The following is an 87,500-nucleotide window of genomic DNA, read 5'->3' on the forward strand; positions in this document are numbered from 1 at the left end:
GGCACCACGGGACGGCGGGGGGCGTCACGGGCACCTCGGGCCCCAGCGGTTGCTGGGCCTTGGCGGGGTGCCGATCACCGTGGCGGTGTCGCTCGTGGTGGTGTTCGCCTGGTTCACCGCGCTGATCGGACGGGCCCGGACGGGCTTCGGCGGGGCGTGGTTCATGCTGCCGGTGGCGCTGGTCGGCGGGTGGGTGGGGGCCCGCCTGCTGGTGTGGCCTCTGCGCCGGCTGATGCCGGAGCCGCCCCCGCCGCCCTCGCACCGCGACTTCGTGGGGCTGGGCTGCGTGATCCGCACCGGGCGGGTCGGGCCCGACTTCGGGCAGGCCGAGGTCCGTGCGGCCGACGGTTCGTCCGCCGTGGTGCAGGTCCGCCAGAGCCGCGACGACGCGGCCGGTGCGGGGAACGTGCTCCGCGCCGGGGTCTGCGCACTCATTTACGACTACGACGAGGACGGCGCGTTCTTCCGGGTCATGCCCCTCCCGCCGTCCACCGGCTGACGCGGTCCACGCGGCCTGTCCCGCAGCCGTTCCGTCCGTCCGCCCGCGCGTCCGTTCACATCCATTCACGGCAAGGTCGTCCAAGGGAACAGCCATGTCTGTCGTCACCATCGGAATCGGCGTGCTCGTCGCCGTCCTCCTGCTCATCGGCCTGGGCACGCTGCTGCTCTTCGGCCGGCTGTTCCGCAAGGTGGTCCAGGGCGAGGCCCTGATCGTCTCGCGGCCCAAGAACGTCGACGTGACGTTCACCGGCGCCCTGGTCCTGCCGACACTGCACCGGGCGGAGGTCATGGACATCTCGGTGAAGACCATCGAGATCTCCCGGACCGGCCGGGAGGGCATGATCTGCAAGGACAACATCCGCGCCGACATCCAGATCACCTTCTTCGTCCGGGTCAACAAGACCGTCGAGGACGTCATCAAGGTCGCGCAGGCGATCGGCACCGAGCGGGCGAGCCACCAGGAGACCCTGCAGAACCTGTTCAGCGCTAAGTTCGCCGAGGCGCTGCGCACCGTCGGCAAGCAGCTCGACTTCGCCGACCTCTACACCCACCGCGAGGAGTTCCGGGACCGGATCGTCGCGGCCATCGGCACGGACCTGAACGGCTATCACCTCGAGGACGCCGCGATCGACCACCTCGAGCAGACCCCGATGGCCCAGCTCGACCCGACGAACATCCTCGACGCCCAGGGCATCCGGAAGATCACCGAGCTGACCGCGCTGGAGCACATCCGCACCAACGACTTCCAGCGCAACGAGGAGATGGAGATCACCCGCCAGAACGTGGACGCCCGGGAGGCCGTCCTCGAGCTGGAGCGGCGCCGCGCCGAGGCCGAGATCCGCCAGCGCAAGGGGATCGAGACCCTGCGCGCGCAGGAGGAGGCCGCCACCGCGATGGTCCAGGAGGAGGAGCGGCTCAAGGCCCACGGCGCGCTGCTGCGCACCGAGGAACTGCTCGGCGTGCAGCGGGAGAACCAGCAGCGGGAGATCGCGGTCGCCGAGAAGAACCGGGAGCGGGTGCTCGCGGTGGAGACCGAGCGGATCGAGAAGGACCGGCTGCTGGAGGTCGTCAACCGCGAACGCGAGGTACAGCTCGCCCAGGCGGACGTCGAGAAGGAGGTCGAGGTCAAGCGCCGCGGCGTGGCCGAGGTGGTGCGCGAGCGGGTCGCCGTCGAGCGCACGGTCGCGGAGCAGGAGGAGGAGATCAAGCGGGTCCGCGTCGTCCAGGAGGCCGAGCGCACGCGGCAGAGCGTGATCATCGCTGCCGAGGCGGAGGCGCAGGAGCAGCTGGTCAAGGACATCAAGGCGGCCGAGGCCGCCGAGCAGGCCGCGCACCTGCGGGCGAAGGAGCAGCTGGTGCTGGCCGAGGCCGGCCAGAAGAGCGCCGAGCTGGACGCCGTCGCCAACCTCCGCCGGGCCGAGGGCGAACGGGCCTTGGCCGGAGCCGCCGGTCTGGCCCAGGCCGAGGTGGCGGAGCGTCAGGCCCTAGCCGAGGCTGCCGGCGTGCGGGCCCGGCTGGAGGGCGAGGCCGCCGGCCTGAAGGAGAAGGCCGACGCGATCGAGAAGGTCGGCCTGGCCGAGGCCGCGGTGGCGGAGAGCAAGGCCAACGCGGAGGCCGCGGGCATCCGGGAACGGCTGCTGGGCGAGGCCGCCGGCCTGGAGAAGAAGGCGGCCGCGATGGCCGCGCTCGACGAGGTCTCCCGGTCGCACGAGGAGTTCCGGCTCCGGCTGGCCGCGGACAAGGAGGTCCGGCTGGCCGCGCTGGAGGTGCAGAGCAAGGTCGCCGAGGCCCAGGCGGCGGTGCTGGCCGCAGGCCTGGAGAGCGCGGACATCGACATCGTCGGCGGCGACAGCGTCTTCCTCGAGCGGCTGGTCGGGGCGGTGTCCTTCGGCAAGGGCATCGACGCGGCGGTCCATAGCTCGGAGACCGTCAAGGCCCTGGGCGCGGACTGGCTGAGCGGCGAGCGGAACTTCAGCGAGGACGCCACGGACGTGCTGCGCGCCCTGGCGGCCGGCGGGCCGTGGAACCTGGCCGTGCTGCAGCGGCTGCTCGCCGCCGGCGCTGCCGACGGCACGCTGCCGGCGGATCCGGCCCGGCTGCTCAACGGCACCGCCGCCGCCACCGGTGGCGCCAACAGCACCGGCATGTAACGCGAGGACGTCGGGAACGGCCAGGGAGCACAGGAAGAGACATGGGCGTCGAAGACGGCACCTACCGGATCCTGCAGGCGCGGCTCGCCGACCGTGCCGCAGAGCTGGGGCGACGGGCGCAGGAACTGAACGTCCTGCGCCAGGAGGCCTTCGGCGCCCGGGCGCTGGAGCTCACGGGCGCGGTCCGGCCGCGCACCGCCGGGGAGGGCAGGGCCTGCGGCATCGTCGCCGTCCGCCCCGGCGTCCTGCTGATCGGGACGACGGCGGCCGGCCTCGACCAGGACCTGCTCTCCCTGCACGCCCTCGACGGCTCGCCGCTCGACCCCGGCGCGGTCCCCGGCCTGCTCGACGACGAGCGGTTCCACCGCGACCTGGCCGAGCTGCTCCGGTACTACCGCGACGCACGGCTCGCCCGCCTGCTGCGCACCGCGTCCGGACGGCTGCTGGCGGTCTTCCGGACCGGTGGGAACGACGGTGACCAGCGCGTCCTGAGCTGGCAGCTCTCCGCCGACCGGGTCGAGTACCTCGGCAACCACGGCGAGCGCGACCTCCCCGAGCCGCCGGCCGACGAACTCGTCTGGACGACCGCCGGCCGCGAGCACCACAAGGACGGCCGGATCAGGACGGCGGACGTCTCCGTCGCCACCACCGGAGGCAGCCTCACCGTGCGCGCCGTCCCCGGCGACCGTCTGCTGTACGAGGAGCCGGTCGACGAACCGTTGCAGAGCCTCGCGGACGCCGCGGTCGCCCACGCGCGGGCCGGCGCGCTGCTGCTTCTGCGGATCCGCCCGTACAACGAACCCGCCGACCGGTACCTCGTCGTCAACACCCGCACCGGGTCGGTGCGCCGCCAGGACTCGCTCGGCCTCGGCGCCCGGCTGCTCCCGGCCGAGCAGGGCCTGATCTTCCCCGGCGGCTACGAGCTGGCCGACGGCACCCACCACGTCTTCCGCGCGGACGGCGCGGACGGCACCGACCACATGCGCTTCGACACCGTCCGGCCCGCACCCAACGGGGAGGACCTGCTCTACGTCCTGAGCAGCCCCACCCGCGCCCAAGTCCTGCTGCTGCCGTGGAACACCGTCCGCCGCGAGGCCGCCGCGGCCCTCCAGGGCGTGGCGCACACCGTGCTCCCGGACGGCACGCTGGTACTGCTCAGGCCGGACCGCCAGCCGGTCCGCACGCACGAGCTCCAGCTGTGGCAGACCCCCTTCCAGTCCGCCGACTTCGCCGCCGCGCAGCCGGTCGGTGACGGCCCGCTGGAGCGGATCGGCAACGCCGACCTGGTGGCCGGCATCGCCGACTGCCTCGAGGTGGTGCGGACCGCCACCACCGGGAGCCGCGACGACCGTGGGCCGGCCGCCGCCGATCCCGTCCTCGACGCCTGCACCAGGACGGCGACCCGACACTACTGGCTCGCCGACACCGGCCTGCTCGGGCCGCTCACCGAACTGCGCGAGGCCGCCGAACAGCTGGCCGCCGAACAGGCCCGGATCAGCGGGCTCGCCGCCCGCGCCGCCCAGGCACTGGAACAGGCCCGCGAGGAGGCCGCGGCCCTCGTCCGCCGCTCCCACGGCGAGCCGCCCACCGACGCCGACGGATGGACCGTCCACCTCACCGAACTGCGCCAGGCCCAGGGCCGGACCCGGACGCTCCGCGAGCTGCCGCAGCTCGACCTCGCCGCCCTCGAACGCGTCGAGGCCGAGCTCGCCGCCGAACTGACCGCCGCGATCGAGCGCGCCCTCGCGTTCTTCGCCGAACCCCGGGCCTTCGCCGATCCGCTCGCCGCGGCACAGCACGCCGCCGAGGAGGCCGAGTCGGTCACCACCACCGCCGACGCCGCACTGCTCACCGGCCGCCTCGGCGAGCAGGCGGACGCGCTGGCCACCGTGACCGACCTGGTCACCGGCGCGGTCGCCGCCGACCCGGCCGCCGGAACTGCCGTCCTGCTGGCCATCGGCGAAGTCCTGGCCGCCGTCAACCGGGCCCGCGCCGTCCTGGCGAACCGGCGCCGCACCCTGCTCGACGCCGAGCACCGCGCCGCCCACGCCGCCGAGTCGGCCCTGCTCGCCCAGGCGACCACCGCCGCCCTGACCGCCGCCGACGGGCCCGCCGCCTGCGACGACCAGCTCGCCCGGCTGCTGCTGCGCGTCGACGCCCTCGAAGCCCGCTTCGCCGAGGCGGAGGACCTCGCCGCCGACCTGGCCCTGCGCCGCGAGGAGATCCAGCAGGCCTTCGCCGCCCGCCGGCAGGCCCTGCTGGACGAGGCCGCCGCCCGGGCCGACCGGATCGCCGCCTCCGGGCAGCGCGCCCTGGAAGCCCTGCGCCGCAGACTCGCCGGGCTGGCCACCGCCGCCGACGTCCACGCCGCCCAGGCCGCCGACCCGATGGCGGTGCGCGTCCGCGCGGCGGCCGGCGAACTGCGCGGCCTCGACGACCCGGTGCGCGCCCAGGAACTGGAGGACGGCCTGCTCGGCGCCGGTCGCGCCGCCCTCCGTGACCTGCGCGACCGCGCCGACCTCTCCGAGGACGGCGGCGCGAGCGTCCGGCTCGGCCGCCACCGCTTCGCGGTCCGCCGCGAGCCGGTCGAACTCGTCCTGCAGCCCGATGGCGACGGTCTTGCGTTCCTCGTCACGGGCACCGGCTACCGCCGCCCCGCCCGGGTGCCGGAACTGCTCGCCGGGCGCGAGTTCTGGACCCAACCCCTGGTCAGCGAGTCACCCGCGCTCTACCGCGCCGAGTACCTCGCCGCCGCCCTGCTGCCCGGCGCCACCGACGAACCGCTGCTCGACCAGGTCCGTCGCGCCGCCGAACGCGCCCACGACGAGGGGTACGAGCGCGGCGTCCACGACCACGACGCCGCGCTCATCCTCGGCGCGCTGCTGCGCCTGCGCGCCGGCGCCGGGCTGCTGGAACACCCGGCCGAGGTGCGCGCCGCGGCGCAGCTGTTCTGGGCCCACGGCACGGACGACCGGCAGCGCGCCGCGTGGCGGCTGCGGGCCCGCTCCCTCGGCCGGGCCCGGGAGCGTTTCGGAGCCGGCGCCGCGGTCGCCGCACTGGCCGAACTGTCCGCGGAACTCGGCGACGCCGTCGACGCGTTCGCGTCCACGCACGGCCTGCCGACGGAGTGCCACGCCGGCGCCTACCTGGTCGAGGAGCTCGCCGCCCCCGCGGAGGGCTTCGCCACCAGCGCCGCCGCCCGCACCCTCCTCGACGGCTTCCGGCACACCGACGCCGCTCCCGCCCTCGCCGCCGACCTCGACGCCCTCGGCGACGACCTGCCGGCCCGCCGCCAGCTCGCCGCCGTCTGGCTCGGCGCCCACGCCACCGCCCAGGCCACCACCCACGCCCACGTCCAGCGGGCCGAGGAGGGCTCGGCCGAGGAGGGCCTCGCCGAGGCCGTCGCCCAGCTGTGCACACCCGGCCTGCCGCGCTACGAGATCGCCGCGCCCATCGGCGAGACCGTCCACGGCCTGCTCGGCACCCACCCCCGGCTCCAGGACGGCCGGCTGACCGTCCGCATCGACGAACTGCCGCATCGGGCAAAGCTGTTCCGGAGCGAACGGGCCCCCGCCCACCGCGCCTTCCAGCAGCGGCGCGCCGAAGTCCTGGCTGCCGAACGGACCCGGCTTCGGCTGGACGACTTCCGGCCGCGCCCGCTCGCCGGCTTCGTCCGCAACCAGCTCGTCGACCAGGTCTACCTGCCGCTGGCGGGACACAGCCTCGCGAAGCAGCTGGGCACCCTCGACACCGCCGCCACCACCGATCGCAGCGGCCTGCTGCTGCTCCTGTCCCCGCCCGGCTACGGCAAGACCACCCTGCTGGAGTACATCGCCGACCGCCTCGGCCTGCTGATGGTCCGCGTCGACGGCCCCGCCCTGGGCGCCGGAACGACCACCCTCGACCCCGGCCGGGCACCCGACGCGGCCGCCCGTCGCGAGGTGGAGAAGATCGTCTTCGCCCTGGAGGCGGGCAGCAACGTCCTGCTGCACGTGGACGACATCCAGCACGTCTCCGCCGAACTCCTGCAGAAGTTCATCCCGCTGTGCGACACCCAGCGCCGCATCGAGGCCGTCAGCGACGGCACCCCCCGCAGCTACGACCTCCGCGGCCGCCGCTTCGCCGTCTGCCTCGCCGGAAACCCCTACACCGCCCGCGGCCGGCGCTTCGAGATCCCCGACATGCTCGCCAACCGCGCCGACGTGTGGAACCTCGGCGAGGTGCTGACCGGACACCAGGAACTCTTCGCGCTGTCCTTCCTGGAGAACGCGCTCGCCGCCAACCCGGTGCTGGCCCCGCTCGCCGGCACCGACCCGGCCGACCTGCGCCTACTCATCGCCCTCGCCGACGGCGATCCGAGCGCCCACGCCGACCGGCTCGCCCGACCCGTGCCCGACCTGGACCGGGCCCTGGCCGCGCTGACCCGTCTGCGACAGGTCCAGCGGACCGTCCTGACCGTCAACAGCGCCTACATCGCCTCCGCCGCCCAGCAGGAGAACGACCGCTCAGAGCCGGCGTTCCTGCTCCAGGGCTCCTATCGGACCATGGCGCAGCTCGCCGCCCGGATCGACCCGGTCCAGAGCGAGGCCGAGATCGAGGCCCTGCTCGACGACCACTACCGCGCCGAGGCCCGCACCCTCGGCAGCGCCGCCGAGGCCAACCTGCTCAAGCTCGCCCTGCTCCGCAGCCGGGCCACCCCCGAACAGGCCGCCCGCTGGCAGGGCCTGTGCGCCGGCTACCCCTCGTCGCCCGCCGCACCCGGCCAGCCCAGCATCCTCGCGCCGAACACCGCCGTCTCCAGGGTGTAGCGCTGCAACGCGTCGTCCGGGTCGAGCCCGGTCAGCCGGACGACGCGCTCGACCCGGTACGCCAACGCCCGCACGCTCAGCCCTAGCCGCCGGGCCGCCTCCGCCGTGACGTAGCGCGACTCGGCGAGCGCCGTCAGGGTCTCCAGCAGCGGACCGGCACCGCCCCGAGTCGTCAGCAGCGGGCCCAGCACCCCGCGCACCAGCTCCTCCAGGGCGTCCCGGTCCCGCAGCAGCACCGGCAGCACCAGCAGATCGGCCGCGTGCAGCAACTGCCCCGGCAGGCCCAGCTGGCCGGCCTGCTCCAGCGCCGACCGCGCCTCCTCGTACGAGTGCACCACCCCGCCGGGGCCGCTGTGCGGCCGCCCCACCACCACCCGGCGGCCCTGGGTCAGCTCCGCGAAGGCCCTGACCGCGGTGGACTCCCCGGGACCGGCCGGCACGATGCACACCAGCCGTCCGTGCTTCACCGCCAGCAGCACATCCTGATCGCCGAACCGGCCGAGCAGCTGCCGCTCCAGTGCCCGCACCATGGGGTCGTCCAGGTCGTAGCCGTCGCCTTCGGCCACCGCGACGACGTGTGCGCAGGCCAGGTTGATCCCGAAACGCTCTGCGTGCTCGGCCAGCCGGCCCAGGTCGCTGCGGCTGCTCAGCAGATCCGCCACGAACTCCCGCCGGCCGGCCTCCTCCCGCTGCAGCCGCTCCCGGTACGCCCGGCTGTGCCCCGCCGCCAGCGCGGCCACCGCGGCCCGCAGCGCCGTCAGCGAGGCCGCGTCCACCTGCTGGCCGACCCAGACCCGTCCGGTCGCGGCCAGCCGCTCGTCGACCAGCTCGGCCAGCCCCCGGCCGTCCTGCGCCGCCCGGTCGCCGTACTCACGGAGCGCCTCCAGCTCCTCCCGCCGCAGCCGTCGCCCGCTCCGGGCCACCTCCGCCAGCACCTGCACCCACGCACCGTCCTCCGACGGCGCGGGCACCTCCGAGGCCGTTCCGACGGCAGCCACTCCACTTCCCCCGTCCGCACCCTGACAGCGACACGCCGACCCACGGTACGCACAAGCCCCCGCAGCGCAATGCCCGGGGCGAAGCAGGACGCCGGGACAGCAAAAGGCCCCCAGCGAGTTCTCACTGGGGGCCTTTCTGCCTTGCAGCAGCTGTGGCCAGGGCCGGGGTCGAACCGGCGACCTTCCGCTTTTCAGGCCGCTGCGGTAGGCCATGAGCTGGCCCGATCAGCAGGACGGCCGGTCCTAAGAGGTGTCCGGCCGTCTGCTTGTGTACGTCACTGTTGGCATACGCGTTGGCATACGGTGCGGTCGCTATTGAGTCGCGCGGCTTCCGAAGAGGCCACCGCCCTGCGTCAGCACCCGTTGTTCGACGTTGATGAGTCCGAGAAGCGCGGCTGACAAGGCCATCGGCTCAAGCAGCGACTGGACGTCGTCCTCGCCCATCACCACAGGGGCTCCGTCCTCCGACTTGGCCACGAGCGTGCCATTGAGACGCTGCGCGTGGACAACGTGAGCCACCGCTTCCTCGCCGTAGACGCGCTCCACGAGCTGCCGAACCTTTGCAGGATCCGCCTTGGGCCACACCTGATTCGACCAGTGGACGAATTCCTGCACGAAGACCGGGTGCTTCGAGTTCAGGTAGACCACGCCTCGGTACTCCGTACCGTCGATTACGCGCGAGTCGTTCTTGACGTAGTGCGCAAGGTGCTTCGCTTCCTCGGAATCGAAATCCTTCCACTCGAATGCCGGGTAACCGCCTCGTACCTGCGCAGTAGCGCCTGCGAGCTTGCCGCTAGCGTTTGGCACCAGGATCTGCCGGGGGCCCGCTGTGCCGCCAGCACCTCCAGGAGCTCCGGAACCGCTGCCAGCTCGGCCACCCCGGGCGGCAGGTGCGCCGGCAGCGGCGCCGGTGGGGGTCCCCAGGATCCGGCCGGCTGCGGAGCTGAGGACGCGGGACGCCTTAAAACGCGGGTTGAGGCGGTCGAGAATCCGGGCCAGGTTCTTGGCCATCGAGGGGTCGGAGTGGGATGACGTGGAGGCCCGTGCTGCGTCACGAGCCTTGGCCAGTTCCTCGGGGAAACTGTTGTAGAAGGCGTCTCCCCATTCCTCCCACGGAAGCTCCCGCCCCCCCTTGGAGATCAGAATGTGTCGAGATGCCTGCGTCAGTACACCCCATTGTGTGGGTCGGGTGTCGCTGTAAACCGGGGGGCGAACAATGAGCCAGGTTCGGTTCATGATTTCGTCAGTGATGCCGAACTGGCGATAGCGGGACTTGCTGCTATCCGAGTGGTACGCCTCACCCTGGTAGTCGACCACCACGGCCGGGCGTTGTGCAATGTAGTCCGAGGTGCCGCCGACGGCAGGGTGCGGCTCCGGAACGTAGAACCAGTCGACCTGGGTGCCGTGACTGTCGACGGCGACGGTTCCTTTTACGGCGCTCTCGGGGATGAAGTGCTTCAACCCGTGAACTCGCCGAGGGCGCCAGACCATCGTCCGCCCATCGGGAAGGGCAACGGTCTTGTCCTTGGTGTCCCGGCGCTCGTTGCTTCGCTTGGCGTAGAGATCAATGATGGTCGTCTCGATAGCCTGACCATTGCGCTCCGGAACGGTGAGGATCCGCCCGTTCATGTACCGAATGAGGTCGTCGGTAGTCTCGCCGCGAGACGGGTCGCCCATCCAGGTGTTGCTGTCGGGGCCGCTCCCGAGAAGCACCATGATCGTACCGGTGGTCATCCAGCTCGGCCGGATCCGACCCCAGTCGCACCCATGCTCGTTATCGACAAACGGAGTCACGACATCGGTGTAGCTGACGAATTCGCCGTTCTCGTCAGTTGCCATCCACTCCTTGAGAGCATAGTTGCCCTCGTCGTCGCGGTAGATCCAGAGCATGGCACCATCAGGTGCGACCTCGGTGTAGCTGATGACCACGACACCGTACGGGTTCCATGGCAGTACGGATGATTTGAAGCCCTGGCCGAAGTTTTCGTCCATCCCGATGGGCTTGCCGCCGCCGCCGAACGTCGTCAGGAAGTCCTTGAGGTCCGTCGGCTCCATGCCCTTGCCGTCGTCCATGATCGTGCGACGGAGGACGCCGAGCGTCTCTGCGGCCTGCTCTTCGATCCCGAAGTGGATGACGGTGGCTTCGCTCTCCTCGGAGTTCCTCCACGCCTCGCGAGCCCACTGGTAGCGGCCACCGGCCTCGTATGCCTGACGGATCAGGTTGGCCGTGGCGCTCGTAGGCACATGCACATACCTAGGCATATGCAGTTCTCCCAACACTCCCCTAGAGCGTGAGGCCCTAGAAGCTTCAGCAAGAGCAATCGCCCTTGCCAGTAGCCAAGTTACCTCACTTTCAACGAAATATGTGATCATCTTGCTGGCCTGGGGGCGATCAAGCCAGAGCGTCCGCGATGAGCTGCATCGAGTCGACTACGACGACCGCGCCGGCGCTGGACAGCCGAGTATCCTTCCCCGGCTTGTTGGCATAGCCAATGGTCGCCACTCCAGCCGCGTAGCCCGCTTCTACGTCCCTCGCGGCGTCGCCGATGAAGATGCACTCGTCCGGCCTGCTACCGGCAGCGTCCATCGCTGCCAAGAGAAGCCGCGGGTTCGGCTTCATGGAAGACGGATCGCCGGGAGAGCGACCGAAGATGCCAGTCACGTAGCCGCTGAGGCCGTGGTCTGAGAGGTATGCCTCGATTGCAGCCCCAGCGTTGTTGCTGACCACCGAGACAGCCCGGTTGGACCTCGCACAGGCACGCAGAACCGATTCGCCCCCCGGGTTTGGCCTGCCGATCCGTACCGCCTCGGTCTCAAGCGCGGCGAGAGCGGCATCTGCGGCTACTGCGAGGTCCGGGCGGGCGTCTGCGATCAGGCGAAGCAGGGCCAGTGGGTCGGTCTCGGTCTCGTCCCCGGGCGGGGCCTGCTCGCTGGCAGCGAGCAGGCCCAAACGGAGACGTCGTGCGACTTCCGGTGCCGCGAGCCCGGCGAAGACCGAGCAGACCGGGCCGTCGAAGTCGAGCAGGACGTGCTTCACCGGGCGAAGCAGGTCGACCAATGACGGGCTGGCGTCGGTCACGGCTGACGCTCGTAGGCGATCGTGGACCAGACGCTGTCGAACCACATCTGTGCCTGCTGGACGTACTGCGAGCCGAGCGAGGCGTCATCCGGTCCGGCGGCGTGGTGGAACAGTGTGGTGTCTTTGCCGGTGACGTCGTAGAACGTGTGGTCGTTGCCGTTGATCGCCACGGTCCGTTCACGGAGCGGGTAGAACCCGAAGAACGCCTCCGAGCGGTTCAGGATGTACAGCTTGAAGAGGCTCGACGCCCGGTGCACCTTCACCTGGACTGTGGCTTTCTGGACGAGACCAAGTTCCGCCAGCACCTCGACCGAGTGGGCGATGCCACCGGCGTTGGTCAGTGCGATGTTTCGGGCCCGCTCCCGGAGTGCCGGTTCATCCTTGAGGCTGTCCACAAGTACCGGCACGGCCATGGGCTCGTCGGTGTCCGGCAGCAGAAGGCGCACGGTGATGGATTCCGGGGCGAGCCTGCCCGAGCGGACCTTGTCGAGCGGTTCCTGTAGGGCGTTGTGGAGGGTCTCGCTGGAGAAGCCGGCGAAGTCCAGCGTCACCTGCTTCTGCTCGAAGGCGGCTTCGAGGTGCGGCCGAAGACCGACGGGCCGTGACGTGCGCTCGCGGACGAAGGACCCGCTGCCTTGCCGGGTCACGATCAGTCCCTCGGTCCTGAGCAGGTCGAGTGCCTTGTCGATTGTGCCGCGCGCCACGCCGAAGTGCTTGGCGAGTTCGGGGCCGGACGGGAGCTTGTCGCCGGTTTCGAAACCGGGCTTCTTCGTGAGGATCGAGGCCCGCAAAGAGCTGCTGACCTGCTGATACGGCGGGCGGGAGTCATCCGGATCGAGGCTCATGCACCCATGCTAGGGCAGATGCTCAACACACGCGAGAAACCCAACTCTATTGACCTGCCTAGGCAGGTTGTCTATGTTGAGTGTGTCGCAACCGAGAGATGCGGGCGCGGCAAGAGGGGCCTTCTTTGGGCTGCTCTGACCTGCGCAAACGTGCCCGGAGGGGTGGGGTGACAGCCCCCCGAAGGAAGCGCGCGTTCCTTGAGAACTCAACAGAGTGCTGATCAACGAACGAGTCACTTTGGTGACCGACCCGCTCCCTCATGGGCGGGTCGGGATCCATGGCTACTCGTGCGTGACGAGTGGTCAGGGCCATGAAAACGGGCCGCCGCGCTCCGGCCAAGGATCGCGCGGCGGCCCTCGGGCCCAACCGCCTACTGGAAGAGGTTGACCCGTGAAGTCGATTGTTGCAGGCCAGTGCGCCGTGGACCGAGATGAGTTCGCGGAGCTGGCGTTGGGCGTGGACGAGGAGCTGTTCGCCGGCGTGCCGGGCGAGTCGGCGGTCGAGCGGCGGGCCCGGATGGATGCGGCTCGGGATGTGCTGGCGGACCTGCGCCGGGAGGACCCGGACCTGGCCGCCTACGCCGAGCGCCTGATGAACCAGGCGCCGGTGCCGCTGCGCACCGCGCGCCGCACGGCCGCCGGCCGCGTGTCGGTGGTGCTGGGGGTGGCGGCGTGAGTCGCCAGGCGAAGTTCTGGATGGTCGCCGGCCTGCTGGCCGTGGTCGGCATGGCGTTCCGGGTGTCGTGGAACGCGCTGCGGGACGTGGCGACCGCGATCGGTGCCGACGCGGACGCCGCGTTCGTCTACCCGCTCGTGGTCGACGGCCTGATGGCCCTCGCCCTGGTAGCCGCCCTGGTCCTCCCGCAGGCCGACCGCAAGTTCGCCCTGCGGGTCCTGGCCGGGTACACCGCCGCCTCGCTGGTCCTCAACTACGTGCACGGCCTGGTCCCGACTCTCCACAACGCCGGTCGGACCCGACTGGCCGACTGGGCGCCCGCCCACTGGGCCCTGGTCCTGCTCGCGTCGTCGCTGCCGGTCGGCTCGATCTTCTTCGGGTCGGACCTGGTGGCGAAGGTGCTGCACCACAAGCCCGAACCAGCAGAAAACACACAGACCATCGCAAAACGGTCGGTGTCTGACCAGGGCGGTTCCGCCGACGCGGACCGGGTCGAGTCGGCGGACGAGTCGCCCGACCCGGAGCCCGCCGAGCAGCCGATCCCGAGCGTCCTGGCTGTTCCCGCCAAGGCAGTCGCGGCGGCAGTGGGTCGGCCGCGTCGGGCGACCGGGAGTGTTCCGCAGTCGGCCCGCGCGAAGGTGCCGACCCGCACTGCGGAGGAGTTGTTGGCGGAGGCCCGGTCGGCCACCGCCGACTGGCCCGAGGTGGAGCTGACCGCCGACCGGATCCGCGAGGCGGTCCGCACGTCCGCCGCCAACGCCCGCACCCTGCGCGACGCCCTCAAGGCCGAGCGTGCCGAGTCAGCCGACCGGCCCGCGCTGCACGCCGTTCCCGACCCGACCCCCACCACTGCCGACTCCGCCGATGAGGCGGAGGGCGAGGAGAAGGCATCGTGAGCACCGGTACCGCCGCCGAGCAGATCAACGCCGCCCGCGCCATGGTGACCATGGCCCTCGCGTTCTCCCACTTCCCGGCCCCCGAACTGCGACTGGACCGACTGCCCCAGACCCGGGACGGGAGCGAGTACGTCTGGGGCGTGAGCGTGTCCCTGCACGACAGCCTGAGCCACTTCGAGCAGTGGCGCGAGGCCCTGGGCCTCGACCCCGCCGACGTCGAAGCACACCTGAAGGGCAGCACGCACTGGCTGAACATCCTCGGCACCTGGGGCGGGATCCGCGTGCGCCTCACCGGCTTCTTCACCTTCCACGACCCCGCCCCCGCCCGGTGAGCCGCCCCCGCTTCTGGGACCCCGCCGGCGAGCGCTTCGGGATCCCCACGTTCCCCTGGCGGATGGCACCCGACGGCTACCTGACCCGCCGCCAGCTCCGCACCCGCGGGCTGCGGCCGAACGGCCAGCCCGTTGCGGCGCAGATCCTGTGGCACTCCCGCCGGACCAGGGACGGCATCCGGGCCGCGTACCTGTACCGGCCCGAACTCGCCTGCCCCGTCCGGCCGATGACTCCCGCCAAGGCCGCGGCGCTCGCCGCGGCGAACCGGGCCCGCCGCCTCTGCCCCGGCTGCGGGCGGGACGCGGGCTACGTCCTGCCGGCCCACCTCGGCACCTGCCTGCCCTGCGCCGACCCCGCCGCCCGCGCGGCCTGAGTCCTCGGAGACCTGCTGTGACCACCGCTCGCGCGGCCCGTTTCGCCGCTGCCTACGCCCTGCTCCGCTCGGCCGCCGATGTGGCGGACCACTGGGTGCAGACCGACCACCAGGCCCGCACCAAGGGCCAGCACGACCACCACGAGGGGCAGTCCAGCGCGGCCGGTCGCCGCGCCTGCGCCGCCCACGTCGCGACCTACACCGCCACCCAGGCTGCCGCCCTGATCGCCGGACCCCGGCTGCTCGGGGTGCGGCTGCGGCCCGGCCCGGTCGCCGCCGCCCTCGCCCTGTCCGCCGTGACGCACTACGTCGCCGACCGGCGCGAGCCGCTGCGGCGCCTCGCCGACGCCACCGGGAGCGGCCCGTTCTACCGGCTCACCGACTTCGGCATGAACGGCGCCTACGCGCTGGACCAGGCGTTCCACCACGCCTTCGAGACGTGCGCCGCCCTCATCGCCTCCGCCTGACCCCGAGAGGAGAACGACCGTGAAGTGCCACTTCTGCGACACGGACACGCCGGACGTCGAGCCGACCACCGACCCGTTCGCCTGGGAGATCAACGGCGAGGAGTGGGTCATCCCGCTCTGCGACAACTGCATCCAGCTCCGCCACGACGAGATCTAGGAGAGTCACCGATGTCCCAGACCCACGCCGAAACGCCCCTCACCACCGACGTCCTCACCCGGGCCGAGGAGGACCGGCGGCGGGAGGCCCGCAACGCGGCCCGCCGTGACAAGCGGCGGGCCGACCAGCGCGCCCGGATCGCCCGCCACGCCGCCCAGGAGCTGGTCACCTGGGGCCGCTGGGACGGCGACCGGCCCTGCGCCACCGAGCAGGACGTCATCCGCCGCGCCAACCACATGTACAGCGGCTACCTCAAGACCGAGCACATCACCGAGGCCGAGGCCGCCGCCGCGCTCGCGCAGGTCATCGGCGCCTGACCCACCCGGTAGACGGAGGAGAGACCGATGTTCAACGCCGGAGACAAGGTGCTGATCGTCAGCTGCGCGGACGACCCCCGGGCGGCCGGTCGCACCGGATGGATCGTCGACGAGGTCCCGCCCGGCCCCCTCACCCAGGGCCGGTGGACGGTCCGGGGAGTGGGCTTCCTGATCGGCAACCCGCTCTGCGAGACGCGCGAACTGCGCCTCGCCGACTGACCACCGCACCCCACCGCGTCACTGCACTGCCCCGGGGCGGCCGCCCAGCTTGCCGGCACGACGGCCGCCCCGGGTCCCCAACCTGCACAGCCTCTGTGAGGAAGGAACCACCAGTGAACCACCCGCAGAACCCGAACGACCCCGACCACGAGCTGTTCGCGATGCTGGAGGCGGACATGGCCGCCGACCACGCCGCGCAGGCCGCCGGCGGCACCGTGCTGGACTTCGACAAGGCCCGCACCGCCCGCCGCCCCGACACCACCCCCGACGCGGACGGGGACGACATGCCGTCCGTCTACGTCGACTCCCCGGCCCCGAAGGGCGACGCGTTCGCTGACCGGTGGGCGACCGCACGGGCGGCGAAGAAGCGCCCGATCATCCCCGCGTGGGCGAAGTCCAAGGCCGAACTGCACGACGCCGCGACGTGGCTGGGCGCGCACGTCGCCCACACCACCGGCTACCACGCCGTTCGTGCCCCGCTCTACGCCGCGAAGCTGCTGGTGCGGGCCCCGCGCGGGACCGCCCGGTTGGTGGGTGGGACGTGGCGGTGGGCGACCGACGCCGAGGGGCGCCCCGTTCGGGCGTCGGCCGTGCGGCGCGAGGACGTGCAGGATTACGTGATTCTGTCCAAGCGGCGTGACGCCCGGGTCCGGGCCCGGGGTGCGATCCTGCTGCTCGCCTCGGTGCTCGGGATCGCGTTCACGGCGGTGCTGCTGGTTGCCACCCCGGGCTGGACCCCGCTCGCCGTGGCCACCGCCCTCGCCATGGCCCTCGGGGTGGCCGGCGGGCAGGCGGATCAGCCGCTGATCGAACGGGCCGTGGTCGCGACCAAGGTGCAGCGCCTCAACTCCGACATGGTGGTCCGCGCGCTCGGCGCCCTCGGGAACGCCGAGATCAACAAGGCGCTGGCGAAGGGCGGCTCGGGGATCACGTTCCCGGCGCCGATCACCCGCGACGGGCCGGGCTGGCGGGCGGATGTCGACCTGCCGTACGGCGTGACGGCGGTGGACATCATCGAGCGCCGGGACCGCCTCGCCTCCGGCTTGCGCCGGCCGATGGGCTGCGTGTGGCCGGAGCCGGTCCACGACCAGCACGCCGGACGGCTCATGCTGTGGGTCGGCGACCAGGACATGTCCCAGACCAAGCCCCCGGCGTGGCCGCTCGCGAAGGCCGGCACCACCTCGCTGTTCAAGGCGCTGCCGTTCGGCACCGACCAGCGCGGCCGCACGGTCGAGATGACCCTGATGTTCGCGAACGTGCTGATCGGCGCCATGCCCCGCTTCGGCAAGACCTTCGCCCTGCGGGTGCTCATGCTGGCGGCGGCGCTCGACCCGACCGCCGAGCTGCACGTGTGGGAGCTGAAGGGCACCGGTGACCTGGAGGACGCGGAGAAGGTCGCCGCGGACTACGGCTCGGGCCCCGACGACGAGACCATTCAGGGCGCCGTCGGCTCGCTCCGGTACGTCCACAAGGAGCTGGAGCGCCGCTCCAAGGTGATCCGCTCCCTCCCGAAGGAGCGGCGCCCGGAGAACAAGGTCACCCCGGAACTCGCGGCGGACCGCAAGCTCGGGCTGCACCCGCTCGTGCTCATCATCGACGAGTGCCAGGAACTCTTCTCCCACTCGGAGTTCGGCAAGGAGGCCGGTGAGCTGGCCGAGGCCGTCATCAAGCGCGGCCCCGCGATGGGCGTGATCCTGATGCTCGCCACCCAGCGCCCCGACGTGAAGTCCCTGCCCGGCGGGGTGTCGGCGAACGTCGGCATCCGGTTCTGCCTCCGGGTCATGGGCCAGACCGAGAACGACATGGTCCTCGGCACGAGCGCGTACAAGAACGGGCTGAGGGCCACCACGTTCACCGCGAACGACAAGGGCATCGGCTACCTCGTCGGCGCCGCCACCGACCCGCAGATCGTCCGCTCCTTCTACATCGACGGCCCCGCCGCCGGGAAGATCATGGACCGGGCACGCGCCGCCCGGATCGCCGCCGGCACCCTCACCGGCATCGCCGCCGGTGAGCTGCCGGAGCGCGAGAAGTCCACCACCGGCCTGCTGGACGACCTGCTGTCCATCTGGCCGGCCGGGGAGACCAAGGTCTGGTCCGAGACCCTGGTCGCTGCGCTCGCCGCCCTCGACGCCGACCAGTACGGCGGGTGGGAGGCCGAACAGCTCTCCTCCGCGCTCAAGCCGCACGGCGTCAACGCCGGACAGGTCGGCCGCCGCATCGACGGCAAGTTCGTCAACAAGCGCGGCTTCGACCGCGCCGACATCGAGAACGCCGTCACCCAGCGCGACGACAAGCGGTCCGCCTGACCGATCGCGGGGTTGCTATCGATAGCGCCACAGCCCGCTATCGATAGCAACCCCGATAGCGCCCCATCCATGGCTTGACCAGGCCGCTAGCACATAGCGGCCTGACCTGTCGAAACCCCGAAACTCGCGTCAGGAGCCCCCTCGTGACCCCCATGGCCCTGGCTATCGCCTGCCTACTCGCCGTCACTCTTGGTTACGCCGCCGTGTGCTGGGTGCAGCCGTTCGCCCGCTGCCGCCGCTGCAACGGCCACGGCAACCTCCCGCCCCGCACCCGCCTGTCCCGCCGCCCCCGCCCGTGCCGGCACTGCGACGCGACCGGCCTGCGGCTCCGTGTCGGCCGCCGCATCCACAACCACACCCTCACCGCCCGGGACCACGCCACCCGGATCCGCACCGACGCCACCCGCTGACCCGCCATCGGAAAGGACACCGCCCATGCTCGTCACCGCCTCGCTCGCCGCCCTCTTCGGCCTCGGCACCGGCGCCCTCGTGTACTTCCGCCGCGTCACCGCAGGCGCCGCCACCCTGCTGTGGCTGTCCGGCTTCACCGCCGCCTCCACCGGCCTCGCCGGACCCGTCAACGACCTCCTCACCGCCGCCGTGCACGCCATCAGCAGCCACTGACCGGAGACCCCGCCGTGAGCCACAGCATCCGCCCGCTGGCCGCCGTCCACTTGCGCGAGGCCCTGACCGCCGCTGGCGACGGCGACCCCGCCGCCGCCCTCGCCGCGCTCATGCACATCGACCCGCAGTCCTGGGCCGGGATCGAGCACCGCCTGAACAGCCTCGGCACCACCCTCCTCGACTCCCTCGCCCTCGCGACCCGAACCGGAGGCACCCCGTGAGCATCACCGCGAACGCCATCATCGCCACCATCCTGTTCGGCCCCGGCATCCTCGGCGGCGCCGCCTACGCCCGCAGCCTCCGCGGCGCCAAGGCCGACTCCGACGCCATCCGGACCGTCCTCGCCATCTCCGCCTACGAACGCGCCCTCGCCGCCGCCGAGCAGGACGAGAACCCGGGCCCGCCCGACGGCGGCGAGCCCACCCCCGCCCCCGAGGCCGAGCCCACCCAGCAGCTCGCCACCGTCATCGACTTCCCCACCCGCCGCGCCGCCTGATCGAAGGGACCCCGACGTGAGGAACCTCGCCCACCCGGCGCTGAAGGTGCTGGATGCGTTCTGCTGCGCGGGCGGCGCCGGCACCGGCTACCACCGCGCCGGATTCGACGTCACCGGCATCGACATCAACCCGCAGCCCAACTACCCGCACCGCTTCGTGCAGGGCGACGCCGTCGAGTACATCCGCGAGCACGGCGCCGAGTTCGACTTCATCCACGCCTCGCCGCCGTGCCAGGCCGGATGCACCCTGACCGCCGGCACCAACAAGGGCCGCGTCTACCCGCAGCTCATCCCGCCCGCCCGCGCCGCCCTGGAGTCCACGGGGCGACCGTGGGTGATGGAGAACGTCCTCGGGGCGCCGATCCGCCGGGACATCACCCTGTGCGGGGAGATGTTCGGCCTCGCCGTCGTCCGGCATCGGGGTTTCGAGGCCGGCGGCGGTCTGGTCCTCGATCAGCCCGAGCACCGGCCGCACCGTGGCCGTGTCGCCGGAATGCGCCACGGCAAGTGGTACCAGGGCCCGTACTTCGCCGTGTACGGCAACGGCGGCGGCAAAGGCACCGTCCAGCAGTGGCAGCACGCCATGGGCATCCACTGGACCGCCGACCGCCGCGAACTGGCCGAGGCCATCCCCCCGGCCTACACCGAGCTGATCGGCCGCCAGGCCGCTGCACAGCTCGGCGCCGGGCCCGCAGCCCTCGCCGCGTAGGAACCCTCGCCGTGGCCGCTCTGGACTGGCGCGACGCCCGGCACTACGACCGCACCCGCAGCCTCCCGTGCCGCTGGTGCGGTCGCCCCACCCCGCTGCGCGATGAACAGCGCAGCCCCTCGCACAAGGTCTGCGCCGAGCAGCACCTGACTGTGGAAGGAGCAGAGGTTGACCACGACCGATGACCCGCTGGCCACCGTCCTCGCCCTGGCCGAGCGTGACTGGCACGTCTTCCCGCTCGCCCCGAACAGCAAGTACCCCGCCCTCCACGGCGAGGACGACTGCCCCGGCACCGGGCCCTGCGCCACCGGCCACCAGGGCTGGGAGCGGCGGGCCACCACCGACCCTCAGTTGATCCGCCGGGCGTGGGGCCACGGCCCGTACGGGATCGGCCTCGCCTGCGGCCCCTCGGGACTGGTGGTGGTCGACCTCGACCGGCCCAAGCACTCCCGGGACCTGCCCCCGGCCCGGTGGGCAGGGCAAGGCATCACCGACGGGATGGACGTGTTCGCCGCGCTCTGCGAGGAACACGGCCGGTCCATGCCCACGGGCACGTTCACCGTTCGCACCGGCAGGGGCGGCATGCACCTGTACTTCGCCGCCCCCGCCGGGGTGGTGCTGCGGAACACGACCGGGGAGAAGGGCAACGGGCTCGGCTGGAAGGTCGACACCCGCGCCGCCGGCGGCTACGTCGTCGCCCCGGGCAGCACCGTGAACCATCGCCCCTACACGATCACCTTGGACGCCCCGGTGATGCCGCTCCCGGACTGGCTGACGGCCCTCCTGACGCCCAAGGACCCGCCGCCCGCCGCCCCGCTCGACGTGGCGGCCGTGCGGGCCAGGATCGGCCGCCACAGCGCCTACGTGCGGGCCGCCGTCACCGGGGAGGCGGAGAAGGTCGCCACGGCCGGTGAGGGCACCCGCAACCACCAGTTGTTCGCGTCCGCCGCCGCCCTCGGACGGCTGGTCGCCGCCGGAACCCTCCCCGAGACGGACGCGGTGGACGCTCTCCTGAGCGCCGGTCAGGGCAACGGCCTCGGCGAGGCGGAGTGCCGCCGCACCATCGCCAAGGGCCTCGCCCGAGGCGGCAACTCGGTGGGGCGGGCGGCATGAGCAACCGTCACCCGTCCTGCGCCAAGGAGAAGCGCTTCTCCTTCTCGCATCGCCCGAGGGGGCGTGCCGAGTGAACGCCCCTGACCGCCCCGGCGGGTCGCTGTTCACCGAAGGCTGGCAGGAAGACGTGCCCGCCACGTTTGCCGAGCCCGGTCCGGAGCCGTGGGAGACCCCGATCCCCCTCGGGCAGGCCCGGACCCTGCCGACCTTCCCCACCGACGCGCTGCCGTCGTGGCTCCGCGCGATGGTCGAAGCGGTGGCAGAGGAGACCCAGACCCCGGCCGACCTGGCTGGCGGGCTGGCGCTCGCGGTGCTGTCCACAGCCTGTGGAGGGCGGGCCGTCGTCTCCGTCCGGGGCCGGTGGCGCGAGCAGGTGAACCTGTACATCGTGGTCGCCCTGCCGCCCGGCAACCGCAAGAGCGCCGTGGTCTCCCTGATGATCGCGCCCGTGCTAGCGGTGGAGAAAATCCTCCGGGAGCGGGCCGCCGGGAGCATCGCCGAGGCCGAGATCACCGCGAAGATTGCCAAGGCCGCCGCCGAGAAGGCCGCCGCCCGCGCCGCCGGCGCGGAGGGCACGGACCAGGACCGGCTGACCGCCGAGGCAATCAGCCTCGCCCAGGCCGCCGAGCGGGCCGCCGTGCCCTACCTGCCGCAGCTCATCGCCCAGGACGTGACCCCGGAGAACGCCACGACCCTGCTCGCCGAGCAGGGCGGGCGCCTGTCGCTCATGTCCGCCGAGGGCGGCGGGATCTTCGACATCATCGCCGGCCGCTACAGCGGCAAGCCCAACCAGGAGGTCTACCTCCAGGGCCACGCCGGTGACATGCTCCGCGTCAACCGTCAGAGCCGCGACTCCCAGTTCATCGACGCCCCCGCCCTCACCATGGGTCTGGCCGTCCAGCCGTCCGTCCTCGACGACATCGCCAAGGCCCCGGGACTCGACGGCCGCGGCCTGCTTGCCCGCTTCCTGTACGCCCTGCCGAAGTCGCTGGTGGGCTACCGGGAGCTGGAGCCCGACGAGATCCCGGACGCCGTGGCCGAGACCTACTCGGAGAACATCCGCAAGCTCACCCTGGCCATGGCCGACTGGACCGACCCCGCCGTCCTCACCTTCAGCCCCGAGGCGACCGAGGTGATGCGCGAGCACCGGCGCCAGGTCGAGTACCAGCAGCGCCCCGGCGGCCTGCTGAAACCCATCACCGAGTGGGCCAGCAAGCTCGACGGGGCCGTCGCCCGGATCGCTGGCCTGCTCCACCTCGCCGCCCACCCGGATAACGGCTACACGATCCCGATCAGCGCCGACACCCTCACCAACGCCGCCCGCATCGGTGCCTACTACACCGCCCACGCCCTGACCGTCTTCGACGCCATGGGCGCTGACCCCGCTCTCACCAAGGCCCGAACCGTCCTTGCCTGGCTCCACGCGAACCCCGCCGCGACCGTCACCAAGCGGGAGATCTTCCGCGCCATGCCCAACGGCACCTTCCCCGCCGTCGCCGACCTCGACCCCGCCCTTGCCCTGCTCGAAGAACACGGCTGGCTCCGCCAGGAACCTCCGCCCCCGCGCACCGGCCGAGGCGGGCGCCCGCCCTCCCCCCGCTACCAGACCCACCCCGACATCACCCGCCCCGCCCGCTGATCCCCCGACACAACCGACAGAACCGCCACAACCCCCGCCCACCCCTCCGACCAGCAACAACACCCAGCACCACCCCGCCGACAGAACCAACCCGAAACTCCGACACAACCCCAGCCCGCCGCCGGCCAGGGGTTGTGTCGGAGTTTCCATCCGGTTCTGTCGGCCACCCCGACAACTGAAAATCTCCAGCTCAGAGCCGATCAGCAGAGGTTGTGTCGGTTCTGGCGGTTCTGTCGGGCCCGGCCCGGCCGCCAGAACGTGAGAGGACCGCCATGGCCACCGCCGCGCCCGAAGCCCTGACCGTGCCCGAGGTCATGGCCGCGCTCCGCCTGAGCCGCAGCAAGGTCTACGACCTGATCCGTTCGAAGACCCTGACCAGCTTCACCATCGGCCGCTGCCGCCGTGTGGCAGCCGACGACCTCACCACCTACATCCGCAACCAGAGCAGGAGCAACGCCTGATGGCCAAGCGTGCCAACGGAGACGGCAGCATCACCTACCTGAAGAGCAAGGGTCTCTACCAGGGCCGGGTCTACGTGACCACGACCTCCGGCGTCCCCAAGCGGGTCGCCGTCTACGGCAAGACGCGAGAGGAGGTCCGGGAGAAGATGACGGCACTACAGGCCCAGGACAACCAGGGCATCCCGACCCCGGACACCAACGTGAAGATGGCGGACTACCTGGCGTACTGGCTGGCCGCCGTCGTCAAGGTCAACCGCCGCCCCAAGACCTACCAGGGGTACGAGAGCGTTGTCCGAGTCCACCTGATCCCCGGGCTGGGAAGCCGGAAGCTGAGGACCCTCCGGGCCGCCGATGTGCGGACCTGGCTCGCCCGGGTGGCCACCACCTGCCAGTGCTGCGCGAACGGGTGGGACAAGGCCCGCAAGGAACCGACCTGCTGTGCGGCGGGGGAGTGCTGCAACACCCGGCTCTCTCGCCGGATGGTGCAGTCGATCCATGCCGTCCTGCGGAACGCGATCGAGAACGCCGTCCGCGAGGAGCTGATCCTGCGGAACGTCGCCAAGCTGGTCCAGGTGCCCACGCCCGACTACGGCACCGGGAAGGGCCTCACGGTCCCGCAGGCGCGACTCCTGCTGAAGGCGGCGAGCGCGGACCGGCTGCACGCGCTGTACGTGCTGGCGCTGGCCATGGGGATGCGGCGCGGTGAGTTGCTGGGGCTCCACTGGTCAGCGATCGACCTGGAGCGCGGGACGCTGATCGTGTCGAGCAACCTTCAGCGCGTGGACGGCGCTCTCCAGCTCGGGCCGACCAAGACCGCGTCCTCGCTCCGGACGCTGCCCCTCCCGCCGCTGGTGGTGACGGCGCTCCGGGAGCACCAGGAGCGGCAGGCCCACGAGCGCGCGACGGCCGGCGACCGGTGGAAGGAGACCGGGCTCGTGTTCACCAGCAGGGTGGGGACCGCGATCGAGCCGGACAACCTCCGGCGGAGCTGGTACCCGCTCCGTGAGCGGCTGGGCCTCACGCTCCGGTTCCACGACCTCCGGCACACGTGCGTGACGCTGCTGCTCGACCTTGGGGTGCCGCCGCACATCGTTCGGCAGATCGCCGGGCACAGCGACATCGGCGTGACGATGAAGGTCTACGCGCACGCCTCGCTGGACGAGCAGCGGAAGGCGCTCGGATCGCTCAGCGAGCGACTTGCCTGAGTCGTTGGCACACCGGTTGGCATACCGGGCAGCAAAAAGCCCCTGGTGAGCGATCTCACCGGGGGCTTTTTGCTGCTCAAACGCTGTGGCCAGGGCCGGGGTCGAACCGGCGACCTTCCGCTTTTCAGGCGGACGCTCGTACCAACTGAGCTACCTGGCCGTACTACTACGCCGCCTCTTGCGAGACGAGCGATCCCGACGGGACTTGAACCCGCGACCTCCACCTTGACAGGGTGGCGAGCTAACCAACTGCTCCACGGGACCTTGTGTGGATTGCTCCACGAAGGACCTTTACTACGGTACTGCGTGCCCCCAACGGGATTCGAACCCGTGCTACCGCCTTGAAAGGGCGACGTCCTGGGCCACTAGACGATGAGGGCTTGCGGCCCGTCCTGCTGTTTCCAGCGTTCCGGGGACGTCGAGAAGCATATGGGATGCCGGGCGGAACACCAAAACGGATTCCGCGCGCGTCGCGGGACGGGTCCGCGGGTGGGTCAGGACCAGCCGAGCTCGTGCAGCTCGTGGTCGTCGAAGCCGAAGTGGTGGGCGACCTCGTGGACCACGGTGGTGCGGACCTCGTCGACGGTCTCCTCGTACGTCTCGCAGTGCCGCAGGGTGGGGCCCATGTAGACGATGATCCGGTCGGGCAGCACGCCGGCGTACCACTCGCCGCGTTCGGTGAGCGGGGTTCCCTCGTACAGGCCGAAGAGGTCGGGGGTGGAGGGGTCGGGCTCGTCCTCGACGAAGACGGCGACGTTGTCCATCATGGCGGCCAGTTGCGGGGGGATCTGGTCGAGCGCATCGGCGACCAGCGTTTCGAACTCGTCCCGGGTCATCTCCACCGCCTCATTGTCGGGTCCCGGGTGACGGCGTGCCAGGTGATCGACGCGGGTGTTTCACTGGAGTATGCGTTCGGACCAGACCCGTCCGCCCGGCTCCCCGCCCGGCTCCGCCCCCGGTTCTCCGCCCGCCGCGCCCGGACCGGCCCCGGCGCCGCCGGCCCGTCGGCGGGCCCCGCTGCTGCGCGGGCAGGGCCCGACAGTCGCCGTGGTGGCGCTCGGCGGGGCGATCGGGGCGTGTGCGCGGTACGGCGCGGGGCTCCTGTGGCCGACTCCCGTGGATGCCTTCCCGTGGACGACGTTGCTGGTCAACGCGGCGGGCTGTGCGGTGATCGGGGTGTTCCTGGTGCTGATCACCGAGGGGCCGGTGGCGCCGCACCCGCTGCTGCGGCCGTTCTTCGGCACCGGCGTGCTCGGCGGGTTCACCACGTTCTCGACGTACGCGGTGGACGCCCAGGGGCTGTTCGACCACGGTCTGCCCGGGCGGGCGCTGGCGTACCTGGTGGGGACGCTGGTGATCGCGATGCTGGCCGTGTGGGTGGCGGCCGCGGCGGGTCGCTGGGCGCTCGGGGCGCTCGGACGGAGGCGGCCGGCATGAGCGGGTCCGCGGGAGACGCCGGGATGCCCGGGTCCGGGCTGCTCGCCGGGCCGGCGCTGCGGTTGACGGTGCTGATCGGCGAGAACGACCGCTGGCACCACCGGCCGCTGTACAGCGAGATCGTGCACCGGGCGCATGCCGCCGGGCTGTCCGGGGCGAGCGTGTTCCGGGGGATCGAGGGGTTCGGCGCGTCCTCGCTCGTGCACACCGCCCGGCTGCTGTCGTTGAGCGAGGACCTGCCGGTGGCGGTGGTGGTCGTGGACGCCGAGGAGCGGGTGCGAGGATTCCTGCCGCAGCTCGAGGAGCTGGTCGGTGAGGGGCTGGTGCTGGTCGAGCCGTGCGAGGTCGTGCTGCATCGCAGGCGGTCCCCGTGATCGGTGGTCCGAGGGCGGTGGAGCGAGGACGGGTGGGCCGAGTGAGGGCGGGGCGCGGCGAGTGAACTGGTTGCTGGTGATCGCGGGCGCCCTGGTCGGGGCGCCGCTGCGCTACCTGACCGACCGTGCGGTGCAGTCCCGGCACGACTCGGTGTTCCCGTGGGGGACGTTCACCGTGAACGTGGCCGGCTGCCTGCTGCTCGGGCTGCTGGCCGCCGTGGCGCCGTCGAACGTCCGGCTGCTCCTCGGTACGGGGCTGTGCGGGGCGCTGACCACGTACTCGACGTTCTCGTACGAGACCCTGCGGCTGGTGGAGGGCGGGGCCCGCCTCTTCGCGGTGGCGAACGTGGTGGGGACGCTGCTGGCCGGCCTGGCAGCGGTGTACGCGGGCCAGGCGCTGGGTCACGCGCTCTGGGGCTGACGGGCGACTCCCCGCGCCCTGGGGCGCAGGGCGGCGGCGCGGGCGCGGGCGCGTACGCGGTGGCGGGCGCCGGGCACAGAACACCGGCTCACGAGCCGATCGTGGAGGCCTTCCGGCGGCTGCCGGGGGCGGGGAACGGCTCGCGCGGGGGCGCGGGCGCGGGGCCCGTCCGAGGGGCGGCCGGGTTCGGGGCCGTGTCCGGCAGGGTGGGCCGCGCGTTGGGCACCGACAACGGCGGGTGCGGCCCGGGTCGGGCCGGTGCGGGAGGTGACTCGGTGGTGGCGATCGGTGCGGGGCGTCGGCGGGTGGTGGTGGGCGCGGTGACGGCGGTGACGGCGGCGCTCGCCGGTCTGGGGTTGACCGGGTGCATGGCAGTGGGGGCGGACGTGCCGGGCGGGCCGGGGGACGTGAAGCCGTCCGGGCCGTCGGGGGCGGCCGTCAAGGCGGGCGCGGCGGGGGGTTCCGGCCGTTCGGGCGTCGCGACGCAGCACGGGGAGCACGGCGGCACGCTCAGCATCGACGCGGCCTCGCCCGCCGCCGCGGTGCCGGGGGCGGTTCCCGGTGCGACGCCGCCGCCCGGCGGGCTGCCGGGGGCTCCGGTGGTGGTGCCGGGGCCGAGCGCGGCGGGGGAGCAGCCCCCGTCCGGGTCCGTGAGCGCCCCGGGGACGCCGGCCGCGAGCTCGTCCGTACCGGACCGGCCCTCGTCCAGCGCACAGCCCGGTACGCCGGGGCCGACGCCGTCGCCGACGGCCGACCCTTCGGCGAGCGCACCCGGAACACCGGCCCCGAGCGGCGACCCGACCGGGCATTAGCGGCCTGGCCAGGCAGTTTGCCTTTGATCCGGAGGTTCGTCTATGGTGGTAGATCGTTCGTTTGATTCTATTTGGCTGGCGCCCTACATCCATCTGGCGCCCTTGGCGCGTACCGGCGATCCGTGGCTGACCGCATAGAGGCGGTTTGGGACAGAACCCCGGACTTTGGCGCGTGCCACTTCCGGAAGGTTTTGCATTGTCTCTCGTTGACGACGACCGCTTCGCCATGCCCGCGAGCGGGACCGACGCCGCCGACATCCCCTCCACCGACTCCCTCGACGCCGAGTTCGAGGCCGAATTCGAGACCGAGTTCGAGACCGTCGCCACGGACCTCGACGCGACCGCCGAGGCCGACGAGGCCGACGAGGCCGCGGACACCGACGGTGCCGACGCCGCCGAGCCCACGCTCACCTTCGGCGACTTGGGCCTGCCCGACGAGGTCGTCCGGGCGCTCGCGAAGCGCGACGTGACCACCCCGTTCCCGATCCAGGCCGCGACCATCCCGGACGCGCTGGCGGGCAAGGACGTCCTCGGCCGCGGCCGCACCGGCTCCGGCAAGACCCTGAGCTTCGGCCTCCCGCTGCTCACCCGCCTCGCCGGCGGCGAGCGCACCCGGGCCAAGCACCCGCGCGGCCTGATCCTGGTCCCGACCCGCGAGCTGGCCATGCAGGTCGCCGACGCCCTGGAGCCGTTCGGCTCGGTGCTCGGCCTGCGCCTCAAGGTGGTCTGCGGCGGTACCTCGATGTCCAACCAGATCTACGCGCTGGAGCGCGGCGTGGACGTCCTGGTGGCGACCCCGGGCCGCCTGCGCGACCTGATCAACCGCGGCTCCGCCCAGATGGCCGACGTCGAGGTCGCCGTCCTGGACGAGGCCGACCAGATGGCCGACATGGGCTTCCTGCCCGAGGTCACCGAGATCCTCGACCTGGTGCCGGCCGGCGGCCAGCGCCTGCTGTTCTCCGCCACCCTGGAGAACGAGATCGACACCCTGGTCAAGCGCTACCTGAACAACCCGGTCACCCACGAGGTCGACCCGTCCGCCGGCGCGGTCACCACCATGACCCACCACATTCTCGTGGTGAAGCCCAAGGACAAGGCGCCGATCACCAACGCCATCGCCGCCCGCAAGGGCCGGACGATCATCTTCGTCCGCACCCAGATGGGTGCCGACCGGGTCGCCCAGCAGCTGCTGGAGGCCGGCGTGAAGGCCGACGCGCTGCACGGCGGCATGACCCAGGGCGCCCGTACCCGCGTCCTCGGCGACTTCAAGGACGGCTACGTCAACGTCGTCGTCGCCACCGACGTGGCCGCCCGCGGCATCCACGTCGACGGCATCGACCTGGTGCTCAACGTCGACCCGGCCGGCGACCACAAGGACTACCTGCACCGCTCCGGCCGCACCGCGCGGGCCGGCCGCTCCGGCACCGTCGTCACCCTGGTGCTGCCGCACCAGCGCCGCGGCGTGTTCCGCCTGATGGAGGACGCGGGCGTGGACGCCTCGCGCCACATCCTCGACCACGCCTTCGACGCCGACGTGGCCCGGATCACCGGTGCCCGTTCGCTGGTCGAGGTCCAGGCCGAGAGCGCCGCCGGCATCGCCGGTGCCGCCGAGCGCGAGGTCGCCGAGATCACCCGCGAGCTGGAGCGCGCGCAGCGCCGCGCCACCGAGCTGCGCGAGGACGCCGACCGCCTCGCCGCCCGGGCCGCCCGCGAGCGGGCCGACCTCGGCCTGGTCGACGAGCCGGAGGCCGCCGCCGACGCGTCGGCCGAGGAGACCGCTGCGGTCGCCGAGGTGACCGAGGCGGACGCCCCGGTGGCCGCCGCCGCGGCCGAGGAGCGCACGCCGGCGTACCGCGAGGCGCGCACTGAGCGCCCGGCGTTCAACCGCGACCGTGACCGCGGTGAGCGCGGTGGCTTCAACCGTGACGACCGTGGTGGCCGTTCCTTCGGTGACCGTGACCGTGGCGAGCGTGGCGGTTTCAACCGTGACGACCGTGGTGGCCGTTCCTTCGGTGACCGTGACCGTGGCGAGCGTGGCGGTTTCAACCGCGATGACCGTGGCGGCCGCCCGCAGGGCTTCGGCAACCGTGACGACCGTGGTGGCCGTTCCTTCGGCGACCGTGACCGTGGCGAGCGCGGTGGCTTCAACCGTGACGACCGTGGTGGCCGTTCCTTCGGTGACCGTGACCGTGGCGAGCGTGGCGGTTTCAACCGTGACGACCGTGGCGGCCGCCCGCAGGGCTTCGGCAACCGTGACGACCGTGGTGGCCGTTCCTTCGGCGACCGTGACCGTGGCGAGCGCGGTGGCTTCAACCGTGACGACCGTGGCGGCCGTTCCTTCGGTGACCGTCCGGCCCGTTCCTTCGGTGACCGTCCGTCCTTCGGCGACCGTGACCGCGAGCGCGGCGGCAACAGCCGTCCGTTCGCCCGCCGCGACGACCACCGCTCCGGTGGCCGCCCGCAGGGCTTCGGCAACCGTGACGACCGTGGTGGCCGTTCCTTCGGCGACCGTGACCGTGGCGAGCGCGGTGGCTTCAACGGTGGCGACCGCAAGCCGCGTTGGAAGAACTGACGCTCACTCGCACCATCCGGTCCTGAGGCCGATCCGCTCCGGCGGGTCGGCCTCAGGCCGTTTCCGGGCCGGGCCGGGGGAATCGGATTCTCCAAGTGAGAACAACTCGGTGGTGCGGCCGGCGCGGCTCGCGTACGGTCGGCGCCATGAGCAGTCGGAACAAGAACTTGTCCGTGGAGAACGAGGAGATCGCCGGCCGCGGCGGCTACCGGACCCGCACCGGGACGGCGGTGGAGATCGGCGCCGCCCTGGAGGCGGCCCGCGTCGGCACCGTCTCGTACCCGCCGGACGCCGAATTCGCCGACGTGCAGGCAGCCGGACCGTACACCGGTCCGGTGGAGGTGACCGCCGAGGGCAGCATGGAGGCGGCCCGGCGGCTGGTCGAGGCCGGCGGCGGGCACGTGGCCGTGCTCAACTTCGCCTCGGCGCGCAACCCCGGCGGCGGCTACCTGCGCGGGGCCAAGGCCCAGGAGGAGGACCTCTGCCGGACGGCACTGCTGTACCGCTGCCTGCTGGAGGCCCCCGACTACTACGAGGCGCACCGGGCCTCGTCCGACCTCCGCTACAGCCACCGGGTGATCTGGTCGCCGCACGTCCCGGTGATCCGCGACGCCCGTGCCGACCTGCTCGACCGGCCCTACGGCGTCTCGTTCCTCACCTCGCCCGCGCCCAACGCCGGGCAGCTGGAGCTGCGTTCGGGCGGACGGCCGGTGGACGTGGCGGACCTGCTGGCCGAGCGGGCCACCCGGGTGCTGGACGTCGCGGCCCGGCACGGGGTGCGGGAGCTGGTGCTGGGGGCGTGGGGCTGCGGGGTGTTCCGCAACGACCCGGCCGTGGTGGCCGAGGCCTTCGAGCGGGCGCTCGCCACCTGTGGCGCGGCCTTCGACCGGGTGGTCTTCGCGGTCTGGGACCGTTCGCCGGTCTCGGCCAACCGGACCGCCTTCGAGGACCGGTTCGGCACCGCCGCGGCAGCAGCCGAGTAGCGGTCCCGGCCGGTTCGGGTGTGGGCGCTGGTGTGCTCAGCTGCGGGTGGCGACCACCGAGGCGCCGGCCACCAGACCGGAGACGGTGAGGACGGACGGCCAGGCGCCGATCTTCTTCGCCAGCGGGTGGGAGCCGCCGAACGCGGCCACGTACAGCCCGGTGAGCGCCGCGGCGGTCGCCGTCCCGGCCGCGCGCTGCCACTGCACCGCCGCCGTGGCACCGGCCGCGGCCAGCACCGCGCCGCCCAGTTCGCGCCGTCCCGACCAGCGGGCGACGCCGTAGCCGCCGATCAAACCGGCGGCCGCGACGGCCGACGTGGGGATCTTCGCCATGGTGGGCTCCGTCTCGTCCGGGTTCCCGCCCGGAGCGGGACTCACCCTCACCGTAACCCGGGCCGCCCGCCGGTCGACCAGCGGCACCGACCGACCGACCAGCCCGCCGGTACCGCGCCCGCCCGCTCGTACCGTGGAAACGCGCCACCTCCGGGCCGCGGGTGATCCATACTCGCGGCGTGATCTCTGACGCAACCGGGCCGGCGGACCCGTCCGAGCTGCGGGTCAGTCCGCTGGAGCTCTTCTTTGACCTCGTCTTCGTCTTCACCGTCACGCAGTTGACGGACAGTCTGGCCCACCACCTGACCCCGTCCGGGCTGGCCAGGGTGCTGGTGATGCTGGCGGTCATCTGGTGGATGTACGACGCGTTCATCTGGCTGACCAACGCGCTGCCGCCGGTCACCCACCCCCGGCGGGCCCTGCTGCTGCTCGGGATGGGCGGCTTCCTGATCATCTCGCTCACCGTGCCGCACGCCTTCGAGGGCGGCGGCTGGGCCTTTGGCTGGGCGTACCTGCTGGTCATCGCGGTGCACACCGGCCTGTTCGCGGGCGCGGGCGTGGGCCCGGGGCCGGGGCCGGGCGCCGGGGCCGCCCTCGGTCCGGTCGCCCGGATGGGCCTGCTCAACCTGCTCGGCGCGACTCTGGTGGTGGCCGGCGGCTACCTGGAGGGTTCGGCCGAACTGCTGCTGTGGAGCGCGGCGTTCGCGCTGCAGTTCGCCATCCCGTACCTGGTCGACCTGCCGCGCTTCCACCTCAGCGCGGACCACTTCGTGGAGCGGCACGGGCTGGTGGTCATCATCGCCTTCGGCGAGTCCGTGATCGCCATCGGCGTCGGGGTCGGCGACACCCACCTCACCGTCACCCTGGTTGTGACGGCGATGCTGGCGCTCGCGGTGTGCGTGGGCCTCTGGTGGGCGTACTTCGGGCAGAACGACGACGAGCACGCCGTCCACGTCATGACGGCGCTCGACGACGCCCGGCGCAACCGGCTCGCGATCCGGATCTACAACATCGGCCACTACCTGCTGCTGCTCGGCGTCATCCTGCTGGCGACCGGCGCCAAGGCGGCGGTCGCCCGGCCGACCGAGCCGCTCGGCACCGCCCGGGCGCTGGCCCTGGCCACCGGGGTGGCGCTCTTCCTGCTGGCGAACACCGGGATCCGGCGCACCCTCGGCCTCGCCCCGCTCCGGCCCCGGCTGCTCGCGGCCGCCCTGGCACTCGCCGCGACCCCGCTGGGCGTCGAGGTGTCGGCGCTGGCCCAGGTGGCGGCGACGGCGGCGGTGCTGCTCGCCACCTTCCGGTACGAGGAGACGGCCCGCGGCGCGGGCGCTGCCGCCGAGGCGGTCAGTCCCGGCGGAGAGCGCGGACGGCGGCCAGCTCCGCGTCGGTGACGCCGTGCGCGGTCAGGTAGGTGTCGAGCGACCCGTGCACCTCGCCGATCCGGTCCAGTGCCGAGCGCAGGTGCGGTTCGGCGACCGGGCGGGAGAGCCGCTCGGCGCCGTGCTCGTCGATGTACGGGATCGGCCCGCGGTCCAGGCCGAGCGCCGGGTTGGAGCGCAGGAAGTCGGCGACCACGTCCTCCTCCGGCAGGCCGAGCAGGGCATGCACGACGGCGATGGTCAGACCGGTCCGGTCCTTGCCGACCGCGCAGTGGACCAGTACCGGCCGGCCGGCGGCCAGCGCCCGGACCGCCCCGGCCACCGCCGACCCGCCGACCTCCGCCATGAACGGGTACAGCGCTGCCTGGTCCTCCGGCCAGGACAGCCCGGAGGCGGCCGGGTCCGGCAGCAGCGGAAGGTGCCGGTGGTCCACGTCGAGACCGTCCAACCGGTCCGGCCAGGAGGCGAGTTCGGGCGCGCTGCGGAGGTCGATCACGGTCTTCACGCCGAGCGCCTTGAGCCGCTGGGCCCCGCTCTCGGTCAACAGGCTGAGCGACCCCGAACGGAACAGCCGCCCCGGGGGCAGCACCCCGCACCCGGCGTCGCGGAAGTTCGGCACATCGGGGATGTCGAGCAGGGCGGCGGCATCGAGCGCGCGATCGGTCATGCCACCCACCGTAGGTGCCCCGGCCGTCCCCGTCCGCCGGTTCGAACCGATTCGCCGGACCGCCGCGGGCACCCGTGGCCGGCGTCCGCAGCCGGCGTCGGGGGTCAGCGTCCGGGGTCAGCGTCCGGGGTCAGCGTCCGCCGGCCAGGTCCAGGAAGGCGCCGGTGGTGTACGAGGAGGCCGGGGAGAGCAGGAAGAGGATCGACTCGGCGATCTCCTCCGGCTCGCCGCCGCGCCCCATCGGGAGTCCGGGCCCGACGCGGTCGACCCGTCCGGGCTCGCCGCCCAGCGCGTGGATGTCGGTGTGGATCAGGCCCGGGCGTACGGCGTTGACCCGGATGCCCTCGCCGGCGACCTCCAGCGCCAGGCCGAGGGTCATCGAGTCCAGCGCGCCCTTGGACGCCGCGTAGTCCACGTACTCGTTCGGCGAGCCGAGCCGGGAGGCGGCCGAGGAGACGTTGACGATGGCGCCGCCCTTGCCCCCGTACCGGGTGGACATCCGCCGCACCGCCGCCCCCGCGCACAGGAACGGCCCGGTGATGTTGGCGGCCCAGATCCGGGCCAGCCGGTCCTCGTCCAGTTCGTCGAGGCGGCACTGCCTCTCCAGCGTGCCCGCGTTGTTCACCAGCGCGGTGAGCGGCCCGAGTTCGGCGTCGACGGCGGCGAACAGCCGCTCCACCTCCGCGCTGCGGGTGACGTCGGCGCGGACCGCGACCGCCGTCCCGCCCGCCTGCCGGATGTCCGCCACCACGGCGGCCGCCGAGGCCTCGTCGCTGCGGTAGTTGACGCACACGCGGTACCGGCGGGCACCCGCCAACCGGGCCGTGGCCGCTCCGATGCCCCGCCCGCCACCGGTGATCAGAACCACCTCGGCCATCACGTCCTCCTCCGGATCCGTCGCGCCCCCGACGACCGTAGCCCACATGCCGGAATTCCCGGCCCCACCGCCACCGCGGCGACCACCATGGCGCGCATGACCACCGATCCGAACCCTGCCCCTCGGGCCCCCGCCGGTCCGCCGCACGCCTCCCCGCTCGGGCCGCTCGTGCCCGCCTCCGCCGACCTCGCCGACTACCTCGCCGCCGACGAGGTGATCGACCACGACCACCCGGAGATCCGCGCTCTCGCCGCCCGGCTGCGGCGCACCGACCGGGTGGCCACCGCCCGCGCCCTGTTCGAGTACGTCCGCGACGAGATCGACCACTCCGCGGACGTGGACCACTGGAGCGGCGCCTACCGGGCGTCCGACGTGCTGGCCCGCCGCAACGGCATCTGCCACGCCAAGGCCCACCTGCTCGCCGCCCTGCTCCGCGCCGAGGGCATCCCCGCCGGGATCTGCTACCAGAAGCTGGAGGTCCTGCACGGCCTCAACGGCATCCACTTCGAGGAGACCGGCCAGTGGGTGCGGCTCGACCCCCGCGGCAACAAGGGCGGCGCCGATGCCCACTTCGCCACCGAGCCCGCCGAGGAGCGCACCGCCTGGGCCAACGACCCGGACGCGGGCAACTTCCACTACCCGACCGTCCACCCCACCCCGCCGGCCGACCTGCGCGCCGCCCTCGCCGAGGCCCGGGTGGGCGAACGCGGCTACGGCCACCTGCCGCGCGAACTCTGACCCCGGCCCCGGCCCCGGTCCGCGTCCGTCCGGTCAGCCGCCGGCCGCCTCCCGGATCGCGGCGATCTTCGGAGCCCGGCTCTTCGGCGAGTCCAGGCTGAAGCCGCGGGCGTCGCCCAGGTCGTCCCGGACGAACGCCTCGGTCCGGGCGATCGTCTCCCGCAGCGCCGCGTCCGCCGGGACGAACAGCTGGTGGACGATCTCGCCCTGCTCGGTGTCGTACTCCCAGAAGCCGATGATCCGGCCGCGGTCGACCACGATGTGGCTCTGCGGATCGGTCTCCGACCCGAACGTCCGCCCCGCCCGCGCCGCCGGGAACGGGCGCTCGGCGTCGGCCGGATCGATCAGCCGCGACAGGTCGCGGTGGAGCAGGTGGAGGCCGTCGATGCCGGCGAGCAGCGCGTACGCGGGCTCCTCGGGGACGGTGAACGCGGTGAACGCCGCCACCTCGCCGGCCGGCATCAGCAGGTCGGTGCCCGGCAATTCGACCAGGTCGAGCGGGGCGAGCGCGGCCTTGGCCGTCGCCGCGGTGAAGCCCGAGAACCAGCGGAAGTGCTTCACCGAGGCCGGCGCCGCCCAGGCGAAGTACCGCTCGGCCAGCTCCGCGGCCGACCCGCGGACCGTCTGGTCCCAGCCCACGTACCCGTAACGCTGCTGGTCCAGGCGGCCGTTGACCGGCACCCGGCGGATCCGGCCGCGCGCCTGCAGCAGCCCGAGCGCCAGCGGGAGGGTGGTCGACACCCCGCGCTTCTTGCCCGCCTCGCCCAGGAGTCGCACCGCGTTGCCGACCGCCTCACGGATCGCCGGCGGGTCCAACGGCCGCTCCAACGGCGGATCCGGGGCCAGCACCTGGGTGACCGCCAGGCACAGCTTCTCGATCTCGTCCCGGGTCACGCCCAGGTGTTTCATCGCCGCCGCGACCTCCGCCTCCGGTGCGCCCTCGCCCGCCGCCAGCCCCAGCGCGAAGTCCTCCGCCGGCAGCACGTACGTGCACCCGCGGGCTGACGGCAGCTCGTGCACCTCGAGCACCGCCACTGCCTCGTCCACCGCCGCCCGGCCCAGCCCCGCCCGCGCGAACAGGCCCAGGTACGGCGCCGCCCCGCCCACCGACCGCGCCCACCCCGTCGCCGCCAGCACCTCGGCCGGCGACGCGCCCGCGTGCCCGCCGTCCAGCCACTGCCGGTGCGCCCACCAGGCGCGGAGCTTCGCCGCGGTGATGTCCGTGTTCGCCATGCGCCCAGTATCGGCGCGGCGCCCGGTGGCCGCGCGCAGCGACCCGGCCGCTCCCGCGCGCCCGCCGTAAATCGCTCGCGCCCACCCGGCCCGGCCGGTCAGACTGCCCGCATCCCGGTCCACGTCGGGCCCGTTCCCGCGGGCCTGTTCCCCCGTGGCCACCGCCCCACTGCCGTACCGCCGTACCGCCGCGCCGAGGAGGCGACAACCCACCATGAACGTCCTGCTCTCCGGCATCGTCGGCTCCACCGCCTACGGCCTCGCCCACGCCGGCTCCGACATCGACCGGCTCGGCCTGTTCGCCGCACCCACCGCCGACTTCCACGGCCTGCGCCGCCCCGCCGAGTCGCACGTCACCACCGCGCCCGACCGCACCCTGCACGAGGCCGCCAAGTGGTGCCGCCTGGCACTCAGCTGCAACCCGACCGCCTCCGAACTGGTCTGGCTGCCCGACGACCTCTACGAGGTGCGCACCGACCTCGGCGCCGACCTGATCGCCATCCGGCGCTCGTTCCTCAGCGCGCGGGCCGTCCGCAACTCCTATCTCGGGTACGCCACCCAGCAGTTCAGGAAGCTCACCACCCGCGACCCGGCCGATCCGCGGTCTCGCGCCCAGGGCGCCAAGAACGCCCGCCACCTCGTCCGCCTGGTCGAACAGGGGCTCGCCCTGCACGAGTCCGGCGAGGTCACCGTCCGGCTCGCCGACCCCGAGCGGGTCCGCTCCCTCGGCGAGCACTACGCCGAGCGGCCCGCCGACGCCACCGCCCTCCTCGCCGACGCCGAGGCCCGCTTCGACCGCCCCGGCGTCCTCCCCGACGCCCCGGACGAGGCCCCCGCCGAGGCCTGGCTCCGCCGCGTCCGCACCGCCCACCTCACCGCCGCCTGACCCGCCCCCCGACACCCCGCGCCGCCCCCATCACCCCGCCCGCCGGACGCGCGACACCGCCCGGCAATCCGTTGGCCAAGCCCTGGGGATCACCGGGTAGGATCGCCCTGGCAGGCGCTGTACCACCACGGTTCACGCAGGCCGGCGGGCCGCTAGCTCAATTGGCAGAGCTGCGGACTTTTAATCCGTAGGTTCAGGGTTCGAGCCCCTGGCGGCCCACCTCCACGCAGCACCCCGACTCCGTTCACCGGTCGGGGTGCTGCCGTTTGCGGGGCCTTGTCAACGGAGCGGCTCGGCTCAACGCGATGCTGGTGCAGTGCTGGTGACGCGGTGTCTGTCGGTAGGCCGCCCTACGATGCCGGGCATGACCCGAGCACTGACGTACCGCATCGCGATCGCTGCCGCGCCGGAGACGGTCTGGGCGGCCTTGACCACGCCGGAGGGCAGCCGCGCCACCCTGTACGGCAGCGACATCGAGTCGGACTTCGCGGTGGGCGGGTCGGTCGAGTACGTCGGGCACCACGACGGGGTCCGGGTGGTGTACGTGTACGGCGAGATCCTGGCGTTGGAGCCGGGCCGGGTGTTCAGCTACCGCCACCACCCGGGTCCGTCGCACAGCCCCGACCACGCGACCACCACCTGCCGGATGACGTACCGCGTCACGCCGACCGGCGGCGGCACCGAGCTGGAGCTGACCGTCGACGAGTGGAGCGCGGGCAACCCCGGGTACACGCACGCCGCCGAGTCGTACCCGGAGTCGGACTTCCTGGACGGTCTGAAGCGCTACGCCGAGTCGGTCTGATCGCGGTCGGATCCCGTCCGCCGGGTCGGCCGGACGGGTGACGCGCGGCTGCCGGGCCACCGCAGTGGGTACCGTCCGGGCATGGACGTGGTGATCGCGGGTGGCCATGGTCAGATCGCGCTGCGGTTGGAGCGCCTGCTCGCCGCGCGCGGGGACTCCGTCGCGGGGCTGATCCGCCGCGCCGAACAGGCGGCGGACCTGGCGGCGGCCGGGGCGCGGGCGGTGCTCTGCGACCTGGAGTCCGTCACCACCGGCGAGCTGGCCGAGCACCTGCGCGGCGCCGACGCGGTGGTGTTCGCGGCCGGCGCCGGTCCGGGCAGCGGCAGCGCCCGGAAGCTCACGGTTGACCGGGACGCCGCCCGGCTGCTCGCCGACGCGGCCGAACAGGCCGGGGTCCGGCGTTACCTGCTGGTCTCCACCATGGGCACCGAGCACATCGGTGATCCGGGCCTGGCCCCGGAGTTCGACGTCTACCTGCAGGCCAAGCTGGCCGCGGAGGACGCGGTCCGCAGCCGTCCGCTGGACTGGACGGTGCTGCGGCCCGGCCGCCTCACCGACGCTCCCGGAACCGGCCGGGTCACGCTCGCCCCGCCCCCGCTCGCCATGGGGTCGGTCTCGCGCGACGACGTGGCCGCCACCCTGGTCGCGCTGCTGGACGACCCGTCGACCGTCCACCGGACCCTGGAGCTGGTCGGATCCTGAACTCCAGAGCCCCTGAATCGCGGATGACTCCCGGGTGGGCCATCGTGGGGGTGAGGTGAGAGCGATGGCCGAGATCGCGATGCAGATCGACATCGCGGCGTCCCGCGACCGGCTGCTGGCCGCCCTGGACACCCATGACGGGCTGACCGCGTGGTGGACCACCGGCGTCGACCGCGACGGCGACGACCTGCTGTTCGAGTTCCCGGATGCCCCGGAGCCGTTCCGGCTGCGCCGCGACCGGGCGGACCTGGACCGGGTCGCCTGGACCAGCGTCGGCCCCTTCCCGCCCCACTGGCTGGACACCACCGTCACCTGGGACCTCTTCGACCACCCGGACGACCCGCACCGCACCCTGCTGCTCTTCCGCCACCTCGGCTGGCGGCCGGAGGCGGAGCGCTCCGTCCCGATGGTCGCCGGCACCTGGGCGGAGCTGCTGGTGCGGCTCAAGGACTACGCGCAGAGCGGCAAGGTCCAGCCGTACTTCGTTCCCCGGGCGCACCAGCACACCGAGTGACGCCCCTGTTTCCTCGTACACCTTTTCCCGTACCGCTTTCCCCGTACCGTGCGGATCCCCCCGGGAGGCGCCATGCCCGACGTGACCACCCGCTACCAGCCGGGCACCCCGTGCTGGGTCGACCTGATGACGCCCGACCAGCAGGCGGCGCTGGACTTCTACCGCGACCTGTTCGGTTGGCAGGGCGAGGTCGGGCCGCCGGAGTTCGGCGGCTACGCGGTCTGCTCGTTGAACGGCCGCCCGGTCGCCGGGATCGGCTCGTCGGCGGCGATGACGGTGGAGGGCCAGCCCCCGCCGCCGACCGTGTGGACCACGTACCTGGCCAGCGACGATGCGGATGCCGCCCTGGCCGCGGTCACCGCCGCCGGCGGGACGGCGATGATGCCGGTCGCCGACGTCGGGACCACGGGCCGGATGCTGGTCGCGCTGGATCCGACCGGCGCCGCGTTCGGCGTCTGGCAGCCGCTGGAGTTCATCGGCTCGGGAGTGGTGAACGAACCGGGTTCGCTGACCTGGAACGAGCTGCACACCGCGGACCCGGACACCGCCCGCCGCTTCTACGCGGACGCCTTCGGGGTGACCGCCCCGCTGATGGAGGGCGCGCACCACTACTGGACGCTGGCGGTCGAGGGCCGCTCGGTGGCCGGCCTGTGCCCGCTGTCGCCGGACGTCGCGGCCGGTACGCCCTCGCACTGGCTGACCTATTTCGCGGTGGACGACGCCGACAGCACGGTGGACGCCCTGGTCAAGCGCGGCGGCACCGTGCTGGCCCCGCCGAACGACACCCCCTGGGGCCGCGCCGCCCGGGTGCGGGACCCGCAGGGGGCGAGCTTCGCGGTGATCGCCCTTCCCGGCTGAGACCCCCGCCGCCCGCTCCCGCTCCCGCCCCCCGCCCCGCGATGCCGTACGGGTGCTGTGATGCGCCACGACGCGCCACACTTCGCCGCAATGGCCGCATGAAAGGCCCGCGCCGGGTGAGACTCGACCCATGCTGGGAGTTCCGGACCACATCCGCGCCTTCCTGTTCGACCTGGACGGCGTACTGACGCAGACCGCCAAGGTGCACGCCGCCGCGTGGAAGGACATGTTCGACACCTTCCTGCGCGCCGAGGCCGCGCGCGACGGGGAGGAGTTCGTGCCCTTCGACCCGGTGGTCGACTACGACACGTACGTCGACGGGCGGCCGCGCCTCGACGGCACCCGGGAGTTCCTCGCCTCCCGCGGCATCGACCTGCCCGAGGGCAGCGCCCAGGACCCGCCGGGCAGCCGTACCGTCAACGGCCTGAGCAGCGCCAAGAACGACACCGTGCTGCGGATGATCCGCGAGCAGGGCGTGCAGCCGTACCCCGGCTCGGTGGAGTACCTGCACCGGCTGCGGGTGCTGGGCCTGCCCCGGGCGGTCGTCTCGTCCAGCGCGAACTGCCGGGACGTGCTGCGCGCGGCCGGCATCGACGGCCTGTTCGAGGTGGTCGTGGACGGTCTGGTCGCCCGGCGGGACCACCTGGCGGGCAAGCCCGCGCCGGACACCTACCTGGCCGCCGCGAAGGCGCTCGGCACGCCGCCCGAGCACGCCGCGGTGTTCGAGGACGCGCTGGCCGGCGTGGCCTCCGGCCGGGCCGGCGGCTTCGGCACGGTGGTCGGCCTCGACCGGACCGGGCAGGCGGACGAGCTGCGCGCGCACGGCGCCGACATCGTGGTCGCCGACCTCGCCGACCTGATCCCGGGAGAGCCCGAGTGAGCCAGGGACGCCTGATCCCCGCCGATCCCTTCGACGTCGACCCCTGGGGCGTGATCGAGCACGGCCTCGACCTGTCGGCCCAGGCCAGGTCCGAGTCGGTCTTCGCCCTCTCCAACGGCCACATCGGCCTGCGCGGCAACCTGGACGAGGGCGAGCCGCACGGCCTGCCCGGCACCTACCTGAACGGCGTGTTCGAGCTGCGCCCGCTGCCGTACGCGGAGAGCGGCTACGGCTACCCGGAGTCGGGCCAGAGCGTCATCAACATCACCAACGGCAAGATCATCCGGCTGCTGGTCGACGACGAGCCCTTCGACCTGCGCTACGGCGAACTCCGCAGCCACCAGCGCAGCCTGGACTTCCGCGAGGGCATGCTGCGGCGCAGCGCCGAGTGGACCTCGCCGGCCGGGCGGACCATCCGGGTCGAATCGCGGCGGCTGGTCTCGCTGACCCAGCGGGCGGTCGCCGCGGTGGAGTACCAGGTGGAGGCGGTGGACGGTCCGGTCCGGATCGTGCTCCAGTCCGAGCTGGTGGCCAACGAGCAGCTGCCGGGCGGGGACGGCGACCCGCGCGCCGCCGCCGTGCTGGAGGCCCCGCTGATGGCCGAACTCCGGCACGCGGACGGGACGAAGGCCGTCCTGGTGCACCGCACCCGGTACAGCGGGCTGCGGGTCGCGGCCGGCATCGACCACCTGATCGAGGGCCCGGAGCGGGTGGACATCACCGCCGAGAGCTCCGAGGACCAGGGCCGGATCAGCGCCACCACGGTGCTGGAGGCGGGCCAGAAGGTCCGGCTGGTGAAGTTCATGGCGTACGGCTGGTCGGCGACCCGGTCGCTGCCCGCCGTCCGCGACCAGGTGGAGGCGGCGCTGACCGCCGCCAGGTACACCGGCTGGGAGGGCCTGGTCGCCGAGCAGAAGGAGTTCCTCACCGGCTTCTGGGCCGACAGCGACATCGAGATCGACGGCGACGTCGAGCTCCAGCAGGCGGTCCGCTTCGCGCTCTTCCACGTGCTGCAGGCGGGCGCCCGCAGCGAGGAACGGGCCATCCCCGCCAAGGGGTTGACCGGTCCGGGCTACGACGGGCACAGCTTCTGGGACACCGAGGCCTTCGTGCTGCCGGTGCTCACCTACTGCATGCCCTCCGCGGTCAACCAGGCGCTGCGCTGGCGGCACACCACGCTGCCGATGGCCCGCGACCGGGCCGCCCAACTCGGCCTGGCCGGGGCGGTCTTCCCCTGGCGGACGATCCGCGGCGAGGAGTGCTCCGGGTACTGGCCTGCCGGCACCGCCGCCTTCCACATCGGCGCCGACATCGCCCGCGCCGTGGTCCGCTACGTACGGTCCACCAACGACCTGGAGTTCGAGCGCACCATCGGCCTGGAGCTGCTGGTGGAGACCGCCCGGATGTGGCGCTCGCTCGGCCACCACGACGCGGTCGGCCGGTTCCGGATCGAGGGCGTCACCGGCCCGGACGAGTACAGCGCCATCGCCGACAACAACGTGTTCACCAACCTGATGGCGCAGTCCAACCTGCGCAGCGCCGCCGAGTGCGCCACCCGCAACCAGATGGAGGCCGCCGCCCTCGGGGTGGACACCGAGGAGGCCGCGGCCTGGCGCGACGCCGCCGACAAGATGTACATCCCGTACGACGAGACGCTCGGCATCCACCCGCAGGCCGACGGCTTCACCGACCACCAGCTCTGGGACTTCGAGAACACCCCGCCGGAGAAGTACCCGCTGCTGCTGCACTACCCGTACTTCGACCTGTACCGCAAGCAGGTGGTCAAGCAGGCCGACCTGGTGCTCGCCATGCAGGTCCGCGGCGACGCCTTCACCGACGAGCAGAAGGCCCGCAACTTCGCCTACTACGAGCGGCTGACCGTCCGCGACTCCTCGCTCTCCGCCTGCACCCAGGCCGTCATGGCCGCCGAGGTCGGCCAGCTGGACCTGGCGTACGACTACACCGCCGAAGCCGCCCTGATGGACCTGCGGGACCTCGGCGGCAACACCCGGGACGGCCTGCACATGGCCTCCCTCGCCGGCGCCTGCATCGCCCTGGTGGCCGGCTTCGGCGGGCTGCGCGACCACACCGACTCCCTGTCCTTCCGCCCCCGGCTGCCCTCCGGGCTGCGCCGGCTCTCCTTCTCGATGGGCATCCGGGAGCACCTGCTGCGGGTCGACATCACCCACGAGACCACCACCTACACGCTGCGCCGCGGCGGCGCGCTGCCGCTGTCGCACGAGGGCGAGCCGCTGCGGGTCGAGCGCGGCCGCCCGGTCAGCCGGCCCACGCCGGTGGTGGAGAGCCCGCCCGAGCGGGCGGTCCAGCCGCCCGGCCGGGAGCCCGCCCGGCGGCACGGCCAGGCCGGGGTGGCGCAGCAGAACCCCACCCCCGATCACCTGGCCGCGGAGTAGCCGCTGCTGCGCACCCTCACGCGATCCTGTCGGTTTTGGCCTAGTTTGTCGTTATGGTCACTGTCGCCGAGCAACTCGTCGAAGTCCTCCGCCAAGCTGGCGTCGAGCGCGTCTACGGCGTCGTCGGGGACAGCCTCAACCCCGTCGTGGACGCCATCCGCCGGGCGGAGGGCATCTCCTGGGTCCACGTCCGCAACGAGGAGGCCGGGGCCTTCGCGGCCGCGGCCGAGGCGGAGCTGACCGGCCGTCTGGCCGTCTGCGCGGGCTCCTGCGGCCCGGGCAACACCCACCTCGTCCAGGGTCTGTACGACGCCCAGCGCAGCGGCGTCCCGGTCCTCGCGCTGGCGTCGCACATCCCGTCCGCGCAGATCGGTACCGGCTTCTTCCAGGAGACCCACCCCGAACGGGTGTTCACCGACTGCAGCGGCTGGTGCGAGATGCTCGCCACCCCGGCCCAGTCGCCCCGGCTGGTCCGGGTGGCCGTCCAGCACGCCATCGCCGCCCGCGGGGTGTCCGTGCTGGCGTTCCCCGGCGACGTGGCCGCCCTCCCGGCCGCCGCCGGGACCGGCACCGGAGGCTTCCTCACCGAGCACGCCGTGGCGGCCCCGCCGTGGTCGCAGGTGCAGGCGCTCGCCGAGCGGCTCAACGCCGCCCCGAAGGTGACGGTCTTCGCCGGCGCGGGCGTCCGCGGCGCGCACGAGGAGGTGATGCGGCTGGCCGCCACCGTGAACGCGCCGGTCGGCCACTCGCTGCGCGGCAAGGAATGGGTGCAGTACGACAACCCGTACGACGTCGGGATGAGCGGACTGCTCGGCTACGGCGCCTGCCACGAGGCGCTGCACGAGGCGGACCTGGTGCTGCTGCTCGGCACCGACTTCCCGTACGACTCCTTCCTGCCGCAGGCGCGCACGGTGCAGGTCGACCACGACGCGACCCGGCTGGGCCGCCGCACCCCGCTGGAGCTGGCGGTCCACGGGGACGTCGCCACGACGCTGCGGGCGGTACTGCCGCTGCTGGAGCAGAAGCGGGACCGCTCCTTCCTGGACGGCATGCTGGCCAAGCACTGCAAGGCACTGGAGACGGTGGTCGGCGCGTACACCAAGGACATCGAGAAGCACCGGCCGATCCATCCGGAGTACGTGGCGTCGGCGCTGGACGAGGTGGCGGCGGACGACGCGGTGTTCACCGTGGACACCGGCATGTGCAACGTCTGGGCCGCCCGCTACCTCACCCCCAACGGGCGGCGCCGGGTGATCGGCTCCTTCCTGCACGGGTCGATGGCGAACGCGCTGCCACAGGCGATCGGCGCCCAACTGGCCTTTCCCGGACGGCAGGTGGTGTCGATGTCGGGGGACGGCGGGCTCGGGATGCTGCTCGGCGAACTGCTGACGGTGGCCAAGCACCGGCTGCCGGTCAAGACGGTGGTGTTCAACAACGGCGCGCTCGGCATGATCAAGCTGGAGATGCTGGTCAGCGGCTACCCGGAGTTCGAGATCGACAACGGGGACGTGGACTACGCGGCGATCGCCCGCGCCTGCGGGATCCCGGCGAAGCGGGTCACCGACCCGGCCAAGGTGCGGGACGTGCTGGCGGAGTCGCTGGAGCGGCCCGGACCGGCCCTGGTGGACGTTGTCACCGACCCCAACGCCCTGTCGATCCCGCCGCGGATCACCGCCGCCCAGCTCAAGGGCTTCGCCCTGGCCGCCGGCCGCACCGTGCTCTCCGGCGGGGTCGGCCGCATGGTCGACCTGGCCCGCTCCAACCTCCGCAACATCCCCCGCCGCTGAGGCCACGGCCTACCGCCCCCGGGCGGCCTCCACCGAGCGGCCCACCCGGCCGGCCAGTTCGTGCAGGTAGGCGACCAGCTCCGGCGGTTCGTGGACCTCGAACTCGCAGCCCACCATGGCCAGTCGGGCCCCGAGCCACTCCACCGAGTCGGCCCGGCTGACCAGCCGGCAGCGGTGCTCGTCGATTTCCTCCAACTGCCCGGCCGCGGTGCCGAGCCGGGCGGCGAGCCGCTCGTACGGGGCGTGCAGGGTGACCACCGCGCGGTGGACGGTGGTCCGCCCGGCGAGCTTGTCGGCGACGTACGCGGCGGCGTCCCCGGCGGGCAGCTCCCGGGGGTCGAAGCGCAGCCCGGTGCGCTGCGGGTGGCTCAGCCGGTCGACCCGGAAGATCCGCCAGTCCGTCCGGTCGGGGTCGTAGCAGACCAGGTACCAGCGGCGGCCGTAGGAGACCAGCCGGTGCGGTTCGACCTGGCGGCGGGTCTCGGCGCCGTCGCCGGCCCGGTAGTCGAAGCGCAGCCGCTCCCGGGCGGCCACCGCGGCGGCGATCACCGCGAGGTCCTCCGGGTCGATCCGGGGCCCGTCGCCGGGGAGGACCGGGACGGTGGCGGCGTTGAGCGCGGCCACCCGGTGGCGCAGGCGCGACGGGAGCACCTGGATCAGCTTGGCCAGCGCCCGGACCGAGGCCTCCTCGATGCCCTCGACCGCGTGGCCCGCGGCGGTGCGCAGACCGACCGCGATGGCGACCGCCTCCTCGTCGTCCAGCAGCAGCGGCGGCATCGCGGCCCCGGCGGTCAGCCGGTAGCCGCCCTCCGGGCCGCGGGTCGCCTCCACCGGGTAGCCGAGTTCGCGCAGCCGGTCGATGTCCCGGCGGATGGTGCGCGGGCTGACCTGGAGCCGTTCGGCGAGTTCGCTGCCGGGCCACTCGCGCGGGGTCTGGAGCAGCGAGAGCAGGGTGAGCAGCCGCCCGGGGGTGTCCGTCATGGCAGTCAGGATGGCATCGATTGCGGCCAGGATCCGACCTATACGGTCCCTAGCGTTTCCTGCGTACCGATCGCGAGGAATGGCAGGGGAGTTGCGCATGTCCACCGAAGTCCACGACCGCCGGCGCTGGTACGCGCTGGCCGTGGTCATGACGGCCAGTCTGATGGACCTGGTCGATGTCACCATCGTCAACATCGCCATGCCGAGCATCCGGGAGGACACCGGCGCCTCGTTCAGCGCGCTGCAGTGGATCACCGCGGGCTACGCGCTGGCGTTCGCGGTCGGCCTGATCACGGGTGGGCGGCTCGGCGACATCTACGGCCGCAAGCGGCTGTTCCTGCTCGGCATCGCGGGCTTCACCGTCGCCTCGGCGCTGTGCGGCCTGGCCGGAAGTCCCGGGCTGCTGGTCGCGGCGCGGGTCCTCCAGGGCGCGACGGCGGCGCTGATGGTGCCGCAGGTGCTGTCGATCATCCACGCCGGTTTCCCGGCGCACGAGCGCGGCAAGGTGTTCGGCCTGTTCGGCGCGATGGTGGGCCTGGGCGCGGTGCTCGGGCCGCTGCTGGGCGCGCTGCTGACCGAGTGGGACCTGTTCGGCCTGCAGTGGCGGCCGATCTTCCTGGTCAACCTGCCGGTGGGGGTGGCCGGCCTGGTGCTCGGCCGGCGCTTCATCGAGGAGTCGCGGGCCCCGAAGGCGCTGAAGCTCGACCTGGTCGGCATGGTGCTGGTGGCCGCCGGCCTGCTGATGGTGCTCTACCCGCTCACCGAGGGCCGCGAGAACGGCTGGCCGCTGTGGGGCTGGGTGATGATGGCCGGCGGCCTGGCGGTGCTGGTCGCCTTCGTCGCGTACGAGCGGGTCAAGACCGCGCGGGACGGCTCGCCGCTGGTCGAGCTGTCGCTGTTCCGGGTGCGCAGCTTCGCCGGCGGAATCGGCGTCCAGCTGCTGTTCGGCACGGTGAACGGGCTGTTCTTCCTGGTCTGGACGCTCTACCTGCAGCTGGGCCTGGGCTGGAGCCCGCTGAAGGCCGGTCTGACCGGGGTGCCGTTCTCGATCGCCGTCTCGCTGGCGGCCGGACTGTCGGTGCAGCAGCTGGTGCCGCGGTTCGGGCGGCGGGTGCTGCAGGCGGGTGCGCTGGTGGACGCGGTCGGCGCGCTGCTCTACCTGGCGGCGGCCGAGCACTGGGGTGCCGGGATCCAGCCGTGGCAGATGGCGCTGCCACTGATCGTCATGGGCCTCGGGATGGGGCTGATCGTCGCCCCGCTGACCGACGCTGTGCTCTCCCAGGTGCCGCGCGAGCACGCCGGCTCGGCGTCCGGGCTGATCAACACCACCGGGCAGCTGGGCGTGGCGCTGGGCCTCGGCCTGTCCTCGGTGGCGTTCTTCGGGGTGGTCGACCGCGAGGGGCCGGTGGACGGGGTGTTCCTGCACGCCTTCACCCACGCCCTGGGCTGGGTGGCGACCGGGCTGCTCGCGGTGTTCGCCCTGATGGCCGCCCTGCCGCGGCGCTCCCCGCAGGCCGAGCCGGCCGGGGCCGCGGAGTCGCAGGAGCCCGCACTGGTGGGCTGATCGGACCGGGGATTTGCCTCAGAGGCAAGGAATATTGCCCGGGAGGCACATCGGGTGTGCACTGGTCCCATGACTGACGACCAGGAGGTCGAGGGCCTCGGCACCCGGCTGCGGGAGCACCGGCTCGCGGGCCGCCTCACCCTGGAGGCGGCCGCCGCCCGGGTGGGGCTCTCCCCAGCGTATCTGTCCCGGCTGGAGAGCGGTCACCGGCAGCCCTCGCTGCCGGTGCTGCTCGGCCTGGCCCGCGCGTACGGCACCTCCGTCTCCGGTCTGCTCGGCGAGCAGACCGGCACGGCGGACCCGGTGACCCGCGGCGGCGCCATCGAGCCGGGCCGGGCCGGCGGCTGGGGCTACCGCAGGGCGGGCGCACCCGGCCGCGCCATGCAGGCGCTGCGGGTCCAGGTGCCGCCGAGCGTGCAGGACGCCGTCGTCCGGGTCCACCCGGGCGAGGAGTGGCTGTACGTCACCAAGGGCCGGATGCGGCTGACGCTCGGCGAGAGCGTCCACCTCCTGGATGTCGGGGACTCCGCCCACTTCGACTCGCTCACCCCGCACTGCATCGCCGCCGACTCGCCGGACGGGATCGAACTGATCTTCGTCCACACCCTGCTGCAGAGCCCCGCCGGAGAGCTCTGCCTCGGCGACGCACCCCGCATCTGAGCCCAGGAGGACCACCACCATGGCCGAGCACACCACCACCAGCCACGCCGCCCGCCCCGTCCCGCAGCACGCCCCCACCACCGACGCCGGACACCGCACCGACCGCCGGGTGTGGATCCGCGCCACCATCTACATCGCCGCCACCCACGCCTTCGCCGGCTTCGTGATCCTGCTCTTCGAGATCGGCGGCCGCGGCCACTGAGCCCCGCCCACCGGGGTCGCCACGGAATCAGTCGGAGAGCAGCCGGTAGCCCAGATGCACGCGCCCCTGGGTTAACCCCACCATTGAGTGCGTCTGCGGCCGGTTCAGGGCCGGACCAGGGTGCACAGCGCGTCCAGCGCCGCCGGCCAGGCGTGGTCCGGCGGCGTGCCGAAGCCGATCACCAGCGCGGACGGCGCGTCCGGGTCGGGCCCCGCCGCGGCCGCCCGGCACCAGGACAGCGTGTTCAGCGAGATGCCCAGCCAGCGCGCCTGGCGCAGCAGCTCCTCCTCGTTCGGGGCTCCCGCCGGCAGCCGCAGGACGGCGTGCAGCCCGGCGTTGATCCCGGTCACCGTGACCTCGGGCGCGACCCGGGCCAGGGCGGCGACCAGCTGGTCGCGCCGCCGCCGGTAGCGCAGCCGGCTGCGCCGGATGTGCCGGTCGTAGTCGCCCGAGGTGATCAGCTCGGCCAGGGTCAGCTGGTCGATGCTGCCCGACTGCCCGTCGGCCAGCCGCTTCTGCTCCAGCACCGGCTCCACCAGCGCGGTCGGCAGGGCCAGCCAGCCCAGCCGCAGCCCGGGCGCCAGTGACTTGCTGGCGGTGCCCGCGTACACCACCCGCTCCGGGTCGAGGGACTGCAGCGCGCCGACCGCCTGCCGGTCGTAGCGGAACTCGCCGTCGTAGTCGTCCTCCAGCACCACACCGTCGGTCGCCCGCGCCCAGGCGATCGCCGCCGCCCGGCGCGCGGCCCGCAGCGGGACGCCGCTCGGGAACTGGTGGGCGGGGGTCAGCACCGCCAGGCCGGCGTCGGTGCGCAGCAGCTGCTCGGTCCGGGCGCCGTGGTCGTCCAGGGCGAGCGCCACGGTGGAGGGCCCGGCGGCGGCGATCACCGCCTGCTGCGGCGGCAGCCCGTACTCCTCGACCGCGACCGTGCGCAGCCCGCGCCGGTGCATCGCCGCGCAGACCAGGCCGAGGCCCTGGGTGTAGCCGGAGCAGATCAGCAGCCGCTCCGGGTCGGTCCGTACGCCGCGGACCCGGGCCAGGTAGTCGGCCAGCGCGCGGCGCAGTTCGATCCGGCCGCGCGGGTCGCCGTAGCCGAACGCCGCGTGCGGGGCGGTGGCGAAGGCCCGCCGGGCCGCGGCCAGCCAGGCGCCGCGCGGGAAGTGCGAGAGGTCGGGGGAGCCGGGCATCAGATTGTGCCGGGGCTCGGCCGGCCGCGGCGGGAGCGGCGGTGGCGCGGCCGGCCGGGACTGCGGCTCGCGCTCCGCCACCACCGTGCCGGAGCCCTGCCGGGAGGTCAGCCAGCCCTCCGCGGTGAGCTGGGTGTACGCCTCGGCGACGGTGTTGCGGGCGATCCCCAGGTCGGCCGCGAGCGCCCGGGACGACGGCAGCCTCGTACCGGCCGACAGCCGTCCGTCGCGGACGGCGGAGCGCAGCGCGTCCTCCAGCGCCGCCCGCAGGCCCAGCCCGCGGGCCCGGCCGGAGGGGAGGTCGAGGTGGAGGTCGCCGCCGAAAGTGGCCCAGGATTCCATACCGCCAATGAACCACACCGCCGGTCCACCGGGCATCTAGCGTGGAGCGCATGACCGATGACGCCCTCGTCCCCGCCCCCGTCCAGCGCATCTCCCTGCCGGAGCAGGCGCCCGACTTCTACCGCGCGATGACCAGGCTCGAGCAGGCCTCCAAGGCCGGCTTCGGCGACCCGGTGATCACCGAGCTGGTGAAGGTCCGGGCCTCCCAGCTGAACGGCTGCGCGTTCTGCCTCGACATGCACACCACCGACGCCCGGCGGATCGGCGAGCAGGAGCACCGCCTGCACACCCTCGCCGCCTGGCGGGAGACCCCGTACTTCACCGCCCGCGAGCGGGCCGCGCTGGCCCTGACCGAGGCGGTCACCCTGGTCGCCACCGGCCACGTGCCGGACGAGGTCTACGACGAGGCCGCCAAGCAGTTCGACCAGGGCGAGCTGGCCCACCTGATCGCGATGATCGTCACGATCAACGCCTGGAACCGGATCGCCGTCACCAGCCGGATGAGCCCCGCCCCCCGGACGGCGTGAACTCCGCCACCGGACCCACCGATCTGACAGGCTGTCACACATGACGACGCAGCAGAGCAAGGCCGACCTGCTCCACTCCCTCCACCGCGCCGGGGATCCGCTCGTCCTCGCCAATGTCTGGGACGGGGCGAGCGCCCGCCTGGTGGCCGGCGCCGGTGCCAAGGCGATCGCCACCGCCAGTGCCAGCGTCTCCTGGACGCTCGGCTCCAAGGACGGCGGCCACCTGGACCGCGAGCGGGCGCTGGCCCAGGCCGCGCTGGTCGTCCGGATGGTCGACCTCCCGGTCACCGCCGACCTGGAGAGCGGCTACGCCGACACCCCGGCCGGCGTCGGCGGGACCATCGCCGAACTGCTGGCCACCGGCGCGGTCGGCGTCAATCTGGAGGACTCGCAGGCCGGTGGCCTGCGTCCGCTCGCCGACGCCGCGGAGCGGATCGCGGCGGCCCGGGCGGCCGCCGACGCGGCCGGGGTCCGGCTGTTCGTCAACGCCCGCACCGACGTGTTCCTGCACGGGCCGGGCGGCGCCGAGGAGCGGCTGGAGCAGACGCTCACCCGGGCCCGCGCCTTCGTCGAGGCGGGCGCCAGCGGGGTGTTCGTCCCCGGCGTCGCCGACCCGGAGCTGATCGCCGTGCTCGCCAAGGAGATCCCGGCCCCGCTCAACGTCGGCGGGACGGCGAGCGTCGCCGAGCTCGCCGCCCTCGGCGTGGCCCGGATCAGCCTCGGCCCCGGCCTGGCGATGAGCGCGTACGCCGTGGTCAAGCGGGCCGCCGAGGAGGCGTACGCCACCGGCACGTTCGGCGCCCTCGCCGGCGGCCTGACCTACCCCGAGCTCAACGGCCTCTTCTAGCGCCGCGTCAGAGCGCGGGCGGGTTGTCCACCGTCGTGCCGAGGGCCTCGCAGGCGCCGGTCGAGCGGTCGGCCAGCGGGCCGACGATCGGGTACTGCTCGAGGTCGCGGTGGCACAGGTCGGTGGTGGTGACCGTCGACCCGAAGAAGCCGGTGCCCTCGGCCTGGCCGGTCGGGGTGTCCACACCGTGGGCTCCGGCGAGGCCCTGGGCGAGCCCGGGCAGCCCGGTGCGGGCCGGCAGCGCGGTCGGGGCCGACGGGGCCGCGGCGGCGGGGGTGGCGGACAGGGCGAGACCGGCCATGGAGAGTGCGGCGAGTGCCGTGGTCTTCTTCATGGCCGGTCCAACGACGCCGGTCCCGCTCGGTCACCGCCCGTGTGGTGCGCGGGTGATGCGCGGACGATGCCCGGGTGATGCGTGGACGGCCTGCGGGTGATGCGTCGTCACCCGCCACCTGTCGGTGCGTGATCGGCCTACCACTAGGCTTCCCTGTCGGCGCCGTGCCGGTCCGTACGACGGGACCGGCCGTCCGCCGTCCGGAAGCCCGCCCGGAAGGTCGTGCGGGCCCGTCGCGAGGGGGAATCCACACATGCGTATCCGTCCTGCCGTCGCAGCCGCGCTGCTGGCCGTCACCGCGCTCGGCCTGACCGCCTGCGACCCGGACTCGTCCGGCGGCGCCGCCCAGTCGCCGGCCGCCTCCGCCGCCGCTTCGTCCGCCTCGTCCGCCGCCGCCCCGGCGAACAGCAAGGCCCCGGCACCCAAGCAGAGCTCCACCTCGACCGTAGGTGACGCCCCCGCGACCGACGGAGCGAAGCCGGACTGCAAGACGTACTACGCGTCGCACAAGGTGGTTCACGCCAAGACGGTCGACAAGGCGCTGACGAAGATGACCGTCCTGCCGGTGAAGGCGAACTGCAACGACAACGGGGTGTTCTTCAACGACGTCGAGGGCAGCACGGTCTCGTACCCGGTCGCCGCGGACGTGAAGACCACGCTGTTCATGGACCAGGGCGTGCAGCTGAAGGCGGTCAGCGGCGGCATGACCCACGTGAAGACCTGCGCGGAGACGCCGCACCTCACCGACACCGACAAGCTGCCGGCCGGCTACTTCTGCTACCAGGACTACTACGAGATCACCCTGGACTCGCACGGCACGATCACCGCGCTGACGGAGACCTACAGCTCCTGACCGCCCGGGCGGTGGAAGCGAGGCGGGCCCCGGCGTGATCGCCGGGGCCCGCCGCGTCACGTCCGCGACCGGGTCACATGCCGTTCTTGCGGATGGCGGTGTACTCGGCGTGGCTGGCCAGCGAGACCTTGCGCGAGACGCAGCCCTGGCTGCCGCTGTCCTCCAGGATGATCATCTCGGTGTGCTGCGCGTTGGCCCAGCCGCCGAACAGCACCACGTGCTGCTCGCTGCTGTTGTGCACCACCATCGCGTCGCCGGGCTGCATGTCGCTCTTCGGGATGTGGTGGGCGATGCCGCCGCTCTCGCTGATCAGCGGGCCGGTGGTGGTGCCCGGGCCGGGCAGGCCCCAGGCGCACGAGACGAAGCCGGAGCAGTCGACCCGGTAGCCGTTGGTCTCCGCGCCCTGGCTGTAGCCGAGCTTGCGGTCGACCCGCTCCATCGCACGCTCGACCATCGCCTTGCGCTCGTCGGAGACGCCGTCGAGCTTGGGCTCGGCGAGCATGCCGGCGCCGCCGCCGTTGCGCGGGTGCCACTTGTGGGAGGGGCTCCAGTCGTCCCAGCCCCGCCCGTTGATCATCTGGGTCTTCCAGTCACCGGTCGAGTGGTCCTTCAGCTTCGGACCGTCGTGCTTGCCGCCCGGGCGGTTGCTGATGCCGCTGCCGTCGGTGCCGCTGGTGTCGTGCCCGCCGTGGTCGCCGCCACCGCCACCGCCACCGTGGTCGCCGCCGCCCGGCTGGTTGGGGTGGTGCGGCTCGCCGGTGTGGCCACCGCCGCCGCCACCGCCGCCGGTCCCGTCGATCCGGGTGTGGCCGCCGCCACCGGGCTGCTTGGGGTGCGCCGGGGGCTGCTTCGGCTCGTTGATCTTGCCGAGGTGGTCGTGGATCTTCTTCTCGGCGGCCTCGTACTCGGCGATGACCTTCTTGATCTTCTGGGCGTCCTCGCCGATGCCCTCGGTGAGCTGCTTCTTGGTCTCCTCGAGCGCCCGGGCCTTGTCGGCGATCGCGTTGACCTTGCTCGCCACCTGACCGGCGACCGCGAAGAAGTTGGCGATGCCGAGCATGCCGCCGGCGGCGAGGTCGGTCATGGCCGCCTTCTCCACCGCCGACTTGATGGCCGCCACCCGCTGGCTCATCTGCTGCATCTCGGCGTTGATCTTCTGGAAGTCGCTCTGGATCTTGGCCAGCTCCTGCAGCTGGACCTTGAACTGATCCGCCATGGCGCGGATTCCCCCTTGCGTCAAAAGTGGTGGACCGGGTGCCGGAGACCGGCCCCGATGGCGTCGGAAGGCGTCAGAACGCGTCGGCGAGGCCCTTGATGGCCTTGCCCAGGTCGCACAGTTCGTCGGCGACCGAGTTGAGCTCCTTCACCCGGCCCTGCGCGTGGTGCGTGAAGGCGTCGGACGCCGGTCCGTGCCAGGTCAGGTGCCCCAGCGCGGTGCTGATCTCCTTGCCGAGCTCCTCCACCTGCTTGCTCATCTGCTCCAGCTCGGCGGCGTACTTCTCCAGTTCGGCGTCAGGATCGCCGAACATCTCGGTGAGGACCCAGTGCGCGATCTTGGAGGGTGCCCAGAAGACATCCTCCACCACGTCGACGGCATCGCTGCCGAGCTTCTTCACGTCATCCCAGAGACCCATGCCTGCTCCCCCGTGGCTCCATAAGTAGGACTTACTGATGGTCGCTCAAAAGGCTACCGAATGGGATCGGGAATCAATCCACCCGGACCCGAAGCGTGCGCACACTGTTGCTCACGAAGGACGCGATCGGCTCCGGCACCGCCCCCTCGGCCGCCCGCAGCCCCGGGAACCGGCCGAACAGCGACCGCAGCGCGGTCTCCGCCTCCAACCGGGCCAGCCCCGAACCCAGGCAGAAGTGCGGACCGTGACCGAGCGACAGGTGCCGGGCCGGCTGCCGGGTCAGGTCGAAGACGTCCGCATCCGGGTAGTGCGCGGCATCCCGCCCCGCCGCCGCGTACGAGGCCAGCAGCGCCTCGCCGCGCCGGATCAGCACCCCGCCCACCCGGATGTCCTCCGCCGCGTACCGCAGCGGGAACTGCCCGACCGGCGAGTCGTAGCGCAGCGTCTCCTCCACCACCGCCGACCACTCCACCGCACCGTCCAGCACCAGCTTCAGCTGCGCCGGGTGCGCCAGCAGCGCCCGCACCGCGTTGGTGATCAGGTTGAGCGTGGTCTCGTGCCCGGCCACCAGCATCAGCAGCAGGGTGCCCACCAGCTCCTGCTCGCTCAGCCGGTCCCCCTCCTCGCGGGCGGCGATCAGCGCGGTGGTCAGGTCGTCACCGGGCTCCGCCCGCTTGGCCGCCACCACCGCGCCGAGCAGCGCGTACAGGCCCCGCTGGGCGGCGATCGCCGCCTGCGGCGTCGCGGAGCTGCTGACCAGGGTGTCGGAGAGCTCGTGCAGCGCGTCCTGCTGCTCGGTCGCCAGGCCCAGCAGCCGGCCGATCACCCACATCGGCAGCGGGTACGCGAAGTGCTCGCGCAGGTCGAACTCGCCCTCCAGGGCGGCGACCCCGTCCAGCAGCTCCTCGGCCCGCGCCTGCACCGCCGGGGCCAGCTCGGCGACCCGGCGCGGGGTGAACGCCTGGCTGACCAGCCCGCGCAGCCGCCGGTGGTCGGCGCCGTCGGCGGTCACCATGCCCGGCACGGTGACGAAGTTCAGCAGCGGCCAGCCCTCCGGCAGCCGGCCCTCCCGGAAGGTGGTCCACAGCCGCGCGTCCTTGCCGACCCGCGGGTCGGCGAGCAGTTCCTGCAGGGTGTCGTGGTGGGTTACCGCCCAGACCACCACCCCGCCAGGGAGTTCCACCAGGACCGCGGGGCCGGCGTCGCGGAGCCCGGCGTTCTCCCGGTGCTGGTCCCGTCCGAACGGGTCGAGCCGGACGGGGACGAAGTCGTCTGCGGTGCGGACGTCCATGAAGACCTCTCGGGGGCGGTGGGGGCGGCGGCGCCGGGCCGGGCGGCGGGAGCGGAGATGTACGCGGAGCCGGTGGCGAAGTCGGGGTTGGGCTGCCGCGGCGGGGTGAACGAGCTGTACAGCACCGGCAGCGACACCAGCGCCCGCGACCACGGCGACGGCCGCCAGGCCAACTCGTGCCCGGGCACCGCCAGCTGGAGGTCGGGCAGCCGGTGCAGCAGCGTCTCCACCGCGGTCTCCACGATCAGGCGGGCCGGGTGCTGGGCCGGGCAGACGTGCCGGCCGGCCCCCCACGCCAGGTGCGCCCGGTTGCCGGCCGTGCCCTGGCCGCCGGTCGGGCCGCCGAGCACCGCCGGATCGGCATTGGCCGCGGCCAGGCCGAGCACCAGCATGTCGCCCTCGCTGATGTACTGGCCGCCCAGCACGGTGTCCGAGGTCGCCCAGCGGCCCGGGAAGTTCTGGGTCGGCGGGTCGCGCCACAGCACCTCGTCCAGCGCGTCCGACACGGTCAGCCGCCCGCCCGCCAGGGTCGCCCGGAAGCGCCGGTCGGTGAGCAGCAGCCGCAGCGTGTTGCCGGTCCAGTTGATGGTGGTCTCATTGCCCGCGACCAGGATCACCACCAGGTGGTGCACCGCCTCCTCGTCGCTCAGCCCCGCCCGGTGGGCCAGCAGCCAGCTGGTCAGGTCGGCGCCGGGCCGCTCCCGCCGCTGCCGGACCAGGTCCACCAGGATCGCCTGGAACTCCGCGTTGGCCCGCACCGACTTCTCGCTGCTGTCCACGAAGTGGCTGATCAGCTCGACCAGCCGCGGCCCGGTCTCGGCCGGCAGGCCGAGCAGCCGGGTGAAGACCAGCAGCGGCAGCTTCCGCGCGTACTGGGCGATCAGGTCGGCGGTGCCGTCCGGCCCCCAGCCGTCGATCAGCGCGTCGGCCGCGGCCTCGGTGGTCTCCCGCAGCTGCCGGTGGTCGACCCGGGCCAGGGTCTCCGCGACCGCGGCCCGCAGCCGCTGGTGCTCGGCCCCGTCCAGGTTGAGCAGCGTCGGCCGCCACGAGGTCATCGGCAGCAGCCGCGAGTCCGCGGCCAGCCGGCCCTCGCGCGGCACCCGCCAGCGGCGCGAGTCCTTGGAGAACAGCGCCTCGTTGCGGGTCAGTTCGAGCAGCTCCGGGTAGCCCAGCACCAGCCAGGCCTCCACCCCCGGCTCCAGCTCGATCGGCGCCACCGCACCGTGCTGCGCGCGCAGCCGGGCGTACAGGCCGTGCGGGTCGTCGGCCACCGCGGCGCCGTACAGCGCGGCGGCGCCGGCGGCGTGCATCGGGCAGCCCGGCGGCGGCGCCGCCGACCGCTCGGGCGTGGGTACGGTCATCGCTGGAGCTCCAGGACGGCGGCGGAGTGCAGATGGGCGACGAAGTCGATCAGGACGTCGTACGCCTCCCGGCGGTCCCGGGCGTCGCAGTGCAGGATCGGTACGTCGGGCAGCAGGTCCAGCGCGGCGCGCAGCTCCTCGTCCGGGTGGCGCGGGGTGTCCGGGAACAGGTTGACCACCACCGCGAACGGGATCCGCTGCTCCTCCAACTGCCCCAGCACGTCGAAGGACTCCTCGATCCGCCGGGTGTCGACGACGACGATGGCCCCGAGCGCCCCGCGCGACAGGTCCTCCCACAGCGGCCAGAACCGCTGCTGGCCAGGCGTGCCGAACAGGTACAGCGCCAGCCGCGGATTGAGCGTGATCCGCCCGAAGTCCAGGGCCACCGTGGTGGTGGTCTTGTCCGGCCGGCCGGTGAGGTCGTCGACGTCGACACCGGCCGCCGTCATGGTCTCCTCGGTCCGCAGCGGGGCGATCTCGCTCAGCGAGCCGACCAGGGTCGTCTTCCCCACCCCGAACGGGCCGGTGACCAGGATCTTCACCGCACCCTGGACGGTCGACGGCAGGTAGGACGGCTGACGGTCAGCGGAGTTGGCGGAGGCCAACGAGCACCTCTTCCAGAAGAGTGGTGGACAGGCGGTCGGTCTGCGGGGCGGGCGGGAGCACCTGGACGGCGCCCAGGTCCCAGAGGTCACCGACCAGCACCTTCACCACGCTGATCGGCAGGTGCAGGTGAGCGGCGACCTCGGCCAGCGAGAGCAGCCGGCGGCAGACCGAGAGGATCGACTGCTGCTCCCGGTTGAGCACCGTGGCGTCCGGCTGCGCGCCGGGCACGGTGCTCACCAGGCTCTCCAGCGCCAGTACGTTCCGGCTCGGCCTGCTGCGGCCGCCGGTGATCACGTACGGCCGGACCGGACCGCCGCTCACTGCAGGCCGCCCGCCGCGTGCTCCACCCGTGGCGGACTGGTCAGGTGGGTGCCGATCCGATCCACCAGCATCTGCATCTGGTACGCGACCAGCCCGGCGTCGACCGCCTCGCCGGTCACCACGGCCAGGTGCGCCCCGGCACCGGCCGCCACCACGAACAGGTAGCCGCCGCCGTACTCGATGATGATCTGCCGGGTGCTGCTGGTCGGCCCGCCGAAGCCCTGCGCCACGCCGCGGGCCAGCGACTGCAGGCCCGAGCACGCCGCGGCCAGCCGCTCGGCGTCGTCCCGGCCGATCCGCTCGCTGCGGCCGATCTCCAGGCCGTCGTTGGACACCACGACGGCGTGCTCGACCTCTGGAACGGTGACGATGTCGGTCAGCAGCCAGCCGAGATCAGGATTGGTCATGGAAGTCTCCGGTGCGCTGGGGAGGTTGGGGGGATGCGGGGAAAGCGTCTGCCGGGTCGTCGGGTCGGTCGTCGCGGACCTGGCGGGCGGCCGAGCGGCCGCTGGCGGTGCCGGCCTGGAACAGCGCCATGAAGGCCTGGGCCTCCCGGGCCGAGCGCTGCGGTGCCGCCGCGGGTCCGGCGGCGGACTGCCGGGGTGTCGCCGCGCTGCCGCGGCGGTTGGTGCGCCGGGGGAGCGCACCGGGGACCGGACCGTCCGCCGCGGCCGGTGCGGCGGGCGGAGAAACGGGCGGTGCGGCGGGCGGTGCGGCGGCCGGGGCCGGGGCCGGGGCCGGGGCGGGCGCCGGGGCCGGCCGGATCAGCGGTGCCCGGCCGTGCGGGGCCTGACCGTAGGGAGCCTGGCCGTGCGGGTCCTGCGCGAACGGCGACTGCCCGAACGGCTCCGGCGCCTGCGCCATCCGCGCGGCTCCGGCTTCCGGCGGCGCCGCGACACCCGAGCCGACGGCCGGCAGCACGTCGGTGAGCAGCGCGTTCGGCAGCAGCACGACCACCCGCACACCGCCGTACGGCGAGGGCGCCGAGCTCAGCGTGACCCGGAAGCCGTACTGCTCCGCCAGCCGGCCGACCGCCGCCAGGCCCAGCTGCGGCACCTCGCCGAGCCGGGAGACCTCCAGCGTGCCGCCGCCGGCCAGGGCGGCCGCCGCCTTCTCGACCGCCTGCTCGGGCATGCCGACGCCGCAGTCGTCGATCTCGATGACGGCGCCGTTGTGCACCGGCATCAGGGTGACGAACACCTGGGTGCTGGGCGGGGAGTAGCGGGTGGCGTTGTCCAGCAGCTCGGCCACCGCGTGGATCAGCGCCTCGGCGGCCGCGCCGACCACCGCCCGCTCGACCCGGCTGCGCACGACCACCCGCTGGAACGGCAGGATCCGCGACTGGGCGCCGCGCACCACGTCCTCCAGCGCCACCGGTTCGGGCCAGTGCCGGCCGGCCCGGGCGCCGCACAGCACGGCCAGGGTCTGGGCCAGTCGGGCCTGCTGGGCGGCCGCGTGGTCGGCCTTGAGCAGCCCTTCGAACAGGGCCGGGTCGTCGTGGGTGCGCTCCATCTCGTCGAGCCCGGCCTGCTGGTCGTGGGCCATCACCAGGATGCGCCGGGCGACGCTCAGGAAGGCGCGGCGGGTGGCCGCGTTGAGCTCCTGCTCCTGCTGGGCGGCGGCGATCTCGGCGCCGCGCCGCGCCAGTTCGGCGTCCAGTCGGCCGCTGAGCTCGGCCGCCCGGTGCTGCTGCTCGGCCAGGCGCTCGCGCAGGGTGAGGGTGACGGCGCGGTAGCGCGCGGCGGCGAGCACCGCGAGAACGGTGAGCAATCCGGCCGCTGTCGCACACCACTGAGTCATCGTCACGCGGCGCATTCTAGGGTGGCGATACTGCGATCGTATGAATAGCCCACCAATTGACTGAACTGGGCACGTCAAAGCGCTTCGGTTCGCCCACCGACTCCCCGGGTCAGTCCCGGACGCCCACCGTCAGCCGGTGCAGCAGCAGCACCGCCACGTCGTCCGGACGGGAGTTGCGCTCCGTCACATTCAGCGTCAGCAGGTCGGCCAGCCGCTCCAGCGCCGCGTCCGGCCCGCCGCGGGTCTCCCCGGTCTGCCGCGCCCACAGCTCCAGCCCGCCCAGCATCCGCGCCAGCGACTCGTCGTAGTCCTCGTCCCGGACCTCCACCAGCCCGTCGGTGTACGCCAGCACCGTCTCGCCCTCCTCCAGCAGGCCCGCCGCCAGCGGGTAGCCGCTCCCCGGCTCCACGCCCAGCGGCGGCCCGCCGGGCAGCTCGATCTCGGACGCCTTCCCGTCCGAGATCCGCACCGGCGGCGGGTGCCCGGCCCGCGCCCCGCTCAGCTCCCCGGTGAGCGGATCGAGCGTCAGGTACAGGCAGGTGGCGAACAGATCGGTGTCCAGCTCGGCCAGCAGCCGGCTGGTCCGGGTCAGCGTCGCGGCCGCGTCGTTCCCATCGGTGGCGTACGCCCGCAGCCCGCTGCGCAGCTGGCCCATCACCGCGGTGGCCTCCGCGTTGTGCCCCTGGACGTCGCCGATCACCAGCCCGACCCGGCCGTCCGGCAGCCGCAGCAGGTCGTACCAGTCGCCGCCGATCTGCATCCCCTCGGTGGACGGCAGGTAGCGGGCGGCCGACGCGATGCCGGGCAGCCGGGGCAGGCTGCGCGGCAGCATCGCCCGCTGCAGCTCGCTGGCGCGGTGGTGGTGGATGTCGTACAGCCGGGCCCGCTCCAGGGACTGCGCCAGGATGCCGGCGAAGGCCGAGTACATGGTGCGGTCCTCGCGCCCGAAGACCCGCTCGGTGGCGAAGGTGATCAGGCACGACCCGACCTGCCGTCCGGAGGCGACCAGTGGCAGCACCGCCCACGCCGCGGGGGTGAGCGGGCTGCCGCCGCCCCGGCCGCCCGGCTCGCTGAACAGCGGGGTGGCCCGGGCCAGCGCGTGCTCCATCACCCCGGAGGAGAGCTCGTGCAGCCGGTTCAGCTCGTTGCGGTACGGGCCGCCGTACACCGCCGGGGAGACCGGCAGCAGCCGGCCCTCGTCGATCAGGTCGAGCACCACGCTGGCCGCACCGAGGGCCGGCCTGGCTATGTCGGTGAGCGCCGTGGTCACCTCGCGGACGGTGACCGCCCGGGACAGCGCCCGGGTGAGCGCCAGCAGCAGGGCGGTCCGGGCGCCGGCGACGGCCGGTTCGGCGTCGCCGGGGGCGCTCCGGCCGCCCCGGTCCGCCTGCCCGCCCCGGTCCGCCTGCCCGGCCCGGTCCGCGCCGTCCGGCCGCTCGGGCCGTTCGGTGTGGTCGCGGCCGGTGAGCAGTCCTGCGATCCGGACCGGACGGTTGTGGATGTCGAGCATCACCTCGCCCGACTCGTCCACCCGGGCGACCGTCCCGTCCGCCCGGACCACCCGGTAGCTCAGCCGGTACGGGCCGCCGGCGGCCAGCGCCTCGGCGATGCCGGCCTGCAGGTCGGGCAGGTCCTCGGGGTGCACCACCCGGCTCAGGTCGGGGGCGGTGGCGGTGCCGCGCTCCGGCGGCGCCAGCCCCACCAGCTGGTAGGCCCGGGCGTCCCAGGTGGTCTCGCCGGTGACCAGGTCGCGTTCGAAGGCACCCGCCCCGGCCGCCCGGACGGCCAGCGAGAGCAACTGCGGGTCGACCGGCTGCGGCGAGGGCCGGATGCCCTCCGGCACCGGCGCGGCGGCCTGCACGTGGTCGATCAGGTGGGAGAGCCGGTGGGCGCACGCCTCGGCCAGGGTCTCCAGGGTGTCGATGTCCCGGCGCGGCACGGTGCCCCGGTGGGCCAGCGCCAGGGCGAGGGCGCCGATCGCGTCCCCGTCGACGATCAGCGGCAGGACCGCCAGCGCCACCAGGCCGGTGCCGCGGCCGACGTTGGTGTTCGGGTAGTCGGTCCTGGTCTGCTCGGGGCTGAGCAGCACCGTTTCGCGGCGGCGCAGGGCGAGCGCGGCGGGCAGGTCACTGGCCGGGTCGACCAGGCCGTAGCGCTCGTGGGCCCACTCCGGCAGTCCGTGGGAGGCGGCGAGCCGGAGCATCCCGTCGGAGTCGAGCAGGTAGAGCGCGGAGCCCTCGCCGGTGATCCAGATCGGGCCCTCGGTCAGCACCACGCCGAGCAGTTCGGCGGCGCTGCCGGCCCGCAGCAGTAAGCGGACGCAGCGCAGCTCGGTGCGGGTGGCCGGCCGGTCGGAGGTCAGGTCCACGGATGCCGGCCCCCTTCCGCTCGTGCCGCGTCTGCGTGCCGCCATCACTGTTGCTGAACATCTTATTTACGTATCGCCCACATGGCTGGTTGCGTGCACGTGGTTCGCGCTCCGTGATCGACGACTTCGGGCCGTCGGCCGGCCCGGGGCACGGAGAGGCGCGGCGGGGCAACGCGTGGCAGCAGGGCTCGGCAGGGCAGGGCAAGGCGGGGCAGGGCATGGCAACGCATGGCGAGGCCCGCAGACCGGCCGTCGGGCGACCCTGGTGTCTGCGGGCCCGGAGGATCCCCCGGAACGGAGGCTTCGGCTACTGGCCGTCCACCTCGCCGTACGGCCGCTGCGGGCGGGCCGGGACCGGGCGCAGCGAGCGCAGGCCGCGCAGCAGCGCGAAGGCGTGCCGGGCCGAGTCGGCGAACCCGGGGGCGTCGGACCGCGGGCCGACGGTGACCGGCTCCTCGGGGCGGCGGGGACCCGGGACCAGGCCGGTCACCGACTCGATCTTCTGCGCCGTCTGCGTCATCGTTCCGTCCTTCGTGCTGCGACCGTCACCGCTGGTGAGCTGACGGGACGTGGGCCTCGGTGGCTCCGTCCCCTATCGGTATGACTACCCGGTCGGCTGACAGTGTGACGCGCGGACGGTGAAGGAACGATATCGGGGGTGATCCGATGACGTACCGGCGTGCACCCCGGGGCGGGGGCGCACGCCGGGGGAGCGTCAGGCGGGGAGGTCCGGCAGCTCGGGGGCGACGGCGGTGGCCTGGTCGAGGCCGAGCGGCAGGTCGGGAGCGGTGATGGCGTCGGTCAGCGGGCCGGTGCCGACCGGCTGGGTGGCGTGGGCGCTGGGGGCGGTCAGGGAGGCCACCACGCCGACGGCGAGGGAGGCAAAGGCGAGCATCGAGCGCTTCTTCATGGCCTGCCCAACGGCCGCCCCGACCCCGAGGTCACGGCCAGGAGCGCAGGCCCTCGACGAGCACCCGGGTCATCCGGTCCAGGGTCACCGCCTGATCCTCCGCCAGCCGGAACGCCCCGCCGGTGGTCAGCGAGGCGAAGCCGTGCGCCATCGCCCGGACCGTGCGGGTGGCGTGGATCGCCTCCGACCCCTCCAGCCCGTAGCCGCTCAGCACCCGCAGCACCACCTCGACCAGCCGGGTCGCCGCCGCCAGCTGCTCGGGGTCGTCCGCCTGCGGGGCCTGCGGCACCGCCGCGTACCGCTCCGGATGCTCGCCCGCGTAGTCCGCGTACGCCGCCATCAGCGCGGCGACGGCCTCATCGGTCGAGCGTCCGAGCACCGCGTCCGAGAGCCGTTCGGCCAGCTCCGCGGTGGCCCGGACGGCGACCAGGCGGCGCAGCTCGGCCAGCCCGCCGGGGACGTGCTTGTAGAGGGACGGGGTGGCGACCTTGGCGCGGGCGGCGACGGCGGCCAGGGTGAGGCCCTGGGCGCCCTGCTCGTCGAGCAGTTCCAGCGCGTGGTCGACCACGGCGGCGGGAGTGAGTCCGGCGCGGGGCATCAGCCGACCTCTGCCAGGAACGGGAGCAGGGCGGCCGCGGTGGCCTCCGGGTAGCCCGCCATGGGGTAGTGCCCGGCGTCCTGGATCATCACCTTCCGGGCCCCCTTCAGCGCCGCGACCTGGCGGTCGGCGACCACCTCGGGCTTCGGGAAGTCGGGGTCCTTGGTGCCCATCAGCACCAGCGCCGGGCACTGGACCGCCGCCGACCAGCCGTCCGGGGCGGAGTTGCCGGTCAGGTAGCCCTTCAGCGCGGCCTTCCGGCCGGGCTCGCGGAGCATCGCGGACAGCTCGGCGCGGTAGGCGTCGAAGTCGGCCGGACGGGCGGTCGGGTAGTAGAACTTCTGCAGCGTCCCCCACAGCCCGGGGAAGGTCGACACGAGCGGCGCGACCGCGCCGAACAGGGCCTTCTGGAAGGCGTTCAGCGGCAGGTTCTCGATGAAGGCGTCGATCAGCACGATGCCGGCGGTCCGCTCGGGAGCGATCCCGGCGACCTTCACCACCGTCGCGCCGGTGTACGAGCTGCCGGCCAGCACGGCGCGCTCGATGCCCAGGTGGTCGAGCAGGGCGATCACGTCGCCGGCGATCGCGGCGGGGGAGTAGTCGGTGAAGCCGGTGGAGGACTCGCCCATCCCGCGCAGGTCCGTGGTGATCACCCGGCGGCCGGCCGCGGTGAGCAGCGGGACCAGGTGCCGGTAGGTGCTCCGCAGGTCCAGCATGCCCGGGACGAGGACCACCGGGACGCCCTCGCCGGTGACGGTGTCGTCGAAGGCGATCCGGCCGCCGGGGACGTCGAAGTGGCGGGTGGTGGTGGTCGTGGAGCTCATCGCGGGCCTCCTGGCTGCGTTGGCGTCGGCCTCATGCCGTTAGCCATAAAGCTAAGGCTAATAGCCTTAGCCGTCAAGGGCCGGCGGCGGACCGGTTCACATCCCCTCCACCTTGAACGGGTCGTGCTCGGCGAGCAGCTTGTCCAGCCGGGCCTGGTCCACCCGGCTGGTGAGCTCGCCCGCCTCCTGGCGGTCGCGGACCACCTTGGCGAGGGTGAACGCCGAGGTGATCTCGTACAGCAGGCCCACCGCCAGGAAGGCGCGCATCCAGGCGCTCACCGGCAGGTAGGCGATGCCAAGCCCGAGCGCGGCGGTGGCGAGGGCGAAGGAGATGACGGCCTGGACGTAGTACGCAGCCGTGGTCCGGTTCTGCATCGATGCGGTCATGCCGCGAGCGTCTCCGACTCCGTCGCGCGACACATGAGTACGGATACTCAACCGCTCGTCACGGTGCGTTGCGGCGGTACTCGGGGTCATCTGGCCAACCGTCACAAATCGCCCATAAGTCCGCAGGAGGAATCCACTGTCTCTCTCGAGACGCTTGGAATCAGGGGATGCATGGGATTAACGTTTGATAACGCAGCGCGGTCGGCAACGCCGTACCCACACGGCACCGTGCGCTCTCGCCTAATCCACCGGGCGCGCCCCTCGCGGGCGGGCCCAGGAGCCGGGGAACCACCGTTCCACCGGGGTGAATCGGCCAGGCTCCAGAGCCGGGCCGTAGGAGACCTTCCACCTCCGAACCCGTCAGCTAACCCGGTCGGCGACAGGGAAGGAAGGAGCACGCCCCCGTGGCGTCGACCCACTCGGCAGAGAGCACCGGAGCAGCCACCCAGCTGCTGGACCACCCCGCGGAGCAGGACGCGGCCCGCCACCGGCTGCCCCGCCAGTCCAGGGGCGGCAGCCCGCTGCTCGGGGTGACCGCGATGACCGCCGCGCTCGGCGCGACCGGCTTCGCCGCCTCCACCGCCGCCCAGGCGGCCCAGCCGCCGGCCGCCCCGACCGCCCAGGTCCCCGCCGTCTCCGCGCCCGACCTCGCCACCCCTGACGAGGCGTCCGCCAGCGGACACGCCGCCGACCCCGGCCTCGCCCTCGCCGCCCGGATCCAGCAGCAGGCCGACGGTCGCAGCACCGCCGAGGACGAGCACGCCCGACTCGCCGCCGCCCAGGAGGCCGAGGCCAAGCGCGCCGCCGCCCGGGCCGCCACCGCGGACCAGGGCCGGACCACCGACGCCCACGGCGCCACCGCCACCCTGCCGGTCACCGACTATCGGCTCACCACCCGGTTCGCGCAGGCCGGCACCCACTGGGCCCACCTGCACACCGGCCTCGACTTCGCCGCCCGCACCGGCACCCCGGTCACCGCCATCGGCGAGGGCACCGTCACCGCCGCCGGCTGGACCGGCCCCTACGGCTACCGGGTCATCCAGACCCTCCCCGACGGCACCGAGCTCTGGTACTGCCACCTCGCCCGCATCACCACCCCCGCGGGCCCGGTGCGCCCCGGCACCGTCCTCGGCACCGTCGGCGCCACCGGCAGCGTCACCGGCCCCCGGCTCCACCTCGAGGTCCGCCCCGCCGGCGGCGCGCCGGTCGACCCCCTCGCCTGGCTCCACGCCCAGGGCCTGAACCCCTGACCCCTGCGGGGCCGCCCGCCCCGCTTCTCAGTCCTCCCGCTCGGCGAGGTACGCCTCCACGTCCCCGGTCCCCGGCTCGGGCGCCAGGTCCGGGTACTCGGCCACCAGCAGCTCCGGCAGCCCCGGCACCGTCCACTCGCCGCACAGCCGCAGCGCCTCGTCCGCCACCGCCGCCTCGAACCCGTCGAAGTCCCCCGCCAGCTCCTCCGGCATCGGCAGTCCTCGCGCGGTCAGCTCGGCCAGGTTCCGGTAGCTGCGCTGCATCAGCCCCTGTTCGACCAGCCGCCGCGCCCCGTCGGTCGCCATCCCCACCAGCAGGACGCGGTCGCGGCCCCACCCGCCGTCCGGCTCCAGGCCCGCCACGGCGTCGTACGCCGCCAGCCGCTCCTCGGTCCCGAGCTCCCGGAAGCCGTCCAGCCAGCCCCGGACCGCGGCCGGATCATCCGTGTCCACGCCGTCCGCCCACAGCAGCAGCGCGTACAGCCGCGGCCAGGTCACCAGATCGGCCCGACGCAGCAGCCCGCACAGCACCTCGCCCTGCCACTCGGCCTCCTCGTGCAGCCGCTCCCAGCGCTTCGCGTTCAGCCGCCGCACGGCCCGCTGATGGTCGATCAGCAGCCGCACCGCCACCCCGTACCACTCCGGCTCCACCGTCGGCTGCACGTACAGGAAGAGCCGTTCGTACAGCAGCTGCTCCAACGCCCCGGAGGTGAGTTCCGGGTAGCCGTCGTGCAGCCGGGCACCGCCCAGTTCGAGCAGGGCGAGCACGGCCCGCAGCGCCTCCTCCGGCACCGGGTCGTGGCCCTGTTCGATCCCCCATGCGAGCAGCTCGGCGGTTCGGGTACGCGGGCTGAGCTGCAGGTCTTCGTCGTTCACGCACGTACCGTAACCGGTTCGCGCCGCCCGCTGCCGCTCCGCTCGCCGCCGGTCCTCCCACCTGCGGCGGTAGGGTCGGGCCGCATGGAGCTCGTACGGCTGACCGGTCCTCGCCTCACCCTCCGTGAATACCGCCACACGCCGGAGGAGGTGGAGGCGCTGCACGCGGTCTTCGGCGACCCGGTGGCGGCCCGCTACCTGCCGTTCGAACCGCGCGACGCGGACGAGTGCGCCGACCAGATCGCGTACTACCTGGAGGAGGCGGAGCGGGAGCCGCGCACCTACTACCGGCTCGCCGTGGTTCGCACCACCGACGGCGAGGACGGGACACCGATCGGCCAGGCCGCCTTCACCCGGGACGGGGAGACCGCCGCCTTCGTCGGCTACGCGCTGCGCCGGGACGTCTGGGGCCGGGGGTACGCGGGGGAGATCACCGCGCTGCTCTGCGAGTTCGGCTTCGGGAAGCTCGGACTGCACCGGCTGGAGGCCCGGATCGATCCGGACAACACCGCCTCCGCCCGGGTGGTGACCCGGGCCGGCTTCGAGCTGGAGGGACGGATCCGGCACGAGCTGCAGGTCGGCGGCGAGTGGCGGGACTCGCTGCAGTACTCGCTGCTCGAACCGGAGTGGCGGGCCGCCGAGGGCTGAACCGGGCCTGCGCACCCGTACGGGGGTGGGGACAACCCCACCCCGAAGTCGGCAGCAGGCGTCATTCCGCCGCCCCCGGCCGGTCCGGCACCTTGGACACCGTGAGCAGTCACGAGACCGAGGGGACCGAGATGACCGAGATGACCGCCAGCACGCTGCACTCCGCGCACTCCGCCGACACCTTCCACACCCGTCCGCCCGCCGCCCGGCGCCCGTCCTTCTGGCTGGCGCCCTTCGCCCCGGCCACCTACCGCGAGATCGGGTACACCCTCACCTCGCTGCCGACGGCCGTGTTCGGGTTCTCGGTGATGATCACCCTCTTCTGCACCGGCGCCGGCCTGACGGTCACCGTCCTCGGCCTGCCCGTGCTGGCCCTGATGCTCACCACCGCCCGCGGCCTCGGCGCCTTCGAACGCGGGCGGGCCCGCACCCTGCTCGACACCGACGTCCCCGGACCCCGTCCCGTCAGCCCCACCCGCACCGGCATCTGGGGCGCCATCACCGCCCGCCTCGCCGACGCCGCCGGCTGGAAGGCCGCGCTCTACCAGGTGATCATGTTCCCCTGGGCGGTGCTGTCCTTCTGCCTCTCCGTCACGTTCCTGCTGACCGGCTGGGTGTACGCGCTCTACCCGCTCTACCACTGGGTGTTCGCCCGCTTCACCCCCTGGCCCGGGTACCGAGTCTTCGACTACACCGACAGCTCCGGCGTCCAGCACGACTACTACATCACCAGGCCCTGGCAGATCACGGGCATCTCCCTGGTCGGACTGATCCTCGTCTTCCTCACTCCTCAGATCGTCCGCGGCCTCACCAACGTCCACCGCCTCGCCATCCGCGGCCTGCTCTCCACCCGCTGACCCGACCCTCCCCCGCCGCTCCCGGCAGCGTGCGGGCCCTGACCACCCGTGATCCGATGGAGGCGTCCCGCGAGCCGCCCGAGGAGCGCGATGAGCCACCCGCCGACGCTGATCACGTCCCGCCCGCTGGACGAGTACTGCCGCCTCTTCGGTCTCACCCGCAGCAGCCTCGGGACCCTCCCGGGCCCGGTCCTCGACTGCCCGGGCGGCGCCGCAGGGCTGGTCGCCGAAGCCCGCGCCCTCGGCTGCCAGGTGATCGCCGCCGACCCGCTGTACGCCCTGCCCGCCCCCGACCGCACCGCCCTCGCCCGCGCCGGCCGGGCCGCCATCGCCACCGCCGCCGGTACCGACCCCGGGCGCTACCTCCCGGGGGGCCACGCCCACCGCCCGGAGAAGTACCTCCGCAGCTGGGACCGCGCCCACCGCCTGTTCGCCGCCGACTCCGCCGCCCACCCGGACCGCTACATCGCCGCCGCGCTGCCCCGGCTCCCCTTCGCCGAAGGTACGTTCGCGCTGACCCTCAGCTCCTACCTGCTGTTCGCCTACCCGGAGCTGTTCGCCGCCGACGACCAGCTCGCCGCCCTGCTCGAACTCGTCCGGGTCACCGCCCCGGAGGGCGAGGTGCGCGTCCACCCCCTGTACGACGGCAGCGGCCGCCGCTGCCCCCACCTGCCGGAGCTCCGCGCCACCCTGGGGGCCCACCGGATCTCCACCGAGATACGCCGGGTCGCCCCGTCCGACCGCGCCGGGCGCCCCCACCGCATCCTGATCCTCCGCGCCGTCAACCGCCGCAGCAGCCGGCTCCGCACCCCGGCCGGCATCCATCTGACCACCGCGCAGCCCACCCGCCGTACGGACGCCCGGGCCCTCGGTCCTCAGCCCTCGACCCGCGCCGTCGGCACGTCCACGGCCGACGCCCCGACGCCTTGAGCCCCGCCGCCTGGCGTCCCCGCGCCCGGACCCCCCGGCTGCCGGCCCCCCGCCTCCGGCAGCCGCTTCAGGACCTCCTCCGCCACCACCCGCCGCCGCGAGTACGGCGGCACGGTCCGGCTGTTGCGCAGCTTGTACGCGACGGCGTCCCGCAGCGTGGCCCGGTCGGTGTCGGTCATCCCGGGAGCCGTGGCGAGTTCGCGGGCGGCGAGCAGTGCCTGCAGCAGCTCGAACGGCGACAGGTGCCGGTCGATGGCCTTGACGATCAGATCCAGGTGACGCGGATCGGGTGCGCCCTGCATCAGCGCCAGCGCCTGGACCCGCAGCCCTTCGACCCCCGTATCGAACAGCTCCCGCACCTGCTCCGGCCGGAACCCGAGCGAGCCGGCTGAGATCACCGTCTGGGCGACCGAGTCGGCCAGGGTCTGCCGGTCCGCCGAGGACAGGGCCCGCGCCAGCAGCAGCCGGGTGAGCAGCCAGCCCGCCACGAAGCCCAGCACCGTGAAGTACACCGCCAGCGCGGCGGCGAAGCCGGCCGCTCCCGCCCGCCCGCCGGGGCCGCCGACCGGATCGCCGCCGACCACGGGCGCCAGCCAGTCGCCGAGTTCCCGCAGACGCCTGGGCAGGGTGCCGATCTGGGTGAGACCGGCGCCGAGCAGGATCTTGGTCAGCCAGTCGGAGACCTGTTCGAGGTTGGTGTTGGGCGCGTAACTGGCGGTCGAGGTGGCGCCCTGGTCGGCGGGGTGCGCGGCCGCCCCACTGGTCAGCAGCCGCGGGATGCCGAACAGGAAGCCGAGCAGTCCACCCGCCACGGTGAAGGTCGCGGCGACCACCAGTCCGCCGCCGAGCGATGCCGCCCAGTGCGGGCTCGCGGCCGCGTACAGGACCAGTCCGAGCAGCCCGGCCCCCACCACTGCGCCCAGCCCGAGCTTCACCGCCGGGGCGGGTTCACCACCGCGTTCCAGTTCCACCGACTGCCTCCCCCTGCCATCGTGGTCGGCGTCGACTGTACCGATGGTCCGCAGCGTCCACTGTCCGCCCGCGTTCCGGGCGCGGACATGCAGACGGCCCGTGGGCTGCTTCCTCGTGCCGGACCCGGATCGGGTCGGCGACCGAGGCACCGGGGATGTACCGGTGAGCTCACGGGCCGGGTGACTGCTTGGATTTTCGCCTCCGCCGGAGACCTTGACGGCCTCTCCCCGCGCAGGCAGGGGCGGCTCTAGCGAGCAGCCACCTCACGCATCCTGATGGAACTCAACTCAGGATCACCTCCTTTCAGTGTGCCGCCACCATAGGCAGGCCATCCGTCCGGAGGCAACGGATTTATCGGTCGGAAAAGGCCGAAGGCCCGGAGGCGAGCCTCCGGGCCTTCGTGCTACTGAGTAGCGGGGACAGGATTTGAACCTGCGACCTCTGGGTTATGAGCCCAGCGAGCTACCGAGCTGCTCCACCCCGCGTCGGTGAACCCAACACTACGTGAGTCTCGCCTGGAAGGGAAATCCATATCCGATTCGGCCCCGGATCAGCCCCAGAGCGAGTCGCCGGACGGTCCTCCGGCAGGGCATCCGCCCTGGTCAGCCGTGCCCCGTGACGGACCGGGGGGACTGTCGGCCGCGCCGGGTCTGGGCCCAGACCGAAAAGCAGACCAGCACCGCGAAGGCGGGGACCATCAGCAGTCCGTACACCAGCAGGAAGCCGTCGGTGCCGAGTCCGGCGGCCGCGTTCCAGGTGCCGTGCAGGGCCATCGCCAGCAGAAGTCCGACGGGTGCGGCGAACCGGGCCAGCCAGCGGCGGCCGGTGGTGAGCGATATGGCGATGCCGAGTCCGGTCAGAGCTGTGAACAGTGGGTGTGCGAAGGGGGAGAGCAGGCCGCGCAGGACGAAGGTGTGCACCGTCCCGTCGAAGTCGCGCAGGCTGGGGGCCTGGCCGAGGCCGATCGAGTCCAGCCGGGCCTGCTGGTCGGCGGTGAAGGCGCGGCCGAGGTAGAGGGCGTTCTCGGTGAACGCGAACCCGCTCGCGGTGACCCCGCCGAGCACCGTACCGGCGGCCAGGGTGCGCGGGCTGGACCTCGCCCGCTGCCGACCGCGCGGCGCCGGCCGGAAGTACGGCTGCGGCCGGACCCGGGACCGTACCGGCCGTCCCTCGCCGCGTCCCCGGGATCCCCGTCGCAGCCAGGGCAGCCGCCCGGTCAGCCGGACCCGCCCGACCAGACCGGTCCCACCAGGACCAGTGGTCCGGGCAGCCCGGCTTACCCGACCCGGGCGGCCGGCCCGCGCCGGGGCGTCGCCGTCGCCGCCCGCCGACGGCCCCGGCCGGTCGTCGGCGGTCCGGTTGACCATCCCGCAGGGCCGGTCGCCGCGGCAGCGCAGCCGCAGCTGCCGCCGGAAGGGCAGCAGCAGCATCAGCAGGGCGCACGCCTTGGCGGTCTCCTCGATCAGTGGCGTGGCGAACTCGGCGCCCAGCGTCTCGCCGCGGGCGCTGCCCTGGTGGGCGATGAGGAAGTCGCTGGCCCAGCCGTTCGCCATGATCGCCACCGTGGTGGCGGCGCAGGCGCCCCACGCCAGGCAGAAGAGTGTGTGCCGGAGCGGTACCCGGGCGGTCTGGTTCAGCCAGGCCAGCGAGCCGAGGACGAAGGGCAGCGGGAGCAGGGCGAGGCCCATGCCGACCAGCAGGCCGACCGTGCCGGTCTGCCGCTGCACCAGGTGCAGGATCAGCACCCCGCAGCCCGCCAGTGCGAACGCCGCCAGCGCGGAGGAGAGCGCGGGCCGCCGCATCGAGGCGACCCGTCGACCCAAGCGACCCAAGCGGGCCAGCCGCCCCGAGCCCAGCCGCTCCGAGGTCAGCAGCCCCGAGCCCGGCCGCCCGGAATCACGCCGCCCGGAATCCGGGCGGTCCGAGCCCCGTCGGCCCGCGGCGCCGAGACGGCGCCCCAGCGGCCCCGGACGGGACCGGCCGTGCGGTGGGCGGCCCGAGTCGGTGGGCGGGTGCTCGGGCAGCAGTCGAGGAGCGCGGCGCGCCCGAGGCCCCGGGATGGTGCGGGTGCCGGTGGGGAGCGCCGTCGCTTCCGCCGCGGTTGCAGCGGGCCCAGCAGGCGCCCCGATGGGTGCGCTGCCGCCGTACGGGCTGCTCACCCGCAGAAGCGTAGGCGACGCACCCGGTTCCGGGGGAGGCCTCGCGACAGTACGCACCCGGAGGGGTGCTCAGCGTGATAATGCGCCCTCCGCGTCGGGCACCCGCCGGGCCGGGCGGCGGATCCGCCGCCCGGTGCTTCCCGGTGCGGGGGCTCAGCGGCGGCGGAACAGCAGGTCGTGCACCACGTGGCCCTTGGCCAGGCCGGCCCGCTCGAACTTGGTCATCGGACGCCAGTCGGGCCGCGGCGCGTACCCGGGGACGCTGCCCGCCGGGTGCTCGGACGGCTCCAGCCAGTGCGAACCGTCACCCTCGGGGTGGAGGTTCTCCAGCTCCGGGCGGCCCGCCAGGACCTCGGCCATCTGCTCGGCGTACGGCTCCCAGTCGGTCGCGCAGTGCACCAGCGCGCCCGGCGCCAGCCGGGGCAGCACCAGGTCGAGGAAGGAGTCCTGGATCAGGCGGCGCTTGTGGTGCTTGGGCTTCGGCCACGGGTCCGGGAAGTACACCCGCAGGCCGGCGAGCGAGGCGTCGGCCAGCATGTCGCGGAGCAGGATGATCGCGTCGCCGGCGGCGAGGCGGACGTTCTCCGAGCCGTCCCGCTCCAGGAACTGCAGCAGGTTGCCGTGGCCGGGGGTGTGCACGTCGGCGGCGAGGATGCCCATGGCCGGGTCGGCGGCGGCCATCGAGGCCGTGGTGTCGCCCATGCCGAAGCCGATCTCCAGCGTCACCGGCAGACCGCCGAACAGCTGCGGGAGGTCGAGCGGGGTGCCGTCGATCGCCAGGCCGTACCGCTCCCAGCTCCGGTCGAGCGCACCGGCCTGGGCCTTGGTCATCCGGCCGCGGCGCGGCTGGAAGGTGCGGATGCGGCGCTCGCGGTGCTGTTCCTCGGTGGCCTTGTGCGGGTACATCGGCGCGGGGAACGCCGCCGGGGCGGCGGAGAGCCGGGCGGACGGGGGCAGCTGGGAGGACGGGGCAGAGGCAGTCACAATCGCACCAGTCTACGGGCGCCCCCGGGACGCCGGACCGGCGCGTGACGCATTCCTCACCACCACCGCCGAGCCCCCACGCAGAGCCGGCCCAGCCTCAACCACCCGCGTCAGCCGCCCGCCTCCAGGGCGGCCAGCGTCCGGCGGGCCACCTCGCGTCCGATGCCGAGCGAGGCGGTGGCCGCCGGTGAGGGCGCGTTCAGCACGTGCACCACCCGCCGGGCGGACCCGGGGTCGGCCGGGTCGAACCCGGCGAAGGCGAAGTCGTCCAGCAGCGAGCCGTCGGCCGCCACCGCCTGCGCCCGCACGCCCGCGCCGGCCGGCACCAGGTCGGCCTCGCCGACGGCGGGCAGCAGTCGGCGGACCGCCGCCGTGAACGCCCGCTTGGACAGCGAGCGGTGCAGCTCGCCGACCTCGTACCGCCAGTGCCGTCGGGCGATCTGCCAGGTACCCGGGAAGCGGACCGTCTCCGCCAGGTCGCGCAGCCGGACGGTCCGCCAGTCGTAGCCCTCGCGGGCCAGTGCCGGGACGGCGTTCGGGCCGACGTGGACGTCGCCGTGGATGCCCCGGGTCAGGTGGACGCCGAGGAAGGGGAAGGCCGGGTCGGGGACGGGGTAGACCAGTCCGCGGACCAGGTCCCGCCGGTGCTCGGCCAGTTCGTAGTACTCGCCGCGGAAGGGGACGATCCGCACGCCCGGGTCGTCCCCGGCCAGCCGGGCGATCCGGTCGCTGTGCAGCCCGGCGCAGTTGACCAGGACCCCGCAGCGCAGCTCGGCCAGCGTGGTGCGGACGATCACGCCGTCCGGCCGGCGGACGATCTCGCGGACCTCGTTCCCGGTGCGCAGCGAGGCGCCCTTCTCCTCGGCCAGCGCCGCGTAGCGCCGCGCCACCGCAGGGAAGTCGCAGATGCCGGTGGTGGCAACGTGCAGCCCGGCCACGCCGGCCACCTGCGGCTCGTACGTGCGGATCCCGGCCGGGTCCAGCTCGGTGACCGGGATGCCGTTGGCCCGCCCGCGCTCGGCGAGCGCCCGCAGCCGCGGCAGTTCCTCGACGGCGGTGGCGACGATCAGCTTGCCGGTCACCTCGTGCGCGATGCCGTGCTCCCGGCAGAACTCCACCATCTCGGCGGCCCCGCCGGTGGCGTACCGGGCCTTGAGCGAGCCGGGACGGTAGTAGATGCCGCTGTGGATCACACCGCTGTTGCGGCCGGTCTGGTGGGCGGCGAAGTCGAGCTCCTTCTCCAGCACCGCCACGCTCAGGTCCGGGCGGGAGCGGGTCAGCGCGTACGCCGTCGAGAGTCCGACGATCCCGCCGCCGACCACCACCACATCGAAGTCGTACGCCACCCCAACCCCCTTCGCCCGCCGCGGGAACCGGTCCCCGGTCGATGCTGTCACGCGGGCCCATGTCGGGCGACCGCCTTCGGGAGATGGGCCGGACAATGTCCGCCATGGACGAGGACGAGAAGCCGCTGCGGGACGTCGACGCGCTGCACCGGCGGTTGGACCGGATCGAGGCCCTGCTGGAGCCGAGGGCGGTCGCCCCCGCCCCGGAGCCGGCGTGGAAGCAGCCCACCGAGGGGGAGGAGCGCTGGGCGGTGACGACGGCGATCCTGGTCGCCATCGCCCTCCAGCTGTACCTGCCGCACCGGTTGACCCTCCAGCCGCACTGGCTGCTGCCGGCGCTCGAACTGGCCCTGCTGGCGGCGCTGTACGCCGCCCACCCGCACCGCCGGCTGGACCGCACCTCACCGCTGCTGCGGACGCTCAGCCTTGGGCTGGTCGCGGCGATGAGCCTGGCCAACGGCTGGTCGGCGGCGAAGCTGGTCCACGAGCTGCTGACCGTGGGCGGCTCGTCCGACCCGCTCGGCCTGCTCGGCACCGCGGGCGCGGTGTGGGCGACCAACGTGATCGCCTTCGCGCTCTGGTACTGGGAGTGGGACCGCGGCGGGCCGGCCGCCCGCGCACTGGGGCGCAAGGACTATCCCGACTTCCTGTTCCCGCAGATGCAGCAGCCCGGGACCGCCCCCGACAACTGGGCGCCCTACTTCGTGGACTACCTCTACCTGGCGTTCACCAACGCGACCGCCTTCAGCCCGACCGACACCATGCCGCTGACCGCCTGGACCAAGCGCCTGATGCTGCTTCAGGCGTCGATCTCGATGGTCACCGTGCTGCTGGTGGTCGCCCGGGCGGTCAACGTGCTCCAGTGACCACCCGGACGGCCGCCCCGGTCAGCGGCCCGGCCCCGGTCAGCGGTTCAGCCACGGCCAGTCGGCGTCACGGCCGGCCTCCAGCAGCGGCACCAGCCGGAACGCCGCGTCGCCGAGGCCGCCGAAGGTGTGCCGGTTCGCCGCACCGGACGGTCCGTGGCCCGGCCGGTAGCCCGCCAGGTTCCAGGTGTAGACCGGGACCTGCGCGGGGACCGCGCCGAGCGGATCACCGTAGTTCGCCTGCTCGTCGGTGACGATGACCACCCGGTCGTGCCCGCGGTAGTGGGTGCGGACGGCCGCCGCCGTGTCGGTGCCGCCGAGGCTGCCGAAGCGCTCCAGCACCTTGAGCACCGACTCGCCGCGCCCGAGCGCGACCGTCGCGCTGGAGGTGCCGAACTGGACCAGGTCGGCCTCGGCCGCCCGCAGCGCCAGCGCGGTACCGAAGATCGCCGCCGAATCGGCCCGGTTGAGCTGGGTCTGCGCGCTCGGCCGGTCGAACATCGAGCCCGAGCGGTCGACCAGCACCAGTGTCCGGCCGGGCAGCGCCGGTACGTTGGCCAGCGAGTGCCCGAGTGCCTTCTCCAGCGCGTACGCCCACCGCAGCGAGGGCGCGTGCCGGTAGGCGGCCAGGTAGCGGAACGGGAACTGCTTGGAGCGGCGCACCTCGTCCGGGGCGCAGATCCGCCGGGCGACCTGCTCGGCCACCTCGTCGGACACGCCCGCCTGATCGAAGTTGCGCAGGTTGCGGACCAGGGCCATCGACCCCATGAAGGGGATGATCGCCTCCCAGACGGCCGCGTCCAGCGGGCCCTGCAGCCAGCCGGCCAGTGCCTCCCAGGTGAACCCCGCCTCGGCCAGCCGCTCCGCGCCGCCCGGGCCGGTCACCACGGCCCGCCGTTGCTCCACCGGCAGCGCCAGCAGCGCCCGGTGGGCGCCGAGCAGCGCGTCACCGGCCGGCGGCACCGCCTCGTCCGGGCGGTGGCGGCGGTCCAGCGCGTAGCGGAACAGCTCGCCCTGCCACGGCTTCTCCGGGTGCGGCGCCGGGTGGGTCAGCTCCAGCACGTCACCGAAGCGGTACCCCTTGGACGCGGTGTCGTACTTGAGCAGCGCACGGCCGTTGTAGAGCCGGCGCGCCGCGTCCGCGACGCCGCGCTTGACCGGCTTCGGCAGGGCGCGACCGTAGCGGGAGGTCCAGTACGCGAGCAGCTCGCCCGGCTCGTCCGGGCGGTGCAGCACCGCGTCGACCGCCTGGCGCGAGTGGCCGGAGGCCCCGGCGTCCAGCCGCGCCCGGGTGAACTCGGCGGCGCCGACCAGCGCGGCGGTGCGCAGGAAGGCCTCGCCGCGCAGCCAGCGCAGCAGGCCGAGGGTCCACTCCGGATCCTCGACGGCCAACTGCCGGACCAGCGCGGTGAACCGGTCGTCCCGGTCGCCGCCGCGCTCGTAGAAGGTGTCCTGCCCGACCAGGTTGGTCACCGCGAGCAGGAAGAGTTCGGACTTCTCGTCCCGGAGGAATCCCGTGCCGCCCTGGTGGTTCACGGTGCGCTGCCCGGTCGTGGTCACGGGCGAGGCCGGAGCGGCCTTGGCGCGGCGGGTGTTGAAGCGAGACATGGGAATTCCCCCTGGAAAAGCGGGGGAGGCATGGCGAAGGAGGGCGCGCCCGAGATCGGGTCGGCCCCGGCGAGCCGACTGGCGGCGGAGGTCGCGTACATCCGCTTCACCGCGTCACGAGGACGCTCCACGAAGAAACCCCCACCCACGCACCGGGCGCTCCCGGCGCAATGCCTCCCGAGATCGGAGCGGTGGCGGTCTGTTGTCCTGCCCGCGGATTTGAACCGCAGCCCCCTGCTGAGGGAGCCTTACCGAAGTAACCGCCGCCTGCGCACCGGGAGGTGCAAAAGCTGGTGTCCAGAGAACCGAAGCGGCTGAGGTGACATTAGCTGCTCTACCGAATTGAGCTACACCGGCCGGAAGCCGGTGACGGGACTCGAACCCGCAACCCGCCCATTAACAGTGGAAGTAACCTCTGCCTGCGCACCTGGACGAGGACGACATTAACGACCGCGTCCTCGCCCGCGCACCCGAATTAAGCCGAGCACCGAGTTAAGCCGAGCCCCGGATTGCGCCGAGCTCCGCGTTACGCCGAGCCTGCCAGCACCAGCCGGGCCCGCTCGGTCAGCTCCTTCACCCGCCGCTCGTCCGAGTAGGGCTCCAGCCGCCGCAGCAACTCCACCACGTACTCCCGGCTGCGGTGCGAGGAGATCCGCCCGGCCACCTCGACCGCGCGCTCGCCCGCCGCGACCGCCGCGTCCAGGTCGCCGGCCTCCGCCTCGGCCATCGCCGAGACCACCAGCCGCAGCCCGTGCGAGCGGACGAACCCCTCGGTCGGCCGGGCCAGCGCCTCCCGGGTGAACTGCCGCACCTTCGAGGGCACTCCGAGGTCGCGGAAGCACTCGGCCGCGTCCGCCGCCAGCCGGTCGTAGGCGTAGAAGTCGATCCAGGACGGGTCCGCGTCGCCGGGGCGGGCCCGGTCCAGCGCCGCCTCCGCCGCCGCCAGCGCCGTCCCGCAGGCCGCGGCGTTGCCGGCCTTGGCCTGCGCCCGCGCCTCCACCAGGTGGAAGAAGCTCATCGTCCGGGCCGTCGCCAGGCCCCGGTTGCGCTCCAGCGCCGCCTGGGCCAGGTCCACCGCCTCCTCCGGGAAGGACCGGTACGAGGCCTGGAGGCTCATCGACGCCAGCACGTAGCCGCCCAGCGGGACGTCGCCGGCGGCCCGGGCCAGGCGCAGCGCCTGGATGTAGTACCGCTGCGCCGCCTCGTGCTGCCCGGTGTCGAAGGCCATCCAGCCGGCCAGCCGGGTCAGTTCGGCGGTCGCGCCGAACAGCGCCCGGCCCACCGCGTCGCTGTACGAGGCGAGCAGCAGCGGCGCCGCCTCCACCCGCAGGCACTCCGGCACCATCGAGGAACGCCAGTCGCCGCCGCCGTACTTGGAGTCCCAGCGCCGAGCCTCCTGGGCCGCCTCGCGCAGTTTCGCCGCGTCCGAGTGGCCGACCCGGTAGCCGGCCAGGTCGGGCACCGCCTCCCGGGCCACCGAACCGTCCGCGGGCGTGATCAGCCACCGCGACACCGGGGTGGCGTACGCCGAGACCGAGAACGTCCCGGCCAGGCTGTCGCTCCACCGGCCGCCGCCGGGGCCGCGCCGCAGGTCCAGATCGACCCGCCACAGCTCGGTCGCCGAACGGACCGCCTCCGGCACCTCGCGCGGGAACTCCAGCCCCAGCTCCGGGGTCGGATGCGAGTCGGCCAGGCCGATCTCCTCCAACGGCACCGGCCGGCCCAGCTTGTTGCCCAGCGCGGTCGCGATCAGGTGCGGCACCGGGCGCTGGGGGACCATGCCCTTGGTGACCCAGCGGGCCACCGACGTCTTGTCGTAGCGGAGCGTCAGACCGCGCTGGGCGCCCAGGTCGTTGACCCTGCGGGCCAGGCCGGCATTGCTGATCTGGGCGAGCGAGAGGAGGGCACCGAGCCGGTCGTTCGGCCCTCGTGAGCTGACGGTCATGGTGGCGGTGGCACCCCCTGGCGACGTCGTGCGCGGACGGCAGCGAGCGCGGACGGCAGGCGCACGCCACCGGGCTGCTGCACCTAGCGTAGTCGTCCGCGTTCCGACGGTTAAGAGCCCGCATTCCGGATGGCGGGATCGCGCGCCCGCACGGCCGGTCGTCGACCGGCGCCGGGGCGGACGAACACGCCCCCCGGTCCGCTTCCCGGACGGCCGTGCTCCGGTCCCGTGCCCACGTGCGCCACCCGTGCTCCCTGGTTCCAACGGCAGGTGGGCGATTCGCTGGAGCCTGTGGATCGGCCCGCCGTCGAGGACCCGGCGGGCCGGGGGAAACGCTGCCTCGATCCCCGCGGGCAGCGACGGGTCCGGGAGGGCATGCGGATGCCCTCCCGGGCTTTGCGACGCCTTTCGGCCATCCGGCGCTCCGTCCACGCGCCGGATCCGGGCCGCGCGTCGCAGCGGGACGGGCCGGGCCGAGGAGGGGGTGGCCCGGACCGCCGCCGCACTGGCGCGAGCGCGCCACTGCCCGCTGGCAGCGACCCGCCACGATCCCGTCTCCCACCTGAACTCCCGCCCGAACGCCGGGCCGCACCCGTCCTCCCGCCGCTCCGCCGCGTGCGCCGTCGCCGCGCCCCCGACACCGACCCGCGCAACCGGGGTCACCACCCGCCCCACCGGTGGCACGATGTCTCCTGACGGCGCGCCAACCCCGTCCGCAGGCACGGCGCGCCCGGTCCCTCGGCAGGCGGAGGCGCGATGCGGTGGCTCACCGGCTGGAGCGGCCTGACCGCCGCCGACCCGGCCCTCGCCGCGGTCCGCCCGCTCGCCGCCACGGCCCTCTGGTCCGGCCCCGACCCGCTCTGGGCGGTCGGCGACTGGCGACCCGACGAGATCCGCCTCGCCGTCCTCCGCCCCGGCGGGCCCGCCACCGTCACCGCCGGACTCGCCGCCCCCGACCCCACCGACCGCGACACCCCCGCCACCCTGCGCCTCGCCGTCCTCGGCCGCTGCGGCGCCTCCGACCGCGAGATCGCCGCCGGACTCGCCGCGGCCCGTGGCGGCGCCGTCCGCCACCTCACCCACTGGCCCGGCAGCTACACCGTCGTGCTGCGCACCGGCACCCGCTCCACCGTGCTGCTCACCGACCTGGCCGGCGCCCTCCCCGTCTTCCACACCCCCTTCGCTGGCGGCACCGCCTACGCCACCTCCGCCCTCCCACTCGCCGACCTGATCGGCGCACCCGTCGACCCCGAGTACCTCGCCGCCCACCTGGCCGCCCCCGAAGCGCCCGAGGCGCACGGCACCCGCACCCCGTACGCGGGCGTCCACCGCGCCCCGCCCGGCCACGCGCTCGGCATCCGGGCCGGCCGCCCGTACCTCTCCGGCTACGAACCCGAACCGGGCCCCGAGCGGCGCGAGGAGCCCCCCGCCGTGCGCGAACTGACCCGGGCTCTGCTGGAGGCCGTCCGCTGCCGGGTCCGCACCGTCCCGCCCGCCGACGGCGAACGCCCCCGGCTCGGCGTCGACCTCTCGTACGGCACCGGCTCCGCCACCGTCGCCCTGCTCGCCGCCGCCGTCCCGATCGGCAGCGGACCCGGCAACCGCGCCGGCGCCGCCGCTCCCCCGGCACCCCGCAGCGGCGCGGTCAAGGGCTCCTGGGCCCGGCGCACCGCCGCGGAACCCGCCGAACCCGACCTCCTCACCGCTGTCACCCTCGGCGAACAGCGCGGATTCGCCCTCGCCGTCGACGTCCCCCGGCTGCGCCACATCGTGCTGCCCGCCGCCCTCCCGTACACCGACCTGACCGCCGACCCGCTCGCCGGACCGCTCACCGACGAACCCGGCACCGCCCTCCTCGCCGCCGACCGCTTCGGCGCCGCCCACCGCGCCGGCGGCAGCGACCACCTCACCGGCTACGGCGCCCGCCAGGTCCTCGACGGCCACCCCGCCCGGCTCGCCGACCTGATCCGCACCGGCCGCGCCCTCGAACTCCTCGCCCCGGTCGCCGCCCTGGCCGGCGCCGACCGCGCCACCGCCGGCGCGCTCACCGGCACCGTCCGCACCCCCGTCACCGTGCTCCGCGCCGCCCGTCGGCTCGCCCGCAGCCGCTATGCCGAGGCGCTCGACGACCTCGCCGTCCAGCTGACCGTCCGCCACCCCGTCCCCGACCCCGCCACCGCCGGAGTCGGCGCCGCCGCCGACCTCGCCTGGCACGTCCCCGGCCCCGCCGCCCGCCTGCTCTCCGACGAGGCCCTCGCCGGCGTCGCCCAACGCCTGCGCACCGCCGCCCGCGGCCCCGCCCCCGCCGAACACCCCGGCGCCCGCCGCGCCCGCCTCGCCCTCCACCGGCACGCCGCCGACTACCGCACCCTCGTCCACGCCACCGAACAGCACGGCCAGCGCCTGCACGCGCCCTTCCTGGACAACCTGGTCGTCCGGGCCGCCCGCCTGCTCCCCGACGACGTCCGCCTCCAACCCGGCGCCCGGCACGCCCTGCTGCGCACCGTCCTCGCCGGCGCCGGCCGCGCCGACCTCCCCGCCGACTGGGGCCGCGGCCCCCGCCCCGACCGCCTCGCCCCCGCCCGCGCGGGCCTGCGACTCGCCGCCGACACCCTCACCGAACTCTTCCGCCGCCCCCTGCTCGCCGACGCCGGCCTGATCGACACCCCCGCCGTCCAGCGCACCCTCACCCTCGCCACCGACCCCGCCCACCCCCTGCCCCCGGCCACCCTCACCGCCCTCGCCGAGCTCATCGCCACCGAACTCTGGCTCCGCCGCACCGCCGCCCGCCGCCACGGCTCCTCCTGGACCAACCTCCCCCCGCCCCACCACCCGGCCCTGTCCCGCTAGCCATTTCCTTTCTTTCCAGGGGCTCGGGGAACCGCGAGGCCGACCCCGGGGTCGGCCTTACCCGCAGAGTGCGCCCACCCCGGGGCGGGCGTCGCAGTTCCCCGAGCCGCTGGAGGAGGCCTCCCGGCGCCGTCGGAGAGCGGCGCGCCACCGCCGGCCGGCCGATCGCAGCGACCATCATGGCGACCGTGAGAGAACCGTTCCCTGTCCAGGGCGAGCCGCCCGCCGGCCGCCCCGGGGTGCTGGCCGCGTGCGACGGATCCGACGCCTCGCTCTGGGCCCTCGACCGGGCGATGTCCGAGGCGGAGCTGTTCCGCCTGCCGCTGTACGTCGTCGCGGTGGTGAACCCGTCCCCCACCGGCTACCCGCCGGGGATGGCCGAGCTGGTGCAGGAGAGCGTCGAGCGCCTGACCGGCAGCATGGCCGACGGCCTGCGCCGCGCCGTGACCACCGTCCAGTCCGCCCGCGAACGCCCGTACGCCGGCGAGCTGACCCTGCACGTCCTGCTCGGCAACGTGATCGAGGTGCTGCTGCGCTGCGCCACCGGCCAGCACACGCTGGTGGTCGGCACCCGGGGCAACGGCGGCTTCGGCCGACTGCTGCTCGGTTCGGTGAGCACCGCGGCGGTGCACCACTCGACCTGCCCGGTCCTGGTGGTCCCGGCCCCGCCGGCCACCGTGCCGGACGCCGCGCCCGTCGCCGTCCCGATGGCCACCTGAGGGGCGGCCCGGGGAATCCTCCGCGGTGGTTGACTGTTCACCTACCCGGAAACCTCCGGAAATCCCCGGAACCACCGGAAACGTCCGGTTCACAGCCCCACTGGAGTCCCCGCGTCATGAAGGTCGAGATCTACTCCGACATCGCCTGCCCCTGGTGCTACCTCGGCAAGCGCCGCTTCGAACAGGCGCTGGAGCGCTTCGAGGGCCGGGACGGCGTCGAGGTGGTCTACCGCCCGTACCAGCTGGTGCCGGACGCCCCGGAGCAGGCCCGCCCCCACCGCGAGTGGCTGGCCGAGCGCTACGGCCCCCAGTCGGTCGCGATGGACGCGCGGATCGCCGACCTCGGCCGGGCCGAGGGCATCGCGTACGACTTCGACGCCGCCGTCGAGGTCAACACGCTGCTCGCCCACCGCCTGCTGCACCTCGCGCTGACCGAGTACGGCCCTGCGGTCCAGGGCGCCCTCAAGGAGCGGCTGCTCCGGGCGCACTTCAGCGAGGGCGTCGACGTGGGCGACCGCGGCGCCCTGACCGAGCTGGCGGCCGCCGTCGGCGTGGACCGCGACCGGGCGGCGGCCTACCTGGCCGGCGACGAGGGCACCGCCGAGGTCCGGGCCGAGCTGGCGGCCGGCCGCGAGCTGGGGATCAGCGCCGTGCCGACGTTCGTCTTCGAGGGCCGCTGGGCCGTCCAGGGCGGCCAGGAGGCGGACACCTTCCTCACCGTCCTCCGCCAGGTCGCCGCCGAGACCGGTACGGACGTTCCCGCGGCCACCGCCGCCGAGGCCTGCACCGACGACGCCTGCGCCGTCTGACGGACGGACGGCAGCCTGGGAGGCGCGGCGCGACTCAGCAGCTGAGCCGCGCCGCCGCCCAGTCCGCGACGTCGATCAACCCCAGGCCGCCCGCCGCCGGGCGGACCACCAGCCGGATCGAGTGCTGCCCGGCCAGCGAGGCGTGCACCGGCACCGGCCGGTCCCCGGCGCGGACCCGCCCCGAGCTCCACAGCGTCTCGCCGTCGTCGCCCTGCACGCTGAACACCACCTGACCGATCCGCACCGTCAGGTCGTCCAACCCGGCCACCGCATCGAACGACGTGCACGACCGGTTGAGGTCGATCCGCACCGTGGACGGCACCTGCACCGCCAGCGCGTGCCGGTAGTACGTGCCGCGCATCCACAGCCCGCTGCGCTGCACGACGTGGCCGCGCCCCCGGATGGTCGGGGTCCGTCGGCCGTGCCGCTGCCCGTCGCCGCCCCCGTCGTCCTCACCGCCCCCGGCGAACGGCAGCTCGTCCAGCCAGAACGGGCTCGGCACGTCCACCACCGGCGGCTCCGGCGGGGTGACGGTCGGCGTCGGCACCGGCGGCGCCGGCGCGCTCGGTGTCGGGACCGGCGGCCGGGTCGTCGGGGTCGCCGACGGCGTCGGGGTACGGGTCGGCGCGGGCACCGCCCGCGGCACCACCCGCGGCGGAGCGGGGCTCGGCGACGGCGTCGTGCTCGGCTCCGGGGACGGCGCGGCCGAGGGTGGCGGCGGGGAGGGCGGGGACGACGGCGGGTCGGCCGGTGCCGAGGACGCCGGTGGAGCGGCCACCGGCGCCGGATCCGGCGAACCGGTCAGCGCGTACGCCGCCACCGCCGCCACGGCCACCGCCACACCCGCCGCGATCCCGGCCTTGGCGACAGCACCCATGCCCTGGCCCGCGACCGCGGCCGCCGACGACCCCGAGCCGCCCGCACCACCGGCACCCGCTCCCGCTCCCGCAGCCGTTCCCGCACTCGCGCCCGCACCGCCGGCCACCGCGCCACCGACCACCGCACCGGCCCCCACCGCCGCCGCGGCGGCCGTGAAGTACCCGGCCCCGACCCAGAGCAGCACCCCGCCGGGCAGGACCGCCCGCAGACTGTGGTTGATGTCGACCAGCTCCAGGTACGCCGCCGTGCAGCGGTCGCACTCCTGGATGTGCCGGCCGACCTCCGTCGAGGCCCGCTTGCGCAGCGAACCGCGGGCGTACGCGCCCAGCCGGTTGGCGTACGCCGCGCAGCCGGACTCCTGGCTGCCGGAGATGTGCGCCTGGAGGAAGGCAGCGGCCAGCCGGTCCCGCGCCCGGTGCGCCTGGACGGCCGTGGCGTTCGCCGTCTTGCCCAGCAGCACCGCGACGGTCTTCGGCGACTCCCGCTCGACCTCGGTGTGCCAGAGCACCATCCGGTCGTCCTCGGGCAGTTCGGCGTACGCCTGCATCACCATCCGCTGGTCGGCCAGCGCCAGCGCCCAGGCGTCCGCGCCCGGGTCGGCCAGGTCGTACTCCACCGTGGCGGCCGAGGTCTGCGCGAAGGCGGCGAAGTCGTCGACCAGTTGCTCGCGCCGGTCGCTGCGCCCCCAGGCCGCCGCCACGTTGCGCACCGCGGTCAGCAGGTACGCGCGGACCGCGAACTCCGGCCCCTTGCCCGCCTTCAGCGCCTGCAACGTGCGGGCGAACACCTCGCCCGCCAGGTCCTCGGCGGTGAAGCTGTCCCGGCAGCAGGTCCGCGCGTAGCGGCGGACCGCGTCGGCGTGCCGACGGTAGATCTCCTCGTACGCGGTGTCGTCGCCGTCCCGGACCCGGGCGGTCAACTCGGCGTCGGAGGGCGGGCGCTCACCGTCCACCGGATCGGCGGGGGCGGGCACCACGACCCGCGCCGCGGTCGGCTCGTTCCGTCGCGCGGCCACGAACGCCTCCGGTGTCACTCCGCCCTGCCCGGCCGCGGCCTGGCCGGGCACCCGGCCGCTCAGCGACTCCCGGGCCGGACTTCCGGCCTGGTCGGGGACCTGGCCGAGCGCGTCGAGCCCCGGCCGGTGCTCGCCGGAGCGGTGCTCGCCCGCCCCCGGGTCGCCCTGCTCCTCGGCGCTCACCGCTGGGCTCCGCGCACCGGGCCGTCCGCCATCGGGCGGCCGGACCGGCCGACGGCGGGAATGGCACGCAACGGGACAATGGCTCCAACCACGGGCAAAGAATGGCATAGCGCGAAGGCCATCGGTAACCGGACCGGCCGCGGCCCACTCTTCCGGGCAGCCCTCGCCGGGGTGTTCGCCTGCCGGCCCGTCGACTGCCCGGGCGCGCCGGACTCCTGACCGGGCGCCACCGGTCCGCCCGCGAACCACCGCAAGCCGTCGATGCCTTCGCGGTCACCCGCCCTCGCGATCACCGCCTCCGCGGTCGGCCGTCCCGCCCCGCCCCGACCGCGGCCGCCGTCAGGCCGCGCGCAGCCCCTGCAGCAGGATCTCCAGCAGCCGGCCGCCCGGCGCGGTCTCCGCCCGACCGCCCACCGCCCGCGCCGCCGTGGCGTGCACCGGGACGGCCGCGGTGAGCACCAGCACCACGTCCGAGGCGCTCACACCGGGCCGCAGCTCACCCGCTGCACCCGCCCGCGCGACCAGCGCCGCCAGCAGGTGCAGCAGCAGCCGCGGATCGGCGGCCTGCTCCGGGGAGTCCTCCGCCGTGGGCATCGCACCGGGCACCGCGCCCGGCGCCGCGACCGTCGAGGCGTCCGCCACCGCGGTCCCGGGGACGGCGAACGCCCGCTGCTCGGCACTGCGCTGCTCCGGCACCCGGGCGATGTCCTCGGCGTACCGGAACGCCTCCGGCGGCAGCAGCCGTCCCGCGCCCGAGGCGGCCGCCCGCGCCAGGAAGCCCGACAGCGCCTCCCAGGGGCCGCCCACGGAGCCGTACAGCGACTCCCGGGCCTGGGCGGTCAGCCAGGTGACCTCCTCGGCCGCGATCCGCTGGACCAGCACCTCCTTGCTCGGGAAGCGCCGGTACACGGTGCCCACGCCGACTCCGGCGCGGCGGGCGACCTCCTCCATCGGGGCGCCGTAGCCGAGCTCGCCGAACACCTCGCGGGCGGCCCGCAGCACGCTCTCCAGGTTGCGCCGGGCGTCCACCCGCAGCCGGGAGTTGGCGCCGCGCCCCGCACCCCGGTCGGCCTCGACCGGCCCGCCCTCCTCGACCCCCACGAGCTCGAGCGGCTCAACGACCTGCGCGACGTCCTCCGCCGCCTCCCCGCCCCCGTCGCCGTCACCTACGGCCCGCACCACCAGGTCGGCTACGCCAACCGCGCCTACCGCACGCTCTTCGGCCCCCGCAGCAACGGACTGCCCGCCGCCGAGTCCCTGCCCGAACTCGGCACGCTCGGCGTCCTGCCCCTGCTCGACCAGGTGATCCGCAGCGGCCGCACCCGCAGCGTGAAGGCCCGGTGCATCGTCGGCCTCGGCGGCAACCGGTACTACAACATCTCCTGCGTCCCGCTCGGCGTCGACGAACCGGACGGCCCGGCCGGAGCACCCGCCGCCGCCCCGGCCGCCCAGGGCGCACCCCTCGGCGTCCTGATCTTCGCCGCCGAGGTCACCGACCAGGTCCAGGCCGCCGCCCGCCTCCGCGAGGCCGAACGCCGCCAGCGCGAAGCCGCCGTCACCCTCCAGCGCAGCCTCCTCCCGCAGAAACTCGAACAGCCCGCCGACCTGCGGGTGGCCGCCACCTACCAGCCCGGCGGAGCCGACGCCGCGGTCGGCGGCGACTGGTACGACGTCATCGGCATCGACGGCGGCCGCACCGCCCTGGTGATCGGCGACGTCATGGGCCGCGGCCTGCGCGCCGCCGCCGTGATGGGTCAGCTCCGCACCGCCGTCCGCGCCTACGCCCGGATCGACCTCCCACCCGACCGGGTGATGGGACTGCTGGACGGCCTCGCCATGGAGATCGACGCCAACCAGATCGCCACCTGCGCCTACGCCGTCTGGGACCCGACCGCCCTCTCCCTCACCTACGCCTCCGCCGGCCACCTCCCCCTCCTCCTCCGCTGCCCCGACGGCACCGTCC

Annotated in this window: 86 protein-coding genes, 5 tRNA genes, 1 pseudogene and 1 riboswitch (1 of these 93 running past the window's edge); of the genes and pseudogenes, 53 read left to right on the forward strand and 39 right to left on the reverse strand. The window is 73.8% G+C overall.

What is annotated here, in order from left to right:
• The 3 genes from FHR36_RS00005 to FHR36_RS00015 form a co-directional block, all read left to right on the forward strand.
• Nucleotides 1-499: hypothetical protein (locus FHR36_RS00005; protein ID WP_253792642.1), on the forward strand; the 499-nt coding region annotated here is incomplete at its 5' end.
• Nucleotides 500-593: 94 nt separating this feature from the next.
• Entirely contained in the window at nt 594-2,651 is a 2,058-nt protein-coding gene (locus tag FHR36_RS00010; protein WP_253792643.1) for an SPFH domain-containing protein, read from the forward strand.
• Nucleotides 2,652-2,692: 41 nt separating this feature from the next.
• The gene (locus FHR36_RS00015; protein WP_253792644.1) at nt 2,693-7,459 is read left to right on the forward strand and encodes a DNA repair ATPase; all 4,767 of its coding nucleotides are present in this window, start codon (nt 2,693-2,695) and stop codon (nt 7,457-7,459) included.
• Here FHR36_RS00015 and FHR36_RS00020 read toward each other — a convergent pair.
• The 4 genes from FHR36_RS00020 to FHR36_RS00035 all read right to left on the reverse strand — a co-directional run bounded on the left by FHR36_RS00020 (nt 7,387) and on the right by FHR36_RS00035 (nt 12,381).
• On the reverse strand, nt 7,387-8,457 hold the full coding sequence (locus FHR36_RS00020; RefSeq protein WP_253792645.1) for a PucR family transcriptional regulator: 1,071 nt from the start codon (nt 8,455-8,457) through the stop codon (nt 7,387-7,389). The genes FHR36_RS00015 and FHR36_RS00020 overlap by 73 nt on opposite strands.
• 312 nt (nt 8,458-8,769) lie before the next feature.
• On the reverse strand, nt 8,770-10,737 hold the full coding sequence (locus FHR36_RS00025; protein WP_253792646.1) for a hypothetical protein: 1,968 nt from the start codon (nt 10,735-10,737) through the stop codon (nt 8,770-8,772).
• Nucleotides 10,738-10,849: 112 nt separating this feature from the next.
• A complete protein-coding gene (locus FHR36_RS00030) occupies nt 10,850-11,536 on the reverse strand; it encodes an HAD family hydrolase (RefSeq protein ID WP_253792647.1) in 687 nt (228 codons plus the stop codon).
• The gene (locus tag FHR36_RS00035) at nt 11,533-12,381 is read right to left on the reverse strand and encodes a GntR family transcriptional regulator (protein ID WP_253792648.1); all 849 of its coding nucleotides are present in this window, start codon (nt 12,379-12,381) and stop codon (nt 11,533-11,535) included. Before FHR36_RS00035 ends, FHR36_RS00030 begins: the two co-directional genes overlap by 4 nt.
• Nucleotides 12,382-12,772: 391 nt before the next feature.
• Here FHR36_RS00035 and FHR36_RS00040 point away from each other — a divergent pair, with 391 nt between their 5' ends.
• From FHR36_RS00040 to FHR36_RS00130, 19 genes are all read left to right on the forward strand, one after another.
• Entirely contained in the window at nt 12,773-13,057 is a 285-nt protein-coding gene (locus tag FHR36_RS00040; RefSeq protein ID WP_253792649.1) for a hypothetical protein, read from the forward strand.
• Nucleotides 13,054-13,953 (forward strand): DUF2637 domain-containing protein, encoded by a 900-nt coding sequence (locus tag FHR36_RS00045; RefSeq protein ID WP_253792650.1) that lies wholly within the window; start codon nt 13,054-13,056, stop codon nt 13,951-13,953. Before FHR36_RS00040 ends, FHR36_RS00045 begins: the two co-directional genes overlap by 4 nt.
• Nucleotides 13,950-14,285, forward strand: a complete 336-nt coding sequence (locus FHR36_RS00050; protein ID WP_253792651.1) for a hypothetical protein — start codon at nt 13,950-13,952, stop codon at nt 14,283-14,285. Before FHR36_RS00045 ends, FHR36_RS00050 begins: the two co-directional genes overlap by 4 nt.
• The gene (locus tag FHR36_RS00055; RefSeq protein ID WP_308199091.1) at nt 14,282-14,659 is read left to right on the forward strand and encodes an RRQRL motif-containing zinc-binding protein; all 378 of its coding nucleotides are present in this window, start codon (nt 14,282-14,284) and stop codon (nt 14,657-14,659) included. The genes FHR36_RS00050 and FHR36_RS00055 overlap by 4 nt, the downstream gene beginning before the upstream one ends.
• Before the next feature lie 17 nt (nt 14,660-14,676).
• Nucleotides 14,677-15,126, forward strand: coding sequence for a hypothetical protein (locus tag FHR36_RS00060; RefSeq protein WP_253792652.1), 450 nt, complete (start codon nt 14,677-14,679; stop codon nt 15,124-15,126).
• 19 nt (nt 15,127-15,145) lie between these two features.
• On the forward strand, nt 15,146-15,283 hold the full coding sequence (locus FHR36_RS00065) for a hypothetical protein (protein WP_253792653.1): 138 nt from the start codon (nt 15,146-15,148) through the stop codon (nt 15,281-15,283).
• Between the two features lie 11 nt (nt 15,284-15,294).
• Nucleotides 15,295-15,600 (forward strand): hypothetical protein, encoded by a 306-nt coding sequence (locus tag FHR36_RS00070; protein ID WP_253792654.1) that lies wholly within the window; start codon nt 15,295-15,297, stop codon nt 15,598-15,600.
• Nucleotides 15,601-15,627: 27 nt separating this feature from the next.
• Nucleotides 15,628-15,819 (forward strand): hypothetical protein, encoded by a 192-nt coding sequence (locus FHR36_RS00075; RefSeq protein WP_253792655.1) that lies wholly within the window; start codon nt 15,628-15,630, stop codon nt 15,817-15,819.
• A gap of 113 nt (nt 15,820-15,932) precedes the next feature.
• Nucleotides 15,933-18,128: an ATP-binding protein gene (locus tag FHR36_RS00080; protein ID WP_308199092.1), complete on the forward strand. Its 2,196-nt coding sequence runs from the start codon at nt 15,933-15,935 to the stop codon at nt 18,126-18,128.
• A 152-nt stretch (nt 18,129-18,280) separates the two neighbouring features.
• Nucleotides 18,281-18,538 carry a hypothetical protein gene (locus tag FHR36_RS00085; RefSeq protein WP_301329725.1) on the forward strand — a complete coding sequence of 86 codons (258 nt, stop codon included), beginning with the start codon at nt 18,281-18,283 and terminating at the stop codon, nt 18,536-18,538.
• A gap of 25 nt (nt 18,539-18,563) precedes the next feature.
• A complete protein-coding gene (locus FHR36_RS00090; RefSeq protein ID WP_253792657.1) occupies nt 18,564-18,752 on the forward strand; it encodes a hypothetical protein in 189 nt (62 codons plus the stop codon).
• Nucleotides 18,753-18,766: 14 nt separating this feature from the next.
• Nucleotides 18,767-18,973, forward strand: a complete 207-nt coding sequence (locus tag FHR36_RS00095; protein ID WP_253792658.1) for a hypothetical protein — start codon at nt 18,767-18,769, stop codon at nt 18,971-18,973.
• Nucleotides 18,970-19,248 (forward strand): hypothetical protein, encoded by a 279-nt coding sequence (locus tag FHR36_RS00100; RefSeq protein WP_253792659.1) that lies wholly within the window; start codon nt 18,970-18,972, stop codon nt 19,246-19,248. The genes FHR36_RS00095 and FHR36_RS00100 overlap by 4 nt, the downstream gene beginning before the upstream one ends.
• 16 nt (nt 19,249-19,264) lie before the next feature.
• Complete coding sequence (locus FHR36_RS00105) at nt 19,265-19,957, forward strand: class I SAM-dependent methyltransferase (protein WP_253792660.1); 693 nt, start codon at nt 19,265-19,267, stop codon at nt 19,955-19,957.
• An 11-nt stretch (nt 19,958-19,968) separates the two neighbouring features.
• On the forward strand, nt 19,969-20,142 hold the full coding sequence (locus FHR36_RS00110; RefSeq protein ID WP_253792661.1) for a hypothetical protein: 174 nt from the start codon (nt 19,969-19,971) through the stop codon (nt 20,140-20,142).
• Nucleotides 20,126-21,070, forward strand: a complete 945-nt coding sequence (locus FHR36_RS00115; RefSeq protein ID WP_253792662.1) for a bifunctional DNA primase/polymerase — start codon at nt 20,126-20,128, stop codon at nt 21,068-21,070. The genes FHR36_RS00110 and FHR36_RS00115 overlap by 17 nt, the downstream gene beginning before the upstream one ends.
• Nucleotides 21,071-21,140: 70 nt before the next feature.
• On the forward strand, nt 21,141-22,709 hold the full coding sequence (locus FHR36_RS00120) for a YfjI family protein (RefSeq protein WP_253792663.1): 1,569 nt from the start codon (nt 21,141-21,143) through the stop codon (nt 22,707-22,709).
• Between the two features lie 272 nt (nt 22,710-22,981).
• Nucleotides 22,982-23,170: a helix-turn-helix domain-containing protein gene (locus tag FHR36_RS00125; RefSeq protein WP_253792664.1), complete on the forward strand. Its 189-nt coding sequence runs from the start codon at nt 22,982-22,984 to the stop codon at nt 23,168-23,170.
• Nucleotides 23,170-24,375, forward strand: coding sequence for a site-specific integrase (locus FHR36_RS00130; RefSeq protein ID WP_253792665.1), 1,206 nt, complete (start codon nt 23,170-23,172; stop codon nt 24,373-24,375). Before FHR36_RS00125 ends, FHR36_RS00130 begins: the two co-directional genes overlap by 1 nt.
• 86 nt (nt 24,376-24,461) lie before the next feature.
• Here the strand turns inward: FHR36_RS00130 and FHR36_RS00135 are convergent.
• The 4 genes from FHR36_RS00135 to FHR36_RS00150 all read right to left on the reverse strand — a co-directional run bounded on the left by FHR36_RS00135 (nt 24,462) and on the right by FHR36_RS00150 (nt 25,211).
• Nucleotides 24,462-24,535, reverse strand: a tRNA-Phe gene (locus tag FHR36_RS00135).
• 30 nt (nt 24,536-24,565) lie between these two features.
• Nucleotides 24,566-24,639 (reverse strand) — tRNA-Asp (locus tag FHR36_RS00140).
• Nucleotides 24,640-24,682: 43 nt separating this feature from the next.
• Nucleotides 24,683-24,755: transfer RNA gene (locus FHR36_RS00145), tRNA-Glu, on the reverse strand.
• 114 nt (nt 24,756-24,869) lie between these two features.
• On the reverse strand, nt 24,870-25,211 hold the full coding sequence (locus FHR36_RS00150; RefSeq protein ID WP_253794624.1) for a metallopeptidase family protein: 342 nt from the start codon (nt 25,209-25,211) through the stop codon (nt 24,870-24,872).
• 70 nt (nt 25,212-25,281) lie between these two features.
• Between FHR36_RS00150 and crcB (FHR36_RS00155) the strand changes: the two genes are divergently transcribed.
• The 3 genes from crcB (FHR36_RS00155) to crcB (FHR36_RS00165) all read left to right on the forward strand — a co-directional run bounded on the left by crcB (FHR36_RS00155) (nt 25,282) and on the right by crcB (FHR36_RS00165) (nt 26,607).
• The gene (gene crcB, locus FHR36_RS00155) at nt 25,282-25,812 is read left to right on the forward strand and encodes a fluoride efflux transporter CrcB (protein ID WP_253792666.1); all 531 of its coding nucleotides are present in this window, start codon (nt 25,282-25,284) and stop codon (nt 25,810-25,812) included.
• A gap of 23 nt (nt 25,813-25,835) precedes the next feature.
• Nucleotides 25,836-26,186, forward strand: a complete 351-nt coding sequence (locus tag FHR36_RS00160; RefSeq protein WP_253794625.1) for a DUF190 domain-containing protein — start codon at nt 25,836-25,838, stop codon at nt 26,184-26,186.
• Between the two features lie 61 nt (nt 26,187-26,247).
• Nucleotides 26,248-26,607: a fluoride efflux transporter CrcB gene (gene crcB / locus FHR36_RS00165; RefSeq protein ID WP_253792667.1), complete on the forward strand. Its 360-nt coding sequence runs from the start codon at nt 26,248-26,250 to the stop codon at nt 26,605-26,607.
• 88 nt (nt 26,608-26,695) lie between these two features.
• Here crcB (FHR36_RS00165) and FHR36_RS00170 read toward each other — a convergent pair whose 3' ends face one another.
• A complete protein-coding gene (locus FHR36_RS00170) occupies nt 26,696-27,049 on the reverse strand; it encodes a hypothetical protein (protein WP_253792668.1) in 354 nt (117 codons plus the stop codon).
• 596 nt (nt 27,050-27,645) lie between these two features.
• Between FHR36_RS00170 and FHR36_RS00175 the strand changes: the two genes are divergently transcribed.
• Nucleotides 27,646-29,991 (forward strand): DEAD/DEAH box helicase, encoded by a 2,346-nt coding sequence (locus tag FHR36_RS00175; RefSeq protein WP_407660792.1) that lies wholly within the window; start codon nt 27,646-27,648, stop codon nt 29,989-29,991.
• Nucleotides 29,992-30,137: 146 nt separating this feature from the next.
• Nucleotides 30,138-30,974, forward strand: a complete 837-nt coding sequence (locus tag FHR36_RS00180; RefSeq protein WP_253792670.1) for a TIGR02452 family protein — start codon at nt 30,138-30,140, stop codon at nt 30,972-30,974.
• Between the two features lie 36 nt (nt 30,975-31,010).
• On the opposite strand, the gene FHR36_RS00185 is transcribed toward FHR36_RS00180, so the two are convergent.
• Entirely contained in the window at nt 31,011-31,307 is a 297-nt protein-coding gene (locus FHR36_RS00185) for a hypothetical protein (RefSeq protein WP_253792671.1), read from the reverse strand.
• A 179-nt stretch (nt 31,308-31,486) separates the two neighbouring features.
• On the opposite strand from FHR36_RS00185, the gene FHR36_RS00190 reads away from it, so the two are divergent.
• On the forward strand, nt 31,487-32,698 hold the full coding sequence (locus FHR36_RS00190; RefSeq protein WP_253792672.1) for a low temperature requirement protein A: 1,212 nt from the start codon (nt 31,487-31,489) through the stop codon (nt 32,696-32,698).
• On the opposite strand, the gene FHR36_RS00195 is transcribed toward FHR36_RS00190, so the two are convergent.
• Nucleotides 32,652-33,353: a tyrosine-protein phosphatase gene (locus FHR36_RS00195; RefSeq protein ID WP_253792673.1), complete on the reverse strand. Its 702-nt coding sequence runs from the start codon at nt 33,351-33,353 to the stop codon at nt 32,652-32,654. The genes FHR36_RS00190 and FHR36_RS00195 overlap by 47 nt on opposite strands.
• 130 nt (nt 33,354-33,483) lie before the next feature.
• Nucleotides 33,484-34,230 (reverse strand): SDR family oxidoreductase, encoded by a 747-nt coding sequence (locus tag FHR36_RS00200; protein ID WP_253792674.1) that lies wholly within the window; start codon nt 34,228-34,230, stop codon nt 33,484-33,486.
• Nucleotides 34,231-34,326: 96 nt separating this feature from the next.
• On the opposite strand from FHR36_RS00200, the gene FHR36_RS00205 reads away from it, so the two are divergent.
• Nucleotides 34,327-34,968, forward strand: a complete 642-nt coding sequence (locus FHR36_RS00205; protein WP_253792675.1) for a transglutaminase domain-containing protein — start codon at nt 34,327-34,329, stop codon at nt 34,966-34,968.
• A 33-nt stretch (nt 34,969-35,001) separates the two neighbouring features.
• On the opposite strand, the gene FHR36_RS00210 is transcribed toward FHR36_RS00205, so the two are convergent.
• The gene (locus tag FHR36_RS00210; RefSeq protein ID WP_253792676.1) at nt 35,002-36,201 is read right to left on the reverse strand and encodes a DNA glycosylase AlkZ-like family protein; all 1,200 of its coding nucleotides are present in this window, start codon (nt 36,199-36,201) and stop codon (nt 35,002-35,004) included.
• A gap of 214 nt (nt 36,202-36,415) precedes the next feature.
• Between FHR36_RS00210 and FHR36_RS00215 the strand changes: the two genes are divergently transcribed.
• From FHR36_RS00215 to FHR36_RS00255, 9 genes are all read left to right on the forward strand, one after another.
• Complete coding sequence (locus tag FHR36_RS00215; protein ID WP_253792677.1) at nt 36,416-37,087, forward strand: nucleotidyltransferase domain-containing protein; 672 nt, start codon at nt 36,416-36,418, stop codon at nt 37,085-37,087.
• Nucleotides 37,088-37,233: 146 nt separating this feature from the next.
• Nucleotides 37,234-37,306: transfer RNA gene (locus FHR36_RS00220), tRNA-Lys, on the forward strand.
• Between the two features lie 145 nt (nt 37,307-37,451).
• Nucleotides 37,452-37,889 (forward strand): SRPBCC domain-containing protein, encoded by a 438-nt coding sequence (locus tag FHR36_RS00225; RefSeq protein WP_253792678.1) that lies wholly within the window; start codon nt 37,452-37,454, stop codon nt 37,887-37,889.
• An 81-nt stretch (nt 37,890-37,970) separates the two neighbouring features.
• Complete coding sequence (locus FHR36_RS00230; protein WP_253792679.1) at nt 37,971-38,591, forward strand: NAD(P)H-binding protein; 621 nt, start codon at nt 37,971-37,973, stop codon at nt 38,589-38,591.
• 64 nt (nt 38,592-38,655) lie between these two features.
• Entirely contained in the window at nt 38,656-39,105 is a 450-nt protein-coding gene (locus FHR36_RS00235) for an SRPBCC family protein (RefSeq protein WP_253792680.1), read from the forward strand.
• Between the two features lie 72 nt (nt 39,106-39,177).
• Complete coding sequence (locus FHR36_RS00240; RefSeq protein WP_253792681.1) at nt 39,178-39,963, forward strand: VOC family protein; 786 nt, start codon at nt 39,178-39,180, stop codon at nt 39,961-39,963.
• 130 nt (nt 39,964-40,093) lie between these two features.
• Nucleotides 40,094-40,843 carry an HAD family hydrolase gene (locus FHR36_RS00245; RefSeq protein ID WP_253792682.1) on the forward strand — a complete coding sequence of 250 codons (750 nt, stop codon included), beginning with the start codon at nt 40,094-40,096 and terminating at the stop codon, nt 40,841-40,843.
• Nucleotides 40,844-40,854: 11 nt separating this feature from the next.
• The gene (locus FHR36_RS00250) at nt 40,855-43,257 is read left to right on the forward strand and encodes a glycoside hydrolase family 65 protein (protein WP_301329730.1); all 2,403 of its coding nucleotides are present in this window, start codon (nt 40,855-40,857) and stop codon (nt 43,255-43,257) included.
• Between the two features lie 53 nt (nt 43,258-43,310).
• Entirely contained in the window at nt 43,311-45,044 is a 1,734-nt protein-coding gene (locus FHR36_RS00255; RefSeq protein ID WP_253792684.1) for a pyruvate dehydrogenase, read from the forward strand.
• Nucleotides 45,045-45,053: 9 nt separating this feature from the next.
• On the opposite strand, the gene FHR36_RS00260 is transcribed toward FHR36_RS00255, so the two are convergent.
• Nucleotides 45,054-46,025, reverse strand: a complete 972-nt coding sequence (locus tag FHR36_RS00260; RefSeq protein WP_253792685.1) for a helix-turn-helix transcriptional regulator — start codon at nt 46,023-46,025, stop codon at nt 45,054-45,056.
• A gap of 97 nt (nt 46,026-46,122) precedes the next feature.
• Between FHR36_RS00260 and FHR36_RS00265 the strand changes: the two genes are divergently transcribed.
• The 3 genes from FHR36_RS00265 (at nt 46,123) to FHR36_RS39110 (ending at nt 48,451) form a co-directional block, all read left to right on the forward strand.
• Entirely contained in the window at nt 46,123-47,589 is a 1,467-nt protein-coding gene (locus FHR36_RS00265) for an MFS transporter (protein WP_253792686.1), read from the forward strand.
• A 69-nt stretch (nt 47,590-47,658) separates the two neighbouring features.
• Nucleotides 47,659-48,249, forward strand: coding sequence for a helix-turn-helix domain-containing protein (locus FHR36_RS00270; RefSeq protein WP_253792687.1), 591 nt, complete (start codon nt 47,659-47,661; stop codon nt 48,247-48,249).
• 19 nt (nt 48,250-48,268) lie between these two features.
• Complete coding sequence (locus FHR36_RS39110; protein ID WP_301329664.1) at nt 48,269-48,451, forward strand: DUF6126 family protein; 183 nt, start codon at nt 48,269-48,271, stop codon at nt 48,449-48,451.
• A gap of 104 nt (nt 48,452-48,555) precedes the next feature.
• On the opposite strand, the gene pdxR is transcribed toward FHR36_RS39110, so the two are convergent.
• Nucleotides 48,556-49,980 (reverse strand): MocR-like pyridoxine biosynthesis transcription factor PdxR, encoded by a 1,425-nt coding sequence (gene pdxR, locus FHR36_RS00280; protein ID WP_253792688.1) that lies wholly within the window; start codon nt 49,978-49,980, stop codon nt 48,556-48,558.
• A 50-nt stretch (nt 49,981-50,030) separates the two neighbouring features.
• Here pdxR and FHR36_RS00285 point away from each other — a divergent pair, with 50 nt between their 5' ends.
• Nucleotides 50,031-50,507 (forward strand): carboxymuconolactone decarboxylase family protein, encoded by a 477-nt coding sequence (locus FHR36_RS00285; RefSeq protein ID WP_253792689.1) that lies wholly within the window; start codon nt 50,031-50,033, stop codon nt 50,505-50,507.
• A gap of 40 nt (nt 50,508-50,547) precedes the next feature.
• A complete protein-coding gene (locus FHR36_RS00290; RefSeq protein WP_253792690.1) occupies nt 50,548-51,354 on the forward strand; it encodes an isocitrate lyase/PEP mutase family protein in 807 nt (268 codons plus the stop codon).
• 7 nt (nt 51,355-51,361) lie between these two features.
• Here FHR36_RS00290 and FHR36_RS00295 read toward each other — a convergent pair whose 3' ends face one another.
• Nucleotides 51,362-51,688, reverse strand: coding sequence for a hypothetical protein (locus FHR36_RS00295; protein WP_253792691.1), 327 nt, complete (start codon nt 51,686-51,688; stop codon nt 51,362-51,364).
• Between the two features lie 253 nt (nt 51,689-51,941).
• On the opposite strand from FHR36_RS00295, the gene FHR36_RS00300 reads away from it, so the two are divergent.
• The gene (locus FHR36_RS00300; RefSeq protein ID WP_253792692.1) at nt 51,942-52,541 is read left to right on the forward strand and encodes a hypothetical protein; all 600 of its coding nucleotides are present in this window, start codon (nt 51,942-51,944) and stop codon (nt 52,539-52,541) included.
• Nucleotides 52,542-52,614: 73 nt separating this feature from the next.
• On the opposite strand, the gene FHR36_RS00305 is transcribed toward FHR36_RS00300, so the two are convergent.
• The 13 genes from FHR36_RS00305 to FHR36_RS00365 all read right to left on the reverse strand — a co-directional run bounded on the left by FHR36_RS00305 (nt 52,615) and on the right by FHR36_RS00365 (nt 64,641).
• On the reverse strand, nt 52,615-53,757 hold the full coding sequence (locus FHR36_RS00305; RefSeq protein ID WP_253792693.1) for an OmpH family outer membrane protein: 1,143 nt from the start codon (nt 53,755-53,757) through the stop codon (nt 52,615-52,617).
• Nucleotides 53,758-53,830: 73 nt separating this feature from the next.
• Nucleotides 53,831-54,175: a WXG100 family type VII secretion target gene (locus FHR36_RS00310; protein ID WP_253792694.1), complete on the reverse strand. Its 345-nt coding sequence runs from the start codon at nt 54,173-54,175 to the stop codon at nt 53,831-53,833.
• A gap of 73 nt (nt 54,176-54,248) precedes the next feature.
• Nucleotides 54,249-55,466 carry a cytochrome P450 family protein gene (locus tag FHR36_RS00315; protein WP_253792695.1) on the reverse strand — a complete coding sequence of 406 codons (1,218 nt, stop codon included), beginning with the start codon at nt 55,464-55,466 and terminating at the stop codon, nt 54,249-54,251.
• Between the two features lie 1,357 nt (nt 55,467-56,823).
• On the reverse strand, nt 56,824-57,432 hold the full coding sequence (locus FHR36_RS00320) for a GTP-binding protein (RefSeq protein ID WP_253792696.1): 609 nt from the start codon (nt 57,430-57,432) through the stop codon (nt 56,824-56,826).
• Nucleotides 57,410-57,754, reverse strand: coding sequence for a DUF742 domain-containing protein (locus FHR36_RS00325; protein WP_253792697.1), 345 nt, complete (start codon nt 57,752-57,754; stop codon nt 57,410-57,412). Before FHR36_RS00325 ends, FHR36_RS00320 begins: the two co-directional genes overlap by 23 nt.
• Nucleotides 57,751-58,161 (reverse strand): roadblock/LC7 domain-containing protein, encoded by a 411-nt coding sequence (locus FHR36_RS00330; RefSeq protein ID WP_253792698.1) that lies wholly within the window; start codon nt 58,159-58,161, stop codon nt 57,751-57,753. The genes FHR36_RS00325 and FHR36_RS00330 overlap by 4 nt, the downstream gene beginning before the upstream one ends.
• Nucleotides 58,148-59,554 carry an ATP-binding protein gene (locus FHR36_RS00335; protein WP_253794628.1) on the reverse strand — a complete coding sequence of 469 codons (1,407 nt, stop codon included), beginning with the start codon at nt 59,552-59,554 and terminating at the stop codon, nt 58,148-58,150. Before FHR36_RS00335 ends, FHR36_RS00330 begins: the two co-directional genes overlap by 14 nt.
• Nucleotides 59,555-59,663: 109 nt before the next feature.
• A complete protein-coding gene (locus tag FHR36_RS00340) occupies nt 59,664-61,922 on the reverse strand; it encodes a SpoIIE family protein phosphatase (RefSeq protein ID WP_253792699.1) in 2,259 nt (752 codons plus the stop codon).
• Between the two features lie 307 nt (nt 61,923-62,229).
• On the reverse strand, nt 62,230-62,442 hold the full coding sequence (locus FHR36_RS00345) for a hypothetical protein (RefSeq protein WP_253792700.1): 213 nt from the start codon (nt 62,440-62,442) through the stop codon (nt 62,230-62,232).
• A gap of 195 nt (nt 62,443-62,637) precedes the next feature.
• Nucleotides 62,638-62,832 carry a hypothetical protein gene (locus tag FHR36_RS00350; protein WP_253792701.1) on the reverse strand — a complete coding sequence of 65 codons (195 nt, stop codon included), beginning with the start codon at nt 62,830-62,832 and terminating at the stop codon, nt 62,638-62,640.
• Between the two features lie 31 nt (nt 62,833-62,863).
• Nucleotides 62,864-63,430, reverse strand: a complete 567-nt coding sequence (locus FHR36_RS00355) for a TetR/AcrR family transcriptional regulator (RefSeq protein ID WP_253792702.1) — start codon at nt 63,428-63,430, stop codon at nt 62,864-62,866.
• Nucleotides 63,430-64,254: an alpha/beta fold hydrolase gene (locus FHR36_RS00360; protein ID WP_253792703.1), complete on the reverse strand. Its 825-nt coding sequence runs from the start codon at nt 64,252-64,254 to the stop codon at nt 63,430-63,432. Before FHR36_RS00360 ends, FHR36_RS00355 begins: the two co-directional genes overlap by 1 nt.
• A gap of 96 nt (nt 64,255-64,350) precedes the next feature.
• A complete protein-coding gene (locus FHR36_RS00365; protein WP_253792704.1) occupies nt 64,351-64,641 on the reverse strand; it encodes a YiaA/YiaB family inner membrane protein in 291 nt (96 codons plus the stop codon).
• A gap of 227 nt (nt 64,642-64,868) precedes the next feature.
• Nucleotides 64,869-65,035, forward strand: a riboswitch (cyclic di-AMP (ydaO/yuaA leader).
• A gap of 10 nt (nt 65,036-65,045) precedes the next feature.
• Here FHR36_RS00365 and FHR36_RS00370 point away from each other — a divergent pair.
• Entirely contained in the window at nt 65,046-65,891 is an 846-nt protein-coding gene (locus FHR36_RS00370; protein WP_253792705.1) for a M23 family metallopeptidase, read from the forward strand.
• Between the two features lie 27 nt (nt 65,892-65,918).
• Here the strand turns inward: FHR36_RS00370 and FHR36_RS00375 are convergent, their stop codons facing one another.
• Nucleotides 65,919-66,767, reverse strand: a complete 849-nt coding sequence (locus FHR36_RS00375; protein WP_253792706.1) for a hypothetical protein — start codon at nt 66,765-66,767, stop codon at nt 65,919-65,921.
• Between the two features lie 84 nt (nt 66,768-66,851).
• On the opposite strand from FHR36_RS00375, the gene FHR36_RS00380 reads away from it, so the two are divergent.
• From FHR36_RS00380 to FHR36_RS00390, 3 genes are all read left to right on the forward strand, one after another.
• On the forward strand, nt 66,852-67,415 hold the full coding sequence (locus tag FHR36_RS00380; RefSeq protein ID WP_253792707.1) for a GNAT family N-acetyltransferase: 564 nt from the start codon (nt 66,852-66,854) through the stop codon (nt 67,413-67,415).
• A gap of 101 nt (nt 67,416-67,516) precedes the next feature.
• Nucleotides 67,517-68,272 carry a sensor domain-containing protein gene (locus FHR36_RS00385; protein ID WP_253792708.1) on the forward strand — a complete coding sequence of 252 codons (756 nt, stop codon included), beginning with the start codon at nt 67,517-67,519 and terminating at the stop codon, nt 68,270-68,272.
• A gap of 90 nt (nt 68,273-68,362) precedes the next feature.
• A complete protein-coding gene (locus FHR36_RS00390; protein ID WP_253794818.1) occupies nt 68,363-69,202 on the forward strand; it encodes a class I SAM-dependent methyltransferase in 840 nt (279 codons plus the stop codon).
• Here FHR36_RS00390 and FHR36_RS00395 read toward each other — a convergent pair.
• The 5 genes from FHR36_RS00395 to lhgO all read right to left on the reverse strand — a co-directional run bounded on the left by FHR36_RS00395 (nt 69,148) and on the right by lhgO (nt 74,663).
• Nucleotides 69,148-70,173 carry a hypothetical protein gene (locus FHR36_RS00395; RefSeq protein WP_253792709.1) on the reverse strand — a complete coding sequence of 342 codons (1,026 nt, stop codon included), beginning with the start codon at nt 70,171-70,173 and terminating at the stop codon, nt 69,148-69,150. The two genes, FHR36_RS00390 and FHR36_RS00395, sit on opposite strands and share 55 nt — an antisense overlap.
• Nucleotides 70,174-70,585: 412 nt before the next feature.
• Nucleotides 70,586-70,659: transfer RNA gene (locus tag FHR36_RS00400), tRNA-Met, on the reverse strand.
• A 117-nt stretch (nt 70,660-70,776) separates the two neighbouring features.
• A complete protein-coding gene (locus tag FHR36_RS00405) occupies nt 70,777-71,976 on the reverse strand; it encodes a PrsW family intramembrane metalloprotease (protein WP_253792710.1) in 1,200 nt (399 codons plus the stop codon).
• 510 nt (nt 71,977-72,486) lie between these two features.
• Complete coding sequence (trmB, locus tag FHR36_RS00410; protein WP_253792711.1) at nt 72,487-73,317, reverse strand: tRNA (guanosine(46)-N7)-methyltransferase TrmB; 831 nt, start codon at nt 73,315-73,317, stop codon at nt 72,487-72,489.
• Between the two features lie 110 nt (nt 73,318-73,427).
• Nucleotides 73,428-74,663: an L-2-hydroxyglutarate oxidase gene (lhgO, locus tag FHR36_RS00415; protein ID WP_253792712.1), complete on the reverse strand. Its 1,236-nt coding sequence runs from the start codon at nt 74,661-74,663 to the stop codon at nt 73,428-73,430.
• Between the two features lie 104 nt (nt 74,664-74,767).
• On the opposite strand from lhgO, the gene FHR36_RS00420 reads away from it, so the two are divergent.
• Nucleotides 74,768-75,529: a DUF1345 domain-containing protein gene (locus FHR36_RS00420; RefSeq protein WP_253792713.1), complete on the forward strand. Its 762-nt coding sequence runs from the start codon at nt 74,768-74,770 to the stop codon at nt 75,527-75,529.
• Nucleotides 75,530-75,568: 39 nt separating this feature from the next.
• On the opposite strand, the gene FHR36_RS00425 is transcribed toward FHR36_RS00420, so the two are convergent.
• Together FHR36_RS00425 and FHR36_RS00430 are read right to left on the reverse strand one after the other, a co-directional pair.
• Nucleotides 75,569-77,137 carry a TROVE domain-containing protein gene (locus FHR36_RS00425; RefSeq protein WP_253792714.1) on the reverse strand — a complete coding sequence of 523 codons (1,569 nt, stop codon included), beginning with the start codon at nt 77,135-77,137 and terminating at the stop codon, nt 75,569-75,571.
• Nucleotides 77,138-77,663: 526 nt separating this feature from the next.
• Nucleotides 77,664-79,082, reverse strand: a complete 1,419-nt coding sequence (locus FHR36_RS00430; RefSeq protein ID WP_253792715.1) for an NsdA family TPR-like regulatory protein — start codon at nt 79,080-79,082, stop codon at nt 77,664-77,666.
• Between the two features lie 756 nt (nt 79,083-79,838).
• Here FHR36_RS00430 and FHR36_RS39115 point away from each other — a divergent pair.
• The 3 genes from FHR36_RS39115 (at nt 79,839) to FHR36_RS00445 (ending at nt 83,460) form a co-directional block, all read left to right on the forward strand.
• Complete coding sequence (locus tag FHR36_RS39115; RefSeq protein WP_301329665.1) at nt 79,839-81,932, forward strand: asparagine synthase-related protein; 2,094 nt, start codon at nt 79,839-79,841, stop codon at nt 81,930-81,932.
• A gap of 188 nt (nt 81,933-82,120) precedes the next feature.
• Nucleotides 82,121-82,651, forward strand: a complete 531-nt coding sequence (locus FHR36_RS00440) for a universal stress protein (RefSeq protein ID WP_253792716.1) — start codon at nt 82,121-82,123, stop codon at nt 82,649-82,651.
• A gap of 116 nt (nt 82,652-82,767) precedes the next feature.
• The gene (locus tag FHR36_RS00445) at nt 82,768-83,460 is read left to right on the forward strand and encodes a DsbA family oxidoreductase (protein ID WP_253792717.1); all 693 of its coding nucleotides are present in this window, start codon (nt 82,768-82,770) and stop codon (nt 83,458-83,460) included.
• 34 nt (nt 83,461-83,494) lie between these two features.
• On the opposite strand, the gene FHR36_RS00450 is transcribed toward FHR36_RS00445, so the two are convergent.
• Both FHR36_RS00450 and FHR36_RS00455 read right to left on the reverse strand, forming a co-directional pair.
• The gene (locus FHR36_RS00450) at nt 83,495-85,537 is read right to left on the reverse strand and encodes a sigma-70 family RNA polymerase sigma factor (RefSeq protein WP_253792718.1); all 2,043 of its coding nucleotides are present in this window, start codon (nt 85,535-85,537) and stop codon (nt 83,495-83,497) included.
• A gap of 339 nt (nt 85,538-85,876) precedes the next feature.
• Complete coding sequence (locus FHR36_RS00455; RefSeq protein ID WP_253794630.1) at nt 85,877-86,638, reverse strand: TetR/AcrR family transcriptional regulator; 762 nt, start codon at nt 86,636-86,638, stop codon at nt 85,877-85,879.
• Between FHR36_RS00455 and FHR36_RS00460 the strand changes: the two are divergent.
• Nucleotides 86,558-87,500, forward strand: a pseudogene (locus FHR36_RS00460) (PP2C family protein-serine/threonine phosphatase); its annotated part runs 287 nt beyond the window's last position; the annotation flags it as partial. The gene FHR36_RS00455 and the pseudogene FHR36_RS00460 overlap by 81 nt on opposite strands.

The organism is Kitasatospora cinereorecta, from assembly GCF_024172095.1.
Classification (GTDB): Bacteria; Actinomycetota; Actinomycetes; order Streptomycetales; family Streptomycetaceae; genus Kitasatospora; species Kitasatospora cinereorecta.

Excerpts from the sequence above, each read along its gene's own strand:
- FHR36_RS00330 (WP_253792698.1), bottom strand. The coding sequence starts at position 58,161 with ATGACCAATCCTGATCTCGGCTGGCTGCTGACCGACATCGTCACCGTT.
- FHR36_RS00010 (WP_253792643.1), top strand. The coding sequence starts at position 594 with ATGTCTGTCGTCACCATCGGAATCGGCGTGCTCGTCGCCGTCCTCCTG.
- FHR36_RS00090 (WP_253792657.1), top strand. The coding sequence starts at position 18,564 with ATGCTCGTCACCGCCTCGCTCGCCGCCCTCTTCGGCCTCGGCACCGGC.
- FHR36_RS00350 (WP_253792701.1), bottom strand. The coding sequence starts at position 62,832 with ATGAAGAAGCGCTCGATGCTCGCCTTTGCCTCCCTCGCCGTCGGCGTG.
- FHR36_RS00360 (WP_253792703.1), bottom strand. The coding sequence starts at position 64,254 with ATGAGCTCCACGACCACCACCACCCGCCACTTCGACGTCCCCGGCGGC.
- FHR36_RS00195 (WP_253792673.1), bottom strand. The coding sequence starts at position 33,353 with ATGACCGATCGCGCGCTCGATGCCGCCGCCCTGCTCGACATCCCCGAT.
- FHR36_RS00175 (WP_407660792.1), top strand. The coding sequence starts at position 27,646 with ATGCCCGCGAGCGGGACCGACGCCGCCGACATCCCCTCCACCGACTCC.
- FHR36_RS00215 (WP_253792677.1), top strand. The coding sequence starts at position 36,416 with ATGAACGTCCTGCTCTCCGGCATCGTCGGCTCCACCGCCTACGGCCTC.
- FHR36_RS00245 (WP_253792682.1), top strand. The coding sequence starts at position 40,094 with ATGCTGGGAGTTCCGGACCACATCCGCGCCTTCCTGTTCGACCTGGAC.
- FHR36_RS00300 (WP_253792692.1), top strand. The coding sequence starts at position 51,942 with ATGCGTATCCGTCCTGCCGTCGCAGCCGCGCTGCTGGCCGTCACCGCG.
- FHR36_RS00230 (WP_253792679.1), top strand. The coding sequence starts at position 37,971 with ATGGACGTGGTGATCGCGGGTGGCCATGGTCAGATCGCGCTGCGGTTG.
- FHR36_RS00240 (WP_253792681.1), top strand. The coding sequence starts at position 39,178 with ATGCCCGACGTGACCACCCGCTACCAGCCGGGCACCCCGTGCTGGGTC.
- FHR36_RS00265 (WP_253792686.1), top strand. The coding sequence starts at position 46,123 with ATGTCCACCGAAGTCCACGACCGCCGGCGCTGGTACGCGCTGGCCGTG.
- FHR36_RS00355 (WP_253792702.1), bottom strand. The coding sequence starts at position 63,430 with ATGCCCCGCGCCGGACTCACTCCCGCCGCCGTGGTCGACCACGCGCTG.
- FHR36_RS00070 (WP_253792654.1), top strand. The coding sequence starts at position 15,295 with ATGTCCCAGACCCACGCCGAAACGCCCCTCACCACCGACGTCCTCACC.
- FHR36_RS00405 (WP_253792710.1), bottom strand. The coding sequence starts at position 71,976 with ATGCGGCGGCCCGCGCTCTCCTCCGCGCTGGCGGCGTTCGCACTGGCG.
- FHR36_RS00365 (WP_253792704.1), bottom strand. The coding sequence starts at position 64,641 with ATGACCGCATCGATGCAGAACCGGACCACGGCTGCGTACTACGTCCAG.
- FHR36_RS00180 (WP_253792670.1), top strand. The coding sequence starts at position 30,138 with ATGAGCAGTCGGAACAAGAACTTGTCCGTGGAGAACGAGGAGATCGCC.
- FHR36_RS00075 (WP_253792655.1), top strand. The coding sequence starts at position 15,628 with ATGTTCAACGCCGGAGACAAGGTGCTGATCGTCAGCTGCGCGGACGAC.
- FHR36_RS00125 (WP_253792664.1), top strand. The coding sequence starts at position 22,982 with ATGGCCACCGCCGCGCCCGAAGCCCTGACCGTGCCCGAGGTCATGGCC.
- FHR36_RS00335 (WP_253794628.1), bottom strand. The coding sequence starts at position 59,554 with ATGACTCAGTGGTGTGCGACAGCGGCCGGATTGCTCACCGTTCTCGCG.
- FHR36_RS00205 (WP_253792675.1), top strand. The coding sequence starts at position 34,327 with ATGACCACCGATCCGAACCCTGCCCCTCGGGCCCCCGCCGGTCCGCCG.
- FHR36_RS00285 (WP_253792689.1), top strand. The coding sequence starts at position 50,031 with ATGACCGATGACGCCCTCGTCCCCGCCCCCGTCCAGCGCATCTCCCTG.
- FHR36_RS00305 (WP_253792693.1), bottom strand. The coding sequence starts at position 53,757 with ATGGCGGATCAGTTCAAGGTCCAGCTGCAGGAGCTGGCCAAGATCCAG.
- FHR36_RS00420 (WP_253792713.1), top strand. The coding sequence starts at position 74,768 with ATGGACGAGGACGAGAAGCCGCTGCGGGACGTCGACGCGCTGCACCGG.
- FHR36_RS00210 (WP_253792676.1), bottom strand. The coding sequence starts at position 36,201 with ATGGCGAACACGGACATCACCGCGGCGAAGCTCCGCGCCTGGTGGGCG.
- FHR36_RS00150 (WP_253794624.1), bottom strand. The coding sequence starts at position 25,211 with ATGACCCGGGACGAGTTCGAAACGCTGGTCGCCGATGCGCTCGACCAG.
- FHR36_RS00445 (WP_253792717.1), top strand. The coding sequence starts at position 82,768 with ATGAAGGTCGAGATCTACTCCGACATCGCCTGCCCCTGGTGCTACCTC.
- FHR36_RS00290 (WP_253792690.1), top strand. The coding sequence starts at position 50,548 with ATGACGACGCAGCAGAGCAAGGCCGACCTGCTCCACTCCCTCCACCGC.
- FHR36_RS00295 (WP_253792691.1), bottom strand. The coding sequence starts at position 51,688 with ATGAAGAAGACCACGGCACTCGCCGCACTCTCCATGGCCGGTCTCGCC.
- FHR36_RS00015 (WP_253792644.1), top strand. The coding sequence starts at position 2,693 with ATGGGCGTCGAAGACGGCACCTACCGGATCCTGCAGGCGCGGCTCGCC.
- pdxR (WP_253792688.1), bottom strand. The coding sequence starts at position 49,980 with ATGGAATCCTGGGCCACTTTCGGCGGCGACCTCCACCTCGACCTCCCC.
- FHR36_RS00185 (WP_253792671.1), bottom strand. The coding sequence starts at position 31,307 with ATGGCGAAGATCCCCACGTCGGCCGTCGCGGCCGCCGGTTTGATCGGC.
- FHR36_RS00130 (WP_253792665.1), top strand. The coding sequence starts at position 23,170 with ATGGCCAAGCGTGCCAACGGAGACGGCAGCATCACCTACCTGAAGAGC.
- FHR36_RS00315 (WP_253792695.1), bottom strand. The coding sequence starts at position 55,466 with ATGGACGTCCGCACCGCAGACGACTTCGTCCCCGTCCGGCTCGACCCG.
- FHR36_RS00235 (WP_253792680.1), top strand. The coding sequence starts at position 38,656 with ATGGCCGAGATCGCGATGCAGATCGACATCGCGGCGTCCCGCGACCGG.
- FHR36_RS00425 (WP_253792714.1), bottom strand. The coding sequence starts at position 77,137 with ATGTCTCGCTTCAACACCCGCCGCGCCAAGGCCGCTCCGGCCTCGCCC.
- FHR36_RS00260 (WP_253792685.1), bottom strand. The coding sequence starts at position 46,025 with ATGACGGACACCCCCGGGCGGCTGCTCACCCTGCTCTCGCTGCTCCAG.
- FHR36_RS00270 (WP_253792687.1), top strand. The coding sequence starts at position 47,659 with ATGACTGACGACCAGGAGGTCGAGGGCCTCGGCACCCGGCTGCGGGAG.
- FHR36_RS39110 (WP_301329664.1), top strand. The coding sequence starts at position 48,269 with ATGGCCGAGCACACCACCACCAGCCACGCCGCCCGCCCCGTCCCGCAG.
- FHR36_RS00390 (WP_253794818.1), top strand. The coding sequence starts at position 68,363 with ATGAGCCACCCGCCGACGCTGATCACGTCCCGCCCGCTGGACGAGTAC.
- FHR36_RS00310 (WP_253792694.1), bottom strand. The coding sequence starts at position 54,175 with ATGGGTCTCTGGGATGACGTGAAGAAGCTCGGCAGCGATGCCGTCGAC.
- FHR36_RS00225 (WP_253792678.1), top strand. The coding sequence starts at position 37,452 with ATGACCCGAGCACTGACGTACCGCATCGCGATCGCTGCCGCGCCGGAG.
- FHR36_RS00160 (WP_253794625.1), top strand. The coding sequence starts at position 25,836 with ATGCCCGGGTCCGGGCTGCTCGCCGGGCCGGCGCTGCGGTTGACGGTG.
- FHR36_RS39115 (WP_301329665.1), top strand. The coding sequence starts at position 79,839 with ATGCGGTGGCTCACCGGCTGGAGCGGCCTGACCGCCGCCGACCCGGCC.
- FHR36_RS00345 (WP_253792700.1), bottom strand. The coding sequence starts at position 62,442 with ATGACGCAGACGGCGCAGAAGATCGAGTCGGTGACCGGCCTGGTCCCG.
- FHR36_RS00430 (WP_253792715.1), bottom strand. The coding sequence starts at position 79,082 with ATGACCGTCAGCTCACGAGGGCCGAACGACCGGCTCGGTGCCCTCCTC.
- FHR36_RS00255 (WP_253792684.1), top strand. The coding sequence starts at position 43,311 with ATGGTCACTGTCGCCGAGCAACTCGTCGAAGTCCTCCGCCAAGCTGGC.
- FHR36_RS00085 (WP_301329725.1), top strand. The coding sequence starts at position 18,281 with ATGGCCCTGGCTATCGCCTGCCTACTCGCCGTCACTCTTGGTTACGCC.
- FHR36_RS00035 (WP_253792648.1), bottom strand. The coding sequence starts at position 12,381 with ATGAGCCTCGATCCGGATGACTCCCGCCCGCCGTATCAGCAGGTCAGC.
- crcB (WP_253792666.1), top strand. The coding sequence starts at position 25,282 with ATGCGTTCGGACCAGACCCGTCCGCCCGGCTCCCCGCCCGGCTCCGCC.
- FHR36_RS00380 (WP_253792707.1), top strand. The coding sequence starts at position 66,852 with ATGGAGCTCGTACGGCTGACCGGTCCTCGCCTCACCCTCCGTGAATAC.
- FHR36_RS00200 (WP_253792674.1), bottom strand. The coding sequence starts at position 34,230 with ATGGCCGAGGTGGTTCTGATCACCGGTGGCGGGCGGGGCATCGGAGCG.